89 protein-coding genes and 3 pseudogenes (2 of these 92 running past the window's edge) are annotated in these 115,343 nt (G+C 65.0%); 40 read left to right on the forward strand and 52 right to left on the reverse strand.

From position 1 onward, the window contains the following. Nucleotides 1-113 (forward strand): annotated as a pseudogene (locus tag GPL20_RS07505) (P-loop NTPase family protein) (it extends 444 nt beyond the left edge of the window). Nucleotides 114-163: 50 nt separating this feature from the next. Then, nucleotides 164-1,126, forward strand: a complete 963-nt coding sequence (locus tag GPL20_RS07510) for an amidohydrolase family protein (RefSeq protein ID WP_157328968.1) — start codon at nucleotides 164-166, stop codon at nucleotides 1,124-1,126. Nucleotides 1,127-1,129: 3 nt separating this feature from the next. Here GPL20_RS07510 and GPL20_RS07515 read toward each other — a convergent pair whose 3' ends face one another. The 3 genes from GPL20_RS07515 to GPL20_RS07530 all read right to left on the reverse strand — a co-directional run bounded on the left by GPL20_RS07515 (nucleotide 1,130) and on the right by GPL20_RS07530 (nucleotide 7,255). Beyond that, nucleotides 1,130-4,246, reverse strand: a complete 3,117-nt coding sequence (locus GPL20_RS07515; RefSeq protein WP_157328969.1) for an efflux RND transporter permease subunit — start codon at nucleotides 4,244-4,246, stop codon at nucleotides 1,130-1,132. A 219-nt stretch (nucleotides 4,247-4,465) separates the two neighbouring features. Beyond that, nucleotides 4,466-5,710, reverse strand: coding sequence for an efflux RND transporter periplasmic adaptor subunit (locus GPL20_RS07525; RefSeq protein ID WP_157328970.1), 1,245 nt, complete (start codon nucleotides 5,708-5,710; stop codon nucleotides 4,466-4,468). Between the two features lie 144 nt (nucleotides 5,711-5,854). Beyond that, nucleotides 5,855-7,255, reverse strand: coding sequence for a CoA transferase (locus GPL20_RS07530; protein WP_157328971.1), 1,401 nt, complete (start codon nucleotides 7,253-7,255; stop codon nucleotides 5,855-5,857). A gap of 107 nt (nucleotides 7,256-7,362) precedes the next feature. On the opposite strand from GPL20_RS07530, the gene GPL20_RS07535 reads away from it, so the two are divergent. Further along, nucleotides 7,363-7,650, forward strand: coding sequence for a hypothetical protein (locus tag GPL20_RS07535; protein WP_157328972.1), 288 nt, complete (start codon nucleotides 7,363-7,365; stop codon nucleotides 7,648-7,650). 137 nt (nucleotides 7,651-7,787) lie between these two features. Here GPL20_RS07535 and GPL20_RS07540 read toward each other — a convergent pair whose 3' ends face one another. The 3 genes from GPL20_RS07540 to GPL20_RS07550 are packed head-to-tail and all read right to left on the reverse strand — an operon-like array spanning nucleotide 7,788 to nucleotide 13,544. Continuing rightward, nucleotides 7,788-11,267, reverse strand: coding sequence for an error-prone DNA polymerase (locus tag GPL20_RS07540; RefSeq protein WP_157328973.1), 3,480 nt, complete (start codon nucleotides 11,265-11,267; stop codon nucleotides 7,788-7,790). Continuing rightward, nucleotides 11,264-12,859: a Y-family DNA polymerase gene (locus GPL20_RS07545; protein ID WP_167532936.1), complete on the reverse strand. Its 1,596-nt coding sequence runs from the start codon at nucleotides 12,857-12,859 to the stop codon at nucleotides 11,264-11,266. The genes GPL20_RS07540 and GPL20_RS07545 overlap by 4 nt, the downstream gene beginning before the upstream one ends. Beyond that, entirely contained in the window at nucleotides 12,756-13,544 is a 789-nt protein-coding gene (locus GPL20_RS07550) for an ImuA family protein (RefSeq protein WP_157328974.1), read from the reverse strand. Before GPL20_RS07550 ends, GPL20_RS07545 begins: the two co-directional genes overlap by 104 nt. A gap of 167 nt (nucleotides 13,545-13,711) precedes the next feature. Here GPL20_RS07550 and GPL20_RS07555 point away from each other — a divergent pair, with 167 nt between their 5' ends. Together GPL20_RS07555 and GPL20_RS07560 are read left to right on the forward strand one after the other, a co-directional pair. Next, nucleotides 13,712-15,103, forward strand: a complete 1,392-nt coding sequence (locus GPL20_RS07555) for a UdgX family uracil-DNA binding protein (protein WP_157328975.1) — start codon at nucleotides 13,712-13,714, stop codon at nucleotides 15,101-15,103. Nucleotides 15,104-15,201: 98 nt separating this feature from the next. Beyond that, complete coding sequence (locus GPL20_RS07560; protein ID WP_157328976.1) at nucleotides 15,202-16,827, forward strand: inorganic phosphate transporter; 1,626 nt, start codon at nucleotides 15,202-15,204, stop codon at nucleotides 16,825-16,827. 73 nt (nucleotides 16,828-16,900) lie between these two features. Here the strand turns inward: GPL20_RS07560 and GPL20_RS07565 are convergent, their stop codons facing one another. Continuing rightward, complete coding sequence (locus GPL20_RS07565) at nucleotides 16,901-18,073, reverse strand: M20 aminoacylase family protein (RefSeq protein ID WP_157328977.1); 1,173 nt, start codon at nucleotides 18,071-18,073, stop codon at nucleotides 16,901-16,903. A 206-nt stretch (nucleotides 18,074-18,279) separates the two neighbouring features. On the opposite strand from GPL20_RS07565, the gene GPL20_RS07570 reads away from it, so the two are divergent. From GPL20_RS07570 to GPL20_RS07595, 6 genes are all read left to right on the forward strand, one after another. Continuing rightward, a complete protein-coding gene (locus GPL20_RS07570) occupies nucleotides 18,280-19,899 on the forward strand; it encodes a GMC family oxidoreductase (protein WP_157328978.1) in 1,620 nt (539 codons plus the stop codon). Between the two features lie 3 nt (nucleotides 19,900-19,902). Next, nucleotides 19,903-20,589 carry a DUF4336 domain-containing protein gene (locus GPL20_RS07575; RefSeq protein ID WP_157328979.1) on the forward strand — a complete coding sequence of 229 codons (687 nt, stop codon included), beginning with the start codon at nucleotides 19,903-19,905 and terminating at the stop codon, nucleotides 20,587-20,589. Between the two features lie 109 nt (nucleotides 20,590-20,698). Next, nucleotides 20,699-21,643, forward strand: coding sequence for a metallophosphoesterase family protein (locus tag GPL20_RS07580; RefSeq protein WP_157328980.1), 945 nt, complete (start codon nucleotides 20,699-20,701; stop codon nucleotides 21,641-21,643). Nucleotides 21,644-21,667: 24 nt separating this feature from the next. Continuing rightward, nucleotides 21,668-22,003, forward strand: coding sequence for a cupredoxin domain-containing protein (locus GPL20_RS07585; RefSeq protein WP_157328981.1), 336 nt, complete (start codon nucleotides 21,668-21,670; stop codon nucleotides 22,001-22,003). Between the two features lie 124 nt (nucleotides 22,004-22,127). Next, on the forward strand, nucleotides 22,128-22,676 hold the full coding sequence (locus GPL20_RS07590; protein ID WP_167532937.1) for a sigma-70 family RNA polymerase sigma factor: 549 nt from the start codon (nucleotides 22,128-22,130) through the stop codon (nucleotides 22,674-22,676). Beyond that, nucleotides 22,673-23,440, forward strand: coding sequence for an anti-sigma factor family protein (locus GPL20_RS07595; RefSeq protein ID WP_157328982.1), 768 nt, complete (start codon nucleotides 22,673-22,675; stop codon nucleotides 23,438-23,440). The genes GPL20_RS07590 and GPL20_RS07595 overlap by 4 nt, the downstream gene beginning before the upstream one ends. 121 nt (nucleotides 23,441-23,561) lie before the next feature. Here GPL20_RS07595 and hpnO read toward each other — a convergent pair whose 3' ends face one another. Then, complete coding sequence (hpnO, locus tag GPL20_RS07600) at nucleotides 23,562-24,953, reverse strand: aminobacteriohopanetriol synthase HpnO (RefSeq protein ID WP_157328983.1); 1,392 nt, start codon at nucleotides 24,951-24,953, stop codon at nucleotides 23,562-23,564. A 141-nt stretch (nucleotides 24,954-25,094) separates the two neighbouring features. On the opposite strand from hpnO, the gene GPL20_RS07605 reads away from it, so the two are divergent. Then, nucleotides 25,095-25,736, forward strand: a complete 642-nt coding sequence (locus GPL20_RS07605; protein ID WP_167532938.1) for a DUF2147 domain-containing protein — start codon at nucleotides 25,095-25,097, stop codon at nucleotides 25,734-25,736. On the opposite strand, the gene hpnN is transcribed toward GPL20_RS07605, so the two are convergent. Further along, on the reverse strand, nucleotides 25,704-28,292 hold the full coding sequence (gene hpnN / locus GPL20_RS07610; RefSeq protein WP_254126083.1) for a hopanoid transporter HpnN: 2,589 nt from the start codon (nucleotides 28,290-28,292) through the stop codon (nucleotides 25,704-25,706). The two genes, GPL20_RS07605 and hpnN, sit on opposite strands and share 33 nt — an antisense overlap. A 463-nt stretch (nucleotides 28,293-28,755) precedes the next feature. Between hpnN and ispH the strand changes: the two genes are divergently transcribed. Together ispH and hpnH are read left to right on the forward strand one after the other, a co-directional pair. Further along, nucleotides 28,756-29,682: a 4-hydroxy-3-methylbut-2-enyl diphosphate reductase gene (ispH, locus tag GPL20_RS07615; protein ID WP_157328985.1), complete on the forward strand. Its 927-nt coding sequence runs from the start codon at nucleotides 28,756-28,758 to the stop codon at nucleotides 29,680-29,682. Between the two features lie 36 nt (nucleotides 29,683-29,718). Next, the gene (hpnH, locus tag GPL20_RS07620) at nucleotides 29,719-30,879 is read left to right on the forward strand and encodes an adenosyl-hopene transferase HpnH (protein ID WP_157328986.1); all 1,161 of its coding nucleotides are present in this window, start codon (nucleotides 29,719-29,721) and stop codon (nucleotides 30,877-30,879) included. A 166-nt stretch (nucleotides 30,880-31,045) separates the two neighbouring features. Here hpnH and GPL20_RS07625 read toward each other — a convergent pair whose 3' ends face one another. From GPL20_RS07625 to GPL20_RS07650, 6 genes are all read right to left on the reverse strand, one after another. Further along, nucleotides 31,046-31,795, reverse strand: a complete 750-nt coding sequence (locus GPL20_RS07625) for a phosphorylase (protein WP_254126081.1) — start codon at nucleotides 31,793-31,795, stop codon at nucleotides 31,046-31,048. Further along, complete coding sequence (shc, locus tag GPL20_RS07630) at nucleotides 31,792-33,774, reverse strand: squalene--hopene cyclase (RefSeq protein WP_157328987.1); 1,983 nt, start codon at nucleotides 33,772-33,774, stop codon at nucleotides 31,792-31,794. The genes GPL20_RS07625 and shc overlap by 4 nt, the downstream gene beginning before the upstream one ends. Before the next feature lie 51 nt (nucleotides 33,775-33,825). Next, a complete protein-coding gene (gene hpnE / locus GPL20_RS07635; protein ID WP_157328988.1) occupies nucleotides 33,826-35,094 on the reverse strand; it encodes a hydroxysqualene dehydroxylase HpnE in 1,269 nt (422 codons plus the stop codon). Next, nucleotides 35,094-35,933: a presqualene diphosphate synthase HpnD gene (gene hpnD / locus GPL20_RS07640; RefSeq protein WP_157328989.1), complete on the reverse strand. Its 840-nt coding sequence runs from the start codon at nucleotides 35,931-35,933 to the stop codon at nucleotides 35,094-35,096. The genes hpnE and hpnD overlap by 1 nt, the downstream gene beginning before the upstream one ends. Further along, on the reverse strand, nucleotides 35,923-36,807 hold the full coding sequence (hpnC, locus tag GPL20_RS07645; protein WP_157328990.1) for a squalene synthase HpnC: 885 nt from the start codon (nucleotides 36,805-36,807) through the stop codon (nucleotides 35,923-35,925). Before hpnC ends, hpnD begins: the two co-directional genes overlap by 11 nt. 190 nt (nucleotides 36,808-36,997) lie before the next feature. After that, entirely contained in the window at nucleotides 36,998-37,231 is a 234-nt protein-coding gene (locus GPL20_RS07650; RefSeq protein WP_008553259.1) for a hypothetical protein, read from the reverse strand. Nucleotides 37,232-37,676: 445 nt separating this feature from the next. Between GPL20_RS07650 and GPL20_RS07660 the strand changes: the two genes are divergently transcribed. Both GPL20_RS07660 and GPL20_RS07665 read left to right on the forward strand, forming a co-directional pair. Further along, a complete protein-coding gene (locus tag GPL20_RS07660; RefSeq protein ID WP_157329132.1) occupies nucleotides 37,677-38,174 on the forward strand; it encodes a hypothetical protein in 498 nt (165 codons plus the stop codon). An 89-nt stretch (nucleotides 38,175-38,263) separates the two neighbouring features. Further along, nucleotides 38,264-39,109: a hypothetical protein gene (locus GPL20_RS07665; protein ID WP_157329133.1), complete on the forward strand. Its 846-nt coding sequence runs from the start codon at nucleotides 38,264-38,266 to the stop codon at nucleotides 39,107-39,109. A gap of 30 nt (nucleotides 39,110-39,139) precedes the next feature. Here the strand turns inward: GPL20_RS07665 and GPL20_RS07670 are convergent, their stop codons facing one another. The 4 genes from GPL20_RS07670 to GPL20_RS07685 form a co-directional block, all read right to left on the reverse strand. Then, a complete protein-coding gene (locus GPL20_RS07670) occupies nucleotides 39,140-41,506 on the reverse strand; it encodes an efflux RND transporter permease subunit (RefSeq protein ID WP_157328991.1) in 2,367 nt (788 codons plus the stop codon). 207 nt (nucleotides 41,507-41,713) lie between these two features. Next, nucleotides 41,714-42,499 (reverse strand): ethanolamine ammonia-lyase subunit EutC, encoded by a 786-nt coding sequence (eutC, locus tag GPL20_RS07675; protein WP_157328992.1) that lies wholly within the window; start codon nucleotides 42,497-42,499, stop codon nucleotides 41,714-41,716. A 6-nt stretch (nucleotides 42,500-42,505) separates the two neighbouring features. Continuing rightward, on the reverse strand, nucleotides 42,506-44,092 hold the full coding sequence (locus tag GPL20_RS07680) for a B12-binding domain-containing radical SAM protein (RefSeq protein WP_157328993.1): 1,587 nt from the start codon (nucleotides 44,090-44,092) through the stop codon (nucleotides 42,506-42,508). A 155-nt stretch (nucleotides 44,093-44,247) separates the two neighbouring features. Next, the gene (locus tag GPL20_RS07685) at nucleotides 44,248-45,630 is read right to left on the reverse strand and encodes an ethanolamine ammonia-lyase subunit EutB (protein WP_157328994.1); all 1,383 of its coding nucleotides are present in this window, start codon (nucleotides 45,628-45,630) and stop codon (nucleotides 44,248-44,250) included. A 228-nt stretch (nucleotides 45,631-45,858) separates the two neighbouring features. On the opposite strand from GPL20_RS07685, the gene GPL20_RS07690 reads away from it, so the two are divergent. Beyond that, nucleotides 45,859-47,598 (forward strand): methyl-accepting chemotaxis protein, encoded by a 1,740-nt coding sequence (locus GPL20_RS07690; protein WP_157328995.1) that lies wholly within the window; start codon nucleotides 45,859-45,861, stop codon nucleotides 47,596-47,598. 469 nt (nucleotides 47,599-48,067) lie between these two features. After that, nucleotides 48,068-48,424, forward strand: a complete 357-nt coding sequence (locus GPL20_RS07695; RefSeq protein ID WP_157328996.1) for a hypothetical protein — start codon at nucleotides 48,068-48,070, stop codon at nucleotides 48,422-48,424. A 410-nt stretch (nucleotides 48,425-48,834) separates the two neighbouring features. Here the strand turns inward: GPL20_RS07695 and GPL20_RS07700 are convergent, their stop codons facing one another. The 3 genes and pseudogenes from GPL20_RS07700 to GPL20_RS07710 all read right to left on the reverse strand — a co-directional run bounded on the left by GPL20_RS07700 (nucleotide 48,835) and on the right by GPL20_RS07710 (nucleotide 51,580). Beyond that, nucleotides 48,835-49,851, reverse strand: coding sequence for a zinc-dependent alcohol dehydrogenase family protein (locus tag GPL20_RS07700; RefSeq protein ID WP_157328997.1), 1,017 nt, complete (start codon nucleotides 49,849-49,851; stop codon nucleotides 48,835-48,837). Between the two features lie 28 nt (nucleotides 49,852-49,879). Further along, nucleotides 49,880-50,266 (reverse strand): annotated as a pseudogene (locus GPL20_RS07705) ((R)-mandelonitrile lyase); the annotation flags it as partial. Nucleotides 50,267-50,350: 84 nt separating this feature from the next. Further along, nucleotides 50,351-51,580 (reverse strand): MFS transporter, encoded by a 1,230-nt coding sequence (locus GPL20_RS07710; RefSeq protein WP_157328999.1) that lies wholly within the window; start codon nucleotides 51,578-51,580, stop codon nucleotides 50,351-50,353. Nucleotides 51,581-51,710: 130 nt separating this feature from the next. Between GPL20_RS07710 and GPL20_RS07715 the strand changes: the two genes are divergently transcribed. After that, on the forward strand, nucleotides 51,711-52,619 hold the full coding sequence (locus GPL20_RS07715; protein WP_157329134.1) for a LysR family transcriptional regulator: 909 nt from the start codon (nucleotides 51,711-51,713) through the stop codon (nucleotides 52,617-52,619). A 117-nt stretch (nucleotides 52,620-52,736) separates the two neighbouring features. On the opposite strand, the gene GPL20_RS07720 is transcribed toward GPL20_RS07715, so the two are convergent. From GPL20_RS07720 to hpaR, 13 genes and pseudogenes are all read right to left on the reverse strand, one after another. Continuing rightward, the gene (locus tag GPL20_RS07720; RefSeq protein ID WP_157329000.1) at nucleotides 52,737-53,966 is read right to left on the reverse strand and encodes an acyl-CoA dehydrogenase family protein; all 1,230 of its coding nucleotides are present in this window, start codon (nucleotides 53,964-53,966) and stop codon (nucleotides 52,737-52,739) included. A 183-nt stretch (nucleotides 53,967-54,149) separates the two neighbouring features. Then, a complete protein-coding gene (locus GPL20_RS07725; protein ID WP_157329001.1) occupies nucleotides 54,150-55,361 on the reverse strand; it encodes an ABC transporter substrate-binding protein in 1,212 nt (403 codons plus the stop codon). A gap of 115 nt (nucleotides 55,362-55,476) precedes the next feature. Further along, nucleotides 55,477-56,052 carry an HdeD family acid-resistance protein gene (locus GPL20_RS07730; RefSeq protein WP_157329002.1) on the reverse strand — a complete coding sequence of 192 codons (576 nt, stop codon included), beginning with the start codon at nucleotides 56,050-56,052 and terminating at the stop codon, nucleotides 55,477-55,479. 127 nt (nucleotides 56,053-56,179) lie between these two features. Then, entirely contained in the window at nucleotides 56,180-57,703 is a 1,524-nt protein-coding gene (locus GPL20_RS07735; protein ID WP_167532939.1) for an FAD-dependent oxidoreductase, read from the reverse strand. Between the two features lie 79 nt (nucleotides 57,704-57,782). Continuing rightward, nucleotides 57,783-58,679: an alpha/beta fold hydrolase gene (locus tag GPL20_RS07740; protein ID WP_157329004.1), complete on the reverse strand. Its 897-nt coding sequence runs from the start codon at nucleotides 58,677-58,679 to the stop codon at nucleotides 57,783-57,785. A gap of 118 nt (nucleotides 58,680-58,797) precedes the next feature. Continuing rightward, nucleotides 58,798-59,625 carry an HD domain-containing protein gene (locus GPL20_RS07745; protein ID WP_157329005.1) on the reverse strand — a complete coding sequence of 276 codons (828 nt, stop codon included), beginning with the start codon at nucleotides 59,623-59,625 and terminating at the stop codon, nucleotides 58,798-58,800. Nucleotides 59,626-59,831: 206 nt separating this feature from the next. Next, on the reverse strand, nucleotides 59,832-60,710 hold the full coding sequence (locus GPL20_RS07750; protein WP_254126079.1) for a transglutaminase family protein: 879 nt from the start codon (nucleotides 60,708-60,710) through the stop codon (nucleotides 59,832-59,834). Continuing rightward, nucleotides 60,707-63,232, reverse strand: a complete 2,526-nt coding sequence (locus GPL20_RS07755; protein ID WP_157329006.1) for a circularly permuted type 2 ATP-grasp protein — start codon at nucleotides 63,230-63,232, stop codon at nucleotides 60,707-60,709. Before GPL20_RS07755 ends, GPL20_RS07750 begins: the two co-directional genes overlap by 4 nt. Nucleotides 63,233-63,259: 27 nt before the next feature. Continuing rightward, entirely contained in the window at nucleotides 63,260-66,529 is a 3,270-nt protein-coding gene (locus GPL20_RS07760; RefSeq protein ID WP_254126290.1) for a transglutaminase family protein, read from the reverse strand. Between the two features lie 202 nt (nucleotides 66,530-66,731). Next, nucleotides 66,732-68,255, reverse strand: coding sequence for a UxaA family hydrolase (locus GPL20_RS07765; protein ID WP_157329007.1), 1,524 nt, complete (start codon nucleotides 68,253-68,255; stop codon nucleotides 66,732-66,734). Nucleotides 68,256-68,347: 92 nt separating this feature from the next. Further along, nucleotides 68,348-69,124: an HpcH/HpaI aldolase family protein gene (locus GPL20_RS07770; RefSeq protein WP_254126294.1), complete on the reverse strand. Its 777-nt coding sequence runs from the start codon at nucleotides 69,122-69,124 to the stop codon at nucleotides 68,348-68,350. 115 nt (nucleotides 69,125-69,239) lie between these two features. Beyond that, nucleotides 69,240-69,407: pseudogene (locus GPL20_RS07775) on the reverse strand (malate dehydrogenase); the annotation flags it as partial. Between the two features lie 83 nt (nucleotides 69,408-69,490). Further along, entirely contained in the window at nucleotides 69,491-70,009 is a 519-nt protein-coding gene (hpaR, locus tag GPL20_RS07780; RefSeq protein WP_157329009.1) for a homoprotocatechuate degradation operon regulator HpaR, read from the reverse strand. 111 nt (nucleotides 70,010-70,120) lie between these two features. On the opposite strand from hpaR, the gene hpaH reads away from it, so the two are divergent. The 6 genes from hpaH to GPL20_RS07810 all read left to right on the forward strand — a co-directional run bounded on the left by hpaH (nucleotide 70,121) and on the right by GPL20_RS07810 (nucleotide 76,519). Further along, complete coding sequence (gene hpaH / locus GPL20_RS07785) at nucleotides 70,121-70,927, forward strand: 2-oxo-hept-4-ene-1,7-dioate hydratase (protein ID WP_157329010.1); 807 nt, start codon at nucleotides 70,121-70,123, stop codon at nucleotides 70,925-70,927. 31 nt (nucleotides 70,928-70,958) lie between these two features. After that, nucleotides 70,959-71,357 carry a 5-carboxymethyl-2-hydroxymuconate Delta-isomerase gene (locus tag GPL20_RS07790; protein WP_157329011.1) on the forward strand — a complete coding sequence of 133 codons (399 nt, stop codon included), beginning with the start codon at nucleotides 70,959-70,961 and terminating at the stop codon, nucleotides 71,355-71,357. Next, the gene (gene hpaE, locus GPL20_RS07795) at nucleotides 71,350-72,888 is read left to right on the forward strand and encodes a 5-carboxymethyl-2-hydroxymuconate semialdehyde dehydrogenase (protein WP_157329012.1); all 1,539 of its coding nucleotides are present in this window, start codon (nucleotides 71,350-71,352) and stop codon (nucleotides 72,886-72,888) included. The genes GPL20_RS07790 and hpaE overlap by 8 nt, the downstream gene beginning before the upstream one ends. 124 nt (nucleotides 72,889-73,012) lie before the next feature. Then, a complete protein-coding gene (gene hpaD, locus GPL20_RS07800; RefSeq protein WP_157329013.1) occupies nucleotides 73,013-73,996 on the forward strand; it encodes a 3,4-dihydroxyphenylacetate 2,3-dioxygenase in 984 nt (327 codons plus the stop codon). After that, nucleotides 73,996-74,865 (forward strand): fumarylacetoacetate hydrolase family protein, encoded by an 870-nt coding sequence (locus GPL20_RS07805; protein ID WP_157329014.1) that lies wholly within the window; start codon nucleotides 73,996-73,998, stop codon nucleotides 74,863-74,865. Before hpaD ends, GPL20_RS07805 begins: the two co-directional genes overlap by 1 nt. A 25-nt stretch (nucleotides 74,866-74,890) precedes the next feature. Beyond that, nucleotides 74,891-76,519 (forward strand): thiamine pyrophosphate-dependent enzyme, encoded by a 1,629-nt coding sequence (locus tag GPL20_RS07810; RefSeq protein ID WP_157329015.1) that lies wholly within the window; start codon nucleotides 74,891-74,893, stop codon nucleotides 76,517-76,519. Nucleotides 76,520-76,611: 92 nt separating this feature from the next. On the opposite strand, the gene alkB is transcribed toward GPL20_RS07810, so the two are convergent. From alkB to GPL20_RS07830, 4 genes are all read right to left on the reverse strand, one after another. Next, nucleotides 76,612-77,265, reverse strand: coding sequence for a DNA oxidative demethylase AlkB (gene alkB, locus GPL20_RS07815; protein WP_157329016.1), 654 nt, complete (start codon nucleotides 77,263-77,265; stop codon nucleotides 76,612-76,614). Between the two features lie 9 nt (nucleotides 77,266-77,274). Continuing rightward, the gene (locus GPL20_RS07820; protein WP_157329017.1) at nucleotides 77,275-78,021 is read right to left on the reverse strand and encodes a 2OG-Fe(II) oxygenase; all 747 of its coding nucleotides are present in this window, start codon (nucleotides 78,019-78,021) and stop codon (nucleotides 77,275-77,277) included. Between the two features lie 286 nt (nucleotides 78,022-78,307). Continuing rightward, nucleotides 78,308-78,994: a DUF2848 domain-containing protein gene (locus tag GPL20_RS07825; protein WP_254126296.1), complete on the reverse strand. Its 687-nt coding sequence runs from the start codon at nucleotides 78,992-78,994 to the stop codon at nucleotides 78,308-78,310. Further along, entirely contained in the window at nucleotides 78,987-80,336 is a 1,350-nt protein-coding gene (locus GPL20_RS07830; protein WP_157329018.1) for an amidase, read from the reverse strand. The genes GPL20_RS07825 and GPL20_RS07830 overlap by 8 nt, the downstream gene beginning before the upstream one ends. A 193-nt stretch (nucleotides 80,337-80,529) precedes the next feature. Between GPL20_RS07830 and GPL20_RS07835 the strand changes: the two genes are divergently transcribed. From GPL20_RS07835 to GPL20_RS07850, 4 genes are all read left to right on the forward strand, one after another. Further along, nucleotides 80,530-80,943, forward strand: a complete 414-nt coding sequence (locus tag GPL20_RS07835) for a Zn-ribbon domain-containing OB-fold protein (RefSeq protein ID WP_157329019.1) — start codon at nucleotides 80,530-80,532, stop codon at nucleotides 80,941-80,943. A gap of 3 nt (nucleotides 80,944-80,946) precedes the next feature. Next, nucleotides 80,947-82,086 (forward strand): thiolase C-terminal domain-containing protein, encoded by a 1,140-nt coding sequence (locus tag GPL20_RS07840; RefSeq protein ID WP_157329020.1) that lies wholly within the window; start codon nucleotides 80,947-80,949, stop codon nucleotides 82,084-82,086. A 105-nt stretch (nucleotides 82,087-82,191) separates the two neighbouring features. Continuing rightward, complete coding sequence (locus GPL20_RS07845; RefSeq protein ID WP_157329021.1) at nucleotides 82,192-83,106, forward strand: SDR family oxidoreductase; 915 nt, start codon at nucleotides 82,192-82,194, stop codon at nucleotides 83,104-83,106. A 216-nt stretch (nucleotides 83,107-83,322) separates the two neighbouring features. Beyond that, nucleotides 83,323-84,435, forward strand: coding sequence for an SMP-30/gluconolactonase/LRE family protein (locus GPL20_RS07850; RefSeq protein ID WP_157329022.1), 1,113 nt, complete (start codon nucleotides 83,323-83,325; stop codon nucleotides 84,433-84,435). Nucleotides 84,436-84,505: 70 nt separating this feature from the next. On the opposite strand, the gene ppc is transcribed toward GPL20_RS07850, so the two are convergent. Next, nucleotides 84,506-87,304 (reverse strand): phosphoenolpyruvate carboxylase, encoded by a 2,799-nt coding sequence (gene ppc / locus GPL20_RS07855; protein WP_157329023.1) that lies wholly within the window; start codon nucleotides 87,302-87,304, stop codon nucleotides 84,506-84,508. A gap of 604 nt (nucleotides 87,305-87,908) precedes the next feature. On the opposite strand from ppc, the gene GPL20_RS07860 reads away from it, so the two are divergent. The 3 genes from GPL20_RS07860 to GPL20_RS07870 all read left to right on the forward strand — a co-directional run bounded on the left by GPL20_RS07860 (nucleotide 87,909) and on the right by GPL20_RS07870 (nucleotide 91,094). Next, nucleotides 87,909-89,015 carry a TRAP transporter substrate-binding protein gene (locus tag GPL20_RS07860; protein ID WP_157329024.1) on the forward strand — a complete coding sequence of 369 codons (1,107 nt, stop codon included), beginning with the start codon at nucleotides 87,909-87,911 and terminating at the stop codon, nucleotides 89,013-89,015. 94 nt (nucleotides 89,016-89,109) lie between these two features. Then, on the forward strand, nucleotides 89,110-89,673 hold the full coding sequence (locus GPL20_RS07865; protein ID WP_157329025.1) for a TRAP transporter small permease subunit: 564 nt from the start codon (nucleotides 89,110-89,112) through the stop codon (nucleotides 89,671-89,673). After that, entirely contained in the window at nucleotides 89,670-91,094 is a 1,425-nt protein-coding gene (locus GPL20_RS07870; RefSeq protein WP_157329026.1) for a TRAP transporter large permease, read from the forward strand. Before GPL20_RS07865 ends, GPL20_RS07870 begins: the two co-directional genes overlap by 4 nt. 60 nt (nucleotides 91,095-91,154) lie before the next feature. On the opposite strand, the gene GPL20_RS07875 is transcribed toward GPL20_RS07870, so the two are convergent. The 3 genes from GPL20_RS07875 to GPL20_RS07885 form a co-directional block, all read right to left on the reverse strand. Next, nucleotides 91,155-91,559 (reverse strand): YccF domain-containing protein, encoded by a 405-nt coding sequence (locus tag GPL20_RS07875; protein ID WP_157329027.1) that lies wholly within the window; start codon nucleotides 91,557-91,559, stop codon nucleotides 91,155-91,157. Nucleotides 91,560-91,732: 173 nt separating this feature from the next. Then, nucleotides 91,733-93,277 carry an acyl-CoA synthetase gene (locus GPL20_RS07880; RefSeq protein ID WP_157329028.1) on the reverse strand — a complete coding sequence of 515 codons (1,545 nt, stop codon included), beginning with the start codon at nucleotides 93,275-93,277 and terminating at the stop codon, nucleotides 91,733-91,735. A 160-nt stretch (nucleotides 93,278-93,437) separates the two neighbouring features. Continuing rightward, nucleotides 93,438-94,247 carry a crotonase/enoyl-CoA hydratase family protein gene (locus tag GPL20_RS07885; RefSeq protein ID WP_157329029.1) on the reverse strand — a complete coding sequence of 270 codons (810 nt, stop codon included), beginning with the start codon at nucleotides 94,245-94,247 and terminating at the stop codon, nucleotides 93,438-93,440. A gap of 105 nt (nucleotides 94,248-94,352) precedes the next feature. Here GPL20_RS07885 and GPL20_RS07890 point away from each other — a divergent pair, with 105 nt between their 5' ends. Together GPL20_RS07890 and GPL20_RS07895 are read left to right on the forward strand one after the other, a co-directional pair. After that, entirely contained in the window at nucleotides 94,353-95,225 is an 873-nt protein-coding gene (locus tag GPL20_RS07890) for an SDR family oxidoreductase (protein ID WP_157329030.1), read from the forward strand. 281 nt (nucleotides 95,226-95,506) lie between these two features. Next, complete coding sequence (locus tag GPL20_RS07895) at nucleotides 95,507-97,084, forward strand: fatty acid--CoA ligase (RefSeq protein WP_157329031.1); 1,578 nt, start codon at nucleotides 95,507-95,509, stop codon at nucleotides 97,082-97,084. A gap of 358 nt (nucleotides 97,085-97,442) precedes the next feature. Here GPL20_RS07895 and GPL20_RS07900 read toward each other — a convergent pair whose 3' ends face one another. Next, on the reverse strand, nucleotides 97,443-98,717 hold the full coding sequence (locus GPL20_RS07900; RefSeq protein ID WP_254126298.1) for an acyl-CoA dehydrogenase family protein: 1,275 nt from the start codon (nucleotides 98,715-98,717) through the stop codon (nucleotides 97,443-97,445). A 210-nt stretch (nucleotides 98,718-98,927) separates the two neighbouring features. Here GPL20_RS07900 and GPL20_RS07905 point away from each other — a divergent pair, with 210 nt between their 5' ends. Next, a complete protein-coding gene (locus tag GPL20_RS07905; protein ID WP_167532940.1) occupies nucleotides 98,928-99,707 on the forward strand; it encodes an enoyl-CoA hydratase-related protein in 780 nt (259 codons plus the stop codon). A gap of 286 nt (nucleotides 99,708-99,993) precedes the next feature. On the opposite strand, the gene GPL20_RS07915 is transcribed toward GPL20_RS07905, so the two are convergent. The 4 genes from GPL20_RS07915 to GPL20_RS39925 are packed head-to-tail and all read right to left on the reverse strand — an operon-like array spanning nucleotide 99,994 to nucleotide 102,306. Continuing rightward, nucleotides 99,994-100,365, reverse strand: coding sequence for a DUF6285 domain-containing protein (locus GPL20_RS07915; protein ID WP_157329034.1), 372 nt, complete (start codon nucleotides 100,363-100,365; stop codon nucleotides 99,994-99,996). Between the two features lie 2 nt (nucleotides 100,366-100,367). Beyond that, nucleotides 100,368-101,354, reverse strand: coding sequence for a phosphotransferase family protein (locus tag GPL20_RS07920; protein ID WP_157329035.1), 987 nt, complete (start codon nucleotides 101,352-101,354; stop codon nucleotides 100,368-100,370). Continuing rightward, complete coding sequence (locus GPL20_RS07925; RefSeq protein WP_157329036.1) at nucleotides 101,351-102,139, reverse strand: enoyl-CoA hydratase/isomerase; 789 nt, start codon at nucleotides 102,137-102,139, stop codon at nucleotides 101,351-101,353. Before GPL20_RS07925 ends, GPL20_RS07920 begins: the two co-directional genes overlap by 4 nt. Nucleotides 102,140-102,183: 44 nt before the next feature. Continuing rightward, entirely contained in the window at nucleotides 102,184-102,306 is a 123-nt protein-coding gene (locus GPL20_RS39925; protein ID WP_256557480.1) for a hypothetical protein, read from the reverse strand. Here GPL20_RS39925 and GPL20_RS07930 point away from each other — a divergent pair. From GPL20_RS07930 to GPL20_RS07940, 3 genes are all read left to right on the forward strand, one after another. Then, nucleotides 102,305-103,084 (forward strand): SDR family NAD(P)-dependent oxidoreductase, encoded by a 780-nt coding sequence (locus GPL20_RS07930; RefSeq protein WP_157329037.1) that lies wholly within the window; start codon nucleotides 102,305-102,307, stop codon nucleotides 103,082-103,084. The genes GPL20_RS39925 and GPL20_RS07930 overlap by 2 nt on opposite strands. Before the next feature lie 121 nt (nucleotides 103,085-103,205). Next, the gene (locus tag GPL20_RS07935) at nucleotides 103,206-103,586 is read left to right on the forward strand and encodes a VOC family protein (protein WP_157329038.1); all 381 of its coding nucleotides are present in this window, start codon (nucleotides 103,206-103,208) and stop codon (nucleotides 103,584-103,586) included. A 354-nt stretch (nucleotides 103,587-103,940) separates the two neighbouring features. Further along, nucleotides 103,941-105,218, forward strand: coding sequence for an acyl-CoA dehydrogenase family protein (locus GPL20_RS07940; protein ID WP_157329039.1), 1,278 nt, complete (start codon nucleotides 103,941-103,943; stop codon nucleotides 105,216-105,218). Nucleotides 105,219-105,494: 276 nt separating this feature from the next. Here GPL20_RS07940 and yghU read toward each other — a convergent pair whose 3' ends face one another. Next, on the reverse strand, nucleotides 105,495-106,370 hold the full coding sequence (yghU, locus tag GPL20_RS07945; RefSeq protein WP_157329040.1) for a glutathione-dependent disulfide-bond oxidoreductase: 876 nt from the start codon (nucleotides 106,368-106,370) through the stop codon (nucleotides 105,495-105,497). A gap of 306 nt (nucleotides 106,371-106,676) precedes the next feature. Between yghU and GPL20_RS07950 the strand changes: the two genes are divergently transcribed. Together GPL20_RS07950 and GPL20_RS07955 are read left to right on the forward strand one after the other, a co-directional pair. Further along, nucleotides 106,677-107,810: a nitronate monooxygenase gene (locus GPL20_RS07950; protein ID WP_157329041.1), complete on the forward strand. Its 1,134-nt coding sequence runs from the start codon at nucleotides 106,677-106,679 to the stop codon at nucleotides 107,808-107,810. Between the two features lie 115 nt (nucleotides 107,811-107,925). After that, complete coding sequence (locus GPL20_RS07955) at nucleotides 107,926-109,446, forward strand: acetyl-CoA acetyltransferase (protein WP_157329042.1); 1,521 nt, start codon at nucleotides 107,926-107,928, stop codon at nucleotides 109,444-109,446. A gap of 156 nt (nucleotides 109,447-109,602) precedes the next feature. Here GPL20_RS07955 and GPL20_RS07960 read toward each other — a convergent pair whose 3' ends face one another. The 3 genes from GPL20_RS07960 to GPL20_RS07970 all read right to left on the reverse strand — a co-directional run. Next, nucleotides 109,603-110,805 (reverse strand): efflux RND transporter periplasmic adaptor subunit, encoded by a 1,203-nt coding sequence (locus tag GPL20_RS07960; RefSeq protein WP_157329043.1) that lies wholly within the window; start codon nucleotides 110,803-110,805, stop codon nucleotides 109,603-109,605. Beyond that, on the reverse strand, nucleotides 110,792-113,971 hold the full coding sequence (locus GPL20_RS07965; protein WP_157329044.1) for an efflux RND transporter permease subunit: 3,180 nt from the start codon (nucleotides 113,969-113,971) through the stop codon (nucleotides 110,792-110,794). The genes GPL20_RS07960 and GPL20_RS07965 overlap by 14 nt, the downstream gene beginning before the upstream one ends. A gap of 170 nt (nucleotides 113,972-114,141) precedes the next feature. Next, nucleotides 114,142-115,343: the 3' portion of a methyl-accepting chemotaxis protein gene (locus tag GPL20_RS07970; RefSeq protein WP_157329045.1), read on the reverse strand. It continues 490 nt past the right edge of the window; 1,202 of the gene's 1,692 nt are visible here — the last part of the coding sequence; its start codon lies beyond the right edge, outside the window; its stop codon occupies nucleotides 114,142-114,144.

Consider the following 115,343-nt stretch of genomic DNA (forward strand, 5'->3'; position numbering starts at 1 on the left):
ATGAGGCGTGGCTCGCGGGTCTGCCCTGCCCGGTCGTGCGCGTCGACGGCTCTCGCCCGCTTGCGGATCTTGTCGAGCAGCTATGCAGCGAAGCGGAGCGACTGCCGGGCTGATGTGATACTGTCCCTGCATCACATCCAAATAACGAAGCGGGACAGAAACCATGCTCAACCGACGCAGCGTCCTGCTTGCCTCCCTTGCCGCCGGAGTAGCCATGTCCAGCAAAGCTCACGCAGGCCCGTCGCAGCCCGCGACGCCGGTCAATTTCGACGTTCCGGCGCATGCCTGCGACTGCCACACGCACATCCATGGCGATGTCGATAAGTTTCCGTTCTTCGCGGGACGCGTCTACACGCCGGAGCCGGCGAGCCCCGAACAGATGGCCGCGCTGCACAAGGCGCTGCATGTCGAGCGCGTGGTGATCGTCACGCCGAGCGTCTACGGCACCGACAACGCCTCGACCCTGTTCGGCATGAAGGCGCGCGGCGCGACTGCGCGCGGAGTGGCCGTGATCGACGACAAGACGACGGAAGCCCAGCTCGACGCGATGCATGCCGACGGATTCCGCGGCATCCGCATCAACCTCGCGACCGGCGGCATCAGCGATCCCAATGTCGGACGCAGCCGCTTCACCGCAGCGGTCGAGCGCATGAAGGCGCGCGGCTGGCACGTGCAGCTCTACACGACGCTGCCGATGATCTCGGCGATCAAGGACCTGGTGCTGGCCGCGCCGGTGCCCGCCGTGTTCGACCATTTCGGCGGCCTCGAGGCTTCGCTCGGACTGGAGCAGCCGGGATTTTCCGATCTTGTCGCGCTGGTCAAATCCGGCAAGGCCTATGTGAAGATCTCCGGCGCCTATCGCTCGTCGATGCTCGCGCCCGATTATCAAGACATGGCGCCTTATGCCCGCGCGCTGATCGCGGCGAACGCGGACCGCGTCGTCTGGGGTACCGACTGGCCGCATCCGGACTCGAGCCATGTCGAGGGACGCAAAGCCACAGACATCGCGCCGCTCTATCAGATCGACGACGGCCGGCTGCTCAATCAGCTCCCGGTGTGGGCGCCGGATGCGGATGTGCGCAAGAAGATCCTGGTCGACAATCCGGCGCGGCTCTACGGGTTCTGACGGTCAGCGCGCGCGGCGGGAGAAGAAGGAGATCAGGACCGGCAAGGTCACCAGGATCACCACCGGCGCCAGCATCATGCCGGTGACGACGACGACCGCGAGCGGCTTCTGCACTTGCGAGCCGATACCCTCCGACAGCGCCGCCGGCAGCAGGCCGACGCCCGCGACGACGCAGGTCATCAGCACCGGCCGGAGCTGCAATTCGCCGGTGCGCACCACCGCGCTCATCCGATCCAAGCCTTCCTCGATCAGCTGGTTGAACTGCGACAGGATGATGATGCCGTCCATCACGGCGATGCCGAACAGCGCGATGAAGCCGATCGCCGCGGAGACGCTGAATGCGGTTCCGGTGATCAGGAGACCAAGCACGCCGCCGAAGATCGCCATCGGGATCACGCTCATGGCGAGCAGCGTGTCGGTCATCGAGCCGAAATTGAACCAGAGCAGCACGCCGATCAGCGCCAGCGAGATCGGCACCACGATCGACAGCCTTCGGATCGCGTCCTGGAGGTTGCCGAATTCGCCGACCCAGTCCATGTGCGAACCGGGCGGCAGCTGCACCTGCTCGGCGATCTTCTGCTGCGCCTCGCGGATCGCGCTGCCGAGATCGCGCTCGCGCACCGAGAACTTGATCGGCAGATAGCGCTCCTGCTGCTCGCGATAGATGTAGGCCGCTCCCGAGACGAGGCTGATGGTGGCGACCTCGCTCAGGGGAATCTGCGTGACGGCGCCGTTCGGCCCGGGCGCGCCGATGCGCAAATTCTGGATCGCCTCCGCGCTCCTGCGATATTCCGGCGCCAGTCGAACGATGATCGGGAAGTGGCGGTCGCTTCCGGGTTCGTAGAGATCGCCCGCGGTGTCGCCGCCGATCGCGACCTTGATGGTGGCGTTGATGTCGCCGGGCGTGAGCCCATAGCGCGCGGCCTTGGCGCGGTCGATGTCGATCTGCACCGTCGGCTGCCCGAGCGAGGTGAACACCGCAAGGTCGGTGACGCCCTGCACGGTGGACAGCACCTGCTTGATCTTGTTGGCGGTGTCGGTGAGCGCCTGGAGGTCGCTGCCGAACAGCTTGATGGAGTTCTCGCCCTTCACGCCGGACACCGCTTCGGAGACGTTGTCCTGGAGATACTGCGAGAAGTTGAACTCGACGCCGGGGAAGCGGTCGTCGAGCTGCTTCAGCAGCTGCGCGGTCAACTCTTCCTTGTCGCGCGTGCCGGGCCACTGGCTCACGGGCTTCAGCGGCGCGAAGAACTCGGCATTGAAGAAGCCGGCGGCATCGGTGCCGTCGTCGGGGCGGCCGTGCTGCGACACCACGGACTCCACTTCGGGCCGCGCACGGATCACCTTGCGCATCTCGTTGACGTAGCTGTTGCCCTCCTGGAGCGAGATCGTGGGCGGCAGCGTAGCGCGAATCCAGAGATTGCCCTCCTCCAGCTTCGGCAGGAATTCGAGGCCGAGCAGCCGGCCGAGCGCCACCGTCATCAGCACGAGGCCGACGGCGCCGCCGAGCACGATGTTGCGATTGGCGACGGCCCAGTTCAGCACCGGCGAGTAGATCCGGTGCAGCATCAGCATGACCCTGGTCTCGGTCTCCTCGACATGCGCGGGCAGGATGATCGCGGACAGTGCCGGGGTCACGGTGAAGGTCGCAAGAAGTCCGCCGGCGAGCGCATAGGCATAGGTGCGCGCCATCGGCCCGAAGATGTTGCCCTCGACGCCGGAGAGCGTGAACAGCGGCAGGAAGGCCGCGATGATGATCGCGGCGGCGAAGAAGATCGAGCGCGACACGTCGGCCGCGGCGCTGAGGATGGCATGGCTCTTCATGCCGAACAGCGTCTCATTGGAGACATGCTCGAATTCGGTGAACGGCGTGGTCTGGGTCAGCCGGCGGAAGATCGCCTCGACCATGATGACGGTGGCATCGACGATGAGGCCGAAATCGATCGCCCCGACCGACAGCAGGTTCGCCGATTCCCCGCGCAGCACCAGGATGATCACGGCGAAGAACAGCGCGAACGGAATGGTGGCGCCGACGATCATCGCGCTGCGCAAGTCTCCCAGGAAGATCCACTGCAACAGCACGATCAGCAAGATGCCGATCACCATGTTGTGGAGCACGGTGTGGGTGGTGAGCTCGATCAGGTCGCCGCGATCGTAGATGCGCTCGATGCGCACGCCGGGCGGCAGGATGCTGGAGTTGTTGATGGTTTGAACGAGTTGGTGGACGCGCTTGATGGTTGGCGAGCTCTGCTCGCCGCGGCGCATCAGGACGATGCCCTGCACGATGTCGTCGGAATCGTCGAGGCCGGCGATACCGAGCCGCGGCTTCTGGCCGACGGTGACAGTGGCGACGTCCTTGACCAGCACCGGATTGCCGCCTGTCTGCGCCACCATGGTGTTGGCGAGGTCGTCGATCGACCGGATCAGGCCGACGCCGCGAACCACGGCCGATTGCTGCCCGATATTGACGGTGTTGCCGCCGACATTGACGTTGGAATTGCTGACCGCCTGGAGCAATTGCGGCAGCGTCAGGCCGTTGGCGACCAGCTTGTTGAAGTCGACCTGGAGCTCATAGGTCTTGCTCTTGCCGCCCCAGCCGGTGACATCGATCACGCCGGGCACGGCGCGGAAGCGGCGCTGGAGAATCCAGTCCTGGATGGTCTTGAGGTCGAGCACGCTGTAGTTCGGCGGACCGACCAGGCGGTAGCGGAAGATTTCGCCGATCGGACTGAGCGGCGAGATCTGTGGCTGCACGTTGCCCGGCAACGGCGCGAGTTGCGCCAGGCGGTTCAGGACCTGCTGCAACGCCTCGTCGTAGGTGTAGGCGAAGGAGAACTGGAGTTTGACGTCGGAGAGGCCGTAGAGCGAGATGGTGCGGATCGTGGTCAGGTTCTTCAGACCTGCGACCTGGGTCTCGATCGGGATGGTGATGTAGCGCTCGATCTCTTCGGCCGACAGGCCGGGGCTCTGCGTCACGATGTCGACCATCGGCGGGGTCGGATCGGGATAGGCCTCGATGTTGAGTTGGTTGAAGGCGATCAGTCCGCCGATCAGCACGGCGACGAACATCCCGACCATCAGGAAACGCCGGTTGACGGCAAGGGCGACGAGACGATCCATTTACGCCGGCAGTTGTTCTCCCTCGCCCCGCTTGCGGGGAGAGGGTTGGGGTGAGGGGGAATCTCCGCGGGGACGGTGAGAATTGGACTCGCGGAAAGTCCCCCTCACCCGGATTGCTTCGGACGACGCTTTGCGTCGCCGAGCGCAATCCGACCTCTCTCCGCAAGCGGGGCGAGGTGAAGCGAGCCCGCGCGCGACCTGGTTCACGTCAACATTCTTTCAGCTACCGGACGCCGCGCGGTCGATGAACAGGCTGCCTTTGGTGACAATCTGCTCGCCAGGCTTCAGATTGCTGGTCACCTCGACGAGATTGCCGTTGATGAGGCCGATCTGGATCTGGCGCAACTCGACCGACTTGTCCTCGCGCGCGACCCAGATGCGGACCTGGCTGCCCTCATAGATCAGCGCCTGCTTGGGCACCGCAGGCGCGGCGCGGTCGCCGGCCGAATAGATCGTGACGTTGGCGAACATCTCCGGCTTGAGCAGACCATCCTTGTTGTCGATGGTGGCGCGCACCAGAAGGCGGCGGGTGGTCGGATCGATCGCGGCGGCGACGTAGTTGATCTTCGCGGTGAACGGCCGGCCCGGCAGCGCCATCACGTTGACGGTGATGTCCTGGCCGATGCACACGGCGGCTGCATCGCTCTCGCGCACGAAGGCGGTGAGCCAGACCGTGGAGAGATCGCCGATCACGAAGACCGGATCGCTGGCGCCCGAATTGACGTACTGGCCGGGGCCGATCTTGCGCTGCACGACTGTGCCCGCGATCGGCGAATAGATCGTGATTTCCGGATTGATGGCGCCCCTGTCCTGGAACGCCTTGATGGTCTCGTCGGTGAAGCCGAGGATGCGCAGCTTGTTGCGCGCAGCTTCCAGCGCCGTCCCCGACGAGCGCATGTCGTTCTGCGCCTGGACCTGGGTCGCTTCCGCCTGCTGATAATCCTTCAGCGGAATGGCGTGGCCTTCATAAAGGTCCTTGGCGCGCTTGAACTGGATGTCGGCGAGCTCGAGCGCCGATCTCGCCTTGTTCTGCGAGGTCATCGCCGCGATGAAATCGTTCTGGGCCTGCACGGTGTCGGCGGCCTCGATCGTGAACAGCGGTTGGCCCTGCTTCAGACTCTCGCCGGGCTTGGCGAGCAGCTTGGTCACCCGGCCCGCATAGGGCGAGAACACCGGCGTCGAACGGTCCTCGTCGACCGCGACCTTGCCCTCGGTGACGTATTCGGCGCGGAAAGCCTTGGCCTTGACCGGCTCGATCGTCAGCGTCGCCCACTCGGACGGCGTCGGCGTGAAATTCTGCGCATTCCTGCGCGACTGGCTGGAGATCTCGGAGTGCTTCTTTTCCTTGGACCCGTAATAGAGGAAGCCGTAGGTCCCGGCGCCGGCAAGAGCTAGCAAAACTACGGATGCGATCACCCGTTGTTTTGTAAGCACCTGCGTTCGCTTGGTGTTTTGAGCTACCATGGACCCGGTCATGTCTGCGATGATGCCGGCAGATGACTGCCTGATCGATTGCGCTAATAGTGCCGAATTGAGATTTCAAACAACCTAAAAAGTGCAGATCGCCTTACGGTTTGCGTTAAAAAACCCTCCCGTGTCAGCTCCACGTCAGCTTGGGGCCGGCCATTGCGGCGGATGACTGCCGAGCGGCATGGCGGGACGCGCCCATCGCGCCGGCGTTGTCGACAGCATCGCCGAATGGCGCACCGCCTTCAACATGCCGAAGCCAGATGGCATGCTCTCGATGAACGCAGCATGTACGGCTTCGCCCGTAAGATCCGGAGTATCCAGCCCGCCGTCGAGCCGGCCGAGATTCCACAACCAGCGCGCGGTCTGCGCCAGCGATACCCGCACGTGCCAGCTGCCGCCTTCGCGGGCCTGACGCGCCCTGGCCATCATCGCACCGAACGCCATCAGATAGCCGGTGGCGTGGTCGAGCATCTGCGCAGGCAATTCCTTCGGTCCGTCGATGCCGGCGGCCTGCCCCTCGGCATGGTTGAAGCCCGTCGTGGTCTGCACCAGCGAGTCGAAACCGCGCCGCTCGGCCCATGGTCCGGCATGGCCATAGGCCGACAGCGTGACATAGACGATGCCGGGATTGATTTGCGCTGCGTCCTCCGGTGCGAAGCCGAGGGCGGCAAGCGCGCAGGGGCGATAGCCCTGCGAGAAGATGTCGGCCTCCTTCAGCAGCTCGCACAGTTGCGCCCTCCCCGCTTCGCTCTTCAGCTCGATGAAGGTGGCGAGCTTGCCGCGGCCGGTGTCGATGGCGAGCCATGGAATTGCGGGCAGCTCGGGCCCCGATACCAGCAGCACATCCGCGCCGTGTGCCGCGAGCGTGCGGCCGGCGACGGGGCCCGCAATGACGCGGGAGAGATCGAGCACGCGAAGGCCGGCGAGCGGACGATCGCCTTTGGACCACGGCTTGGGCGGGGCTTCGCCGATCTTCTCGATCGAGATCAGCGGCAGCTCGGCGAGCGCACGCGCCTGCGGCAGCGCCGACCATTCGTCGCAAGTGCGCATCAGGGCAACGACGCCGCCCGCTGCATAAGCTGCAGTCTCGAAATCCTCGCCCTTCCATTGCATCAGTGCCGCCTGCACCTTGTCGCGCGCCGCCTCGCAGGCGAGCACCTTGCAGACGGCGTCGCGGTGATGCGGGAAGTTGGTGTGACAGCGCACGAAGCGGCCATCGCCGGTCTTGTAGACGCCGGCGATGGCGTCCCAGGCCGGGGGCGGCGGCTTGTCGTCGACGCGCAAATAACGCTCGGAACGGCATTCGGCGACGGCGTGGCGCATGTCGACATGGACGTCCTGCACCTCGCCGCCGCGCAGCCTCCAGATTTCGGCAGCGGCGAGGCCGGCGGCAGCTATCGTTGCTTGTCCCGCAACGGCGACACGAAACGAGGATGGGATCTGCGGCTCCTCGCCCGTCAGCCGCACGCGGTCGAGCGCAGCCGCATCGCCGCCGGCGGAAGTCCAGATGTCCCTGAGAATGCCGGCGGGGCTTCGCATGGCCGCTTCTCTCCCGTTCGGATGGGCATGATACCCGAAAACCCACTAAAGACTTTTCCGGATCATGCTCTAATTTTCACCATCCCACGATCGCAGAAAGGATTGCAATGGCCGCCATCGATCCCCTCACCGCGGGCGCCGTGTTCATCGCAACAGCAGCCACCGACGCGGTCTATGTGATGTTCACCTCCGCCGTGATCGGGCGCAAGCGCATCCCGGCGGCGAACTGGAGCGCGATCTGGTACCTGCTCTCCTCCTACGCGGTGATCAGCTACACCGATAACCCCTTTTATGTCGCCTTCGCCGCGATCGGCTCCTGGGCCGGCGCCTACGCCTCGCTGACCTTCCTGCACCGCCCGCCCGGCGGCCCGCCGGTGGGGGCGGCACCGGAGTGAGGGAGCGCGCCTCTCTCTCTGCGTGTCATTGCGAGGAGCTCTTGCGACGAAGCAATCCAGGCTATTTCTGCGGATGCATTTCTGGATTGCTTCGCTGCGCTCGCAATGACGGTGCGGCGATATCCTATGTCACGATCTCAATGAAAATCCCGCGACGGCGGCAGGATGCGGACGTTGCGAGGGTGGCGGATTTTTTGCGCCGGCATATCCGCGTGGGCGCGGGGGTCGTCGTTGAGCGGTTTGATCAGGTCGGCGCCTGACGGCACCGGATGCTTGCGGCTCAGGGCATCGTTGGCAAGGCCAATCAGATCGTGCGAGCGGTCGACCATGCGTTGCGCGATCAGATGCGTCACCATCTCCGGGCTGCTCTGGATATAGCCTTCGACCAGGATGAGGCGCGCGCCCATCACCTCTTTCCGGTACTGCTCCATGATCTTGGGCCAGACCACGACATTGGCGATGCCGGTTTCGTCCTCCAGCGTCATGAACACGACGCCGCTGGCGCTGCCCGGCCGCTGCCGCACCAAGACCACGCCGGCGCAGCGAACGCGGCGCCGCTCGTTCTCATGGCTGATATCCTTGCAGGCGACCACGCGCTCGCGCGAAAACATCTCGCGCAAAAATTCCATCGGGTGGCCCTTCAGCGACAGGCGGATGGTCTGGTAGTCCGCGACCACCTGCTCGGCGCGCGGCATCACCGGCAGCGGTTGTGCGCCTTCGTCCGGTTGCTCGCGCGCGGTGGCCGCCTCGAACAGCGGCAGCGGCACATCGTCGGGCAGCCGCCGCACCTGCCACAGCGCCTCGCGGCGGTCGAGCCCGAGCGAGCGGAACGCGTCGGCGTCCGCCAGCAGGATCAGCGCGCGCTTGGGCAGCCCGGTATCGCGAGCGAAGTCTTCCAGCGAGGTGAAGGGCCGCCGATTGCGCGCGGCGACGATGCGGTCGGCCCAGTCTTGGGTTTTCTCCGTATTATCCCGAACCACCTCCACATTGTCATTCCGGGGCGCGCCTCTTGGCGCGAGCCCGGAATCCATACTCCCGATCGTGGTTATGGATTCCGGGCCTGCGCCTAACGGCGCATCCCGGAATGACAGCTGAGAATGTTTCAGCCTCTCCTCATCTTCATCGAGCCAATGGAAACCGTCAATCTGGCGAAAGCCCAGGCGCACGGCGCAATATTTGCCGGTCCCCTCCTCCAGCGTGTTCTGCGCAAAGCTGTAGGACACGTCGATGTCGCGCACCTCGACGCCGTTCTTGCGGGCATCGCCGACGATCTGCGCCGGGGCGTAAAAGCCCATCGGCTGCGAGTTCAGCAGGCCGCAACAAAACGCATCGGGATGGTAATGCTTCAGCCATGACGAGATGTAGACGAGCTGGGCAAAACTCGCGGCATGGCTCTCCGGAAAACCGTAGGAGCCAAAACCCTTGATCTGGTCAAAGCAGCTTCTGGCGAAATCGGGATCGTAGCCGCGCGCGACCATGTTGCCGATCAGCTTGTCCTCGTATTTGCCGATCGTGCCGACGTTGCGGAAGGTCGCCATCGAGCGGCGCAGGCCGTTGGCTTCCTCTGAGGTGAATTTTGCCGCCTCGATCGCGATGCGCATCGCCTGCTCCTGGAACAGGGGCACGCCCATCGTCTTGTGCAGAACCTTGTAGAGCTCATCCTTGTCGCCGTGCTCGGGGGACGGCGATGGATAGCTCACTTTCTCCTGGCCGTTCCGCCGCCGCAAATAGGGATGCACCATGTCGCCCTGGATCGGCCCCGGACGCACGATCGCAACCTCGATGACGAGATCGTAGAACGTCCGCGGCTTCAGGCGCGGCAGCATGTTCATCTGGGCGCGGCTCTCGACCTGGAACACGCCAAGCGACTCCCCGGCGCACAGCATGTCGTAAACCCTGGGATCGTCCTGCGGGACGCTCGCCAGCACAAAACGCTCGCCCTTGTGCTGATCGATCAGATCAAAACATTTCCTGATGCAGGTCAGCATGCCCAGCGCGAGCACGTCGACCTTCATCATGCTGAGCGCGTCGACGTCATCCTTGTCCCATTCGATGAAGGTGCGATCGTCCATCGCGGCGTTGCCGATCGGCACGTAGGTGTCGAGCCGGTCCTGGGTCAGCACGTAGCCGCCGACATGCTGGGAGAGATGACGCGGGAATTCGATCAGCTCGGTCGCAAGCTCCACCGCAAGATTGATCATGGGATTGTTGGGATCGAGCCCGGCCTGCCTGACCTGCATGTCGTTGAGGCCCTTGCCCCAGCTACCCCAGACGGTGTCGGCGAGCGCGGCGGTGACGTCCTCGGTCAGGCCCAGCGCCTTGCCGACGTCGCGGATGGCGCTGCGCGGACGATAGTGGATGACGGTGGCGATGATCGCGGCGCGATGACGGCCGTAGCGGCGATAGACATATTGCATCACCTCCTCGCGCCGCGAATGCTCGAAATCGACGTCGATGTCGGGCGGCTCCAGCCGCTCCTTGGAGATGAAGCGCTCGAACAGGAGATCGACCTTGGTCGGGTCGACCGAGGTGATGCCGAGCACGTAACAGACGGCCGAATTCGCCGCCGATCCCCGCCCCTGGCACAGGATGTTCTGGCTGCGCGCATAATGCACGATGTCGTGCACGGTGAGGAAATAATGCGCGTATTTCAGCTCGGCGATCAGCGCGAGCTCCTTCTTGAGCGTCGCGCGCAATTTGTCGTCGATCCTGCCGCCGAAATATTTGTCGACGCCCGCCCAGGTGAGATCCTCCAGATGTCCTTGCGCGGTCTTGCCCGGCGGCACCGGCTCGTCCGGATATTGGTATTTGAGCAGGTCGAGCGAGAAGGTGATGCGATCTGCAAAGCGCATGGTTTCCGCGATCGCCTCAGGGAAATCGCGGAACAGCCGCGACATCTCGCGGGGCGTCTTCAGAAAGCGCTCGGCATTGGCCTCAAGTCTCCGTCCGACCGCCTCGATCGTGGTCTTTTCCCGGATGCAGGTCAGCACGTCTTGAAGCGGGCGGCGGGCGGGATCGTGATAGAGCACCTCGTTGGTCGCGAGCAGCGGGACCTTTGCCCTCGTCGCGAGATCATCGAGCCGCGCCAGGCGGCGCCGGTCGTCGCCGCGATAGAGCAGGCTCGCCGCCAGCCACACGCCTTCGGCGCGGTTGTCCCTGAGCTTTGCCAGAACATCCAGCGTTTGCTCCGGATCGAAGCGATGCGGCAGCGTCAGAACCAGGAGCTGGCCTTCCGCAAATTCGAGCAGATCGGCGAAGGTGAGACGGCATTCGCCTTTCTCGATCCGCGTGATGTCGTCGCCGCGCTTGCCCCTGGTGAGGAGCTGGCAGAGCCGGCCATAGGCCGAGCGGTCGCGCGGATAGACCAGGATATCGGGCGTGCCGTCGATGAAGACGATACGCGCGCCGATCAGGAGCTTCGGCTTGTGCAGCACCTTTTCATTGTCGAGCTCCTTGTAGGCGCGCACCACGCCGGCGAGCGTGTTGTGATCGGCAATGCCGATCGCGGGGATGCTGAGGATGCTGGCCTGATGCACATAGGCGCGTGGATCCGAGCCGCCGCGCAGGAAGGAGAAGTTGGTGGTGATGCCGATCTCGGCATAGGCAGGCGTGTTCATGCGAAGAGACCATGCACATACCAGTTGGGAGAAACCGGCTTGCCTTCATCGTCGAACACCTCCCCCTCATAGAGACCGTCGCGAAAGATCCAGAAGCGCAGTCCCTCGGCATCCTCGATGCGGAAATAATCCCGCGTGAGCTGCTTGCCGTCCTGCCGCCACCATTCCATCGCGATGCGCTCGGGTCCCTCCACCCGCACCACGGCATGCAGCGCGCGGCGCCAGGTGAATTGATGCGGCGGACCGTCAGGCACGGTCGCGAACGGCACCTTGATCGGCTCCGGTCTGTCGAACAGCCGCAAGGGGCGCAGCGGCGGCTCGCTCTCGGCGCGTGCCGGCCATTCGGCCTGCATGGCGGCGGCGAGATGGTGCTGGGCAGGTGCGGCCAGCATCGCACATTCAGGGATGTGAGTGTCCTGCGGCAGATGCACGACGACGCGCTTTCCGCCGATGCGCGCGGCAATGCGGTCGAGCAGCGCGGCAAGCTCGTCATTGTCGTGGACATGGGCGTCGAGATCGCGTTGCTCCTGCACCACGATCTCGGTGCGGCTCGCCGACAGGCGCACCATGTCGAAGCCGAAGCCGGGATCCAGCGGATCGGCGAGCGCATCGAGCCGCTCGCGGAACAGGCGGTCGATCACGGCGCTTCGCGTCACCGGCCGCCCGGTCTCGACCATGATCGTACGCACCACGCCGTCGGTGCGGAAGAAGGCGGCTTCCAGGCGCCGCGCGCCCTTGCCTTGCTTCTCCATGGACGCGATCAACGTCTCGGCCAGCCGCGACAGCGTCATCGCGATCATGGTGTCGGTCGCGATCGGCTCGGCGAAGCGCTTCTCCACGATGTAATCGGGCAGCGGTTTGCGTGGATTGATCGGCGCATCGCCCTGCCCCAGCGCATGCGCGAGCAGCGTGGAGAATCGCGCGCCGAACCGCGCCGTGATCTCATGGGAGCTGCGCAATGCAACATCGCCGATGGTCTTCAGGCCAGCGCGGCGCAGACCGGTGGTGATGGCCTCCCCCGCGCCGAGCGCCGACACCGGAAACCGGCTGATCGCCTCTGCTTCCCCGCCATCGGCAACGATGGTACCTGTGGCCTGCCGCGTCAGCGTGCGTGCGCAGACCGAGGTGCCGGCGATCGCCGCGCTGACGGAAAAGCCCTGGCGAGCGAGCGCGCGGACCAATGTCCGCAACAACGCGGCCTCCCCGCCGAACAGATGCGCGCAGCCGGTGATGTCCAGGAACAAGCCGTGCGGCGCATCGAGCGCCACCAGCGGCGTGAAGCGGTCGCACCAGTCGGCGACATCGCTGAGCGTCTTCACATCGGCGACGGTATCGGCGTCGAACACCCGCAAGTCCGGGCACATCGCCCGGGCATTGGCCAAGGGCTGGCCGATGTACAGGCCGAGGCGCTCGGCGGCCTCGTCCAGCGCATGGATCACTAGCGCATTGTTGTCCTTGATGACGACGATGCTCGGCTCATTATTATTTTTACCCTGCCCGGCGCTGCCAAGAAACCGCTGGATCCGGTCGATGGGCAGGCGCGGCAGCCACAGGCTGAGGATACGTCGACGGCTCACTGAACTGGCACTCATCACAATTCCATTCCATGATCCACCGGCCACACAGGCCATGACGATTGCGCAAGAGCTCGGCATCGAAGCGCGGCGCGCCCCAGACACTCCACACTGGTCCCGGCGGCGAATGTGCCGCGCGCAGCATCCATCTGGTCTCGGCAGTCGACGGCAAGGGTTGCGCGGCCATGCGCAGCAGCAGCCCGGTGACGCCGGAAGATTGCGCCGCGAGCGTCAGCTTGCGGCTCGCCACGAGATCGAACTGCCTGGTCTCGCCCCAGAGCTCGAGCACGACGGCGCCCAGCGCATCGCAGGCGAGCGCATCGGCCGAGGTGCGCAGCGCGCTCTCGACATCGGCGGCGCGCACCATCACCACGCGGCGCGGATCGAGGCCGAGCTCGGCGAGCCCGCTCATCGACAGCGCGCCCGTCTCGATCTCTGAAAAATCCTGCCGCACCCACAACAGCGGCTTCCGCGCCGTCACGCGCCCCGCGAGCCCGGTGACAAAACCCGTTGCGGCGGCGCCCTGACGCCCCTCGCAAAACACCTCATGGATCGCCGCGCGCGCGAGCCCGCCCTTCAGCGCGCCGTCGGCCTCGCCGTGGCCAAGCGCGACGCGATCGCGCTGATGCACGACCTCCGCAGTCTCGATGCGCTCGATCTGGCCGCGCAAGATCGCAAGCGCGCTTCCACGTGCGCCGCTCATGCTCGCCGCTCCTTCAGGGGTGATTGCCGGTGGCTCTCGAAAAGAGAACCAACGGCTGGCTCATTTGTTCATGGTATGTTCTAATATAAAGCTAACGGCGCCAGAAGAGTCAACCGAATTGGCGCGTGTTCGGATTCATGAGCGGAATCAATAGGATTCAAGGTGCCATGTACCTCATCACCCTTGACAGCCAGACCGATTTCGACGGCTGGCGCAAAGCCGCCCGCACGCTCGCGCTGCATCACGTCGCACCAGCGGATGTGACGTGGGGCGTGCAAGGCCAGCTGAACGGAGAGACGCCAGCCGGGCTGTCGGAAGCGCCAAGCCTTCCGCCGGTCGAGATCGAGAGCACCTTCAACGTGCCAGCCGATTTCATCGCGCTTGCACGCGTCACAATCCTGCATCGCGATGACGACCGCTTTGCGCTGCTTTATCGCCTGCTGTCCCGGTTGAAAGCCGATCACGATCTTCTGGAAAGGATGAGCGATCCCGACGTGGCGCTGGCTGCCGCGATGGCCAGCAGCGTGCATCGCGATGCCCAGCGCATGCGCGATGTCGTGCGCTTTCGCGAGATCGGCCGCGAGCAGAAGGCGCATTACGCAGCCTGGTTCGAGCCGGAGCATTACATCGTCGCATTCGCCGCGCCGTTTTTTATACGCCGCTTTGCCGACATGCCCTGGTCAATCCTCACGCCTGATGTCTGCGCGCATTGGGACGGTCACGCGATCTCGTTCACGCCCGGCGTCAGCCGGACGGAGAGGCCCGAGCCTGGCCGCCTGGAGGAAACCTGGCGCCGCCATTTCGAGCCGGAGCGGCCGCGAGCGTCGGCAACGCGCCGAAGGAACCTCTCGGAAGCCTCGATACTTGAACCCTTGCTCACCGATGCCGAACGCTGGACCGGCGGACGGATCGCTCCACGTCCGGAGGCTCCCATGCCCCGCAAGACCTCAGCCGCCGACGATCTCGAAGCGCTCCGCGAGGAAGCCGCGCACTGCCGCGCCTGCCCGCTCTACAAGGACGCAACGCAGACCGTGTTCGGCGAGGGTCCGAAGTCCGCCAATATCATGCTGGTCGGTGAGCAGCCCGGGGACAAGGAAGATCTCGCCGGCCATCCCTTCGTCGGTCCGGCCGGCCAGATGCTCGACCGTGCGCTGGAGGAGGCCGGCGTCGACCGCAAGAAGGTCTATGTCACCAACGCGGTCAAGCACTTCAAATTCGTGCCGCGCGGAAAGATCCGCCTGCACCAGAAGCCGGCGACGCCGGAGATCCGGGCGTGCCGGCAATGGTATGAACGGGAAGTTTCGGCAATCCAGCCCGATCTGATCGTGGCGATGGGCGCGACCGCGGCGCAGAGCGTGTTCGGCAAGATCACTCCCATCGGCAAGACCCGCGGCCGGCTCATTGACCTTCCCGACGGGCGCAAGGCTCTGGTGACGGTGCATCCATCCTATCTGCTGCGGCTGCCTGATCCTGAAGCCAAGGCGCTGGAATATCAGCGCTTTGTCGAAGACCTGAAGATCGCCGCCGGCTTGCAGAGGAAAGCGGCGCGCGCCGCCTAAACACAGGTAGGAAAACGGTTTTCACGCCTCGGTTGTCATCCGGCCTTCAAATCAATCACGGACAATAGCCCTTCCAAAAAGTTAAGGGGCGTCCAAACATGACCGATGTAGCATTCGATCGCGCGGTAGGCGATCCAACTGTCCAGCCGGCCTCCCGGCCCAATCTCGACAAGGGTTTCAACCCGCTGACGATGATCCTGTTCTTCGGCGTCCTCGCCGCGGGCCTGCTGTTCGTCGCCTACAGCATCTATATCGACGTCAACGCGACCGGCGCCAAGGCCACGACCTTCCTGCCCTACATCCTCTTGTTCGTCGCGCTCCTGATCGCGCTCGGCTTCGAATTCGTCAACGGCTTCCACGACACCGCCAACGCGGTGGCCACCGTGATCTACACGCATTCACTGCCGGCCGAAGTCGCGGTGATGTGGTCCGGCTTCTTCAACTTCCTCGGCGTGCTCCTGTCCTCCGGCGCAGTCGCCTTCGGCATCGTCTCGCTGCTGCCGGTCGAGCTGATCCTTCAGGTCGGCTCGAGCGCCGGCTTCGCCATGGTGTTCGCGCTGCTGATCGCCGCGATCATCTGGAATCTCGGCACCTGGTTCTTCGGCCTGCCCGCCTCCTCCTCGCACACGCTGATCGGGTCGATCATCGGCGTCGGCGTCGCCAACGCCGTCATGCGCGGCCGCGACGGCACCTCTGGCGTGGACTGGACCAAGGCGACCGAAATCGGCTATGCGCTGCTGCTGTCGCCGCTGTTCGGCTTCATCTGCGCCGCCACGCTGCTGCTGCTGCTCAAGTTCATCGTGCGCAACCCCGCCCTCTATGCTGCGCCCGAAGGCAACAAGGCCCCGCCGCTCTGGATCCGCGGCCTGCTGATCGCAACCTGCACCGGCGTCAGCTTCGCGCACGGTTCGAACGACGGCCAGAAGGGCATGGGCCTGATCATGCTGATCCTGATCGGCACCGTTCCGACCGCCTACGCGCTCAACCGTGCGCTGCCGGAATCCCAGGTCGCCCAGTTCCAGAAGACCTCCGAGGCCGCCTCCAAGGTGATCTCGGCCAAGGGCGCCGGCCACAGCATCATCGGCGATCCCCGCCCGGCGGTGACACAGTACATCGCGCTCCGCCACATCAACGAGGGCACCTATCCCTCGCTGGCGGTGCTGGTGAAGGACGTCGGCGACCAGGTTGCGAAGTACGGCTCGCTCAACAAGGTGCCGGCGGAAGCCGTCGGCAACACCCGCAACGACATGTACCTGACCTCGGAAGCGATCCGCTTCCTGATGAAGGACAAGGAGAACGACCTCAACAAGGAAGAGGTCGCAACCCTCAACGCCTACAAGGGCTCGCTCGACTCCGCCACCAAGTTCATTCCAACCTGGGTGAAGATCGCAGTGGCGATCGCGCTCGGCCTCGGCACCATGGTCGGCTGGAAGCGCATCGTCATCACGGTGGGCGAGAAGATCGGCAAGAGCCACCTGACCTACGCGCAGGGCGCCTCGGCCGAGCTCGTGGCCGCCGCGACCATCGGCGCCGCCGACGTGTTCGGCCTCCCGGTCTCGACCACCCACGTGCTGTCGTCCGGCGTTGCCGGCACCATGGCCGCGAACGGTTCGGGCCTGCAATGGTCGACCATCCGCAACCTGCTGATGGCCTGGGTGCTGACGCTGCCCTGCGCGATCATGCTGTCGGCCACGCTTTATGTGATCTTCGCGCGGATCTTCTGAGCGATCACACCTCTCAAAGACAAAGGGCCCGTGCACGATGCACGGGCCCTTTTCCGTTCCAGCTCGGCAAGCCTTACGACGCCGCCAGCTGCTCCTCGACCAGCTTGACCCAGTAGGACGTGCCGAAGACGATCGCCTCGTCGTTGAAATTGTAGGCGGGATGATGCAGGCCGGCGCTGTCGCCGTTGCCGCAGAAGATGAAGGCGCCGGGCCGCGCTTCCAGCATATAGGCAAAGTCCTCGCCGCCCATCAGCGGCGGCATCTCGTGCACGTTGGGGTCGCCCGCGACCTGCCTGGCGATGCGTCGCGCCACCTCGGTCTCGGCGGCGTGGTTGTTCACGACGGGATAATTGCGCTTGTAGTGCAGATCGATCCTGGCGCCGGTGATCTGCGCCACGCCCGCCACCACTTCGTGCACCCGCTTCTCGACGAGCTTGCGCACTTCGGGAGACAGCGTGCGGATGGTGCCCTTCAGCGTCGCGGTCTGCGGAATGACGTTGCGCGCATTGCCGGCATGGAATTCGCAGATCGAGATCACGGCGGAGTCCAGCGGATCGACGCTGCGCGCCACGATCGATTGCAGCGCCGTGATGACTTGTGCGCCGACCAGCACGGAATCGATGCATTTGTGCGGTCGGGCGGCATGGCCGCCGACGCCCTCGATCATGATGTCGACCTCATCGGTCGCCGCCATGATCGGACCCGGCCGGATCGCGAACGAGCCGACCGGGATGCCCGGGCCGTTGTGCATGCCATAGACCTGCTCGATGCCGAAGCGCTCCATCAGGCCGTCCTTGACCATGGCCGCACCGCCGGCCCCGCCCTCTTCAGCGGGCTGGAAGATCACCACGGCATCGCCGGCGAAGTTGCGGGTCTCGGCAAGATAGCGCGCGGCGCCAAGCAGCATCGCGGTATGACCGTCATGGCCGCAAGCGTGCATCTTGCCCGGATTCTTCGAGGCGTAAGGCAGGTTGGTCTGCTCCTCGACCGGCAGAGCGTCCATGTCGGCACGCAGGCCGATCACCTTGAGCCCCTCGCCGGCCGGCTTGTTGCCCTTGATCACGCCGACCACACCAGTCTGGCCAAGGCCCGTCACGACCTCGTCGCACCCGAACTCGCGCAGGCGGTCCGCGACGAATGCTGCGGTGCGGTGAACGTCATACAGCAGCTCGGGGTGCTGGTGGATGTCCCGCCGCCAGGCCTGGATATCGGGTTGAAGGTCGGCGACACGGTTCACGATGGGCATGGAGGGGTCTCGAGCTTTGTTGGGAATACAGGACTGTCTACCATGCAAGCGCCAGTCCACCTACCTCCCGCGGATCGAGGATGGCCCTGTCCTCTCGTCATGGCCGGGGTCGAAGCCAGCTTGTCTTGGCCGTCCACGTCCGACTATTAGGACAGAAAGCGCGTGGATGCCCGGGACTACCCCGGGCTTGTTTGGGTGGACGCAGAATGCCAAGACGGCTCGAGGGTGAGTTTGACTACATTGTCGTCGGAGCCGGCACCGCGGGCTGCATCCTCGCCAACCGGCTGTCGGCCGATGCAGGGAATCGCGTCCTCATCCTCGAGGCCGGCGGCGACGACAACTGGATCTGGTTCCACATTCCGGTCGGCTACCTCTTCGCGATCGGCAATCCGCGCTCCGACTGGATGTTCAAGACCGAGGCCGAGCCCGGCCTGAACGGCCGCGCGCTGGCCTATCCCCGCGGCAAGGTGATCGGCGGCTGCTCGGCGATCAACGCCATGATTTCGATGCGCGGCCAGGCCGCCGATTACGACCACTGGCGCCAGCTCGGCATGACCGGCTGGGGTTATGACGACGTGCTGCCGCTGTTCAAGCGGCTGGAGGATCACTTCCTGGGCGCAAGCGAGCATCACGGCACAGGCGGCGGCTGGCGCATCGAGGCGCCGCGGCTGTCGTGGGACGTTCTCGACGCCGTCGGCGACGCCGCCGAGGAGATGGGCATCAAGCGCATCCCGGATTTCAACACCGGCGACAACGAAGGCACCAGCTATTTCCACGTCAACCAGAAGCGCGGCCGGCGCTGGTCGTCGGCGCGCGGCTTCCTCAAGCCCGCGCTGAACCGCCCCAATCTGCGGCTCGAGAAGCACGTGCTGGTCGACCGTCTCATCATCGAGCAGGGTCGCGCCGTCGGCGTGCGGTTCATCCAGAACGGCGAGATCATCGAGGCGCGCGCAAAGCGCGAGGTAATCCTCTCGGCCGGCTCGATCGGCTCGGTGCAGGTGCTGCATCGCTCCGGCATCGGCCCCGCCGACTGGCTGTCGCCGCTCGGCATCGACATCGTGATGGACAAGCCCGGCGTCGGCCGCAACCTTCAGGACCATCTCCAGCAGCGGGCCATCTACAAGGTCGAGGGCGTGCGCACGCTGAACGAGACCTATTACAACCTGTTCCGCCGCGGCCTGATGGGCCTCGATTACGCCTTCCGCCGCCGCGGGCCGCTGACCATGGCGCCGTCGCAGCTCGGCATCTTCACCCGCTCCGACGCCACGCGCGCGCGCGCCAATATCCAGTTCCATGTGCAGCCGTTGTCGCTGGACAAGTTCGGCGATCCCCTGCACCGCTTCCCCGCAATCACCGTCAGCGCGTGCAATCTCCAGCCGACCTCGCGTGGCACGGTGCGGCTGCGCTCTGCGACACCCGACGAGAAGCCGATCATCGCGCCGAATTATCTGTCGACCGACGACGACCGCCAGGTCGGCGCCGATGCCATCCGTACCACCCGCCGCCTGATGCAGCAGAAGGCGCTGGCAAAGTACCGCCCGACTGAATACCTGCCCGGTCCCTCCGTCGGCGACGACGATGCCTCGCTCGCGAAGGCCGCCGGCGACATCGGCACCACCATCTTCCATCCCGTCGGCACGGCAAAGATGGGCGCGGCGAATGATCCGATGGCCGTGGTCGACGAACGCCTGCGCTTCTATGGCCTCTCGGGCCTGCGTATCGTCGACGCCTCGATCATGCCGACGATCACATCGGGCAACACCAACACGCCGACCGCGATGATCGCCGAGAAGGGGGCGACGATGATTTTGGCGGATGCGAGGTAGACGATGCTGACGGAGTTCGGTCGCGATATCTGGATTTCGGATGGCCCCCACGTCTCCGTCGCTGGATTTCACTATCCCACCCGAATGGCCGTCATCAGACTTTTGGACGGAAGCCTCTTCGTCTGGTCGCCGACCATGATCACGGAGAGCCTGCGAACGGCGGTCGATGCCATCGGCGAAGTCCGGCACATTGTTGCACCCAATTCGCTTCATCATCTCTTTCTTCCCGAATGGAAGCGCGTCTACCCAAAAGCCAGGCTCTACGCGCCTCCCGGCCTGAGAAAGAAGCGGGCCGACATCGGCTTCGACGCCGATCTCGGCGACACACCGAGCCCTGATTGGGCCGGAGAGATTGATCAGGTTCCGATGCGCGGCAACCTGATCACGACGGAAGTGGTGTTCTTTCACGCCAGCAGCGGGACCGCGCTCTTCACCGATCTCCTTCAGCAGATTCCGCCGCACTTGCTCTCGGGATGGCGCGCCGTCGTTGCGAAGCTCGATCGGATGACCGGGCCTGAGCCGTCGGTGCCGCACAAATTCCGGATCGCGTTCGCCAACCGCCGGCCAGCGCGAGAAGCACTCGCGCGCATTCTCGCATGGCCCGCTGAAAAGGTGCTGATGGCGCACGGCACGCCGGTCGAGACGGATGCGCCTGCATTCCTGCGCCGAGCATTCGGGTGGCTGACCTGAGGCTACGTCTGCCAGACATCTCACGAAATCGTCATCCCATCCAGGAATAAACCCACCTCTCCCCCGATCACCTCCCCGAGCCCAATTCAGGGCGAAGTGGAGATGCGCGATGAGCGGACATGATCACGGGAACGACGGCGTCAGCCGCCGCAAGGTGCTCGAATGCATGACCTGGGCCGGCACCGGGGTGCTCTGGACCATCACGGGCGGCGTGCCGCGCTCGCTTGGAATCATTGATTCCGCCGAGGCCGCGACCGCGGCCGCACCCGGCATGACCTTCCTCCAGATCAGCGACAGCCACGTCGGATTCGACAAGCCGGCCAATCCCAACGCGCTCGGCACGCTGGAGGAAGCCGTGGCCAAGATCAACGCGATGCCGGCAAAGCCGTCCTTCATGATCCATACCGGCGACATCACCCATCTGTCGAAGGCTGCCGAGTTCGACAATGCCGAGCGCATCATCTCGCAGACCAAGCTGGACGTGCACTACGTTCCCGGCGAGCACGACTTCATCGACGAAGAGGTGAAGCTCTATCGCGAGCGATATGGCCGCGGCACCAAAGGCCACGGCTGGTATTCGTTCGACGCCGGCGGCGTGCATTTCATCGGCCTCGTCAATGTCGTCGACCTCAAGGCCGGCGGCCTCGGCAATCTCGGCGCCGAGCAGCTCGAATGGCTGGAGGACGATTTGCGCGGAAAGTCGAAATCGACGCCGATCGTGCTGTTCGCTCACATCCCGCTGTGGACGGTCTACCCGCAATGGGGCTGGGGCACCGAGGATGGCGGCCGCGCGCTGGAATATGTGAAGGGCTTCGGCTCGGTCACCGTGCTCAACGGCCACATCCACCAGGTGATGCAGAAGGTCGAGGGCAACGTCACCTTCCACACCGCGCGCTCGACCGCCTTCCCGCAGCCGGCGCCGGGGACCGCCGCCTCGCCCGGACCGATGAAGGTCGAGGATGCAAAACTGCGCTCCATGCTTGGCGTTGCCAGCGTCAACTTCAAGCAGAACGAGCAGCGGCTCGCGATCATCGATACGCCGCTCCAGGGTTGATTCAAGGCCGAACGGACGCTGACAATGAAGAGATTCAATCGCCGCGACTTCGGTGTCGACTTCGGTCTCGCTTTGGCCGCGGCCATCCTGTTGCCCGCCACAACCGTCCGCGCCGACGACACGGCGGTGCATATCGACAATTTCGTCTTCCAGCCGGCCGAGCTCAAGATCAAGGTCGGCACCACCGTAACCTGGACCAACCGGGACGACATCCCGCACACGATCGTTTCGGCCGGCAAGTTCAGGTCCAAGACGCTGGACACCGACGACAAGTTCTCGTTCACCTTCACCAATGCGGGCGACTACAAGTATTTTTGTTCGTTGCACCCGCACATGACGGGGATGATCAAGGTTGAGTAACATCTCGAACCAAGGCATCCCTGTCTTGCCCGGCCGGTGGTTCCACGCCGGCCCGGCGAGCGCGCATTCGATCGCGCACGCGGACGAAACGAAGCAAAGAGATCAAGAGGCAAAGCGAGGAGCGATGCCCGCCAACGACGATGTGCAGAGGGCGCAGCGTTTCCGCGAAGCGGCGCTGCCCCATCTCGACGACGTCTACACGCTCGCGCGCTATCTCTTGCGCGACGCCTCCGACGCCGAGGACGCGGTGCAGGAGTGTTATCTGCGCGCGCTGAAGCATTTCGACAGCTATCGCGGGCCGGCGATGAAGCCCTGGCTGTTCGCGATCCTGCGCAACGTCTGCAACGCCGAATATGCGCGACGCGCGCATTCGCACAGCGCGATCGAGGATACGCCCGGTGCCGCCGCGCAGACGCCGATATGGCAGGAAAGCGAGGCGAGCCCGGAGACCGAAGTGCTGCGCAGCCGCGATGCCGGCGCGATCCGGAAGCTGGTCGACGCGCTCGCCGAACCATTCCGGGAGACGTTCGTGCTGCGGGAGATCAACAATCTGTCCTATCGTGAAATCGCGGAGGCCGTCGGCGCGCCCGTCGGCACCGTGATGTCCCGCCTCGCCCGCGCCCGCGCCATGCTGCGCGCGGCCTGGACGGCGGAAGAGGAGCGCTCGAAATGACCTGCGACGAAGCAAGGATCCTGCTTCACGCGCTGCTCGACGGCGAGCTCGACGCCGGCCATGCGCGCGAGGTCGAAGCCCACATCGCGAGCTGCCCGGCCTGCGCCGCGGAGCTCGCCGCGCAACGCGAGATGAAGCACGTGCTCACCGAGACCAATCTGCGCTACACCGCGCCCGCAAGCCTGCGTGCCCGGATCGAGGCCTCGCTGCCGGAGCCGCAGCGCCAGCAACCGACGCGACGCGCCTTGCTGCGCGGTTTTGCGATGGGCTCGGCGGTCTCCGCGCTTGCCGCTTCAGGCGTCGTCGCCGTGGTGCTGCGCCAGGACGACCAGCAGCGCATCCTGTCGGAGGTCGTCTCCGCGCATCTGCGCTCGCTCCAGGCCGGCCACCTCACCGACGTGGTCTCGACCGACCGGCACACGGTGAAACCCTGGTTCAACGGCAAGCTCGACGTCGCCCCACCCGTGATCGACCTCACCGCACAAGGTTTTACGCTGGTCGGCGGCCGGCTCGACTATATCGACGCCCGCGCCATCGGCGCCGTCGTCTACCGGCGCCGGCAGCACGTCATCAATTTGTTTGTCGCGCAGACATCGAGCACAGAGCACCGGTCACCGAAGACCCAGACCATGCAGGGCTTCAACTGCCGCCGCTGGGGCGAGCGCGGCCTGAACTTCTGGGCCGTCAGCGATCTCGGCGCCGACGAGCTCGCCGAGTTCGTCGACAAGTTCGAGGCGACGATGAAGGCGAATGTGGAGGGGTGACGGCCTCCGCCGTCATTGCGAGGAGCGAAGCGACGAAGCAATCCAGATTGCCTCCTCGGAGACAGTCTGGATTGCTTCGCTTCGCTCGCAATGACGATTACCGAGACGACCCGGCAAGATATTACGCCGACCTTCGCACCGCGTTGTCCACCAGCGTCTTGCCGAGCGACCAGATCGCGCCGGGGACCTTGTGGCTGCCGGCGATGACGTCGTCGAAGGCGCGCTCGATCCAGTTGCAGTCTTCTTCGGTGATAGTAAGCGGCGGCAGCAGCTTGATGGTGTGGCTGCCGTGGCCGGCGACCTGGGTCAGGATCTTGTGATCCTTGAACAGCGGCACGGTGATGAGCTGGCAGAACAGGCCCTTGTTGGCGGCCTCCAGCACGTTCCAGGAGGCCTTGAGTCGCAGCGACTTCGGCGGGCCGAACTCGACGCCGATCATCAGGCCCTTGCCGCGCACTTCCTTCATCAGCTCGTAGCCGGGCACCATGCGCGTCAGCGCGAGGCGCAGCTCGGCGCCACGCTTGGCGGCGGACTCGATCAGCTTCTCGGACTCCATGACATCGAGCGTGGCGATGCCCGCGGCCATCGCCAGGTCGTTCTTGGAGAAGGTGGAGCCGTGCACCACCGCACGATCCATCTGGTTGAAGATCTTGTCGAAGATGCCCTTGCGCGTCAGCACCGCGCCGACCGGCACGTGACCGCCGGACAGCGACTTCGACAGCAGCACCATGTCGGGCTCGACGTTCCAGTGCTCGACCGCGAGGAAGCGGCCGGTACGGCCCATGCCGGTCTGGATCTCGTCGGCGACGAACAGCGTGCCGTATTTCTTGCAGAGCGCCGCCGCCCCCGGCAGGAACTCGTCGGTGGGCATGTTGACGCCCTTGCCCTGGATCGGCTCGACGACGAAGGCCGCGACCTCGCGCGAGGCCAGTGCCTTCTCGAGCGCGGCGAGATCGTTGAACGGGATCGAGGTGCAGCCCGGCAGCAGCGGCTCGAAGCCGGTGCGGAAATTCGAATCACCCGTCAGCGACAGCGCGCCATAGGTCAGGCCGTGGTAGCCGTGGGCGCAATAGACGATGCCGGGACGGCCGGTGGCGCCGCGCGCGAATTTGATCGCGGCCTCGACGCATTCGGCGCCGGAATTGGCGAAGAATGCCTTGTCGAGATAGGGAACATATTTCAGGAGCCGTTCGGCGAGCACGCCGGCGAGCGTCGAGACGTCGAACTGGACGAGGTTGGGCAGGTCGGCATCGAGCACGCTCTTGAGCGCCTCGCGCATGACAGGATGATTGCGCCCGATCGCGAACACGCCAAAGCCGGACAACAGGTCGAGATAGCGCGCGCCCTCGCGATCGTAGAGGTACTGCCCCTGCCCCTTCTGGAAGCCGACGTCGTAGCCAATCGTCTTGAGAACGCGGACGAATTGCTCGTTCAGATACCGATTATGCAGGGCGCTGCGCTGGGCCTGACGGTCCGCGAACAGCTGAGACATGTCTGGATTTGGACTGTGCATCCGCTACATACTTCGGTTGAGGGCCGTCTCGTCAACTGAAAACGGACCGTTGCTGGAAACGGTCTGTGCGGCCTTTTGCCCTTTTTCGGACCATCTTCGCAAGCACAGCTTTAAACCATGTTGCACTGCCAAGGAACACTCATGCGTTTGGCCCTTTACACCGGAATAATACTGGCTGGCGGTTACACCTGCCTGACCCCTGCGCTCGCCGCCGACCCGACCGGCGACTGGCGGGTTGCCGACGGCGTCGCCAACATCCGCGTCGCCCAATGCAACGGCAGCATGTGGGGCGCGGTTTCCTGGGAGAAGCAGCCCGGCGGGCGCGACCAGAACAATCCGGATGTGTCAAAAAAGAACAGGCCGACGCTGGGCATGCCGACCCTGATCGACATGAAGAAGAAGTCCGGCGTCGATCAATGGGAAGGCCAAGTCTACAACGCCCAGGACGGCCAGACCTACAGCGCGACCATCACTCCGATCGGGACCGATCAGCTCGAAATCAAGGGCTGCGTGATGGGCTTCCTCTGCGGCGGCGAGACCTGGACCCGGGTTGGCCCCCCGATCCCCCTGAGCACTGCGAACGCCATGGCCAAGGGCGGCGCGCCGAAACCCGCCGGCGCGGCGCCGAAAACCCAGGGAGCTCAGGCAACGACGGGAGCGACAGCGCCTGCACCTGCACCCGCTCCGAAGACCGCCGCTGCGGCCAAGCCCGGTCAGAAGGGCGTCGCCGACCAGGTCGGCGACATCTGCCTACTCCCTGAGATTGCGGGGTTTGCCCATTAGGGCCGGCTGGAACAGCAGCACCGCGGCAAGCGTCGTCACCAGCGAGAGCGCGAGCAGCTTGCCCATGCTGGACGTGCCGGGATGGCTCGACAGCCACAGGCTGCCGAACGCGGTTGCCGTCGTCAGCGCGCTGAAGAAGATCGCACGCGTGAGGCTGGTCTGAAGCAGGTTTGTCCTGCCCGACCGCCAGGCCACGACATAATAGATCTTGAAGGCGACGCCGACGCCGAGCAGCAGCGGGAACGCGACGATGTTGGCGAAGTTGAGCGGCAGGCCGATCAACACGCAGATCTCGAGCGTCACCGCGCCGGCAACCAGGAGCGGCACCAGCGTCATCAGCACGTCCACGAACCGCCGCAGCGTGATCCACAGGAGCAGGCCGATCACCAGCAGCGCATAGATGCCGGCGTGGATGAACGCCTTCACCACGGTGTCGCCGGATTTCAGGATCGAGACCGGCCCGCCGATCGCGGTCGGCTCGGCCGCCAGCACCGCAGCGGCGAACTTGCGCAGCGTGTCGTTGTCATTGGGGTCGCCCTTCGGCAATGCCTCGACGCGGATGACGCCGTCCTTGCTCTTCCAGGCGCTGACGAGATCCGGCGGCAATGATTTCAGGGTGACCGGCTCGGCCTGCAACGCGTTCCTGAGCTGATCGAACACGATCTTCATCGGCGTGACGAACACGTCCTGCGCCTTGTTGCGCGTCGCCTCGTCGGCCTTGGCGAGCTTTTCGAGCGCGTCGGCAAGCCGGCGCGAGGCGACGGCGCCGGCGCCCTTCGCATCGCCCGCGGTCCGGCGCAGATTGTCGACCGAGGATTTCAGCGATTCGACGTTTTCCTGATCGGACGGCGCCGCATCGATCTGGTCGGGATTGAGCGCGGGGTTCAGCACCTTTGCGCCCTGCGCGATCAGCTTCAGCTTCGGCTGCTGGTCATCCGGCACGAAGCTGTCGAGCGACATCACCCGCAGCACCTCCGGGACCTTCTCGAGCCTCGCCTGGACCTGCCTCGCCTGCTCCTCGGACGTGGTCATCACGTTGATGGCATTGGCGCCGGTGTTCGGGTCCTTGCGCAGGTCGAGGAAGGTCGCGATCGATTCGGCGTGCGGGTTGCGCAGGTTCATCGGGTTGAAGTCGAACTTCATGAAGTAGAGCAGCGGCAGGCCACCGAGCGCCAGCAGCAGCGTGCCGCCCACGATCAGCACGCGATGCTTCTCCAGGAAGTGATCGAGCGGCGCCAGGAAGGCGTAGCCCACCGGCTCCATCTCGCCGGGCGGGTTCAGAAGCTTGAGCAGCGCGGGCAGCACGGTGATCGAGGAGAGGAACGCCACCAACATGCCGACGCCGGCGATCTGGCCGAGTTCCGCGATGCCTTTGTAATCGGTCGGCATGAAGCAGAGGAAGCCGGCAGCGGTCGCCATCGCCGCGAGCGACAGCGGCACCGCCGAGCGCTTCGCCGCCAGCACCAGCGCGCCCGACAGGTCGTTGTGCTTGTAGCGCTCCGAGCGGTAGCGGACGCTGTACTGGATGCCGAAATCGACGCCGAGGCCGACGAACAGCACGGCGAAAGCGATCGACAGCAGGTTGAACGAGCCGACCATCATCAGGCCGGCGGCAGTCGTGATCGCAAGCCCGACAAAGAGATTGACGAACACGGCGAAGATGATCTTCGCCGAATGCAGCGCCAGCCACAGGATGAGCAGCACGACGAGGACAGTGCCGACGCCGTTGACGACGGCGCCTTCCTGGACGGTCGCGTATTCCTCGTTCGCGATCGGGACCGGGCCGGTCAGCCGCACCCGCGCCTGGTATTTGTTCGGGAAGTCCAGATCCGCTGCGGCCTTGCGGATCGCGTCGGTGGCGCCCTTGCCGGGCTCGAGCGCGTTGTAGTCGAGGATCGGCTTGAATTCGATGAACGCGCGCTTGTCCGAATCCTTCAGCGGCTCGTCGCTGACGAGCTCGCGCCAGGAGAAGCTCGCATTGCCCTTGTTGAGCACGGTCTCGACCGTCTGCGCGATCAGGTTGAACGGCCGATCGGTATTGTCGAGCTTGACCTGGCCGCGCTTGACGCCGGCAAGTCCCGTCTCCAGCGCGCCGGTGAGGCCGCGGATCGACGGGTCGCCCGCCATGATCTCGATCAGGGGAGCTGCGGCTTCGAACTGGCCGGTGGCCTTTGCGACCTCCTCGGTCGGCAGGAACAGGAGGCCGTTCTTCTCGAAGAACTCGCCACTGCCGAGCTGCTGCATCGACTGGAAATTGGTCTTGTCGTCCCTCAGCTTGGCATAGAGCGCATCGGCCGCCGCGCTCGCCATCTCGGGCGTCCTCGCCTCGACGACCGCAAGAATCGTCGCGTCGCGGTCGAAGGAGCGATCGAACTGCTGGTCGCGCTGGCGCCAGTCCAGCTTCTGGGAAATCAGCGAATTGATGTCGGTGTTGATGGCGAAGTGGCGCGCAGCGTAATAACCCGCGCCCACCGCCAGCAGGAGCCCGAGAACGACGACAAGGGAGGCAAACCGGGTGCAGGCCCTGACGATGGCAACGACTACGCTTTGCAGCACATCTATTCTTTCTGGTGTTAACAGCTTGCCGGAAACGCCGGCTGTTTATCGGAGTTCCCGAGCGAAACCTATTGCTGTTTTGAGTGGTTCTCACCGCAAGAAGGTTCGAGGGTAAACGGCGACAGACCGTGGCGAAATCATGCGGGCGGTTGGTATAGCCGGGGAGTTGAGGCGGGAAAGTGACGAAGGAGTGAGCACAAATGTCGCCATTTTACTCACGGAAATGACTGCACTATAATACCTCAAACTGGGGAACTCGGAACCCGAGTTTCATTCGACCTTCCCTTGCTGCCGATTTTTTGACACAAAGTGCTGTGCCTCCATGCGCCGAGGCCCAGTTTGGGGTTGGCGGTTACCGCGTGCGCGAAAACCAATGGTGCGGATATTGCAACCCATTGGCCAGTATCGAGGTGCCGCCGAGGACAATTGAGCGGATTGGTGCAACTTGCGTGATGGGCGTCCGATGGAAGTTTATCTAGCGCAGCCGCGCGGCTTCTGCGCCGGCGTGGTGCGTGCGATCGAGATCGTGGAACGGGCGCTGGAGAAGTACGGCCCGCCCGTCTACGTGCGCCACGAGATCGTGCACAACAAATATGTCGTCGAGACCCTGAAGAACAAAGGCGCGGTCTTTGTCGAGGAATTGTCCGAGGTGCCGCCGAAATCGGTAACGGTTTTCAGCGCTCATGGGGTCGCCCGGAGCGTCGAGGAAGAGGCCGCCGCGCGCGACCTTCCGGTGCTCAATGCCACCTGCCCGCTGGTCACGAAAGTTCACAATCAGGGGAAGCGCTACATCACCAAGGGCCGCACGCTGATCCTGATCGGCCATGCCGGCCACCCCGAGGTCGAGGGCACGATGGGCCAGGTTCCAGGTCCCGTGCTGCTGGTCCAAAGCGTTGAGGAGGTTAAGGCCCTGACGCTGCCGGCAGATACGCCAGTGGCCTACATCACCCAGACCACCCTGTCGGTCGACGACACCAGGGACATCATTGCGGCCCTCCAGGCCCGCTTTACAGATATTCAAGGCCCGGATATCCGGGATATCTGCTATGCGACACAGAACCGCCAATCTGCGGTAAGGGACTTGAGCAAGCTGGTCGACGTGATCTTGGTGGTGGGCGCTGCCAATAGCTCGAATTCGAACCGGCTCCGCGAAATCGGCACTGAGGCCGGCGTCGCGAGTTATCTGATTGCCGATGGCAGCGAGCTCAATCCGGAGTGGTTGAAGGGTGCCAGGACCGTCGGCGTCACGGCCGGCGCTTCGGCGCCCGAGGTGCTCGTGGATGACGTGATCGAAGCGATGCGGCGGATCGGACCGGTGAAGGTCCAGGTGCTGCCGGGCCGCGAGGAAAACATCGAATTCAGGCTTCCGGCCGAACTGGCTGCGAGCTGACCTACCCCGAATTCCAAGCCCAGAAAGAAACGTGTAATGGCAATCCCCTTCTTCAAGGAAATGCGTATCGGCGGCTATTTGCTCAAGCAGAAACTGCTTGGCCGCAAACGCTATCCGCTCGTGCTGATGCTGGAGCCGCTGTTTCGCTGCAACCTCGCCTGCGTCGGCTGCGGCAAGATCGATTATCCCGACGCGATCCTCAACCGCCGCATGACGGCGCAGGAGTGCTGGGACGCGGCCGACGAATGCGGCGCGCCGATGGTCGCCATTCCCGGCGGCGAGCCGCTGATCCACAAGGAGATCGGCGAGATCGTGCGCGGCCTCGTCGCGCGCAAGAAGTTCGTCTCGCTCTGCACCAACGCGCTGCTGCTCGAGAAGAAGCTCGATTTGTTCGAGCCCTCCCCGTATTTGTTCTTCTCCGTCCATCTCGACGGCCTGCGTGACCACCACGACAAGGCAGTGTCGCAGAAGGGCGTGTTCGACCGCGCCGTCTCCGCGATCAAGGCGGCCAAGGCGCGCGGCTTCACCGTCAACGTCAACGCCACCATCTTCGACGGCCATCCGGCCGAGGAGATCGCGAAATTCCTCGACCTCACGGTCGAGCTCGGTGTCGGCGTCTCGATGTCGCCGGGCTACGCCTATGAGCGTGCGCCGGACCAGGAGCACTTCCTCAACCGCACCAAGACCAAGAAGCTGTTCCGCGACGTCTTCGCGATGGGCAAGGGCAAGAAGTGGAACTTCATGCATTCCGGCCTGTTCCTCGACTTCCTCGCCGGCAACCAGGAATACGAGTGCACGCCCTGGGGCATGCCGGCGCGCAACATCTTCGGCTGGCAGAAGCCCTGCTACCTGCTCGGTGAAGGCTACGCCAAGACCTTCAAAGAGCTGATGGACACCACCGACTGGGAGACCTACGGCACCGGCAAGTACGAAAAGTGCGCCGACTGTATGGCCCATTGCGGCTACGAGCCGACCGCGGCGACCGCAGCCCTCAACAACCCGCTGAAGGCGATGTGGGTGTCGCTGCGCGGCATCAAGACCTCCGGCCCGATGGCGCCGGAAATCGACATGTCCAAGCAGCGCCCGGCGCAGTACATCTTCTCGGAGCAGGTCCAGAAGAAGCTGTCGGAGATCCGCAAGGACGAAGCCGCGGCCGCGCAGGAGAAGGCTGCAAGGAAGGCTTCGACGGCCGCTTAAGCGCGAGACGGCCTGTAGCCCGGATGGAGCGAAGCGAAATCCGGGAACAGCGTCTTCGCATCGCAAGGCCCGGATTGCGCTTCGCTCCGTCCGGGCTACGGCATCAAACGAAAAAGGCCCGGTCGCACGACCGGGCCTTTTCTTTCTGTCAGCTCGAAGAAGCCGCTCAGGCCGCCTTGGAGACCAGCGCCTCGCTCTCCACGAGCTCGGTGCCGATCAGGAAGTCGCGGCAGCCGCGTAAGCTACGCAGTGCGCGGTTGAAGTCGAGGCCGGTCGAGACCAGCGCATGCAGCGTTGCCGGGTTGCGCACGATGCCGCGCAGCACGGCGGCGAGGTCGATCTGGCCGTTCGGCTTGATGGCGGCGCGGGCGAGCGCCGGCAGCGCGCGGTGGGCGGGATCGCTGATGACACGGACCGCGGCAAAGGGCAGCCCCGCCTCGGCGGCGTAGGCCGCCGCGATGTGGCTTTCCATGTCGACGGCAGAGGCTCCCGTCTCCGAATGCAGCGCCGCCTTGCAGGAGCGGCCGGTGACCACCTCCTCGGCGCCGGCGAGGCTGCCGCGCACCACGCGGCGGCGTCCCGAGGTCAGGCGGTCGATGAGGTCGTCGCTGAGCGACAGGCCCGCGGCCCAGCGGGTATCGCCCGAGAGCACCTCGGTCGCCAGCACGACATCGCCGGAGCGCAGCGTCGGGTCGAGCCCGCCGGCCACACCGAAGGAGATCACGCCGCGAATCGTCTCGGGATCCACCACCGTCAGAAGCGCCCGCAACTGGCCGGGACTGCTGGACGAACAGATGACCGCCATTCCCGGCCCGGCCGCGATGCGGGCCTCCTGAACCAGACCGGTCACAATCAGTATCGGCCGCGGATCAATGGCATTGCCCGCGGTAATATAGTCCCCCGTCCCCAAAGTCACATTCCGACCCCTACCACCCTGCTGTTGGTGTTCCGCAAGTTCCGGTACCGCGCCAGCGCCCACAGCGGAAAGAACTTCGGGTAACCATGATACCGTAGATAGAACACGCGGGGAAAGCCTGTGGCGGTATACCGCTGCTCGTCCCACAGCCCTTTTTTGTTCTGTGTTGCAATCAGGTACTCCACCCCGCGGGCGACGGCGGGGTTATCGACCTCGCCAGCCGCCATCAGGGCAAGCAAGGCCCATGCCGTTTGCGAGGCGGTCGAGGGGGCGGCTTCCCAGCCCTTGTAGTCCAGCCGGTAGCTGACGGCGTCCTCGCCCCAGCCGCCGTCCTCGTTCTGGATCGAGGCCAGCCAGTCGGCCGCCTTCCGAATCATCGGGTCCTTGTGGTCGACGCCGGCCATGTTCAGGGCACAGAGCACCGACCAGGTTCCATAGATGAAGTTCATGCCCCAGCGGCCGTACCAGGAGCCCTCCGGGTGCTGCGTCTTCCGGAGGTAGGCGACGCCGCCGGCGACGTGCTTGCTGGTCTTCTCGGTCTCGCCGAGCTGGGCCAGCATCGAGATGCAGCGCGCCGTGACGTCTTCGGTGGGCGGATCGAGCAGCGCGCCGTGGTCGGAGAACGGGATGTTGTTGAGGTAGTATTCGAGGTTGTTGACGTCGAAGGCCGCCCAGCCGCCGTCGTCGCTCTGCATGCCCTCGATCCATTCCTGGCCGCGGGCGATCGCGGCATCATAGCCGGTCACGCCGTGCTCCCGGCGCATGCGGTCCATCGACATCACCACGACGGCGGTGTCGTCGAGATCGGGATAATGCGCATTGTTGTACTGGAAGGCCCAGCCGCCGGGGCGCACGTCGGGCCGCTTCGCGGCCCAGTCGCCCTTCACCTCGAGCTCCTGCTTCGGGATCAGCCAGTCGAGGCCCTGCCTGGCCGCCGGCACCGCCTTGTCGCCGCCGGCTTCCAGCAGAGCGTGAGCGGTCAGCGTGGTGTCCCACACCGGCGAGACGCAGGGCTGACAGTAGGCCTCGTCGTCCTTGATCACGAGCAGCTTGTCGATGCCCCGCCGCGTCGTGGCGCGCGGCGGATAATTCTCATCCTTGCCGAGCGCGTCGTACATCATGACGATGTTGGCCATCGGCGGATAGATCGCGCCCATGCCGTCCTCGCCGTTGAGCCGCTCCTCGGTGAAGGCGAGCGCGGCATCGATCGCGCGCTTGCGCAGGCTCTTGGGAAACATCGGCTCGATAACGCGCAGAATCGCATCGAGCGAGCGAAACAGCAGGAACCAGGCCATGCTCTGGTGCGGCGCCTTCGCGGTCATGCCGATCGAGCGCGGATCCTGGAGGAACAACTCGTCGATGCCGACGCCTCGCGGATTCTTCGCACGCGGCTTCAGAGCGGCGATCACCATCAGCGGCACCATGGTGGTACGCGCCCAATAGGAAATCTTGTTGAGATGGAACGGCGACCAGAACGGCAGCAGCATGATCTCGATCGGCAGCACCGGCACCGCGCGCCAGGTCACGACGCCGAACGTCGCGAGCAGGAAGCGCGTGAAGACGTTGCTGTTGATCGCGCCGCCGCGCGCGTGAATGGCCTCGCGCGCACGCACCATGTGCGGGCTGTCTGTGGAATCGCCGATCATCTTCAGCGCGAAATAGGCCTTCACGCTGGCGCTCATGTCGAACTCGCCGTCATGCACCAGCGGCCAGCCGCCATGGGCGCCCTGGACGCGGCGCAGGTAGTTGCCGATCTTGGCCTCGAGCACGGCGTCGACGGGCTCTGCGAGATAATGGCGCAGGAGAATGTATTCGGCCGGAATCGTGCAATCGGCCTCGAGCTCGAACACCCAATGGCCGTCGGATTGCTGGAAGCCGAGGATGCCTTGCGTCGCAGACGCAATGCTCGATTCCAATACCTTCGATTCCAATACCTGCGATTCCAAGGCTTCGCGGCTGGTCGCGTTCACGGAATCCATGTTGCTCGATTGCTCCGATCGTCGATTGAAATTGGACGGGCCATCTGCCCGTCAGGGCCGCTTTGCGGCCAAAACCAGATCGGCGGCGCGATCTCCCGACCGGACCGATCCCTCGATGGTTGCAGGCAATCCCGTAGCAGTCCAATCGCCGGCAAGGAACAGGTTTTTCAAAGCGGTGACCGGCCCCGGACGCAGGGCATTCTGTGCCGGCGTGGCCGCAAATGTGGCACGGCGCTCGCGCACGATCTGCCAAGGGGGCAACTGAGCGGGCAGCTCGCCGGACAGGCCGCCAGCCTTGCAGACGTCGTTCCAGATCACCTGAGCGAGCTCCTCGCGCGGCATGTCAACCAGGCGGTCGCCATTGCTGATGGTCACCGAAAGCCGGTTCGGGAACGCGAACAGCCACTCGACGACGCCGCCGATCACGCCGAGGATCGGCGCCGAGCCCGGCGGCGGCTCAAAGCGGAAATGCGCGTTCACGATGGCGCGGAATTCGGTCGGCGTCTTCAGGCCCGGCAGCAGGCTGGAGGCAGCGCGCGGCGGCACCGCCATCACAATGACATCGCCCTCACCGAGCTGGATCACGTCCTCGCCGCCGAAATTCAGCGCACTGGCCTTGCCGTCGCTGGTCACGAACGAACGCAGTTCATGGCCGAGCTGAACCGAGTGGCCTCGCTCCTGCAGGAATTTCACGGCCGGCTCGATCAGCACGGCGCTGAGGCCGTCACGCGCGATCAGCGGCCGGCACGCCTGCCCGCCGGCGAGCAGCGTCTCGCGCACGATCGCGCCGGCAAGCCCGGCCGAGCCTTCGGGCGGATCGACGTTGAGCGCCGCCAGCAGCAGCGGCTGCACCAGGCGCTGATAGAGAACGCCCTCGCAGGGAATGGACTTGCCGACCGGCGTCTCCTCCGACGCCCAGATCAGCGGCGCCAGCTTGAGATAATCGGTCAGCCCGGTGTCGGGAACGCGGCGACTCTCGTCGAGCACCCAGGTCGGCAGCCGGCCGGCGCCGAGATCGATCTGCCAGCGCTGACCGGTCTTGATGTCGACGAAGGGAAACTGTGCGCTTTCAGGGCCGACGAGGCCCGCCTCGGTGCCGATCGCGCGCGCATAGGCGCGCGCGTGGCCGTTGCCCGAGAGGAGCAGATGATTGCCGTTGTCGATGGTGAGATTGGTGGCACCGTCGAAATAGGAACGGCAGCGGCCGCCGGCCTGGTGCGTCGCCTCGTGCACGGCGACCTTGAAGCCGGCATTGGCGAGCCGCACGGCGGCGGTGAGGCCGGAAATCCCGGCGCCGATGATGTGAGCTGTCTGTTGCATCAGATGAAAGCGTAACGGAGCAGGATCAGGATGCGTGTGACCTTCGACACACGCACCGGCTCGCGCGGCGCGTTGAAGCCGCGCGCGATCAGGAGGTCCAGAATGGCGTGATAGTATTTCGACATGATCCGCGGCGCGCGCACGGCGCGACGCCTGTTGCGGTCCATGATCTCGTCCGACTTCTCGAAATGCGACTTGGCGCGCTGCGCCAGCGGCAGGCAGACCTTCGGCAGCGCGCGCTCGGTGATGACGCGGTTCGGGTCATTTGACGTGATGCCGGCATGCAGCAGCGCCTCGCGCGGCAGATAGAGCCGGCCAAGCGTTGCGTCCTCGTCGATGTCGCGCAGGATGTTGGTGAGCTGGAGCGCACGACCGAGATGATGGGCGAGCAGGATGCCATCCTCCTCGGGCAGGCCGAACACCCGTACCGACAACCGCCCCACGGCGCTGGCGACCCGGTCGCAATAGAGATCGAGCGTCGCCATGTCGGGCGCGCGGATGTCCTGCGGCACGTCCATCTCCATGCCGTCGACGATGGCGAGGAAATCCTCGCGCTTCAGCCCGAAGGTCTCGACCGAGGCGACATAGTCCTTCAGCCGCGGCGGCGGATTGCCCTGATACAGCGCGTCGATGTCGTTGCGCCACTGCTGAAGCGCGGCGAGCCGCTCCTCGCGCGGGCCGTCGGAATCGGCGATGTCGTCGACCTGGCGGCAGAAGCTGTAGATCTGGAACATCGCCTCGCGCTGGTCGCGTGGCAGGATGCGCATCGCGGCATAGAAGGAGCTGCCGGATGCGGTCGAGCCATAATTGGCGCCGGGCGCGGTCGCCTCAAGCGTCATGGGCAGTCCCCGGTCTGGTGATGGCCTTGCGCCCGATCGCGCGGCGACCGACTTCGCCGATCATGCCGGCGAGGCTGAAGCTGAGAAGCTCGAGCTTGTTCAGATGCACCCGCTCGCGCAGGGGATCGCGCACCTTGAGCAGGCGCACGATGCGGTCGGCATAGGCCTGGATCACCGCGACGTCGACGCCGAGGCGAAAATCCCGGATCTCCGCGCTCAGCGACCTGCCCTCGTCGAGCAGCGCTTCGTTGCGGACGGCGAGCCCCTGGAGGCAGGCCAGCAGCGCCGGCGGCGACTGGGCAAGGCCAAGCTGCTCGACCGAGGCGCCGCTCGCGGCCAGCGCATCGCGCGGCAGATAGACGCGATTGAGCTCGCGGAAATCCTTGCCGCAATCCTGGAGGTGGTTGTTGATCTGAAGCGCCGCGCAGAGCGCATCCGATGCAGCCCAGGTCGAGGTGCTCTCGCCGTGGACATCGAGCATGAAGCGGCCGACCGGCATCGCCGAATAGCGGCAATAGTGGATGACCTCGTCCCAAGTTTCGTAACGCAGCTTGGTCACGTCCATGCGGAACGCGATGAGCACGTCGAGGGCGTGGCGTGGCGCCATGCCGCGCTCGGCGAGCGCGCGGCGCAGGGTGACGGCTTCGGCCTGGGTGTCGCCCTTGCCGAGCAGTTCCGCCTCGAGCAGGTCGAGATAAGCGAGCTTCTGGTCGGGCGGCAGCGTTGCGTGGTCGGCGATGTCGTCGGCGGTGCGGACGAAATTATAGTACGCCAGGATCAGGGCGCGATGACGCGGATGAATGATCCAGGACGCGACGGGAAAATTCTCGTCGCGGTCACCCTTGCCGGATCGCAATTCGCTCGCAGAGGTCATCGAGGGCTGGTTTACAATCGTTTGGACAGGAGGGGCTTTTTCGCTCGCGGGCTCATGCCGGCGATGCCGCCGCGGCCCCCATATAGGGGAATACGGCCGCAAAACCAATCCTGTCTCTCGATGGCTGCCCTGTGCGGATCCGGCCCGAAAAGGCGGCCCGGGAGCCGCCTTTGAGGGCCAGTGGCCGAGCTTACTGGTTGTGGTTCTTCAGGACCTGGTCACAGGCCTGCGAGATCTTGGCCCGGTTCTCCTTGAGGCAGGCCAGGATGGTGAAATCGCCCTGGTCGATGACCGGACGGCAGAACTTCTGCACATCGCGGGTGCAGGCCTTCTGCTCGGCGTCCGTGCCGCGGCCTTGCTGGGCGAACGCCGCGGTGGACAGGGATGCCGACAGCAGGGTGAGAGCGACGAGAAGCTTACGCATTGTATTCCTTCATTCTGACGGCAGAATCGCACCAATCCCGGACGGCACAGGGCGAACGGCCGGAACGGATTGTTCTGATGGCAAGTCGCCGCGGAGCGAGCGGCCTCGGAGAAGGCACAAGCACTGGCAAATGCGGCCAAATTGGCGCCACGCCCACCAAATCAGGTCTTCCCTGCACCTTCATTGGCAGATGTAAGAGATTGATACTACGTCATAATTCAGACGCACCGCATTTTACTGCACGGCTGTTGCAGAGCTGCATCTCTCCGCCCGCCGTTTCAGCCAGAAACACACCGAAACACAGGAGATCGCGGGGTCCGGGTATGGCGCGGTGGCTCGTGAACCGCCATCTCTGGCGTTGAACCTGACACAGGCTCGGAACACTAAACTGTCGATGTGGCGAGACGTCCTCGAGCGGACGTCATTCCAAAACGGGATATTTGTGATGACATTCTTTGGACGATCTGGACTGGCAATCAAGGCGGCCGGCATTGGGGCTGCGCTGCTCTTCTCGGTTTCGGCAAGCCACGCTCAGTCGTCCGGACCATTTGCCGGTTTCGACGGCGCATGGACAGGCACCGGCACGGTGTCGCTGTCCGACGGATCCACCGAGCGCATTCGCTGCAAGGCGGACTACAAGGTCGCCGGCAGCGGCCTCGCCCTCAAGCAGGCGCTGCACTGCGCCTCCGACAGCTACAAGTTCGACCTCACCAGCGACGTGACCAGCCAGGGCGACCGCATCTCCGGCAATTGGAGCGAGGCCAGCCGCAACATCTTCGGCAATCTCCAGGGCACCGCCGGCGGCGGCCAGATCGAGGTGTTCGTCGAGGCCAACGGGTTTGCCGCCAACCTGTCGCTGCGCACCAACGGCACCAAGCAGACGGTGCAGATCTCTTCCAAGGGCGAGATCCGCGGCGTCAACATCACGATGACGAAGAGCTGACGCCCTTCCCGATCAGACAGGATCATGGCCCCCGGTTCTTGCGCGCCGGGGGCTTTTTGCTGACGTGAATCGCAGATAAGCCTGATGTGATGGACCCAATTCGCAGATACCTGCTCAAGGCCATCGGGCTCTTCGCAGCCGGTCGTGCCTTCGCCGGTGATCAGCCGTCAGTTCAGCGGGGGACGGAAATGCCTCCTTCATCCGTGAAGCCGCGTCACGTGCTCTGCTTCCTCGGCAAGGATGAAAGCCTGCTGCACCCGCCGAAGGCGGTGGCCAAGACAATCGCGGATTTCGGCTTCGAGATCGACCGCACCTATTCGCAAGCCAGACCAGATCCGCATATGGAGCGATCGTTCGGCGTGTGCTGGGATCGCGTCTTCCCGAAAGCATGGTCCCCGGCAGACGAAGCGGCCGTGGTCAAGCACAAATCGGTCCTCTACGTGCTGGGCCCACCGATGGACCAGCAGAAGACGGTCGCCTATTCGGCGGCGGCCTTGCGCATCGTCGAGGAGATGATCGAGGCCGGCGCCATCGCCGTGAAGGGCGAGAGCGCAGGCGTTGCCCATGGCCTCGAACGGTGGCGGCAACTAGCCGATCAGGCGCGCAAGGGCGCGAGCACCGGTCAGGGCCTTGCCGTGACTCCCGCTGTCGCCAAAGCATGTCGTCTTGCCTTCGCCAAGCGCCCGCTCGGCGGCGAACGCTACTACGAGACCGTCGGCTATCACCTCGTAGGCCTGCCGGAGATCCATGTCGCGAAATCGCGCGGCAACGAATGGGCCGCGGTGATGCTGATGGAAGAGATTGCCAACGCCATGACGGAGCGCGGCATCGAAGCCACGCTGCGCGACCGCAAGCTCACGCTGTCGCGGGAGCAGGACTACGCCGAGAACGACTTCAAGTTCAATCCGTATGGAATCATCCGCGTCGAGGCATGAGCGCGAGGCGGCGCGTGCCGCCCCGCCCGCTTAGATCGCTGGCTTGTCGGGACCCTGCAACTTGGCGTGCAGGTTGATCAGCCACATCGCCGTCGGCCGCAGGATGAAGAGGTCGGCGACGAGAGCCATGACCATCGAGAAGGCACTGAGCCAGCCGAACAGCCGCAGCGACGGCAGGTCGGAGAACACGGTGACGACGAGGCCGCAGGCCAGCACCACCGTGGTCAGGATCAGCGCCGGGCCGACCAGCACGGTCGCGCGCTCCACCGCCAGCGCCGAACCGACGCCCGGCCTGCTCTCGAGCCTGAGGCGGTTGAGGAAGTGGATGGTCGCGCTCAAGCCCAGGCCGAACGAGACGGTGAGCGCCACGACGCTGGCGAATTGCAGCCCCTCGCCCATCGCCCACAGCACCGTTCCCGACATCACCACCGGGAAGATGCCCGGCAGGATGCAGGCCAGCATCACGACCCAGGAGCGGAAGGCGAGGCCGATGAAGATCGCGACCAGCGCGAATTCGATCGTGAGGCCGTGGTTCAGCTTCTCGATCATGCTGGCCGAATTGCGCGCGGCGATGGCGGCAAGGCCGGTCACCGCAATCTCGTAGCCGGGATGCTTCTTGCGGACGGCGTCGAGCTCGGTATCGAGCTTGTCGACGATCGGCAGCAGCTGGCTGGAATCCTTGTCCGGCACGCGGCCTGCAACCACGACCGCATCCTGCTCGGCGTCGATGAAGCGCCGGACCAAATGCTCGGGGATGACGCCCACATATTCCTTCAGCGTCGCGACGTCGGCGCTGCCGGCCTTTTCCGCGAGCCAGCGGCGCAGGGTCTCCAGCGACCAGACATTGCCGACGCCGGCCGCCTTCTCCACGGTCGCGTGCACCTCGGCGATCGTTTGCAGGGTCTGGGGCGAATAGAGCGTTTCACCCTTTGGGAACTGGATCAGCACGTTGACCGGATTGGCGCCGGTCAGCTTGGCGTCGAGCCGGTCGCTGGCGGCGACGGCCTGGCGCTTGTCCGGCACCTGATCGGCGAGCCGGTAGCGCGGCTCCAGATTGGCGTAGATCACGCCGAGGCCGCCGACGAACAGCACCGCGATCAGGCTGAACAGGCCCGGCCGGCCCACCATGCGCACCGCGATCCAGTAGCAGAAATTGCGCAGCGCCTGGACGCCGGCATCGGCGCTCTGGAATTTCACGGCAAAGATCTTCTCGTTGCGCACGAACAGCACGCCGAACACCGGCACCAGCGACAGCACCGCGACCAGCGCGATGATGGTGGCGGCGAGCCCTGCCTCGCCGAACTTGCGGATCAGGTCGGAGTCGGAGAACTGCAACGCAATGAAGGAAATGCCGGCGGTGCCATGCGTCAGCACGCAGGCGGGGCCGACCACCAGCACGGCGTTCTTGAACGCAGTGAACTTGTCCTGCCCCGCGATCAGCCGGTCGCGGGCAGCGAAAGTGAGCTGCATTGAGTCCGAGAAGCTGATGACCATGATGAGCGGCGTCATCACGTTCAGGAACATGTTGAGATTGAAATTGGCCCAGCCCAGCGCGCCGAGCGCCAGCAGGATCGCGATCATCGGCGGGAACGCCGCCGCGATCATGAACGATATCTTGCGGAAGAAGATGATGGCGATGATGCAGCCGGCGAGGATGCCGAGGATATTGTAGGTGAGGCCGTCGCGCTCGACGGCGTTGCGGATCTCGAGCTGCATCACCGGCACGCCGGAGAGCTGCACGTTGAGGCCGGTGTCGCCGAGGTCCTCCTTCATCAGCGCGCGGATGTCGCCGACGGTCTTGGTGAGCTTGTTCGAGCCGACCACCTGCGGATCGAGCGACAGCACGATCAGGGCCAGCGTGCCGTCCTCCGACAACAGCTTGCCGCGGATGATCTCGTTGTTCTTCACGGTCTCGATGAACTTGTCATAGGCTTCGCCCTCGGGCAGCTCGGGCGGGAACAGCGCCGCCGGCAGCTTGCCCGGCGCCGGCGCCTGCCGCGCCGAGAACAGCGAGACCAGCCCGCGCGTGCCTTCGACCAGTTGCAGGTCGGTGACGAAGTCGCGCAGCTTCTCGAGATTGTTCCGCGCCAGCAGGTTCTTGCCCTCGACCACGACGAGGACGTCGAATTCTTCCGCCGGGAACTTCTTGGTCACCTCTTCGTACTGGCGGAATTCGCGGGTGTCGGAGCGGAACAGCTGGGACAGCGAATCGTCGATCTTGATCCTCTGGATGCCGAACACGGCACCGACGATCAGCGCGAGCAGGACGATGCAGGAGACGATCGGCGCCCGGACGGCGATCAGTCCGAGCCGCTCCAGCCCGAAGGCGATGGAGGACGTAGGTCCCTGCTCGACCTTGTCGACATGAACCTCATTCTCGCTGTGCTTTTCGAGCATGCCTTATCCAGTTCCTAAATCGGCTCGGTCTGTGAGCTTATTGCGCCCCGCGAACGGCTTGAAAACGCCATACCAATGGGAGGCTTGCCCCTTGAAAATGCGCGGAAAATCGCCGCGAGGGGTTTAGCAGGTCAAGCGCCCGACTCGCAAGCAGGCGAAGTGTGGCCAAATCGGTCAAGATGCGGCGATTTCGGCTCCCGATGCCGGTCATCCGGGCGATGCCGTGCCAATTCGACACGGCGCCCGGTCCGCGCTTTCGTCCTTCAGCGCCACGCCGGTCACCTGCCGGGCGAGCCCCTCGCGGACCAGCCAGGCAATCTTGGCGGCGGCCTCCTCGTAGCTCAACCCAGCGTGGTGGATATTCGACACGCAGTTGCGCTCGGCGTCGGTGCGGCCCGGCTGCGGCGCAAAGGTCAGATAGGCGCCGAGGCTGTCCGGCGCGGACAGGCCCGGCCGCTCTCCGATCAGCGTCACGACCATGCGCGCACCGAGAATCGCGCCGATCTCGTCACCGAGCGCGACCCGGGCGCCTGAAGCGACGACGACATGGCCGACCGCGACGGCGTCATCCGCCGCGAGCAGCGGCAGCAGGCGCGCCAGCAGTGCCACCGCATGGGCGTGGACCGCCGCCGCCGACAGGCCGTCGCCGATCACGACCGCAAGCTGGCACGGCACCGAGGCATTTCGCGCCAGCAGCTCGACCGAGCCGGCGTCGAGCTGTCGTCCGAGATCCGGCCGCCGCAGATAGTCCCTGCGATCGACCGCCCGGCTGCTCGCCGCGGTGACGACGAGGCCTAGCGCGCCGAGATCGGCGACCAGACGCGGCGCGTCGAAGGCGGCATGCACGGCATCGCGGGCGCGGGCATGGTCCAGCGTGAAATCGAGCAGCGCTCTGGTCGGCACGCTTGCGCCGCTGCGGCCCAGCGCAACGCGTGCGGGCGTGAACGCCCGCAGATCGAGGGTCGGTCGGCGCGGCGGAGCCGGATCAGACATGTCGCATCATTCGGCGGGAACGGCGGCCTCGCGCAGCCGGATCGAGTAGTTCGAGGCGTTCTGCTTGCCGCTGGAGGCCGCGCGCGCAAAGGTGATGAGATGGTGCGCGATCAGGGTGCAGCCGATCAGGCCTTCGAGGTCGCCGCGCTTGATGCGTCCCAGCGCGAACGTCCAGAACACGCGCCTGTAGTCGCCGAGCACACCCACCTTCCAGAAGATGTTGCGCAGCATGACGAGGGCGCGCCTGATGTTGGGCCAGGTCTTCATCTCGTCCGGCACCGGCACCTTCAGGCGGTGCACATAGACGTGGTCGCATTGATACTGGAAGCGCGCATAGACCTTCTCGGGCTCGTAGGCGACGCCCATGGCGTGCTTCCAGGATGCGATGACCTCGTCATAGGGCAACAGGAAATCGACGTTGGAGTCGCGCCCCTCGTCCTCCACCAGGCGCCCCTCGCGTTCCAACCGGTCCCACAGCGGCGTCTTCGGCAGCGCCTGGAGCAGATTGATGGTGAGCAGCGGAATCTGGGAATCGTCGACGAAGGCCAGCAGCGCATCGGACGTGTTCGGCTTGTCGGTGTCGAGCCCCATGATGATGCCGGAGACGACCTCCATGCCGTAGGAATTGATCGTGCGCACGCCCTCCAGGATCGGGACCATCATGTTGTGGTCCTTGTGCATCGCGTGCAGCGCGTCGGGATCGGGGGTCTCGATGCCGCAGAAGATGGTGATGAAATAAGCCTCGCGCATCTTCTCGAGAATCTCGGGGCGCTTGGCGATGTTGAGCGTCGCCTCGCAGGCGAGCCGCACCACGTAGCCGGTCTTCTTCTGCCATTCGATCAGATGCGGCAACAGGTCCATCGCCGCCTTGCGGTTGCCGATGAAATTGTCGTCGACGAAATAGACCGTGTCGGTCATGCCGCATTCACGCAGGCGGTCGAGCTCGGCGATGATCTGCTGCGGCGTCTTGATGCGCGGGTTGCGCCCGTAGAGGCCGGGGATGTCGCAGAACTCGCACTGATAGGGACAGCCGCTGGAATACTGGATACTGCCGAGGAAATATTTCTTCACATCGGCGAGCTCATAGGCCGGGATCGGAAACTCCGTCATCGGCACCCGGTCCTTGGTGGTCAGCACCACCTGTGCCTCGGGACGCGAGGTGTCACGCGACAGGATCTCGATCAGCTGGTTGGTGGCGTCGCCGAGCTCGCCGACATGGAGATAGTCGAACGACGGATAATAGTCCGGGCAGGCGCTGACCGACGGACCGCCGAGCGCAACCGGCAGATCGAACTCATGCGCGCGGCGGCAGATGTCGTTCATCTGCTGGCGCTGGATGTGCATGCCGCTGACGAACACCGCCTCCGCCCATTCGAACTCCTCCTTCGTCGTCCGGCGCAGATTCTCGTCGACGAATTTGACCTGCCAGTCGCTCGGCAGATAGGCGGAGATCAGCAGCAGCCCCTGCGGCGGCATGAAGGCGCGGACGCCGTCGGTCAGAGGATAGGAATGCTCGAACGTACCGAACGAGGAGGTGTAACGCGGAAACACGCAAAGAATCCGCCGGGCCGTACCGTTGCTTTCAGCTCGCATCAAAGCTCCCCCGCCACGCTCGACCTATGGTGCGGAAATTGCCAGCCAGACACATACCGTAATGCTCCGGCCGGAATTTCTCAATATTGTGGCACGACCTTAATTCGCGAGAGGGGCCAATGGTTTCCCAGGCGGGAATTGGCGCTTCAGGCGCCTCACGCGATCAGCCGCGAGGCAAAATCGGGCAGCAGGCCTGCATCGCCGGCAAGGCGGAAATCGGCACCGGCGATGCCTGACTGCGCCAGCCAGTCGTCGAACTCCGGCGCGCGGTGCAGGCCGAAGACGTCGCGGACATAGAGCGCGTCGTGAAAAGACGTCGACTGGTAGTTCAGCATGACGTCGTCGGCGCCCGGCACGCCCATGATGAAGCTGACGCCGGCGGCGGCGAGCAGCGTCAGGAGATTGTCCATGTCGTCCTGGTCCGCCTCGGCGTGGTTCGTGTAGCAGATGTCGACCCCGAGCGGCAGGCCGAGCAGCTTGCCGCAGAAATGATCCTCCAGTCCTGCCCGGATGATTTCCTTGCCGTCATAGAGATATTCCGGACCGATGAAGCCGACCACGCTGTTGACCAGCAGCGGGGCAAAGGCGCGGGCGACCGCATAGGCGCGCGCCTCGCAGGTCTGCTGGTCGACGCCGTGATGGGCGCCCGCCGACAATGCCGAGCCCTGGCCGGTCTCGAAATACATCACGTTCTGTCCGACCGTGCCGCGCCCCAGCGACAGCCCGGCCTCCTGCGCCTCCTTCAGCAGGGCGAGATCGATGCCGAAGCTGCGGTTGGCGGCTTCGGTGCCGGCGACCGACTGGAAGACAAGGTCGACGGGTACCCCCTGCCCGATCAGCGCCAGCGTCGTCGTGACGTGGGTCAGCACGCAGCCCTGCGTCGGGATCTTCAGCCGCGCAATGATCTCGCCAAGCAGCCGCAGCAATTGCGCGATGACCGCCGGATCGTCGCTCGCCGGGTTGATGCCGATGCAGGCATCGCCGGCCCCGAGCAGGATGCCGTCGAGGATCGAGGCGGTGATGCCCCTCGCATCGTCGAACGGATGGTTAGGCTGGAGCCGCGTGCTCATCCGGCCCTTCAGGCCGATGGTGTTGCGGAAGGCGGTGGTGACCTCGCATTTCCGCGCCGCCAGGATCAAATCCTGGTTGCGCATCAGTTTCGAGACCGCGGCCGCCATTTCCGGGGTGATGCTTGGCGCCAGCTTGCGCAACACCTCCGCCGTCGCGGCGTCCGACAGCAGCCAGTCGCGGAAGGCGCCGACCGTGAGCGAGGCCACCGGCGCGAAAGCCTTGGCGTCGTGGCTGTCGATGACCAGGCGGGTGACCTCGTCGGCCTCATAGGGGATGACGGGTTCCTGCAAGAACTGACCGAGCGGAACGTCCGCGAGCGCCATCCGCGCCGCGATCATCTGCTCGGCGCTTGCAGCGGCAATGCCGGCCAGCCGGTCGCCGGAGCGCGGCGGCGTCGCCTTGGCGAGCAGGTCGCGCAGGTCCGGGAATGTGTAGGTCGTGGCGTCGATGGCGTGACGGTAGACCAAGGGCCCCTCCGGGTTTGTCGGCCAACGGCCGAGTCAAGCGCGATCCCAACACCAACACTATACCTTCAGATCAAGACGCTGAAATATCTTACTTTCTTTCGATTAAGGGCGAAGCGGCAAACCCCGGCGCATTAACGCCGCATCCATTTTCGTTCTGCATAGTTTTGCATCAAATCCAAACGACCGCGCTCACCGGCCGCTCCAGGCCATCTCGGGCCCCTGAACACCATGACAATTGGCCGATCTGGGAATGCCGCCCCGCTGGCAGGCCGTTTCACGCTTGCCACCAAGCTCTATGCGATCTTCGCGCTGTTCGCGCTGCTCACGGCGGCGATCGCGATGCTGTCCGACTACAACAGCCGCCGCAGCGCCGACCTGACGAGCGCGATCGAGACGGCCAATGCCGCCGCGCTGAACGTCGAGCGCGTCAACTCGCTGGTCTATGCGGTCGTGATGGAGTCGCGCGGCGTCTACATGTCGACGGACCCGAAGGTCGTGAAGAAGTTCGGCGACGGGCTGCTGAAGTTCAACGACCAGATCCTGGACGTGGTGAAAGGCTGGGCGGGCATCGTCAAGGCCGATGACGCCGAGCAGTTCGCAACGTTCAAGAAGCGCATCGAGCAGTTCGTCGACTTCCGCAGGGAGCTGGTGCGCCGCGCCAACGAGATCAGCCCGGCCGCGGGCCGCGAATGGGGCGACAACGACGCCAACCGCTCCGTGCGCTCGGCGCTGAACAAGGATCTCGAGGCGCTGTCCAAGGTCTATGCCGGGCGCGCGAGGGAAATCGCGCAGCAGACCGAGACCAACCGCACCCTGTCCTTCGTGCTGACCTGCCTCGGCGGCATGGCCCTGGCGCTGGTCGTCGTCGGCATCGTCATCATCGCCCGCTCGATCGCCCGGCCGCTCGCCGCGATCACTGCCACCATCAAGCAGGTTGCCGACGGCGCCGAGGATGTCGTGGTGCCGCACTCTGACCGCGCCGACGAGATCGGCGCGCTGGCACGCGCCATCCAGGTCTTCCAGGAGGCGATGGGCCGCAACCGCAACCTCGCCTCGCAGGTCTCGCAGGATTCCGCCGCGCGCGAGCAGCGCGCCCGTCATATCGAGCAATCCGTCGAGGCGTTTCGCGAAGCGATCGGCGCCATCATGCGCGGCCTCGGCGACAACGCCTCCGTCATGCGCGAGACCGCCCAGACCATCACGCGCGTCACCGCGGATGCGAACAGCCGCGCCGGCACGGCGGCGAACGCCACCGAGCAAGCCTCGCACAACGTCACGGCGGTGGCGAGCGCGGCCGAGGAGCTGTCGGCGTCGGTGGAGGAGATCGGCCGCCAGGTGAAGCAGAGCGCCGGCGCGGTCGAGCAGACCGGCCAGCGCACCGAGAAGTCGATCTCGGAGATCGAGAGCCTTGCGGCGGCGACCCAGCGCATCGACGGCGTGCTGAGCCTGATCCAGGCGATCGCCGAGCAGACCAACCTGCTCGCTCTCAACGCCACCATCGAGGCCGCGCGCGCCGGCGATGCCGGCCGTGGCTTTGCCGTCGTCGCCCATGAAGTGAAGGCGCTCGCGGGCCAGACCGCGAAGGCGACCGCCGAGATCGGCGAGAACGTCTCGATGATCCAGGCCTCCACGCGCAACGCGGTCGACGCCGTGCGCGAGATCGGCGGCGCGGTGCGCGAGATCAACGAGGTCACCTCGGCGATCGCCGGCGCCATCGGCCAACAGGATCAGGCCACGCGCGAAATCTCGTCCAACGCGCAATCGGCCGCGCAGGGCAACGAGACGCTTGTGGCGAACATCACCTCGCTGCGCGACGCCATCGGCGAGACCGACACGGCGGCAACGTCCGTCCTGACGGCGGCAAGCAGCCTGACGGAGACAGCGGACACGCTGTCGCGGGAGGTGGAGAAGTTCTTCCAGAACCTGCGCTCGGGAGCGGCGGACGATCGCATCGCCAGGGCGGGATAGGCGCGCGCGGACGCCGCCGGCGGCGAGAGCACTCTCGCCGAAATCGCGAAAACAACCCCATGCACAGTAGCCGGCGCCAGCCAGATCAATGGTTTGACGGCGGACCAGGATGATTGCTGATTTTACGAATCAAGGTTGACACGTCGGGCAAAACACCGGCATGATGTCACCATGGCGATGGCGCGCCGCACGCGACCCTCGTCTCGCTGCCGAGGCCAGCGCGCGCAAGCTTCAACAGCAATCGCGCCCGTATCGTATGTCCTGTCTCCAGAAGCGGGAGCGATCATCCCGAAGAGCGGAAGCGACCATGTCGCCTCGGCAGGTCGGCGAAGGCTGACGGCGGAACTCGCCGGTTTGGCTATTCAATCACTACGTCGACACGGGTCAGCATGTTGATTCAAATCAATGGCAATCCCAATGCCTCGACATCAATTGCCGGAATGCCATCTCATCCTCGCAGGAGACGAGCATGCGCTTGCTGGCTATAGCGGCTGTACTGAGCTTGACGCCGGTTTCGGCTTTCGCCGTTTCCGACTGCCGGGTCACCGGTAGTCCATCCGCGTTTGGCGTCGACATGACGGCCTACGTCGCGGTCAGGTCGGGTGAAACGTGCAATTTTCCGATGCGAATTCCGGGAGCAATGCATCGCTCCGGCGTTTCCCGGAAGCCTGCGCACGGAACGCTCAGGCAGCTGAACGTCACGACGTTCAGGTACACCGCTGCATCGGGATACAAGGGCAACGATACGTTCGCTATCTATGGTGAAGGAAAAGGGCCGTACGGCTCGGGACGATCCGTCATGACGGTGAATGCAACGATCGAATAGGCGCGGCACCCCGAATTGCCGAGACCATGGCAAGCCGGGATGAGCGGTTTTGAGTCGATCGGCGAATTGGCGACGCCGGAGCAAATGCGCGAGCCGTGAGAATCGGAGGATGCGATGCGTTTCGTTTCGATCCTGTGCCTCTTGATCACTCTGTGCGCATCCACTGACGCCGCTGCGGCGTCTCACTCACAGCGCCGACATACCGTTGTTCGCCCGAACCAAGGCGTCGTCACCGGTACTGTTCCGGGTTTTGCTCGCGCACCACATAGGCCTCGGAGTCCGGCTCCTCAGCCAGCGCCACCGGATAGATGGTATAACAATCGTTATCCGAACTGGGGCATGTAAGTCGATTGATGACGGCCGCAGCGTTGGACGCCGCCGGCGCTTGGCCGGCCCTCCTCCGCCTGCCCTCAAACCGTCAGCAGCGTCTTGATCGCGCGGCGCTGGTCCATTGCCTTGTAGCCTTCCGCGACCTGATCGATTGGCAGCGTGAGATCGAACACCTTGCCCGGCTGAATGCGTCCATTGAGCACCCGGTCCATGAGATCCGGCAAGAACCGCCGCACCGGAGCGGGACCGCCCAGCATGCGCCGCTGCGCGAAGAACAACGCCTGGCCGTCGAAGGTCACACCGTGGGGCACACCGACATAACCAATCGTGCCGCCGGGCCGCGCGCATTCGAGGGCTTGCGACATCGCTTCCTGCGTGCCGACACATTCGAGCACCGAGTCCGCGCCGACGCCTCGGGTCAACTCCCTGACGCGCGCGATGCCTTCCGCACCACGCTCGACGACGATATCGGTTGCGCCGAACTCTCTGGCCAGATCCTGCCGCATCTTGTGGCGGCTCATGGCTATGATGCGCTCCGCGCCCATCTCTTTCGTCGCCAGCACGCCCATGAGGCCGACCGCGCCGTCGCCGACCACCGCAACCGTGGAGCCTTCCTTCACATCCGCAGCGTCGGCCGCATACCAGCCGGTTCCGAGCACGTCGGAGGTCGCGAGCAGATGCGGGATGAGGTCGCTTCCGGGCAGCTCCTTGGTCGCGACGAGCGTGCCGTCCGCGAGGGCAACACGGGCGTAAGGCGCCTGCGCGCCCGACATGAACTCCCGCTGTTCACACGAGGACTGGAAACCGAACTTGCAATGCGGGCAGGTATTGTCCGAAAGGCAGAACGAACCGACGACGAACTGGCCGGGCCTGATGGTGCGCACCGCACTGCCGACTTCGACGACGACGCCGCAATATTCGTGGCCCATATGCGCAGGGCCTTCGTTCGGCTGTAGCCCGCGATAGGGCCAGAGGTCGGAGCCGCAGATGCAGGTGGCCGACAGCTTGATGATGGCGTCAGTTGGGTGAATGATCTTCGGATCGTTGACGCCTTCGTAACGGATATCGCCGGGTCCGTACAGGATGGTTGCTTTCATTGTCATGCTCCTTTGGCGGCAGGGCGCCGTACTGCTCATCCGTCACCCGTTCCATCCATGTGACCGGGTTGCCGTCGAGCGATTCCTGAATCGCGATATGGCTCATGGCCGACGTCGCAGACGCGCCGTGCCAGTGCTTCTCGCCGGGTTCGAGCGAGACCACGTCGCCCGGACGGATGTTTTTGACCGGTCCACCCCAACGCTGCACGCGGCCGAGGCCTGAGGTCACGATGAGCGTCTGGCCAAACGGATGCGTGTGCCACGCCGTGCGCGCGCCGGGCTCGAAGGTGACGTGGTTGCCGGCGACGCGAGAGGGATCGACGGCCGGAAACAAGGGATCGATACGGACCGTGCCGGTGAAATACTCCGCCGGGGCTTGGACCGACGGTTGGGAGCCTGCTTGTCGAATTTGCATCTGATGCCTCCTTGATGTCGTCGATCCGACGAATGCCAATGACCGGCGTGTGCACGCGTTTCAAACGCGGTGAACGGGACTGCGTTACAAGGCTGGGCTTGCCGGCACACAGCCTGCGCATTGCACGTCGGCTCTTGTCCTGCGACGAAGAGCTCCGATCAGAATGACTGAAGATGAGAGAGCGAGGATGACTGCGCTGAACAGAAAGGTGGCCCGATAGCCGCTGCAGTCGAAGAGCACGCCGCCGCCTGCCGCACCCGCCGTGATGGCAAGCTGAACCACCGCCACCATCAAGCCTCCGCCTGCCTCCGCGTCATCGGGCAAAGCCTGGCTAAGCCAGGTCCACCAGCCCACGGGCGCCGCGGTGCCGATGAAACCCCACAGGAACATCAGCGCAGTCGTGGCGCCGAGTGAGGCGCCAAACGCCGTCAGCGCGACGGCCATCACCGCCATTGAGAGCGGCATGAGGACGAGGGACGCGTAAAGACGCTGCCGCACGACAATTCCAATCAACGACGTCCCGATGAGACCGGCAACACCCATCACGAGCAGCAGAGCCGAAATGGTCGTCACGTCGACGCGCGTTATCGTTTCGAAGAACGGGCGCAAATAGGTGAACAGCGAGAACTGCCCGAGAAAGAACAGCGCCGCTGCGAGCATGCCGTAGGGCACTTCCGGGCGGCGCAGGACCTTGAATGCCGCTGCCGCGCTTGCGCGCTCCCGGCTCGGCATCTTCGGCAGGGTGACGAATTGCCAAAGCAGGGTCAGCGCTGCAATCGGCACGACGCAAAAGAATGCGCCGCGCCAGCCGATATACTGCCCGAGGAAGCTCCCCATGGGCGCAGCAATCGTCGTTGCGAGCGCATTGCCGCCGTTGAGGATCGCAAGGGCGCGCGGCAGGTTCTTGCCCGGCGCGATGCGGATCATGGTTGCGGCGGACATCGACCAGAAGCCGCCAACCGCCATGCCGACGAGGGCGCGCCCGGCCATGAACAGCGGATAGTTGGGCGCGAAGGCCACAACGAGGCCCGAGACCAGCGTGACGCCGGTGAGCCACAGCAGAACGGATCGCCGGTCGATACCGCGCGTTGAGGCCGAGATGAAAAGACTGGTGAGGATGGCGAACAGGCCGGACACGGAGATGGCTTGCCCTGCCTGCCCCTCAGTCAATTGCAGGCTATCCGCGATAGGCGTGAGCAGGCTCACCGGCATCCACTCGGAGGCGACGAGCATCGAGGCACAAAGGGACAGCGCGAAGACCGCGCTCCATGCGGCCACCGGCTGCGTTGTTTCCTGATCTGTCGTGACGTCCATCGGGGATCCATCGGTCGCGAAGCGCCTAGGGCTGGCGCTGTTCACGGCAACACATAGAGCCCAGGACGGCATTCGATTAGCCAATATAATTTGCTTGCATTAATCGATATCGGCCATGAATAGTGAGGCCATGGCAAACCAGGATTTCAACGACCTGCTGGCATTCGTAGCCGTCGCCCGCGAGCGCAGCTTCACGAAGGCTGCGGCGAAACTTGGCGTCGTGCAGTCAACGCTCAGCCATACGATCAAGCGGCTCGAGTCGCAGATGGGCCTGCGGCTCCTGACGCGCACGACCCGAAGTGTCGGGCTGACCGAGGCGGGCGAGCGGCTTCGGCAATCCGTTGCGCCCCGCATCGACGAGATCGAACGCGATATCGCGGCCCTGATGTCGCTGCGCGACAAGCCGTCGGGCACCATCCGGATTACGCTCTCGGACCACGCGCTGGAGAAAGCGGTCTGGCCGAAGCTGGCCCCGGTCCTGAGGAAATATCCCGACATCAAGGTCGAATTCAGCCTCGACACGGCTTTCCGCAACATCGTCGAAGACGGCTTCGATGCAGGCATCCGCCTCGGCGAGAGCGTCGAGAGGGACATGATCGCGGTGCGCATCGGTCCGGATTGGCGGCTCGTCGCGGTCGCCTCCCCTGCATATCTGAGAGAGCATCCCAGGCCGAAACACCCGCAAGATCTGGTAAGGCACATCTGCATCAAGCGCCGTGAGGCCGCCGGCGGTCACTATGTATGGGAATTCGGCAGGAATGGCTCCGACCTCAGGGTGCGCGTCGAGGGGCAAGTGACGTTCAACGACTCGCGCGCGATGATCGACGCCGCCGCGAAGGGCTTCGGCATCGCCTATGTGCCCGAGGACATGGTGACGCAGCACATCCGGTCCGGTGAACTCGTTGTCGTGCTCGACGACTGGTCGCCGGAATTCGACGGCTACTACATTTATTATCCAACCTCGCGGCAGAATTCGGCGGCGTTCAAGGTGATTGTCGACGCGCTGCGCCATCAGGAGCCACGAAGAAAGCGCGGTTAGCATCCCTGTCCCCGAGCCATCCTCGCATTCGGATTTGAGGATGCAACCCCTCATCCGGCGCTTCGCGCAACCTTCTCCCGCAAGGGGAGAAGGAAAAAAGCTCGTCGCTCACGTCCGCTACCCCATCACCCCGCCGCGCCTGACCAGCTCCTTGCCCACTGCGGCGAGATGCACCTGATCCGGCCCGTCGCCGATGCGGATGAAGCGGGCGTAGACATAGGCGCGGGCGAGGAACGTGTCCTGCGAGACGCCGGCGGCGCCGTGGATCTGGATGGCGCGGTCGATGACGCGGGCAGCCATGCTGGGCACAACGATCTTGGCCGCCGCGATCAGGTCGCGCGCCGTCTTGTTGCCCTCGCGGTCCATCTTGTCGGCGGCTTGCAGCGTCAATAGCCGCGCCTGGGCGATCTCGCAGAAGGAGTTGGCGATGTCCTCGCGTACCGAGCCTTGCTCCGCCAGCGGCTTGCCGAAAGCTGTGCGCGAGATCGCGCGCTGGCACATCAATTCCAGCGCGCGCTGGGCGCAGCCGATCAGCCGCATGCAGTGGTGGATGCGGCCGGGCCCGAGCCGACCCTGCGCGATCTCGAAGCCGCGGCCCTCGCCGAGCAGGATGTTCTCGGCGGGCACGCGGACATTCTCGTAGACGATCTCGGGATGGCCGACCGGCGCGTCGTCGTAGCCGTAGGTGAGCATGTCGCGGACGATGCGCACCCCACGCGTGGCCTTCGGCACCAGGATCATGGATTGCTGGCGGTGGCGATCGGGATCGTCGGGCGCGGTCTTGCCCATCACGATCAGGATCTCGCAATCCTCGTTCATGGCCCCGGAGGTAAACCATTTGCGGCCGTTGATGACGTAGTCGCCGCCGTCGCGCCTGATCTCGCACTGGATGTTGGTGGCGTCGCTGGAGGCAACCTGCGGCTCCGTCATCGAGAAGCCGGAGCGGATCCGCCCCTCCAACAGCGGCTTCAGCCAGCGCTCCTGCTGCGCCGGCGTGCCGTAGTTCGCCAGCACCTCCATGTTGCCGACATCGGGCGCCGAGCAGTTGAAGACCTCGGGCGCCCAGAGGATGCGACCCATGATCTCCTTCACGGGCGCGTATTCGAGATTGGTCAGCCTTGGGCTGGTAGGATCTGGCCCATGCTCGCCGGAGAGGAACAGGTTCCAGAGCCCCTGCTCGCGCGCCAGCCGCTTCAGCTCCTGGAGCACAGGCGGCGTCTTGTAGCGCGCGGCTTCCGGCTTCACCTGCTCGTAATAGAGCTCCTCGACCGGCTCGACATGCGTCCGCATGAACTGGCGGACGCGATCCTGGAGCTCGAGCGAACGGGCGGAGTGTTGAAAGTCCATGATGGTCTCCTCTCCGCTTCTCCCCTTGTGGGAGAAGGTGGCGCGAAGCGCCAGATGAGGGGTTTTTTCCGTGAGTTCAAATGTAGTGACGACTCGCGAAGAGAGACCCCTCACCCGTCTCGCCGCTACGCGGCGATCCACCCTCTCCCACAAGGGGAGAGGGTGCACCGTCTTTGCGGCACGCTAGGTGCCTCGCAGCAGCTCGCTCGCCACGATCCAGTCGTTGCCGTCGAACTGGAGCATGTAGCCGTCCTTGATCGGGCGGAAATCCTGCGGCGTGGTGTTGAGGGTGATGCCGGGCATCAAGAGCGACAGCGGCACGTTCTTCAGGTTCGATGCCTGCGCCATGATGTTCTCGCGCGTCAGATTGTCCTTGCACTGCTTGAGCAGGACAACCAGCGCCTCGGCGACGGTGTAGCCGTAGAGGCCGGCGACATTGTTGATGTCGGCATTGGGCAGGCGCTTCCTCATGAAGTCGATATAGGCCGCCATCGCCGGATCATCCTTCGGCATCTCGACGAACGGCTTGAGCGCACCGAGCGACAGCACGCCCTTGCCGGCATCGAGGCCGGCCGGCGCCATCACGGTCGCCTTGTTGGCGCAGCCGCTGGCGAGGAAGCGCGTCGGCTGCCAGCCGACCTCATGCGCCTTGCGGATCGCCTGCGCGCAGGCGCGCGGCGTCACCGAATAGATCATGAAGACGTCCGCCTTGGTATTGGCGAGCGTCAGCACCTGGGAATCGACGGTGGGATCGGCGACCTCGAAGCTCGAAGCCATCGCGATCGCCTTGTCGGCGTCGGTGCCGAGCGCTTCCTTGACGCCGCGAAGATATTCCTTGCCGGCATCGTCGTTCTGATAGAGCACCGCGAAACGCGCATTCGGGTTCTTGGCGCGGGCATAGGCGACGTCGATCGCGGCCTCGCTGGTGTAGTTCGGCGCCCACGGCAGCGCCATCGACCACGGCATGTTGGCTGGATCATTCCACTTCGAGGCCGAGCTGATCAAAAAGAGCTGCGGCACCTTGTTGCTGTTGAGGTATTTCGCGATCGCCGAGCTCGGGGCCGTGCCCATGGTCGCGAAGATGAACGCGACGCCGTCGCCCTCGACCAGCCGCCGTGCCGCCTCCATGGTCTTGGGCGGCGAGAACGCGTCGTCGAGCGAGATCAGATTGAGCTTGCGGCCGCCAACGCCGCCCTTCTCGTTGACCTCGTCGAAATAGGCCGCGATCACCCTCCCGGTGATGCTGAGCGGCGAGGCCGGCCCGCTATAGGGCATGGTGTTGCCGATCTTGATCTCGGTGTCACTGACGCCGGGACCGTAGGACTTTTGCGCGAAGACGGGCGTGGACAGGCAGGCGGCAGCGAGCGCTGCGGCCAGGACCAAAGCGGCTTTCATGGTTTCTCCCCGATGATCATCGCCGCGCGAGGCGAACGCGCGGCGTGCTGCTTTTTGTCAGCGCGTCAGATCAGCGGAGTTCCGCAAGACGGTCTTGCGTCGAGTTGCTGATGGGTTAGCCGCGTCGCTTCAAGCTGAAGCCGAGGCCGATCCAGCCGGCGCCGGCCATGATCAGATCGATGCCGAGGAACAGGCCGAGGATGTAGACGCTGTTGACCGGCCAGCGCGCCACGATCAGCAAGCCGAGCAGCAACGTGATGGCGCCGGACAGCGCCACCCACACCCATGGCGTTTCACGCTTCATGCTGAAGGCGAGGAACAGCCTGATGGCGCCAGAGGCGATCAGCGATGCACCCAGAAAGAGCGTCAGCAGCACTGCCGCAAGCAACGGGTTCTGGAAGGTCAGGAAGCCGGCGACCACGTAGAGCACGCCGAGCAAGGCCCAGACCAGGAACTTGCCCCAGCTCTTCAACTGGAACGCGCCGATGATCTCGGCGACACCGGCGACGATCATCATGGCACCGACCACGAGCACGCTCGCCACCGTCGCCATCACGACGCTGCCGAGCGCGACGAAGCCGGCGATGAGATAGACAACACCGAGCGCGACGATCCAGCCCCATTTGGCATGTAGCGCCGCGATGCCCGAGCCGAGGCTCGAAGCGTGAGACGTATCCGAAGCACTTGTCATGGCGTCACTCCTGCTGCGAAGCCCGGAGGCACAATTCAGGATAGCACGGGCCTTAACCGGACGACAGCCAGCAGAGCAGCCATGGCCGGCAGCAACATTGACGCAAATCAAGATCGAATGCGACGCTTCAGGCGCGCAACCGCTCCATCTCGAGCTCGGCCTTGAGGTTGTCGAGATCGCGATAGATCGAGGCGACCGCCAGCACGCGTCCGCCCTTGCGGTACTTCAGCAGGCAATCCTTGCCTTCGATGCTGCCGTCGATCGCGATGTCGTCGAAGCTCTCGGCGTGGCCGACATAGTTGATCGGGACGTCGTAGTGCTGCGACCAGAAGAACGGTACGGCGTCGAAGCGCTCGCGCTTGCCGAGCATGTTGCGCGCCGCGGTCTGGCCCTGCCGTTCCGCCACCACCCAGTGCTCGACGCGGATGGTTTGCCGCGAATGCGGATCTGGCCAGCGCGCGATGTCGCCGGCCGCGAAGATGCCGGACACGCTGGTCTCCAGATATTCGCTCACGCTGAGGCCGCGGTCGGCCACAAGCCCCGCCTGCTCGGCGAGCGCAAGGCGCGGCTTGACGCCGATGCCGACCACGACGAGGTCAGCCTCGATCACCACGCCGCTCTTCAGCGTCGCGCGCATGCCGTCGAGCTTCTCCACGGTGTCCTCGAGGTGGAAGTTGACCCCGTTTTCCTCGTGCAGCGCGCGAACGAAATCGCCCATCTCGGGGCCGAGCACCTTCTGCATCGGCCGCTCCTCGGGCGCGACCACGCGGACCTCCAGCTTGCGCGCCCGCAAGGAGGCCGCAACTTCGAGGCCGATGAAGCTGGCGCCGATCACCAGCGCACGCCTGGCGCTGCCCGCGGCCCTGATGATGGCGCGGCTGTCGGCGACGGACCGCAAGGTGTGGACATGCGGCTGGTCCGCGCCCGGAATCTGCAATTTGACCGGCTCAGCGCCGGTCGCAAGCAGCAGCCGGTCGAACGGCAGCTTGTCACCATTGCCCAGCGTCACGCTGCGCGTCTTCGCATCCACGGCGGACACGTTGGTGTTGAGCCTGAGGTCGATGCCGGCGTCCTGATAATAGTCGTCGCCGCGCAGCGGCAGCCAATCCTCCGGCGCGTTGCCGGCGAGGTAATCCTTGGAGAGATTCGGCCGGTCGACCGGCATCGCGCCGTCATTGCTGAGCATGGTGATGGCGCCGGCAAAGCCCTCGCGCCGGAGCGTCTCGGCCGCCGCGAAGCCGGCTGCGCCGCCGCCGACAATGACGAATCTTTCCGGCGTCGGTGCGCTGCGATGAGCCGCTGACGGCTTCGGTGTCTCGCGCTTGCGCTGAACGATTATCCTATCCCGGTCGCGCGTCACCTCCCATACCGCCAGCGCGTTCAACGCGGGCGGGCGGGTGGCCTCGCCTGACCGCAAGGAGAAACAGGCGTGATGCCAGGGGCAGCGGATGGTGTCGCCGACCACCAGACCTTCGACGAGCGGGCCGTGGTAGTGGCTGCAAGAAGGCTCGATCGCGAAGATCTCGTTGCCGGCCTGGACCAGGAGGACATCCTCCTCGCCGACATGGCCGAGCAATTTTCCGTCCTTGAACGCGGTCAGCGACACGCCTTTGGTCAGGTCGGGTCCGCTCGGCTTGTTGTCCTCGGCCATGGTCATCTCCCTGGCAGCTTAATGTGCAGCTCAGGATTTGGACGGCGCCAGCAGCGAAAAGTTCCCGCCTTCGCGAAAATCAGGACCGTGCAGCCGCCGTGCGAACGTCGAGCACGGCCTGCGCCCATTCGGCGGGCCGCTCCTGCGGCAGATTATGACCGGCGCGGGCGAAGACGCGCCGCTCGAAGAAGCCCTCGAACTTGCGCGCGTGATGGGCGGTGCCGGGATTGACGCCGTCGCTGTCGCCGTCGATCGCAATGGTCGGAACGCGGATCGGCGGCTGCGCCGCAAGCGCCGCCTCGATTCCGGCATAGGCGGGATCGCCCGCGACCAGTGCGTAGCGATGGCGATACGAATGGATCACGACGTCGACGAAATCGGGATTGTCGAACGAGATCGCGCTCTTCTCGAAGGTCGTGTCGTCGAAGGCCCATGTCGGCGACCACATCGACCAGAGTTGGCGGGCAAAGCCGCGGCGGTTGCGCTCCAGCGCGCGGCGGCCGCGCTCGTTGTGGAAGAGATATTGATACCACAGCGCAGCCTCCTCCGGCGGCGAAGCCGGCTCCATGGCGCGGGCGATGTTCTGGATATTGTAGGAATTGCCGGAAACGAGGGCGATCACGCGCTCCGGATGCAGCGCCGAGACCACGCAGGCCGCGCGTCCGCCCCAGTCATAGCCGCCGACGACGGCGCGCGTGATGCCGAGCGCGTCCATGAAGGCAAGGAGATCGGCGCCCAGCGCCGCCTGCTCGCCGGAGCGCAGCGTCTGGGGGAAGCGAAACCGCGTCGGCCCATAGCCGCGCAGCCAGGGCACCAGCATCCGCGCGCCCGCCTCCGCGATGATCGGCGCGGTCTCGGCGTAGGCGTTCACATCGTAGGGGAAGCCGTGGCCCATGATGCAGGGCCAGCCATCCGGCGTGCCGTATTCGAGATAGGCGATGTCGAGGATGTCCGTGGTGATGGTTTTTTGTTGCATGATTTGCTCACGGATTTGGGAGGCCGTAGCCCGGATGGAGCGCAGCGCAATCCGGGATTCCCACAGCAGGCACCGGCCCCGGATTACGCTGCGCTCCATCCGGGCTACAAGGCCCGACCTATTTCTGCGGGCCGGACAGCGAGATGTCGCGCTCGGCGCGGAACACGTTGCTGTAGAGGTTGGCGATCCACTGCCGGCCGATCTCGGTCTTGTTGAGGTAGCCGATCTCGGTCTGAATGTGCGGTGCGACGCTGTTCCAGTAGAACTGTGGATAGCGGTTCACGATGTCGGCGGGCGAATCGTAGCCGAGCTGGCGGTTCATGCCGACCTCCTCGAACTCGTAATAGAGCGCATTGGCCTTGCGCAGATAATTGGGATCCCCGAGCTGGCCGATGAAGTCGGCCGCGCGCAGGATCGAGGCCTCATCGTCATACTCCTGCCCCTCGCGGGCCGGAAAGCGCGTCCCCTCGATGGCGCGGGCGATGCGCTCAGGGTCGAGGCCGCGGACCGGCGGCAGCCGCCGCCGCACGAACAGCTTCGAGCGATCAACGTGATACATCATCAGACTGGCATCCGAGGCGCCGCGCGGCAGCGACACCTTGGTCCCGGCCTCGTCGATGATGAAACCGTCTTCATCATCCTCCGGAAACAGGCCGCGGACATAGCCGATGTCGTGGGCAAGGCAGGCGATCAGGATATGGAGGTAGTCCTCCGCCGCAAGATGCGCATGGAGATTACGTCCCGTGAGGATCGCCTGCGCGGCCAGAGTCACCAGCATCGTATGCTCGATGTTGTGGTACAGCGCGTCGCTGTTGCCGATGCATTCCATCGCGGTTCGCGTCGAGCCCTCAAGCACCCTGGCATAGGACTCGTCGTACCGGCGACGCATGAACGAGCCCAGCATCTTCTCCAGGGTTTCCGCCGCCAGTCTCGGTAACGTCATCATGGATGCAGCCCCGCTTGTCGGCGGTGTCCCACGCCAACTCCCGACGTCTCGTTCTTGTCTTCGACGCACGGACCAGCATAGCCCATCTTGGGCCTGGTCATCAAACTTCGGATTGAAAATACGGAAATATGTTGCTCTTGTGCTGTGCGACATAACAGTTGCGGCATGCGCCCGATACGCCCCTGGCGGCTGGAGCAAGTCTGCTGTTAATCCACCAGGAGCACGTCCACGGCGACGCCGAGCTTCTGCTTCGGCGAGCCGACGATGATGCCATCGACCGGCGAGACGTCGGAAAAATCGCGCCCGACCGCGAGCACGATATGGTCATTGGCGACCAGGAGATCGTTGGTCGGATCGAAATCGATCCAGCCGAGCTCAGCTCCGCACCACAGCGACACCCAGGCATGGGTGGCGTCGGCGCCTTGCAGGCGCGGCTGGCCCGGCGGCGGAATGGTGCGCAAGTAACCGCTGACATAGGCCGCCGGCAGGCCGAGCCCGCGCAGACCTGCGATCATGACATGGGCGAAGTCCTGGCAGACGCCGTGCCGCTTGTCGAAGACCTCGCCGAGCGGCGTCGAGATCACCGTCGCCTTGGGATCGTACCGAAAATCTGTCCGGATGCGATGCATGAGATCGACGGCGCCGGCGAGGATGCCCGCGCCGGGCGCAAAGCTCAAAGCCGCATAAGCGCTGACCGGACGCAGCACCGGCACCAGCGGGCTCGCAAAGACATAGCCGACGGGCGAGGTCGGCCCGAGGCTCGTCGCCTCGAAGGCAATGTCGCGAATGCTCTCCCATGCCGGGCTCGAGGCATCGCGCGCCGGCGGCTGTCGCGAGACCGAAACGCGCGAGCGCGAGTCGATGCGCAAGTTTCGATGCGCGGCCTCGATCACCACGCTCTCGGTCAGCGTGCCGAAGAAATCGCGCCGCACATTACGCTCGGCGGGGCGTGGACGGATCTCGACATGGTGCGAGATCAGCTCCTGGCCATTGCCGCTCTTCGGCTCCAGCCGCAGCGTGCAGCGGGCGAAGCTGACAGGACTTTCATATTCGTAGGTAGTGACGTGATGGATGTCGTAGATCACGCCAGCCCCGTCAGCTTTTCCGGCCGGCTGGCATTGGGACCATGCGGGAAGTAATGCAGCCCGATCGCCTCGGCGAGACTGAGCAGGTCCTGCTCCAGCGAGAACAGGGTCTTGACCTCCAACTTCTCGGCCTCGGCGGTGGCCAGCATCGCCTGCACCGCCACCGCAAGCCGTTGCGGCTGCTCGATCAGGCCATGCTCCTTCAGGCTCGGCAGCGCAACGATGTGCTCGTTCAGCATCGCCACCTGGAACGCCACCGAGCGCGGATTGTAGCTGTCGAGCACCGCAAGATCGCGCACCGGCGCCAGGATCGGCGCCAGCAGATAGCGCGAGCGGTAGGTGATCTGGGAATCCACCAGCGTCAGCAGGATGTCGAGATCCTCGTCGCCGGCCTCGTCATAGGCAAATTGCCGCGCAAAGCGCGTGGTGTTGATGGCGCGCTCGGCGCGGCGGCCGATGTCGAGGAAACGCCAGCCGGCGGCGCGGTTCATGTTCTCCTGCGCCAGGCCTGCGAAGCTCGCCAGCTCCTGCAAGGTCAGCTCGGCCGCGCTGACGACGCTATCGTCGTCCTCGACCTCCCAAGCGAGTCGCTCGGCCATCTCGGTGATGACCTGCCAGGCGTCGGGCGACAGCCGCTCGCGCAAGGAGGTCGCGGTGCGCTGCGCCGCGCGGACCAGCGACAGTGCCGAGCCGAATCGCTCCGGGCTCTGCAACGCTTCGGCGACGATGCGGCCGGGCGCGGTGCGCGACGTCTGCGAGATCGCGCCCCAGGCCACCAGCAGACGCTGGATGCGTTCGGCCGATTGCAGCGAGGCCGCGGTGCCCTTGTTGGGCCCACTCGGCGAGCCCAGCGCGCGCACCAGGCGCAGCGTCGCCTCGGCGCGTTCGAGATAGCGGCCGAGCCAGAACAGATTGTCGGCGGCGCGGCTCGGCAGCACGCCGGCGATGCGGCGGATGCGCACCTTGTCGGTCGCCGGCAGCAGCGTCGCGGTGGAGACTTGCTTGTCCGAAACGACCCAGACATCGGCGGCGCGCGCACCGTCGCCCATCGACACCGCGCGTGCATCAGCCCGCTCGGCGATCCGGCAGAAGCCGCCGGGCATGATGACCCAGCCATCGGGCGTGGCGGCCGCGAACACGCGCAGCACGAAGGGGCGCGGCGTGAGCTGCCCCTGCTCCCACACCGGCATGGTCGAGAGCCGGACCACCTCCTGGCCGACATAGTCCATGCCGCGCGCGGTGATGGCGTCGATCAGGCGCTGGCGTTCGCCCGCATCGAGCTCGCTCGCGAGCACCGGCCCCGTGCTGTCGAAACCGGGAACGCCGCGCCGGTAGGCGCCTTCGATCGCGACCTCGTCGAGCCGCGACAGCACCTCGTCGCGCGCCGAGCGCTGGCCGCACCACCAGGTCGCGATGTGCGGCATCTTCAGCTCCTCGCCGAGCAGGCGGCGGCTCAGCGCCGGCAGGAAGCCGAGCAGCGCCCGCGCCTCCGGCACGCCGGAGCCCGGCATGTTGGCGACGACGACGCCGTCCTTGCGCAACACGTCGATCAGGCCGGCGACACCGAGCCGCGACGAGGCATCGAGCTCGAGCGGATCGAGCGAGCTGGAATCGACGCGGCGGAGCAGTACGTCGAGCCGCTTGAGCCCGGCGACGGTGCGGATGTGGATACGGTTGTCGCTGACGGCGAGATCGTCGCCCTCGACCAGCAGGAAACCGAGATAGCGCGCCAGCGTCGCATGCTCGAAATAGGTCTCGCTGAAGCTGCCGGGCGTGAGCACGCCGATGCGCGGCTCGTCGCGGTCGGCACGCGCGCGCAGACTGTCGCGAAACGCCTCGAAGAACGGCGCGACGCGCGGCACGTTCATCGACTTGTAGAGATCGGAGAAGGCACGCGAGAGCACCAGGCGGTTCTCCAGCGCGTAGCCCGCGCCCGACGGCGCCTGGGTGCGGTCGCCGAGCACCCACCAGCGACCGTCGGGGCCGCGGCCGACATCGGCGGCGTAGATCGAGAGGTAGCGTCCGCCGGGCGGCGGCACGCCGCAGACGGGACGGAGATATTCGGGACTGCCGGCGATCGCAGCCGCAGGCAGCGCACCTTCGGCAACGAGGCGGCCTTCGCCATAGATGTCGCGCAGCACCAGCTCGAGCAGCTCGGCGCGCTGGGCGATGCCGGCGGAAAGCTGCTGCCAGTCGGCCTCGTCGATCAGCAGCGGCAGATGGCTGATCGACCACGGCCGGTCGGCGCTGTCGCCGGGCGCGCGGTAGGTGACCCCGGCCTCGCGCAAATGGCGGTCGGCCATGGCAAAGCGCCGCTCGGCCTCGTCGGGCGCGAGCGTGCCGAAGGCGTCGAAGAAGCGGCTCCAGACCGCGCGCGGGGCGCCGTCGGGCCCCAGGAACTCGTCGGGGATGCCGGGCAGGCGGCTATAGTCGCGAATCCATTGCGCAAGGCGGCGCTGGCCTTCACGCTGTCCTTGCGCCCTGCCCGCCTTGTCGTCCTGTTCGGCTGCGCCCTCGCCCATGCGCCTCTCCCTGCCCCACCATCATACTCATTGCAGGAGCGGTGTCCGCAAGTCGAGGGTCAGCGGAAACTCATTTGTGCGTTCCTCGGGCGGCGGCAGCATCGGGCCCGGGGTATGGCCGTGGTCCTGGAAGCGCGCCAACCGCCGCGCCTCGGCCTCATAGGTGTTGACCGGCTTGGTGTCGTAGCTGCGGCCGCCGGGATGGACGACATGGTAGACGCAGCCGCCGAGCGAGCGGCCGTTCCAGGTGTCGATCAAGTCGAATGTCAGGGGCGCGTGGACGGGAATGGTCGGGTGCAGGCCGGAGGCCGGCTGCCAGGCCTTGAAGCGGACGCCGGCCACCGCCTCGGCCGAGCGGCCGGTCGCGGTCATCGGCAGCCGGCGGCCGTTGCAGGTCACGATGTGGCGGCCTTCGACGAAGCCCTCGGCCTTTACTTGAAGTCGTTCGACCGAACTGTCGACATAGCGCACGGTGCCGCCGGCCGAGCCCTCCTCGCCCAGCACGTGCCAGGGCTCCAGCGCCTGGCGCAATTCCAGCGTCACGCCGCCATGATGAACGCGGCCGAAGGCGGGGAAACGGAATTCGAGCTGGGCCAGATACCATTCCGGCTCAAAGGGATAGCCGGACTGCTTTAACTCAGAAAGCACGTCAAGAAAATCCTGCCAGATGAAGTGAGGCAGCATGAAGCGATCATGCAGCGCCGTGCCCCAGCGCACGAACTTGCCGTGTTGCGGCTCGCGCCAGAATTTTGCGATGAGCGCGCGGATCAAGAGCTGCTGCGCCAGCGACATGCGCGGATCCGGCGGCATTTCGAGCGCGCGGAATTCGACGAGACCGAGCCGCCCGGTGGGCCCTTCCGGCGAATAGAGCTTGTCGATGCAGATCTCGGCGCGATGAGTGTTGCCGGTGATGTCGACCAGCAGATGCCGGAACAGGCGATCGACCAGCCACAACGGCGTCTGGTAGCCCGGCGGCGGCACATGCGACAGCGCGATCTCGAGCTCGTAGATGCTGTCGTGCCGGGCCTCGTCGATGCGCGGCGCCTGGCTGGTCGGGCCGATGAACAGGCCGGAGAAGAAATAGGACAGCGACGGATGCCGCTGCCAATAGAGCACCAGGCTTTTCAGAAGATCGGGCCGGCGCAGGAACGGCGAGTCCTGCGGCGAGGAGCCGCCGACCACGACGTGATTGCCGCCGCCGGTGCCGGTGTGGCGGCCGTCGACCAGGAAGCGGTTGGCGCCGAGGCGAACCTTGGCCGCATCCTCATAGAGGCCGGAGGTGATGTCGACCGCGTCGCGCCAGCTCTTCGCCGGCTGGATGTTGATCTCGATCACGCCGGGATCGGGCGTCACCTTGATGACCTCGATGCGCGGATCGAACGGCGGCGGATAGCCTTCGACATGGACCTGAAGCTGCATCTCCTCGGCGGTGGCTTCAAGGGCCGCGACCAGCTCGAGATAATCCTCGATGCGCTCGACCGGGGGCATGAAGGCGCAGAGCACACCGTCACGGACTTCGACCGACATCGCGGTGCGCACCGGGACGGACGTGTTGAGATGCTCAAGCGCGACCCGCGGCGGCGATTCCGGACGCGCCGCGAGGCTGAACACCGGCAGCTTGCCGCGCGGCTCCATCGGGTCGCGTTCGACGATGTAGGGGTATTGGTTAGGTGGAACGTAGCCGAGCGAGCCGATCGGCAAGCGCAGACCCAAAGGAGAATCGCCCGGCGTCAGGAACAGATGGTTGCGCCGGAGTTGCCAGCGCTCGCTGCGCCAGCGCGGCGGCGCGTTCCAGCGCTGCACCGGCAACACGAAGCCGCGTGGCGTGCCGAGGCCCTGGTCGAACACACGCGCCATCCGCGCCCGTGCTTCCGGATCGGATAATTTGGAGTCGGTGGGATCGACGTTGACAGGAAGCTCCGCCTCCTTCTGGAGCCAGTGCGCGGTGTCCTCATAGGCCGGCATGATGTAGCCGGGATCAAGTCCGAGGCGCGCGGCTGTGCCCTCCATGAAGGCTTGCGCATCACTCACCTGCGGCCGCCGCGGATTCTCGATCTTCGCGATGAGGTCGGCGTTCTTCCAAATCGGCACGCCGTCCTTGCGCCAGTACAGGCCGAACGCCCAGCGCGGCAGGCTCTCGCCGGGATACCATTTGCCCTGGCCGTAATGCAGCAGGCCGCCCGGCGCGAAGCGACTGCGCAGGCGGCGAATCAGATCGTCGGCGAGCGCACGCTTGGTCGGGCCGACAGCCTCGGTGTTCCACTCGCCTGCTTCGAGATCGTCGACCGAGACGAAGGTCGGCTCGCCGCCCATGGTGAGCCGCACGTCCTGCGCGGCGAGATCGCCGTCGACCTGCTCGCCGAGATCATTGAGCCGCGCCCAGGATTCGTCGGAGAACGGCTTGGTGATGCGCGGCGCCTCGCGGATGCGCTTCACGCTCATGTCGAAAGCGAACTCGACCTCGGCAAAGCCGGCGCCGCCAGAGATCGGAGCGGCCGAGCGATAATGCGGCGTGGCGGCGACCGGGATGTGCCCCTCGCCCGCAAGCATGCCGGAGGTCGCGTCGAACCCGATCCAGCCCGCACCCGGCAGGTAGACTTCGGCCCAGGCGTGCAGATCGGTGAAATCGTTCTCCACCTCGGGCGGCCCCTCGATCGGGTCGATGTCGGGCCGGATCTGGACGAGATAGCCGGAGACGAAGCGGGCCGCGAGCCCGAGATGACGCAAGGTCTGGATCAGCAGCCAGGCGGAGTCGCGGCATGATCCGGCACCGGACGACAGCGTCTCCTCCGGCGTCTGCACGCCGGGCTCCATCCGGATGATGTAGCGGATCTTCTTCTGGAGCTCGCGATTGAGCTCGACCAGGAAGTTGACGGTGTTCGGGGCTTCATTCGGGATCGTATCGAGATATTGCGCGAACAGCCGATCGGGCTTGATGGTCTCGAGATAAGGCGCGAGCTCGGTCTTGAGATCTTTCGGATACTCGAACGGAAAGCTGTCGGCATAGGGCTCGACGAAGAAGTCGAACGGGTTGACCACGGTCATCTGCGCCGTGAAGTCGACCTCGAATTTCAGCTCGGTGGTCTTCTCCGGGAAGACGTAGCGCGCGAGCCAGTTGCCCTGGGGGTCCTGCTGCCAGTTCACGAAATGATTGGATGGCGTGACCTTGAGCGAATAGCTCAGGATCGGCGTGCGCGTGTGCGGCGCCGGCCGCAGGCGGATGGTCTGCGGGCCAAGGTCGATCGGGCGGTCGTATTTGTAGTGCGTGACGTGGTGTAATGCGACGTAGATCGACACGGGGTGCGGTGCTCCAGCAGCTTTTTTGAGCAGAACACCTGAGATGACCTCGATCAAGCACTAACAACGGGCAGTGCGTGCCCAGGAAATATTCGCCGTAGCCCCCGTAGCCCGGATGGAGCGCAGCGTAATCCGGGGTTCTTCATCCGCGGCCTGAACCGTCCCGGATTGCGCTTCGCTCCATCCGGGCTACGCAGTCACGTTACATCGTCGCCCCTATCACCCACGGCGCGAACTCGGCGCCGCCGAAATCGAAGCTTTCGCTCTTGGTCGGCTGTCCCGACGCCGTCTTCAGGATGAGATCGAAGATGCGCTGGCCGCATTGCTCGACGCTCTCCTCGCCTTCGAGGATGGTGCCGCAATTGACGTCCATGTCCTCTTCCATGCGCTTGTACATGGGGGTGTTGGTGGCGAGCTTGATCGAGGGCGCCGGCTTGCAGCCGAACACGCTGCCGCGGCCGGTGGTGAAGCAGACGAGGTTGGCGCCACCGGCGACCTGCCCGGTCGCGGCTACGGGATCATAGCCGGGCGTATCCATGAAGACGAAGCCGCGCTTGGTCACGGGCTCGGCATAGCGCAGCACCTCGACGAGATTGGTGGTGCCGGCCTTGGCCATCGCGCCGAGCGATTTTTCCAGAATTGTGGTGAGACCGCCGGCCTTGTTGCCGGGGCTCGGATTGGCGTTCATCTCGGCGCCTTCGCGTTCGGTGTATTCGTCCCACCAGCGCATCAGGTCGACCAGCTTCTCGCCGACCTCGCGGCTGACGGCGCGGCGCGTCAGCAGATGCTCGGCGCCATAGGTCTCCGGCGTCTCAGAGAGAATGACGGTGCCGCCGTGACGGACGATGAGATCGCTGGCGGCGCCCAGCGCCGGATTGGCGGAGACGCCGGAATAGCCGTCCGAGCCGCCGCATTGCAGGGCCACGGTGAGCTCGCTCGCCGGCACCGTTTCGCGCTTGACCTTGTTGGCGTCAGCGAGCGCCTCGCGCACGAAGGCGATGCCCGCCTCCACCGTCTTGCGGGTGCCGCCGACCTCCTGGATGTCCATCGCGCGCAGGCGGCCGGCGAGCTTCTGCTCTTCCATCAGGCCGCCGATCTGGTTCACCTCGCAGCCGAGGCCGAGCACGATGACGTGAGAGAAATTGACGTGCCGCGCATAGCCGCCGAGGGTGCGGCGGAGCAGCGCCAGGGGCTCGTTCTGCGTCATGCCGCAGCCGGTCTTGTGGGTCAGCGCGACCACGCCGTCGACATTGGGGAAATCGGCCAGCGGATTGTCGCCGGTGAAGGGATTCTTCTTGAAGACGTCGGCGACGAGGCTGGCGACATGCGCGCTGCAATTCACCGAGGTGAGGATGCCGATATAGTTGCGCGTCGCGACGCGGCCGTCCGGGCGGCGGATGCCCTCGAAGGTCGCCGGCAGGTCGAAGTTCGGCGTCGGCTTGACGTCGGCGCAATAGGCATAGTCCTTGGCGAAATCACCCATGCCGCAGTTCTGCACGTGCACGTGCTGCCCCGGCGCGATCGGCACCGTGGCAAAGCCGATGATCTGGCCGTAGCGTATCACCGGTTCGCCCACCGCGATCGGCTTGATCGCGACCTTGTGGCCGGAGGGAATGCGATCGACCGCCGCCACCCCATCGGCCACCACCGTTCCGGGCGGCAGGCTCGCGCGCGCGATCACCACGCCATCATTGGGATGCAGGCGGATGACGGGGCTGATGGTCATGAGTGTCTCCTTGGCGAATGGTGAGTAGCGAGTGGCGAATGGAAAAAGGGAGCAGCGTCATTCGCTACTCCCCACTCGCCATTCGCGAGTTCTTAGGCCTTGCCGCCCGAATCCTTGCGGGTCGCATTCACCTGCATCTTGGCGTAGGTCGTCATCAGACCGACCTCGTTCGAGAGCGTCACAAGCTTGAAGCCCATGTTGATGGCGCGCGCCGCGCCTTCGGCGCCGCTGCAATGGATGCCCGGGTTGAGGCCGCGCTTGCTGCACTCCTTGATGATCTTGTCGTAGATCGCGAGGATCTCCGGCTCGCTGCGGTCGAGCTTCGGCTCGAGGCCGTAGGAGAAGCCGAGATCGGACGGGCCGATATAGACGCCGTCGATGCCCTCGACATCGAGGATCGCTTCCATGTTCTCGACCGCGGTCCGGGTCTCCATCATCGGCAGCAGCACGATCTCGTCGTTGGCCGTCTTCTGATAGGAGCCCGCGGTGCCGTACATGCCGGCGCGGATCGGGCCGTTGGAGCGGACGCCCTTCGGCGGATATTTGGAATAGGAGACGAGGTTCCTGGCTTCCTGCGGCGTGTTGACCATCGGGCAGATCACGCCATAGGCGCCGCCGTCGAGCACCTTGCCGATGATGCCGGGCTCGTTCCAGGGCACGCGGACCATCGGGGTGATCGGGTGCTTGTCCATGGCCTGGAAGCACTGGACCATCGAGAGGTAGTCCTGCACGCCGTGCTGCATGTCGACGGTGACGCTGTCGAAGCCGCATTGCGCGACCATCTCGGCCGAGAAGCCGGAGGGTATCGCGAGCCACGCGTTGACCACGGCCTTGCCCGACTTCCAGATTTCCTTGACCTTGTTCGCCACGTTGCCTTCCTTCTTTGTTGTTTGAACCTTCGTCACCATGACGAGCGCCGCGACAGCACGACCCAGCTGTTACCGCGAACCGGACCGCCGCGCTACGCTCGCAATGGCGCAAGACCTATGCGGTCACCCTCTGGATGCTGACTTCGCTGACGCCGACCTCGCGGGCGGTGTTCACTATTGCCGCCCAGGTGTCATCCGGCAAGGGGACGCCGTTTCGGGTCCGTTCCACGCGGGTTTTCCGCTCCGGATCGCCGGGAATCGGTGCCTGATCGACCCCGGTCACCGCCGCTGCCGATATGGCCGGCATTTGGGCGCCACTTTGAGCTAAAAAGCCCGGCCATGTCCATAGTTGCTGCCGCGCGGCTGTCATTCCTCGGCACTTGCCTCCTCGCTCGCACCGAGGCCTGCGAGACTCTGTTCGAGCTCGCCGAGCATGTCCTGCAACTCGGCGAGCTTGCGGGCGCCAAAGCGTCGCGTGATCTCCGCATAGATCGCTTCCGATGTCGGCGCGACCGAAGCCATCAGCTTCACGCCCTCTTTCGAGATCGAGACCATGCTGCGGCGCTGGTCAGCTTTTGCGGTCTTGCGCTCGATCAGATTGCGCCCTTCGAGGTCGCGCAGGATGCGCGACAGGCTCGGCCCGAGCAGGAACGCCGTGCGCGCGAGTTCCGTGACCTCGGCGGCCTCGATCGCTGCGAGCGCGCGCAGGATGCGCCATTGCTGCTCGGTCAACCCATGCTCGCGCAGCGAGGGGCGGAACTGCCGCATCACCGCCTCGCGCGCCCGCAGCAGCGACATCGGCAGAGAGCGCGAGAAATCGCGCATCGGCACCTGACGTGCCGCAGGCGCGCTTCCGTTGGCGGGATCGGCCGGTCTCTTCGTCATGACGCCCTTTCAGACCGCGAAAATTTCGCAGTGCAGCAAGCCTAGATTCCGTTTGACGCATTCACTTAACATGTTAAGTATCTCCGGGCACCACGATTTGTAAGATCTCAGATGGCGCTTTCCAACGACGATATCCAAGCTTGCGCGAGGCGTCTGCACCAGGCAGAGAAGACCCGCACGCAGATCCGGCAGCTCTCGCAGGATTTCCCCGACATCACCATCACTGACGCCTACGCGATTCAGAAGGCCTGGGTCGACGTCAAGATCGCCGAGGGACGCCTCGTCAAAGGCCACAAGATCGGCCTGACCTCGAAGGCGATGCAGAGCGCGCTCAATATCGACGAGCCGGATTCCGGCGTGCTGCTCGACGACATGTTCTTCGCCGATGGCGGGATCATTCCGACCGAGCGCTTCATCGCGACGCGCGTCGAGGCCGAACTCGCCTTCGTCATGAGCAAGCGCCTCGCAGGGCCCGACTGCACGCTATTCGACGTGCTCAACGCCACCGACTTCGTCGTGCCGGCGCTGGAGATCCTGGACACGCGCATCGAGCGCGTCGATCCCACGACGAAAGCGACGCGGAAGATCTTCGACACCATCGCCGACAATGCGGCCAACGCCGGCATCGTGCTCGGCGGGCGGCCGATCCGCCCGCTGGATGCTGATTTGCGCTGGATCGGCGCACTCTGCTTCAGGAACGGCCAGCTCGAAGAAACCGGCCTTGCGGCCGGCGTCCTCAATCATCCCGCCACCGCTGTTGCCTGGCTTGCCAACAAGATCGCGCCGCTTGGGCTGGCGCTGGAGCCCGGCCAGGTCGTGCTCGCGGGGTCCTTCATCCGTCCGATCGAGACCCGCAAGGGCGACACAATTCAAGCCGACTATGGCGCCTACGGCTCGGTGAGCTGTTACTTCGCTTAGGCGAACAAAAAAAACAGGGAGTGAAACCGCGATGCCGCATTTCACCATCGAATATTCGGCCAATCTCGATGACCGCCTCGACATCGCGGCGGTTTGCGAAGTCGTGCGCAAGGCCGCTAGCGAGACCGGCATCTTCCCGCTCGGCGGCATCCGCGTGCGCGCCGTCAGGTGCGAGCACTATGCGATCGCCGACGCGCGGCAGGACTACGGCTTTCTCGACATGGTGCTGCGCATCGGCGAGGGCCGCGACCTGCCGACGCGCCAAAAGGCCGGCGAGCATGTCTTCCAGGCGCTCTCCAAACATCTCGATCCCGTCTTCGCCGCCAGCAAATTCGCTCTGTCGTTCGACATGCAGATCAACGACAAGGACACCAGCTGGAAGCGCAACAACATCCACGACGCCCTGAAAGCGGAAGCCGCCCATGGATAAGCCCACCCCAAAAGCCGATTTGTTCCAGGCCAACCGCGACCGTGTCGCGCCGCTCTTGAAGAGGCTGCGGGCCGACGGCATCGGCCACATGATCGACGGCAAGATCGTGCCCTCGATCTCCGGCGAGACTTTTGAGACGAAATCGCCGGTCGATGGCGCCACGCTCGCAAGCGTCGCCCGCGGCAATGCCGAGGACATCGATCGCGCGGCCACGGCTGCTGCGCTTGCCTTCAAATCCTGGCGCGACATGGGACCTGCGACGCGGCGCAAGCTGCTGCATCGCGTCGCCGACGCGATCGAGGACAATGCCGACGATATCGCGGTGCTCGAATGCGTCGACACCGGGCAGGCCTATCGCTTCATGGCCAAGGCCGCGATCCGCGCCGCCGAGAATTTCCGCTTCTTCGCCGACAAATGCGCCGAGGCACGCGACGGCCTCAACACACCGAGCGACGAGCACTGGAATGTCTCCACCCGCGTGCCGATCGGCCCGGTCGGCGTGATCACGCCGTGGAACACGCCGTTCATGCTCTCGACCTGGAAGATCGCCCCTGCGCTCGCTGCGGGCTGCACCGTCGTGCACAAGCCGGCGGAATGGTCGCCTGTGACGGCCGCGGTCCTGGCAAGGCTGGTCAAGGAAGCCGGCGTTCCCGACGGCGTGCTCAACACAGTGCACGGCTTTGGCGAAGAGGCCGGCAAAGCGCTGACCGAGCATCCCGCGATCAAGGCGATCGGCTTCGTCGGCGAGAGCGCGACGGGCTCGGCGATCATGATCCAGGGCGCACCGACCCTGAAGCGCGTGCATTTCGAGCTCGGCGGCAAGAACCCCGTGATCGTGTTCGACGACGCTGATCTCGACCGCGCGCTCGATGCCGTCGTGTTCATGATCTACTCGCTCAATGGCGAGCGCTGCACCTCATCCAGTCGGCTGCTGATCCAGGCCAGCATTGCCGAAAAGTTCGTGGAGAAGCTGACCGCGCGCGTGAAGGCGCTCCGGGTCGGCCATCCGCTCGACCCGGCGACCGAGATCGGGCCGCTGATCCACGAACGGCACCTGGCAAAGGTCTGTTCCTATTTCGACGTCGCGCGCCAGGACGGCGCGACGATCGCGGTCGGCGGCAAGGCCTATGACGGTCCGGGCGGCGGACACTATGTCGAGCCGACGCTGGTGACCGGCGCGCACGGCAAGATGCGCGTGGCGCAGGAGGAGGTGTTCGGCCCTTTCCTCACCGTGCTGCCGTTCCGCGACGAGGCGGACGCCATCGAGATCGCCAACGACATCCGCTATGGCCTTACCGGCTATGTCTGGACAAACGACATGGGCCGCGCGTTGCGCGTCGCCGACGCGCTGGAGGCGGGCATGATCTGGCTGAACTCGGAAAACGTCCGCCATCTGCCGACGCCGTTCGGCGGCATGAAGGCCTCAGGCATCGGCCGCGACGGCGGCGACTATTCGTTCGACTTCTACATGGAAACCAAGCACGTCTCGCTGGCGCGGGGCACGCACAAGATTCAGAAACTGGGAATTTAGAACCACCGTCGTTCCGGGGCGACGGGACCGCGCAAGCGCGGCCCGGAGAGCCCGGAACCTCGAGATTCCGGGCTCGGCTCTGCGAGCCGCCCCGGAATGACGGGGCCTAAAGAGGGAAACGCACATGCCCGTACCGCAACACGTCTTCGAACCGCCGTTCAACATCATCCGCTCCAGCCATGTCGTGCTCGACGTCACCGATCTGAAGCTGAGCCGCGAATTCTACGAGACCACCGTCGGCCTGCATGTCGAGGACGCCGACGACAACGTCGTGTACCTGCGCGCCGCGGAAGAGCACCAGCATCACTCGCTGGTGCTGCGCAAGGCGGCCGCCCCGGCCTGCGCCCGGCTCGGCTTCAAGGTCGGCAACGAGAAGGACCTCGACAAGGCCGCCGCGTTCCTGTCCGAGAACGGTCTCGCCTACGCCTTCGTCGACCAGCCGTTCCAGGGCCGCACCCTGCAATTCACCGATCCCTTCGGCTTCCAGATCGAGCTCTATGCGGCGATGGACCGCCGGCCGCATCTGCTCCGCCGCTACGATCTCTACAGGGGCTGCCATCCGCAGCGGCTCGACCATTTCAACGTCTTCGCCGCCGAGGTGCAGGACACCGTCGAGTTCTATGCGCGGCTCGGCTTCCGTCTCACCGAATATGCCGAAGAGGATGGGCCGAACGGCCGCATCGCCGCTGCCTGGATGCATCGCAAGGGCAATGTCCACGATTTCGCGATCACCAACGGCAAGGGCCCTCGCCTGCACCACTTCGCCTACTGGACGCCGACGGCGATGAACATCATCCATCTCTGCGACGTCATGGCCTCGCAGGGCTTCGTGAAGAACATCGAGCGCGGCCCCGGACGCCACGGCATCTCGAATGCGTTCTTCCTTTATGTGCGCGACCCCGACGGCCACCGCCTCGAGCTCTACACCAGCGACTACTTCACCGGCGATCACGACCACGAGCCGCTGCGCTGGTCGCTGCGCGATCCGCGCCGCCAGACGCTATGGGGTGCGCCGGCGCCGCGCTCCTGGTTCGAGCAGGGCTCGCCGTTCAGCGGCCAGGCCGTGCGCGAGCCGAAATTCGTCGCCGACGTGCTGGTGGCGGATTGATGAGCCTCCCTCGCCTCGCCACCTATTCCGTCAAGGGTGCAACGAAGTATGGCGCCGTCGTGGACGGCGGCCTCATCGATCTCTCCGCGCGTCACGCCAAGGACCATCCGACGCTGCGCGAGGTGATCGCCGCCGGAAAACTCGCAAGCTTCGCCGAGGAGGCCGCCGGCCGCACCCCGGATCACGCGCTCGCCGACATCACCTGGCTGCCGCCGGTGCCCGCACCGGAAAAGATCATCTGCATCGGCGTCAACTATCCCGATCGTAACGCCGAGTACAAGGACGGCCAGGACGCGCCGAAATATCCGAGCATGTTCATGCGCTCGCTCCGTTCGTTCGTCGGCCATGACACGCCTCTGGTGCGTCCGCGCGCCTCCGCGCAGCTCGACTATGAGGGCGAGATCGTGCTGGTGATCGGCAAGCAAGGCCGGCACATTGCCGAAAGCGCAGCGCTCGATCACGTCGCCGCGCTGACGCTTTGCAACGAAGGCTCGGTGCGCGACTGGCTGCGCCATGCCAAGTTCAACGTCACGCAAGGCAAGAACTTTGATTCCAGCGGAAGCCTCGGCCCATGGCTCGTGCCGTACACCAAGGAATCGCAGATCGCGGACATTCGTCTGACCACGCATGTCAACGGTGAGCTCAGGCAGGACGATCGTACCGGCCGGCTGATGTTTCCGTTCCGCTATCTCATCAGCTATATCTCGACCTTCGCAACGCTCGTCCCCGGCGACATCATCGTCACGGGCACACCGACCGGCGCCGGTGCGCGGTTCGATCCGCCGCGCTATCTGAAGCCCGGCGATGTCATCGAGGTCGAAGCCGAGGGCATCGGGCGCTTGCGCAACGGCGTCGTCGACGAAGCCTGAACAAGAATGGAAGTGGAATAGTGCAATGACGACCCTCACCGGCGGCGAAGCGATCGTAAGCGGGCTTGTTGCTCACGGGGTCGACACCGTGTTCGGCCTGCCGGGCGCGCAGGTCTACGGCCTGTTCGACGCCTTCCACCAGGCCCAGCTCAAGGTGATCGGCGCGCGGCACGAACAGGCCTGCGGCTACATGGCGTTCGGCTATGCGCGCTCCAGCGGCAGGCCCGGCGTGTTCAGCGTCGTGCCCGGCCCCGGCGTGCTCAATGCCAGCGCGGCGCTGCTCACCGCCTTCGGCTGCAACGAACCGGTGCTGTGCGTCACCGGCCAGGTGCCGACGCAGTTTCTGGGCCAGGGACGCGGTCATCTGCACGAGATGCCGGACCAGCTCGCCACCTTGCGCACCTATGTGAAATGGGCCGACCGCATCGAATATCCCGGCAACGCACCGACGGTCGTGGCGCGCGCGTTCCAGGAGATGATGTCGGGACGGCGGGGCCCTGCCTCGGTCGAAATGCCCTGGGACGTCTTCACCCAGCGCGCGGACACCGCCGCCGCACGGGTGCTGGAGCCTCTGCCCGCCCCGCAGCCCGATCCTGACATGATCAAGCAGGCGGCCGCGCTGATCAAGGACAGCAAAGCGCCAATGATCTTCGTCGGCAGCGGCGCGATCGAGGCGCGCGAGGAGATACTCGAGCTCGCCGAGATGATCGACGCGCCCGTCGTCGCCTTCCGCAGCGGCCGCGGCATCGTCTCCAACGCGCATGAGCTCGGGCTGACCATGGCCGCCGCCTACAGACTGTGGCCGACCACCGATCTGATGATCGCAATCGGCACCCGCGCGGAGCTGCCGGCCTCGGGCTTCCGCTGGCCGTATCGGCCGAACGGACTGAAATCCATTCGGATCGACATCGATCCGGTCGAGATGCGCCGGCTCGCCGCCGATACCGCTGTTGTCGCCGACGCCAAGGCCGGCACGGCCGATCTCGTCGCAGCGGTGAAGAAGGCCGGTTATGCGAGGAGCCGCGGCCGCCGTGGAGAGATCCGCGAGGCCACCGCCGCCGCACAAGCGGAGATCCAGCGCATCCAGCCGCAGATGGCGTATCTCGACATCCTGCGCGAGGTGCTGCCGGCGAACGCGATCGTCACCGACGAGCTATCCCAGGTCGGCTTCGCCTCCTGGTACGGCTTTCCGGTCTACGAGCCGCGCACCTTCATCACCTCGGGCTATCAGGGCACGCTCGGCTCGGGCTTCCCGACCGCGCTTGGCGCCAAGGTTGCCAATCCCGACAAGCCGGTGGTGGCGATCACCGGCGACGGCGGCTTCATGTTCGGCGTGCAGGAGCTGTCCACCGCCGTGCAGTTCAACATCGGCGTGGTGACGCTGGTGTTCAACAACAACGCCTATGGCAATGTCCGCCGCGACCAGCGCGAACGTTTCGACGGCCGCGTGGTGGCGTCCGATCTCGTCAATCCGGATTTCGTCAAGCTGGCGGAGTCATTTGGCGTTGCGGCTGCACGCGTCACCGCGCCGGATCAGTTCAAGGCGGCAATGGAGAAGGCGCTTAGCCATAGCGGGCCGTATCTGATCTCGGTCGAGGTGACGCGGGATTCGGAAGTCAGTCCCTGGGCGTTCATTCACCCGCCGAAGCCGTAGTTTTTGTCATTCCGGGGCGCGCGAAAGCGCGAACCCGGAATCTCGAGGTTCCGGGTTCGATGCTTCGCATCGCCCCGGAACGACTCTTTTCATCATCGCGTCCTTCGAAACGTCAGATTGATCCGTTTCCGCCCGAGCAGCGCGTGCTCGCCGTCGGCGAGCGGCGCGACGCCGTGATAGGCGAGCCTGCTCGGCCCGCCCCAGACCACGACGTCGCCATGGACGAGCCGAAAACGGCGCGGCTTGTCGGCGCGCGCCATCCCGCCGAACAGGAAGGTCGCAGGCAGCCCGAGCGAGACCGAGACGATCGGCGCCGAGAAATCCAGCTCGTCCTTGTCCTGATGCAGCGATAGCCGCGTTCCGGGCTCGTAGCGGTTGACGAGGCACGCATCGGGCGCGAAGCCGGTGAAACCACCCTGCTCCGCCGCACGGCGGGCCAGATCACAAAACACCGGCGGCATCGCCGGCCACGGCGCGCCGGTGCGCGGGTCGATCGGATCGTAGCGGTAGCCGGTGTGGTCGGTGATCCATCCGCGCTCGCCACAATTGGTCATCGCCACCGACATCTGATAGCCGCCGGGCGTCGTCATCCGCCGGAACGGCGATTGCGCCACGATGGCACGCACCGCCTCGATCAGCTCGCTCTCGATCGGCTTGACGAAGCCGCGCAGCAGCACGGCGCCATCGGCGATCTCCTCGCGCGACGGCTGCGCCTCGGCAACGCTATCGAACAGATCCACCGTCAATAGCCTTACTCATTTCGCATCATGAAAGATCACACCCAGCGTGTGGCGGTGGCCGGACCTGATCCGGCTGACGCCATGGCGCATGTTAACGCGGTAGGTGCCGCGTGTCCCCTGCACCGGGCGGTGATGCACGGCAAAGGCGACGGCATCGCCCTGCGCCAGCGGCACGACCTCGGCGCGGGACTGCATGCGCGGGCGCTGCTCGGTCAGCACGAACTCGCCGCCGGTGAAATCGCGCGCCGGCTCGGACAAGAGGATCGCGACCTGAATCGGGAACACGTGCTCGCCATAGAGGTCCTGATGCAGGCAATTGTAGTCGCCGGCCTCGTATTGCAGCAGCAGCGGTGTCGGCCGGTTTTGCCCTGCCTCGTGGCAGCGCTTGAGGAACGCGGCATGCGCTGCGGGATAGCGGATGTCGATCCCCATCGCCTCGTTCCAGCGGTTGGCAACGCCCTGAAGGTGCGCATAGAGCGCCGGCCGCATCTGTGCGATCAGATCGGGCAGCGGATAGGAGAAATATTTGTACTCGCCGCGGCCAAAGCCGTGGCGACCCATGATGATGCGGCTGCGGAAGTGTGCGTCGTCCGGATAGAGCGCGGCGACGTCGCGGCATTGGTCCGGCGTGAGCAGGCCCTTCAGGACGGCGCTCCCCTGGGCGTCGAGTTCGGCGGTGATCCGGGGCCAGTCGAGGGTGTCGACGCGGGCGGCGAGATTAGTCGTTTCATGGTCAGCAGCGACACGTCTGGCGATTGCCATATCGATCATCCTATCCACATCCGTCATTCCGGGGCGCGCCCTCTTGGGCGCGAGCCCGGAATCCATCCATCCGCCGACTGTGCCGTACGATGGATTCCGGGCTCGCGACTTCGTCGCGCCCCGGAATGACGGATGTGGGTGTCGCAGGTCGCGGCCGCTATAACCACCCGATTTCCGACGAACTCCCCGTCATTGCGAGGAGCCCTTGCGACGAAGCAATCCAGACTACCTCCGCGGAACCAGTCTGGATTGCTTCGCTGCGCTCGCAATGACCGTGGGGCGACGTCTAGCCCAGCACCGGCAGGGTCACCACGTCGTAGCCGTGCCTGATCGTCCGCTTCAGCACGGGGTCTTCCAGCTCGAACTCGAAGCGGTCGGCGGGGCGGATGCCGCCCTTGGCGGCAAACGTGCCGCCGAACATGGCGCAGCCATCGGGGAGCTTCCCACCTTCGAAACCGCGCGCGACGAGATCGGCGACCGGCAGCATCGCGTCCAGCGTGCCCTCCTGGTAGAGCACGCGCTCGCCCTTGATCCAGGCGTAGGAGCGCAAGATCATCCTGTCCCAATGGCCGATGACGTCCTCGAGCTCCCACAGCGTCGAGGCGATCGGCTTGTCGCACATCTGCTTGGAGACGGCGACGCCGTAGGCCTCGACCTTGCGGTCGGTGTGGTCCGAGCCGCAGCCGACGAAGGTGCGGCCCTGCCAGCCGATCAGCACGAACTCGACTTCGCCGGACGAGTCGCCACCGCAGCATTCGATGCGGTCTTCCTGGGTCAGCCGCCGCGCCGAGGCGCGATAGTAGATCGGCGTCGAGGCCGGCGGGGCGATGCCCATCTCTTGCAGCTCGGCGATGTGCTTGTCGCGCGCGACGGGATCGCGGCCGGTCCAGCCGGCGATGACCATCTGGTCGATCGCCAGCGTCAGCGGCGTCGTGGTGTCCTGGGCGTCGACGGTGAAAGTCAGGTCAAACACGAATTACGGCCTCCATGCCGGCAGCAAGCTCGAAGATACGACGGTCCGATCCACCCGCGCCCGCCAGCATCAGGCCGACGGGAACGTCGTTCTTGCGATGCGCGGGCAGCGAGATGGCGCAGCCGTCGATCATGTTGATCAGGGTGCAATTGCGCAGCGCGCGCAGGTTCTCTTTGGTGAACGCCTTGTCATCGGCGAGATCGGATATTTTCGGCGGCGTGTTGGCGGTGGTCGGCAGCACCAGCGCGTCATAGGGCGCGATGCGGGCGTTGACACGGGCGATCAGCGAGCGGCGCTCGTTGAGGAGATCGATGTAGTCGGCCGCGCTCTGCGCCTCGCCGCGCATGATGCGCACGGCGACCCTGGGATCGTAGACATCGCCCTTGGCGGTGATGAGATAACGGTGCCAGGCGAAGCTCTCGGCCGCGGCAAAGCCACCCTTGGCGTTCATCGGGCCGATGTCGTGGAATTCCGTCATCGCAATGCGTTCGATGACAGCGCCGTGATCGGCAAGGGTCTTCAGCGTCCGCTCGAAGGTTTCGGCGACCTCTGCGTCGAGGTCGTCGAGCGCGATGGTGGTCGGCACGGCGAGGCGCATGCCCTTAACGGGGCGCGGCTGCAGCGAGGCGATCGGCTCGTTCGCCAGCATAGCATCAAGTATGGCACAGCAACTGACCGATCGCGCCAACGGGCCGATGCTGTCGAGCGAGAACGACAGCGGCACCGTGCCGTCGAGCGGCACGCGGCGCTGCGTCGGCTTGTAGCCGACGATGCCATTGAAGGCCGCCGGGATCCGGCAGGAGCCGCCGGTGTCGGTGCCGAGCGCGCCGTGCGCCATGCCGTCGACCACGGACACCGCAGCCCCCGAGGACGAACCGCCGGGCACATGGCCCGCGGTCCGGTTCCAGATTCCCTTCGGCGTGCCGTAATGCGGATTGATGCCGATGCCGGAATAGGCGAACTCGGTCATGTTGGTGCGGCCGATCAGGACGAAGCCGGCCTTGCGCAGGCGCGCCACCGTTGCCGCATCGTGCTCCGCCGGATCGGAATCGTCGAGCGCACGGGAGCCGGCGCGCGTCGTCTGTCCCTTGATGTCAAAGAGGTCCTTGATCGAGATCGGGATGCCGGCATAGCGCGACGGCTCGGCCTTGACCTTGCGCAGGGCATCCATCGCGTCCGCTGCCGCGAGCGCAGCGTCCCTGTCGACATGGATGAAGGCGCGCTGGCCCTCGCCGGCGGGATCGGCGATCCGGGCGATGCACGCCTCGACCAGCCTGCGGGAGGTGGTGCGACCGCTTTCGAGGTCTTCGGCGAGCTTCGCCAGTGTCGGAAAATCGGGCATGTCTGTCTCACGGAATATTGGTGCGCGCAATCTATAGCGCTGGCTCAGTTCGACACAAGCATTGTGCGCATGATGGCATGCATGCGCATTGCTGGACCGTTGACGCGCCATGGTCGATTGTCGCATCAAGATCGAAACCGGCGGGCGCAAAGCCCTTGCGTTACGAGATATGCCTTTGGGAGGGCTTTCCGACATGGCCGAACCGCAGCGCGCGCGACCGAAACCGACGCCGGAAACCCAGCATTTCTGGGATGGCACGAAGGCGGGCGAACTGCGCCTTCAGCGCTGCGACGCCTGCGCGCATGTCTACTTCCCGCCACGTCCGTTCTGCCCCTCCTGCGCTTCGCGCAAGGTCAGCATCTTCAAGGCGAGCGGCAAGGGCTTCCTCTACAGCTACGTGATCAACCACCGGCCCGCTGCGCCCGGCTTCACGCCACCTTACGCCATCGCGGTGGTCGAGCTCGCCGAGGGGCCGCGGATGATGAGCAACATCATCGACTGCCCGCAGACGCCGGAGGCGCTGGAGCTCGACATGAAGCTCGAGGTCGCCTTTGAGAAGCTCGACGACAAGATTACCCTCCCCGTGTTCCGCCCGGCGAGGGGGTAAGCCATGCGCAGAAACCAGGTTGCCGTCGTCGGTGCGGCCGAGACCACCCAGCTCGGCGTCATCCCCACCATGTCGCAGCTCCAGCTGCACGCGGATGCGGCGCTCAATGCCATTGCGGACGCCGGGCTTAAGCTCTCCGACATTGACGGCTTTGCCACCGCGGTCGAAACCCCGCAGCAGGTCTGCCACTATCTCGGTATCAAGCCGACCTGGGTGGACGGCACTTCGGTCGGCGGCTGCTCCTTCATGCTGCACGTCCGCCACGCAGCCGCGGCGATCGAGGCCGGCCTGTGCAAGACCGTGCTGATCACGCATGCCGAGAGCGGCAAGTCGATGATCGGCAAATTGCCGCGCTCGACGCCGGCGGACAGCCTCAATGGCCAGTTCGAGGCGCCCTATGGCGTCTACGGCCCGCCCAGCATGTTTCCGATCCCCGTGTTGCGGTTCATGAAGACCTACGGCATCACGCACGAGCAGCTCGCTTCGGTTGCGGTGGTGCAGCGGGAATGGGCGGCGAAGAATCCGCGCGCGATGATGAAGGACCCGATCACGGCCGCCGATGTCCTCAACTCGCGCATGATCGCCTATCCGTTCCGGCTCTTGCAGTGCTGCCTCGTCACCGACGGCGGCGGCGCGTTGATCCTGACCTCGGCCGACCGCGCCAGGGATTTTCCGCGCAAGCCCGTCTACGTCATGGGCACCGGCGAGAGCGTGGAGACACCGATGGTCAGCCAGATGGAGACCTTCAACTCCTCGCGCGCGTTCAAGACCGCGGGGCCGCTGGCGTTCAAGGAAGCCGGCATCGCGCACGGGGATGTCGACCATCTCATGATCTACGATGCGTTTGCGCATCTGCCGCTGTTCGGCCTCGGTGATCTCGGCTTCATGCCGTACGAGGAGACGGGCCAATTCATCGCGGACGGCAACACGCGCCCCGGGGGTAAGCTGCCGCTCAACACCAATGGCGGCGGCCTGTCCTACATGCACTCCGGCATGTACGGCATGTACGCGCTCCAGGAGAGCGTGCGCCAGATGCGCGGGATCGCGCCGGCGCAGGTGCCGAATGCGAAGATTTCGGTGTGCCACGGCGTCGGCGGCATGTTCGCGGCGAGTGGCACGATCGTGTTTACGAACGAGAGGTAATTCCTCGTCGTTCCGGGATGGTCCGAAGGACCAGACCCGGAACCTCGAGATTCCGGGTTCGCGCTTCGCGCGCCCCGGAATGACAGACACAACAGGAGAACCCACATGAGCAAATCACTGCAGGACAAGGTCATCATCGTCACCGGCGCAGGGCGCGGCATCGGGCGCGAGATCGCGCTGCTGTGCGCCGCCGAAGGCGCCAAGGTCGTCGTCAACGATCCCGGCGGGGCCGCCGACGGCGCCGGTGCGAACGCTGCGCCGGCCGAGGAGGTGGTCGAGGAGATCAAGAAGCGCGGCGGCACCGCGGTCGCCAATTTCGAGTCGGTGGCGGAAGCGATCCCCGCCAGCAAGATCGTCAAGACCGCGACCGATCATTTCGGCCGGCTCGACGGCGTCGTCAACAATGCCGGCATCCTGCGCGACATGATCTTCCACAAGATGAGCGTGGAAGCGTTCGAAGCCGTCATCAAGGTCCATTTGATGGGCTCGTTCTACGTCTCGCACGCCGCAGCGCGGATCTTCCGCGAGCAGGAGTCCGGCTCCTTCGTGCACTTCACCTCGACCTCGGGCCTGATCGGCAACTTCGGACAAGCCAACTACGCCGCCGCCAAGCTCGGCATCGTCGGGCTCTCCAAATCCATTGCGCTCGACATGGGCCGTTTCAACGTCCGCTCCAACTGCGTCTCGCCGTTCGCCTGGACGCGCATGATCGGAACGATCCCGACCGAGACCGACGCCGAGAAGGCACGGGTCGAGAAGATCAAGCAGATGGGACCGGAGAAGATCGCGCCGCTCTGCGGCTATCTACTCTCCGATCCCGCCAAGGACGTCACCGGCCAGATCTTCGGCGTGCGCATGAACGAGATCTTCCTGTTCAGCCAGAATCGTCCGATCCGCTCGGTACAGCGGAGCGAAGGCTGGACGCCGCAGTCGATCGCGGAACATGGCATGCCGGCGCTGAAGGGCTCGTTCTACAAGCTCGACCGCTCCGCCGACATCTTCACGTGGGATCCCGTCTAAAGCGCGATGAGATTGGGATGAATCGTCATCGCGCTTTAGGTTATTGTTTGAGCATGATCTTTTCGGAAAACTGCTGCGCACTTTCCGGATCATGCTCTAGCCGCGTTTCCGGCATCCCTGCCCTGCGATCTCTGGTCGTCTCGGTCAGAGATCGCCCCGCTTTCAGCCCGAATGCGGTCGGATGGTGGCCTCCCAACGAAACTTTGGGAGGAAACCATGACAAGAATACTGACCAACCCCAGCGACACCTCTGCAACCGGCGGCCTCGGCCGTCGCACTGTCCTCAAAGGCACGGCGGCTCTCGCCGCGTCCACGCTGCTCGCCTCACGGGCCGAGGCGCGCGACTTCGGCGCCAATGCCGAGCCTCAGCGCTATCCCGACCCCGACATCGTCATCATCGATCCCAAGCGCTTCAAGGCCAAGGTCGGCAACACCGCGATCAAGCGGCTCTACACCGGCTGCCTGTGGGCGGAGGGACCGGCCTGGAATGCGCAGGGACAATATCTCGTCTGGAGCGACATCCCCGCCAACCGGCAGCTGCGCTATCTCGACGACGACGGCCATATCTCCGAGCAGTTCCACAAACCGTCGAACGAATCCAATGGCAACTCGTTCGACACCGAGGGCCGCCAGATCAGTGCCGAGCGCACGCGCCTCGTCCGCTACGAGCACGACGGTTCGGTGACGACGCTGGCCGAGCAGGCCGGCGGCAAGCCGCTCAACGGCCCGAACGACATGGTGGTGCATCCCAACGACAAGGCGATCTGGTTCACCGATCCCGGCTATGGCGCGATCAGCATCTATGAGGGCAAGCTCGCCAATACCGGCTCGCTCCAGCCCCATCAGAAGGAAGCCGTCTACCGACTGGACACGCAGACCGGGCAAGTCGCGAAGGTCGCCGACGAGCCGTTCAAGCCGAACGGCATCGCCTTCAGTCACGACTACAAGAAGCTCTATGTCTGCGACACCGGCATCACGCATTACCCGCAGGCGGAGAACGTGGTGTGGTCCTACGACATCGACGGGGCGAAGCTATCCAATCCGAAGAAGCTGATCGACATGAAGCTCGAGGGCAAGTCGGGCTTCCCCGACGGATTGCGCGTCGACACCGAAGGCAACATCTGGGTCGGCGCCGGCTGGGTCGGCCCGGGCTATGACGGCGTGCAGGTGTTCGCGCCGAACGACGGCGCGCGCATCGGCCAGATCCTGCTGCCCGAGACCTGCGCCAATGTCTGCTTCGGCGGCAAGAAGCGCAACCGCCTGTTCATGACCGCGAGCCAGTCGCTGTATGCGGTCTACGTGGAGACGCAGGGGGCGCATTTCTGTTGAGATAGGCGAATAGTGAGTGGCGAATGGCGAATAGAGTTCTATTCGCTACTCGCCATTCGCAACTCGCCCCTCACCCCGTATTCCTCAGGCCCGCCGAAATGCCGTTGATCGTCAGCTGAATCCCGCGCAGCACCTGCTCGTCCGGGTTCTGCGCGCGGTGCTCCTTCAAGAGCTCGACCTGCACGTGGTTGAGCGGGTCGAGATAGGGGAAGCGGTGGCGCACCGAGCGCTCCAGCAGCGGGTTGCCTTGCAGCAGCCGGTCCTGGCCCATGATGTCGAGCAGCGTCTCGATACAGGAGTGCCATTCGCGGCGGATGCGGCCGAAGATTTTTTCGCGCAAGGCTTCGTCCGGCACCAGCTCGGCATAGCGCGAGGCGATTGCGATCGAGCTTTTCGCCAGCACCATGTCCATGTTCGACAGCAGCATGCGGAAGAACGGCCATTCCTTGTAGAGCTCTTTCAGGAACGGCATGCCCTTGTCGGGATGATCAGCGATCCACTGCTCGACCGCGCTGCCGAAGCCGTACCAGCCCGGCAGCATCAGGCGGCATTGCGCCCAGGAGAACACCCAGGGAATCGCGCGCAGATCCTCGATCGCGCGGGTCTTCTTGCGCGAGGCCGGACGGCTGCCGATGTTGAGCGTCGCGATCTCGTTGATGACGGTCGAGGCCCAGAAATAATCGACAAAGCCGTCGGTCTCGTAGACGAGGCAGCGATAGGCCTTGAAGGCGAGGTTCGACAATTCGTCCATCGCGCTCAGGTATTCGCGGCGCGGCGCGCTCTGGCGCGGATGCAAGAGACTTGCTTCAAGCGTCGCGGCGGCGAGGATCTCCAGATTGTTGCGACCAACTTCGGCGTTGGAATATTTCGACGAGATGATCTCGCCCTGCTCGGTGATGCGGATCTGGCCGTTCACCGCGCCGCCGGGCTGGGCGATGATGGCATCATAGCTGGGGCCGCCGCCGCGGCCGACCGAGCCGCCACGGCCGTGGAACAGGCGCAGGCGCACGTGGTGCCGCTCGAACACCTCGACGAGGCCGATCTCGGCCTTGTAGAGCTCCCAACCCGAGGTGACGAAGCCGCCATCCTTGTTCGAGTCGGAATAGCCGAGCATGACCTCCTGCACGGCGCCGCGGCTGTCGACCAGGCGGCGGTAATCGTGCAGCGACAGCATGCGGTCCATGATGCCGCTTGAAGCCTGCAAGTCCTCGATGGTTTCGAACAGCGGCACGATGTTGATCGCACTGCGTCCGGAGGGATGAACGAGTCCGACTTCCTTCAGCAGCACCGCGACCTCGAGCATGTCCGACATGCCCTTGCACATCGAGATGATGCATTGGGGAATGGCGTCCGAGCCGAACTTCGCATGCGCTTCCGCTGCGGCATGGAAGACGTTGAGCTCGCCCATGGTCTCGTCGCTGTACTTGACGAATGGCGAGACCAGCGCGCGCGTTGAGCGCAATTCGTTGGTGAGCAGCGAGATGCGGGCATCCTCGCCGAGCGCGAGATAGGACATGCCGGGGTTCGCCGCATCCATCAGCTCGGCAATGGTGCGTTCGTGCACGGCCGAGTTCTGGCGGATGTCGAGCCGCGCCAGGTGGAAGCCGAAGCAGTCCACCGCGCGCCGGAGCAGTCGCAGCCGGCCGCGGGCGATGACGCGGGCATTGTTGGAGATCAGCGAGCGGTGCAGCACGTCGAGATCGGCCTGCAGCTCCCTGACGCTCTCGTAAGGCCGGCCCCTGCCGACCGGCCGGCGCGTGATCTCGACCTCGAGCTTCTCGGCCGTCGCGGTGAGGCGCGCGTAGATGCCGGAGACCGCGAGGCGATAGGGCTCGCCGCTCCGGTGCGGCGAGGTGTCCGGCGAGCGTTCCGCCAGCGTGCGCAGCTCTTCCGACACGTCGGCAAGATGCGCCGCGATCGACAGCTCGGCGCCGAGCACATGCAACTCGTTGAGATAGAACTGCATCACCCGGCTCGACTGGAGCCGCAGCGTGCCGCGCATGACGTCGGCGGTGACGAAGGGATTGCCGTCGCGGTCGCCGCCGATCCAGCTGCCCATGCGCAGGAACGAGGCGAGCTCGCCGGCCGCCTGCTCGCCGCCCTCCTCCAGCCGGTCCTCCAGCGCGTTGACGAGGCGCGGCACCTCGCGCAGGAAGGTGTAGTCGTAGAAGGACAGGCCGTTGGCGACCTCGTCGAGCACGGTGAGCTTGGTCCGGCGCAACAGGTTGGTCTGCCACAGCGTCAGAACCTCGCGGCGAAGCTGCTCGTCGCTGGCGGCGGCCTCCTCCGCGGTCAGCGCGACGCGCTCGCGACGGTCGAGCAGGCCAGCGACCTCCATCTCGCGGTCCATGGTGCTCTTGCGGCGGACCTCGGTCGGATGCGCGGTCAGCACCGGGCTGACGAGTGCGGTCTTGAAGAAGCTGCGCAGCGTGTCGGCGCCGATGCCCGCCGCCTTGGCATGGGCGAGCGTCTCCGCCAGTACGCCCGAGCCGCCGTTCTTGCCGGCGCTGCGGGCGCGCATCTGGCGGATGTTGTTCTGGTCCTCGGCGATGTTGGCGAGGTGGGAGAAATAGCTGAAGGCGCGGACGATCCGCACCGTCTCCGAGGTCGACATGCTGTCGAGGATCTGCTCGAGCTCGCGGCGGGCCAGCCGGTCCTCGTCGCGGTGGAACCGGATCGAGGTCTGGCGGATGCGCTCGACCAGGTCGAACACGTCGGCGCCCTCCTGATCGCGCACGGTGTCGCCGAGGATGCGCCCGAGCAGGCGGATGTCGTCGCGCAGCCGCGCTTCCGCTTCCATCGCCTGGACGTCCTCGGGGCGGTTGGGGCGATGCTCAGCGGTGTCGGATGGTGCGGTCTGGAGGGACATGGCTCGCTCCCCTTCAAGAGCTCCCTGCGGCTCTCCGGTCCGGAGGAGTGTGCGATATTTTTCTACCGCAGTGCAAGATGAACTTGGTGGCGGCGCGGCAACATCGCCGATCAAGCGCGCGTCTTCGATCTCGCGGCGAACAGACCCCGGGCGTCAGGACCACACGCTTTGGCCGTCCGCGGACGTCCCTCCAAACCATTCGGAAGCTCGCGCGTCCTCGCCCCCGACGCCGAAGGAAACGCTGTGGCCGCGCCGTGTCGATCACGCGGATCGTGATGGCTCACGAGGCTCGCCCGCTCTACCACCCCGTCACGCGCCGGCGCTGGCGCGTCCATCGCATCCCGGTCTACGCATCGTGACGATCACGAACGTCCCTCTGACGGCCGTAGTGCCTTTAGCCGAAAACGAACTTCTGTTAATCAGAATATGTTGCGCTCCCGTCGCTTGACCTGCATGTCCAGCGCTTGCTGCGGCCAGAAAGCAAGATGACAACTTGCGGCGATGGTGGCAGAATGGTGACAGACGTGGTTTGAAGACTTGGCGACCAAGAACAACGAAGAGAAGAGTTCGCCGCGGTCACGTTGTCCAAGGGAGGAGATGGCTCATGAAACGCTTGTTTCTGGGGTTAGTTGCCGTTGCCCTGATCGCTTCGGCGTTTGTCGTATCCACCACAACAGTCATGGCGCAGACGAAGGTGTTGAAGATGCAGGCCACATGGCCGGCGTCGCTCACGCTCTATGACAACTTCACCTATTTCGCCGACCGGGTGAACAAGCTGTCAGCCGGCGCGCTGAAGATCGAGGCGATGCCCGCCGGCCAGGTCGTGCCGGCGTTCGAGGTGCTGGACGCAACCCACAAGAAGGTCCTCGACGGAGCGCATGCGTGGGCCGGCTACTGGACCGGCAAGAACAAGACCGCAATCCTGTTCACCGGCGGTCCCGGCGGCACCTTCGGCATGGACTTCATGGACGTGATGGGTTGGCTCTATCACGGCGGCGGCCTCGAGCTCTACAACGAGTTTTATCAGAAGGAGCTCAAGCTCAACCTCGTCGTGTTTCCAATCCTGCCTGCAGGGCCGCAGGCGTTCGGCTGGTTCAAAAAGCCGATTCAGACGGTCGAGGACATGAAGGGCATGAAATGCCGCCAGACCGGAATGGCCGGCGAAGTGTGGCAGGCGCTCGGCTTCACGGTGGTCAACATGCCGGGCGGCGAGATCATTCCCTCCGCGCAACGCGGCGTGATCGATTGCGCAGAATGGGTCGGCGGCATCGAGGACATGCAGCTCGGCTTCCACAATGTCTGGAAGTACCACTATTCGCCCGGCTTGCATGAGAACGTGACGGTCGGCGAAATCGTCATCAATGGCGATGTGTGGAAGGAGCTCAGCCCGCAACATCAGGAGATCATCAAGTCGGCGGCCAACGAGACATTCCTCGTCTGGTGGACCAAGTGGCAGCGGCAGAACGCCGACGCGCTGATCGAGATGCAGCAGAAGCACGGCGTACAGATCCTGCGCACGCCGACGGAGATCCTGCTGGCCTTCATCAAGAAGTGGGACGAAATCGCGGCGGCCGAGAGCGCCAAGAACCCGTTCTTCAAGAAGGTGCACGACTCGCAGAAGGCCTATGCCAGCGCCGTGGTGCCGTACAAGAGGTCCTATTTCCCGCCATACTCCTTCATGGCGAACCACTACTTCCCGGTCGAGAAATAGGACTTCCTCCGAGGGCGGCCGGTTCGGCCGCCCCCGATTCGCACGCAGGCGGCCTGCGTTGCGCCGCACGAACGATCGGCGAAAGAGGCGAGGCATGGCTGAGATAACAGGCAGGCAGCCGCCGGCGCTGCTGGCCATCATCAGGATGATCGACGGCTTCACGGACCGGACCGGCACGATCATCTCGTGGCTCTCGGTGCCGCTGGTTCTCGCCGTCGCCTACGAGGTCGGTGCGCGTTACCTGTTCAACGCGCCGACCATATGGGCCTACGACGCGACCTACATGCTGTACGGCTCGCTGTTCATGCTTGGCGCCGCTTACGCGCTGCACAAGGGTGCTCATATCCGTACCGACTTCTTCTGGGAGAAGTTCTCGATCCGCAGGAAGGGCTGGATCGATACGATCTCCTACGTCGTCTTCTTCTTCCCGAGCCTGATCATGCTGTTCCTGATCAGCTGGAACGAATTTTACTACGCCTGGCTGATCAACGAGACTTCGGACCAGACACCGTGGCGGCCCGTGCTTTGGCCGTTCAAATTCGTCGTGCCGTTCGCCTGCCTCCTGCTGCTGGTCCAGGGCGTGTCCGAGCTGATCAAGAGCATCTACATGGCGCGCACCGGCGTCGAGCTGGAGCACAAGGAGAAGGTCGAGATATGACCGCAGAAGCGCTCATCGGCCTCATCATGCTGCTGGTGCTGCTTGGCGCGATCTTCATCGGTGTGCCGATCTCGTTCACGCTGCTGTTTCTCGCCTTCTCGTTCGGCTACTGGGGCATGGGCGGGACGGTCTTCGAGCTTGGTTACTTCCAGACCATCGGCATGATGAAGGAAGAACTCCTCGCCGCCGTACCGCTGTTCATCTTCATGGGCTTCATCACCGAGCAGGCGGGGCTCATGGAGCGCCTTTTTACGGCGTTCCGCATGCTGCTTGCGCCGGTGCGCGGCGCACTCTTCCTCGTCGTCATCCTGACTTCGACCGTGTTCGCGATGGCGACCGGCATCGTCGGAGCAGCCGTCACGGTTCTCGGCATCATGGCCTCGCCGATCATGACGAAGGCGGGCTATGATGCCAAGCTTTCAGCGGGCACCATCACGGCGGGTGGCACGCTCGGCATTCTCATTCCGCCGTCGGTCATGCTGATCGTGATGGGGCCGGTGCTCGGGGTTTCGGTCGCCGATCTCTATGCTGCAGCCTTCGGGCCGGGCTTCCTGCTGGCCAGCATCTACATCGTCTATCTGATGGGCCGCTCCTTCATCAATCCCAAGCTCGGGCCGCCAGTGCCAAAGGATGAGCGGATCTACTCCGCTGGATACATTGCGCGCGAGGTGGTGGTCGGCACGCTGCCGCTGCTCGGGCTCATCACGGCGACGCTCGGCTCGATCATCGGGGGGCTTGCCACGCCGACGGAGGCCGCCGGCATCGGCAGCGTCGGCGCGCTGATCCTGGCCATCGCCTATGGCAGGTTCTCGCTCGGGGGACTGCAGCGAGCGCTGACATCGACGATGGCGACGTCGAGCATGGTGCTGCTGCTGGCGGTCACATCGAACATATTCGGTGCGGTGTTCGCCCGCCTCGGCTCGGCGAACTGGATCACCGACACGATGCTCGGCCTCCAGTTGCCGCCCAGCCTCATGCTGATTGTCGTGCTGCTCCTCATTTTCCTGCTGGGCTGGCCGTTTGAGTGGCCAGCCATCATCCTGGTGTTCCTACCGATCTTCTATCCGGTCGTGAAAGGCATGGGCATCGACCTCATATGGTTTGGAGCATTGGTTGCGGTTGTGCTGCAGACCGCCTTCCTGTCGCCGCCGGTCGCCATGTCGGCGTACTATCTCAAGCAGGTGGTCAAGGGCTGGAGTCTCACGACGATCTACGCCGGCATGTTCCAGTTCATGATACTGCAGGTGATCTGCGTTGGGCTGATGATTGCCTACCCGGGCATTGCGACCTGGTTCCCACACACGCTGCACGAAGCATCTCGCAGCCAGGTGATCCCCGAGGAGTACAGGAAGATCCTGGAACAGCAGAAACAAGCACCGTCCCTGGAAGACGAGGACTGGTCGACACCAAAAAAGAAGTAGCCCGCGCGATTGTGCGCTGCTGCTCAATTTCCGGAAGCTGAAGCCTGTGAACCGCGAGCCTTAAGCCGGCACGATCACCTTGCCGATCGGCCACAGCGCGATGCCCGCGAGCTTCAGATGGGCCCAGGCGAAGGGGATACCGATGATGGTGACGGCGAGGACCAGGGCGGTCACGAGGTGGCCGAGCGCCAGCCACCAGCCGGCGAGCACGAACCAGATGATGTTGCCTATCACCCCGAGCGGACCAGTGCCGATATCGTTCATGCCGGTGACCTCATAGCGGCTGACCGCCCGCGAGCCGAACGGCAGCAGCGTGTAGACGGCGATGTTGAACGCCGCCCGCGCCCAGGGCAGGCCGATGATGGTGATGGCCATGATGACCGCAGCGATCAGCCAGCCGAACGCCATCCAGGCGCCGCCGATGAGGATCCAGAGGATGTTGAGCAGGATGGAAACGGGAGCCATGGGATGATCCGCGAGGTCGATGATGTCGTATGTATAGCACGACCCGCGAGGTCGTGGTCCATGAGGCGGCTCAGGTCATCGCGAATTGTTGTAGCCCGGATGAGCGAAACGACATCCGGGATCTTGCTGCTTGTCATCCCGGGTATCGCTTCGCTCACCCGGGCTACGGACCGTCAGATTTTCCGTCCCGCCTGCTCCCAATAGGGATCGCGCAGGCGGCGCTTGAAGATCTTGCCGGAGTCTTCGCGCGGGAGGCCGGTCCGGATCTCGATGTGCTTCGGCACCTTGTAGTCGGCGAGCGAGGTTTTCAATCGGGTGCGGATGTCGGAGGACTCCAGCGTCACCCCCGCCTGCGGCTCGACCACCGCCATCAGGGCTTCGCCGAACTCGGCATCGGGGATGCCGAACACCGCGCAATCGTGCACGCCGGGGACGGCGTGCAGCACCGACTCGATCTCGGCCGGATAGATGTTGACGCCGCCAGATATCACCATGTCGCGCTTGCGGTCGCAGATAAAGACGTAGCCGTCCTCGTCGATGTAGCCGACGTCGCCGGAGGTGATGAAGCCGTCGCGGTCGATCTCGGCGCGCTTCTCCGGCTTGTTGTGGTAGGTGAAGTCGGCCATCTCGGCCATGCGCGAATAGATCTCGCCGATCTCGCCGACGCCCAGCACGCGACCGTCCTCACCGACAAAACGCAACTCGGCGCCGGGCGAGATCTTGCCGACCGTACCGGGCTTCTTCAGCGCGTCCTCTGACGTCGCAAAAGTGACGGCACTCGATTCGGTCGAGCCGTAGAATTCGTAGATCACCGGCCCCCACCATTCGATCATGGCGCGCTTCACCTCCGCCGGACAGGGCGCGGCGGCGTGAATGACGTGGCGCAGCGAGGAGACGTCGTACTTTTTGCGCACGGCCTCCGGCAGCTTCATCAGGCGGATGAACATGGTCGGCACCATGAAGATGGTGTCGATCTTGTACCGCGCGATCAGCTGAAGAAATTCCTCGGCCTCGAAGCGCGGCATCAGCACCAGCGCACCGCCGAGTTTTCCCGCGCGGATGCCGAACGAGTTCGGCGCGGAATGATAGAGCGGGCCCGGCAGGATCGCGCGGGCGCCGGGCTTCAGCCCATAGATCATCGCGCGCATGCGCTCGCCGGCCGCCGCCTGCTCCGGCGTCGGCGCATTGCGGCGCACGCCCTTGGGATGGCCGGTGGTGCCGGACGTATAGATCATGTTCATGGGCTGCGGCACGACCGGGCCGTCATAGGGCTGGTGTTGCGCGAGCCAAGGCTCGAAATCGATCGCGAAGTCCGGCGTCGTCAGATGACTGGAATCGATCTTGTAGTTGGACAGTATCTCCGGCGGCGTCGGCACGCTGAGCACGGTGACGCCGTTCGGAATCGCATTGCGCGAGCCGTGCAGCATGTCGGCGTGTCCGATCAGCACGAACGTACCGGTATCCCCGAGGATGTAGTTGATCTCCTCCGGCTTGAAATGCCAGTTGATCGGCACGCCATAGGCCCCGAGCCGCATCGCGGCGTAGGCGGTTTCCAGGAACGCGATGTCGTTGCGCATCAGCATGCAGACGCAATCGCCTTGCTTGACGCCGATTTTGGCGAGGCCGGAGGCGATGCGGTCGGCGCGGTTCGCGATTTCGGCGTGAGAACGGCAGCGCTTGCCGGAGACGATGCCGAGGAAATTGGACGCTTCGCTCATTTTTGCTTTCCGATCTTTCGTCGGGTTGAGAAACTGCAGCCACAATTGCGATTGTCATTCCGGGATGCGCCGAAGGCGCAGGCCCGGAATCCATACTCCCGATCGTGGTTATGGATTCCGGGCTCGATGCTTCGTATCGCCCCGGAATGACGGGGAGTTGCTAATCCACATACTTCGGCGCGCGCTTCTCCAGGTTGGCGCGCACCGCCTCGGTCTGGTTCGCGCCGCCGATCAGCTTCTGCTGTTCGACGGACTCCGCAAGCAACGCCGGGCCCGGATCGACCGAGAGATTGTTGAGCAGGCGCTTTGCGGCACGGATCGCATCGGGACTCTTGCCGGCGATTTCGCGTGCGACCTCGAGGGCGCTCGCGCGCGGGTCGTCGCAGATGCGCGTGGCGAGACCATAGGTCATCGCCTCCTGCGCGGAGAAGATGCGGCCCGTGTAGGTGAGATCGCGCAGGATGTCGTCGCGCACGAGCGAGGCCAGGATCGGCGTGCCCGCCATGTCGGGCACGAGGCCCCATTTGATTTCCATCACCGACATCCGCGCATCGGCCGAAAGGAAACGCATGTCGGCGCCGAGCGAAAGCTGGAAACCACCGCCGAAGGCAACGCCGTGCACCGCTGCGATCACCGGCACCGGAAGCTGGCGCCAGCCCCATACCGCCTGCTGCGGAAAGTTTGCCTGGCCGTGCGTGCGCACCGTGAGGTCGCGATTTTCGCCACCCGGAATTCCGTTGCCACCCTTCTCCTTCATGGCGGCAAAACGCCCCATGTCGAGACCGGCGCAGAAGGCGCGGCCTTCGCCGGACAGCACGACGACGCGCACGCCCCTGTCCTTCGAAAGCCGCTCGGTCGCAGCGACAAGCGCTTCGAACATGGCCTGATCCAGCGCATTCATCTTGTCCGCGCGCACCAGCCGCACGTCGGCGACGCCTTCCGAGATCGAGATCGAGACGCGCTCTTCCATGGATGAATTCTCCCCTGTTCTTGTTCGGTGCCGCTTTACAGGACGCTGGCGGCCGGATTTAGTCAATCGACCAATTAACTGACAATCCGTACGGGAGAAACAGCCATGTTCAAGGAAAATCTTCTGGCCGGACGGCGCATCCTCGTGACCGGCGGCGGCACCGGCCTTGGCAAATCGATGGCGGCGCGCTTTCTCCAGCTCGGCGCCGAAGTGCACATCTGCGGCCGGCGCAAGATCGTGTGCGACGAGACCGCGACTGAATTGATGGATCTGTATGGCGGCCGCGTCACCAGCCACGGCGTCGACATCCGCAACGCGCTCGCGGTCGAGGAGATGGTCGAGAACATTTTTCGCGATGGCCCCCTCACCGACCTCATCAACAACGCTGCCGGCAATTTCATCTCGCGCAGCGAGGAGCTCTCGCCGCGCGGCTTCGATGCCGTCGCCAACATCGTCATGCACGGCACGTTCTACGTGACCCACGCGATCGGCAAGCGCTGGATCGCCCTGAAGCAGCCCGGCAACGTCGTCTCGATCACCGTGACCTGGGTGCGCAACGGCTCGCCCTACGTGGTGCCGTCGGCGATGAGCAAGTCGGCGATCCACGCCATGACGATGTCGCTCGCCACCGAATGGGGCCGATACGGCATCCGCCTCAACACGATCGCGCCGGGCGAGATCCCGACCGAGGGCATGAGCAAGCGCATCAAGCCCGGCGATGAGGCCGGCGCGCGCACGAAGGCGATGAACCCGATGGGCCGCGTCGGCACCATGGAGGAGCTCCAGAACCTCGCGGTGTTCCTGATCTCGGGCGGCTGCGACTGGATCAATGGCGAGACCATCGCCATGGACGGCGCGCAGGCGCTCGCGATGGGTGGCAATTTCTACCAGCTCCGCGACTGGAGCGACGACGACTGGAAGGCCGCGCGCGAGAGCATCATGGCGCAGAACGAGAAGGACCGGGCGAAGCGGGGGTGATTTCGTGTTGTGAGCGCGCGATGTGTAAGGGACTACGCTTTCACCTCGCCCCGCCTGCCGTCCCGGCGAACGTCGGGACCCATAACCCCAGGGAGACGTGAGACCGGTAACTCCGAGGCTTCGCAAAGCCTCTCCCTGTGGCTATCGCGACGAGCGCAAGCGCTCGCGCGGGGGTCCCGGATCTGCGCTCCGCTTGTCCGGGACGACAGCGTGGCCCATCTTGTCTTCACCCGCGGATGTCGTCACACTCGGCGCCATAAACGAGACGTCACGGGAGAAACATGTCCACACAGCCATTGGCTGACCTCGCCGACATGGTGCGCGAGCGCGCGAAAAGCCGCGGCGATGCCATCGCCTACGAGTTCGAGGGCCGCCTCACCAGCTTTGCCGAGTTCGACGTCAAGACCAACAAGGTCGCCAACGCGCTTCTCGCGATGGGCCTCAGGAAAGGCGACCGCATCGCCTATCTCGGCAAGAACAGCGACATCTATTTCGAGCTGCTGATGGGCGCGATGAAGGCCGGCGTGGTGACGGCGCCGGTGAACTGGCGGCTCGCCGGGCCCGAAGTCGCCTTCATCGTCGCGGACTGCAATGCACCGGCGCTGTTCGTCGGGCCGGAGTTCATTACGCAGATCCGGCAGATCAAGGACAAGATTCCCGACGTGCGCACCGTCATCACCACCGAAGGCGGCGCGCCGGAATGGCAGGATTTTGGGGCGTGGCGAGACGCGCAGAGTGGCGACGATCCGAAGGTGCCGATCACTCCCCGCGACATCGCGATCCAGCTCTACACGTCGGGCACGACAGGCAAGCCGAAGGGCGCGATGCTGTCGCACGCGAACTTCCTCAATTTGGTGCAGTCCGGCAATGCCGAAGACAAGCCGGAGTGGAACCGGTGGTCGACCGACGATGTGTCGCTGGTCGCCATGCCGGTCTTCCATATCGGCGGCTCGGGCTGGGGCGTGATGGGACTCTATCACGGCGCCCGCGGCGTGATCGCGCGCGAATTCGATCCGACCAGGGTGCTGGATTTCTTCGAGCAGTCGGGCATCACAAAACTATTCATGGTGCCGGCGGCGATGCAGTTCGTGGTGCGGCAGCCGCGCGCCAGGACGGTCGATTTCTCGCGGCTGAAATACATGCTCTATGGCGCCTCGCCTATACCGGCGGCGCTGCTGAAGGAGTGCATCGAGGTCTTCAAGTGCGGCTTCGTGCAGCTGTATGGCATGACCGAGACCACGGGCACTATCGTCGCGCTGCCGCCGGAGGACCACGTCGAGGGACTGGAGCGGATGCGTTCGGCCGGCAAGGCGCTGCCGGGTGTCGAGATCGCGATCCTCGACGCGGACGGCAAGCCGCTGCCGCCACGTGAGGTCGGCGAGATCGCAACGCGCTCGGGCTCCAACATGGCGGGCTACTGGAACCTGCCGGAGGCGACCGCCGCGACGCTGCGCGCCGACGGCTGGCTACGCACCGGCGATGCCGGCTACATGGACGAGGACGGCTATCTCTACATCCACGACCGCATCAAGGACATGATCATCTCCGGCGGCGAGAACATCTACCCCGCCGAGGTCGAGAGCGCGCTGTGCGATCATCCTGACGTCGCCGAAGCCGCCGTGATCGGCGTGCCCGACGACAAATGGGGCGAGGCGGTGAAGGCGGTCGTGGTGATGAAGCCGGGCAAAGAGGCGAGCGCCACCGACATCATCAATTTCACCCGCGAGCGCATCGCCGGCTACAAGACGCCGAAGAGCGTCGAGTTCCTGCCGGCGCTGCCGCGCAACCCGTCAGGCAAGATCCTGCGGCGGCAGTTGCGCGAGCCGTATTGGGCGGGGAAGGACAGAAGGGTGAATTAGCTCCGCTGTATCCACCTCGTCGTCCCGGGGCGCGCGCAGCGCGAACCCGGGACCCATAGCCACAGGGAGAGGTTTGGCGAAGACTCGGAGTTACGGGCTCGCCCCAAACTTCTTCCTGTGGTTATGGGTCCCCGCGTTCGCGGGGACGACCCAGAGAGAGATATCGCGTAACAGCTAGCTAGCCACCACTCCATCCGCATCGTCGTCCCGGGGCGCGCGCAGCGCGAACCGGGGACCCATAGCCACAGGGAGAGGTTTGGCGAAGACTTGGAGTTACGGGCTCGCCCCAAACTTCTTCCTGTGGTTATGGGTCCCCGCGTTCGCGGGGACGACCCGGGGAGAGATGTTGCGTAACGCCTTAATGCTTCCCCGGCCCCATATACCCGAACAGGAATCCCGCCACCTTGCGCATCTGGATCTCCTCGCTGCCTTCGGTGATGCGGTAGCGGCGGTGGTGGCGGTAGATGTGCTCGAACGGCTTGTGGCGTGAGTAACCCATGCCGCCATGGACCTGCATGGCGCGGTCGGCGGATTCGCAGCAGAGGCGGTTTGCCCAGTAGTTGCACATGGAGACGCGGTCGGAGAGCGTGCGCTCGATCTGCTCCTCGGTGAGCTGGTCCATCTCCCAGGCGGTCTTGCGGATCAGAAGGCGCAGCATCTCGGCTTGCGTCGCAAGCTCGACCAGCGGGAACTGGATCGCCTGGTTCTCCGCAAGTGCTTTGCCGAACGGCTTTCGTTCGCGCGCATACTTCACACTCTCGTTGATGCAGTAGACGGCGGCACCGAGCGAGCTCGCGGCCTGGCGGATGCGGTTCTGGTGCACGAAGCATTGCGCCAGCGACAGGCCGCGGCCGACCTCGCCGAACTGCGCATCCTCCGGCACGAATACATCGGTAAAACTGACGCGGGGATGGTCGGTCGGCATGTTGAAGGTCCACATGTATTCCTCGACCTTCACCCCATGGCTCTTCGCCGGCACCAGGAAGCAGGTGATGCCGCGGGCATCGCCGTCATTGCCGCTCGTGCGCGCGAACAACGCGCAGTGGGTGGCGACGTGCATGCCGGTGGTCCACATCTTCTCGCCGTTGATGATCCAGCCCTTGACGTTGTCGCGGGTCGCGGGCACCGCGCGCGTCTCCATGTGGGTGGCATCCGAGCCGTGATGCGGCTCGGTGAGGCCAAAGGTGATGCGGTACTTGCCCTTGATCGAGCCGTCGATCATCGCCTTCTGGTCGTCGCGGCCGTAGCGGTCGAGCATGGTGACGACGGGGAAGTTGCCGACGATGGAGTGCTCGTTCTGGAGATCGTTGTGCAGGCCGAGGCCCTTGGCGGCAAAATGCTCGCGGATGACCGCCATCCAGAGATTGGAGCCGTCCTTGCCGCCGTACTGCTTCGGCACGGGAAAGCGGAGGTGGCCGGCGGCATCCGCGAGATCCTTGGCCTTGCGCAGCAGCCCTTCCCATTCGTGGCGCGGCAGGCCGCCATTCTCGAAATCGGTGCGCGCCCATTCGCGGCGATGGTCGAAGAAGCGGATGTTGTCGTCGGCCTGTTCCAGCGGCTTGATCTCGCGTTCGATGAAACGGTCGAGCTCTCCGAGATAGGCGACGAGATCGGCAGGCAATGAGAAATCCACGGTTCTCTCCCGGACTGTTTTTCGTTTTGCGTTAAGGCGCTACGCGCGCTGTTGCTTGCCTCGATTAAGGTGAGAAGAGCGTGCGCAAGTCAAGCAAGCCGAGGCGTGTGACGCGTGCAAGGCGCGTCCGCGCAATTCGATGGTGTTGCGGCGCGCATGCGCGCTAGTATGACGCCAATATTCCTTCACAAGAAAATGCGGGAGCGCGCGATGGAGCTGAAGTTTTCGAAGGTGGAACGCAAGGGGCCGATCACGATCGTCACGCTGTCGCGGCCCGAGGTCTACAACGCGCTGCACACCGACGCGCATTTCGAGCTCAACAAGGTGTTCGACGATTTCTCCACCGATCCCGAGCAGTGGATTGCGATCGTCACCGGCAGCGGTGACAAGGCGTTCTGCGCCGGCAACGATCTGAAGTGGCAGGCGGCAGGGGGAAAACGCGGCTGGGACAAGGGCGGCTTTGCCGGGCTCACTGCGCGTTTCGACTGCGACAAGCCGATCATCGCCGCGGTGAATGGTGTGGCGATGGGCGGCGGCTTCGAGATCGCGCTGGCGTGCGACCTGATCATTGCGTCGGAAAACGCGACCTTCGCCCTGCCGGAGCCGCGCGTTGGCCTCGCCGCGCTCGCCGGTGGCCTGCACCGGCTGCCGCGCCAGATCGGCCTGAAGCGCGCCATGGGCATGATCCTCACCGCGCGCCATGTCAGCGCCAAGGAAGGGCTCGAGCTCGGCTTCGTCAACGAGGTGGTGCCGCAGGGCGAGGCCCTCGCGGCCGCGCTGCGCTGGGCCGAGATGATCACCAAGAACTCGCCGATGTCGATCCGGGCCTCGAAGCAGGCGATCCAGAAGGGGCTCGGCGTGTCGCTGGAGCAGGCGATCGAGGAGCAGCGCGAGTACCCGGCGGTGAAGGCGATGGCGGCCTCGCAGGATTACATCGAGGGCCCCAAGGCGTTCTCGGAGAAGCGGCCGCCGAAATGGGTGGGGAAGTAGGGGTGGTTTTCGCCGCCGCCATTTCCGGGGCGCGCCGGCAGGCGCGAGCTATGATGCGCAATTGCGCATCTGAGAATCCATCAGGCGGCAGGACGCTCGGATGAATGGATTCCGGGCTCGTCGCTTCGCGACGCCCCGGAATGACGGCTGGAGAGAGCCGCACCACTGCCTCAACATCGTCATTGCGAGCGCAGCGAAGCAATCCAGACCGTCTCCGCGGCGACAGTCTGGATTGCTTCGTCGCAAGGGCTCCTCGCAATGACGGAGGATGGAGCGTGTAGCCCGCCTACCGCCCAAGCTCCCGCTTGTACGAGGCGTAGTTCGGCTGATCGACCGCCAGCTTGTCCATCGTGGTCTGCCAGAGATGCTCGGCGAGACCCGGCGTCGCGAGATCGAGTTCGCCCTTGGCGATGCGCTCCGCCAGCACGCGGTTGAGCTCGCTGACCGAGCCGTCCGTGCCGAGCAGCGCGCGCAGCCGCTCCACTTCCGCAGCATCGCCCCCCTCCTCCTGCGTCAACTGCCGCGTGACGAGGTCGAGGATGTTGATGGCCACGCGCAGCTTGAAGGCCTGGTGGCCGGAGATCAACGGCGTGATGTCGTTGCGGAGGAAATCGGCGACGGATTTGGTCAGCTCGATTGGGGTTGGCTCGTCCTGCATGGTCAGCTCCCGCGCGGCGCCAGCAGCCGCAACAGATCGATTTCGGTCTCGGAGGCGCGGCGGCCGATCATCGCGCGCTCCATGGAATGATCCGGGCTCTCGCGAAACCGCTGCATCATGCCGCCGCACATGATGCCCCAGCGTAGCGTCCCCATCACTTCCCAGAATTTCACGCGCAACGGATCGACCTTGCGGCCTGCGGCCTCATAACCCGCGAACAGCTCCTCACGCGAGCCAAAGCCGCCGACGGGCTTGTCGATCTCGCCAAAGCGCCAGGAGTTGACGCAGACCCAGCCGAGATCCTCCATGGGATCGCCGAGATGGGCGAGCTCCCAGTCGAGCACCGCACGGACGCCGTCAGCGCCGATGATGAGGTTGCCGTTGCGGAAATCGCCATGCACCAGCGTCTCCTCCGCCGAGGGGCCGGGATCGTGGTCGCGCAGCCAGCGCAGGGCCAGCTCGAACACGGGCTTTGGCCAGTTCAGGCTGCGATAGTCGCGCTCGAATTCGCCGATCTCCTGGGTCGCGTTCCGGCTGCGCAGCACAGGCAGCCTGTCCTGCGGCAGCCTGTGCAGGCCTGCAAGCACCCCACCGATCTGTCGCGCCAGAAGCGGCCGCGCGGCCGCGAACGCGTCATCGCGCAGGATCTTGCGCGCGATGGTCTCGCCCTCGACCCGCTGCATGATGAAGCCGGTGCCGAGATCATCTTCAGGCGCGAGCACATGCATCACGCGTGGCGACGGCACGCCGGCCTCATAGGCGAGCTGCATCAGCTGCGCTTCAGCCGCAAGACCCGCCGCGCGCGTCGGCGCCGCGCCATAGCCCTTGGGCGAGCGGCGCAGGATCGCGCCGATCGCACCATCGGGATGCACGATATCGAAACGCCAGGTCTCCTGACTGGCACCGCCGGACAGCTTTGCAGCGCCGGTGACGCCGGTCGCACCGGGACACCAGCGCTGAACGCTGCGGGAAAGCTCCGCTTCGATCATTTGCCTTTGAACTGCGCGGGCCGCTTCTCCAGGAAGGCGCCGACGCCTTCACGGAAGTCCTGGGTGTCGCCGGCGCGGAGCTGGCACTGGAATTCGAGATTGAGCTGATCCTCGAAGGAATTCTCCGGGCTGTCCCAATAGAGCTTGCGGATCAGGGAGAGCGCGACCGTCGGGCCGCTGGCGAGCTCGCGCGCGAGCTTCATCGCCTCCTCCATCAGCACGCCGTCGTCATAGACGCGGTTGACGAGGCCCCATTCCAGCGCCTTCTCGGCCGGCAGCCGCTCGCCCATCAGCGACAATTCGATCGAGCGCGCCCGGCCGATCAGGCGCGGCAGGAGCCAGGTCGAGCCGCAATCCGGCACGAGGCCGATGCGGCGAAAGGCTTGCAGGAAATAGGACGAGCGCGCGCAGAGGATCATGTCGCCGAGCAACGCGAAGCTCATGCCGGCGCCGGCCGCCGGGCCGTTGACCGCGGTGACGATCGGGCAGTGCAGGTTGCGGATGCGGCGCAGGAAGGGATGAAAGCCGGTCTCCAGCGTCAGGCCGGCCTTGGTCTTCTTCGACTGGTTGTTGCGGCCCTGGAGATTTGCGCCGGTGCAGAACGCCCGCCCTGCCCCGGTCAGCACGACGCAGCGCACCTCGTCCTTCTTCTCCTCGACCGCGTCGAGTGCTTCGGCAAGACCGCCCAACATGTCCACGGAGACCGCGTTCATCACCTCCTGATGGTCGAGCCTGAGGATCGCGACCGAACCATCGAAATCGAGCGTGACGTGTTTGAACTGCATGGTTTCCTCGTCAGTTGCAGCCCGCGATGTTTCGCAGACCGGAATTACTTTTGCCGGGGCGCATATTTGATTTTTGGCGCGGTCTTGTCCATGGTGATCAGAGCATAGCAAGCAATCTTGCGCGCAGCGGCTGATGGGCTGCACACCAAAAACAGGAAACGCGCCATGAACCTTTTCGACCTCTCCGGCCGCGTGGCCGTGATCACCGGCGGCAATGGCGGCATCGGGCTCGGCATCGCACAGGCGCTTGCCGGTCAGGGCTGCAACGTCTCGATCTGGGGCCGCAATGCTGACAAGAACAAGGCCGCTGCCGCGAGCATGGCGGGCCTCTCCGGCAAGGTCGACACCCGCGTCTGCGACGTCACCGATCCAGCCTCGGTCGATGCCGCGATGAAGGCGACACTCGATACCTTCGGCCGGGTCGACGGCTGCTTCGCCAATGCGGGCATCGGCGGCGGCGGCCGGCGCTCCTTCGTCGAGCGCACGGAGGAAGAATGGCGCACGATGTTCTCGACCAATCTCGACGGTGTATTCCATGCGTTCCAGGCCGCCGCAAAGCACATGACCGAGCGCGCCAATGCCGGCGATCCCTTCGGCCGGCTGGTCGCGACCTCGAGCCTCGCCTCGATCTTCGGCACCGCGCGCAACGAGCATTATGCAGCGACCAAGGCCGCGATCAACGCGCTGGTGCGCGCGCTCGGCGTCGAGCTGGCGCGTTACGGCGTCACCGCGAACGCGATCCTGCCCGGCTGGATCAAGAGCGACATGACCGCGGGCCTGATGGCCAACGACAAGTTCGTCGCCAACGTGATGCCGCGGATTCCGATGCGGCGTTTCGGCGAGGCATCAGATTTCGGCGGCATCGCGGTGTATCTGATGAGCAAGGCGTCATCCTATCACACCGCGGATACGTTCGTGATCGACGGCGGCTATACCGCGTTCTGATTTTTGCATGCGTAGCCCGGATGGAGCGAAGCGTAATCCGGGATCAGCGTAACATGAGGCAAAACCCCGGATTTCGCTGCGCTCCATCCGGGCTACAAATCATCATGAGGGGACAGGGCAAATGTTTTCACACATCATGATCGGCACCAACGACCTGGACAAGGCCAAGGCGTTCTACGACAAGCTGCTCGGCACGCTCGAGGTGCGGCCGGCCAGGGTCGACGGCCATCGCATCTTCTACATCACCAAGACCGGCGTGTTCTCGGTGTCGAAGCCGATCAACGGCGAGCCCGCGACCTGTGCGAATGGCGGCACCATCGGATTCGCCGCCAACTCGCCCGAGCAGGTCGACAAGTGGCACGCCGCTGGCGTCGCCGCCGGCGGAACGCCGATCGAAAATCCGCCCGGCATCCGCGAGGGAGCGGGAAACAAGCTTTATCTCGCCTATTTGCGCGACCTCGACGGCAACAAGATCTGCGCGATGCATCGACTGGCGAATTGAGCCACACACTCAATGTCGTCCCCGCGAAGGCGGGGACCCATAACCACAGGGAGCTGTGACTGCGCGAAGCTCTCAACTCCAAGCCTTTCTACTCCAAGCCTTCGCCAAACCTCTTCCTGTGGGGTGTCGCGACGAGCGCAAGCGCTCGCGCGGGGGTCCCGGATCTGCGCTTCGCTTGTCCGGGACGACGTCGGCGAGATAGCGCGCCCAACACGCCATTCAAACAACATTTCAAACGCTCTCGCGAAATTCCATCGCATGGCATGGCTCGCGTGAGAAAATGCGCGCTCGCACTTTGCGCGCGCTGCGACTATTCTCCGGCTCAACGCGATTTCAGTGACCCCGGGAGGAACAATGACAAAACACGCCTACATTCCCCGCACCACCAACTACACGCTCAATCCCGGCGACGAGCTCAACGACCTCCGCATGTCGGACCAGGTCCGGCCGCTCTATGATCATGTCAAGAAGTTCATCCGCGACACCGTCGAGCCGATGTCGATCGAGTTCGCCAAGGCCGGCGAAGGCAAGCAGGATCGCTGGAGCTTCACGCCGAAGCAACTCGAGGTGCTGGAGAAGGCCAAGAACAAGGCCAAGCAGGAAGGTCTCTGGAATTTCTTCCTGCCCGATGACGAGACCGGCCAGGGCCTGAAGAATCTCGACTACGCCTATATCGCGGCGGAGCTCGGCAAGAGCCCGCTGGCCTCCGAGACCATGAACTGCTCGGCGCCCGACACCGGCAACATGGAGGTGCTGGAGCGCGTCGGCACCAAGGAGCAGAAGGAGAAGTGGCTGAAGCCGCTGCTCAACGGCGAGATCCGCTCGGCCTATGTGATGACCGAGCCGAACGTCGCCTCCTCTGACGCCAAGAACATCTCGACGACGGCCAAGCTCGTCGGCGACGAATGGGTCATCAACGGCGAGAAGTATTACATCTCAGGCCTCGGCGATCCCCGCTGCAAGATCCTGATCGTGATGGTGAAGACCAATCCGGATGCGGCGCCGAGCAAGCAACAGTCGCAGATCCTGGTGCCGCGCGACACGCCCGGCGTCGAGGTGCTCGGCCCGATGTACGTGTTCGGCCAGGATCACGCGCCGCGCGGCCACATGCACATGCGCTTCAACAATGTGCGCGTGCCGAAGGAGAACATGCTGCTCGGCGAAGGCCGCGGCTTCGAGATCTCGCAGCTCCGCCTCGGACCGGGGCGCATCCATCACTGCATGCGCACCATCGGCAAGGCCGAGAAGGCGCTCGACCTGATGGTTCAGCGTGGCCTCACCCGCGAAGCCTTCGGCAAGAAGATCGCCCATCTCGGCGGCAACATGCAGATCATCGCGCAGGCGCGCTGCGAGATCGAGGCGATGCGGCTGATGGTGCTGAAGGCCGCGAAGGCGATGGATGTGCTCGGCAACAAGGAAGCCCGCGTCTGGGTCTCCATGGTCAAGGCCATGGTGCCGGAGCGCGCCTGCAAGATCATCGACCAGGCGATCCAGATGCATGGCGCCACCGGCATCTCGCACTGGACCCCCCTCGCCGAGATGTACCAGGACGTGCGCCATCTGCGCTTTGCCGATGGTCCCGACGAGGTGCACTGGATGGTGGTCGGCCGCCACGAGCTGAGCATGGCGTAAGCCACCCCATCTCTCTTTTCCCCCTCCCCGCAGGCGGCAGGGGAATCGCGTTTGGGAGAGATATCCTGCGGCCATCCTTCGAGACGCCCGCTTTATGCGGGCTCCTCAGGATGAGGACGGAGTGCGCGGCAGCAGTTCAACGGGCACTGATGCCGCTTAGCCTCATCCTGAGGAGACCGCGGAGCGGTCGTCTCGAAGGACGAGGCGCGCGCTCGGGCGTCCGCCTTCGCTGAAGCTTCGGCGGACAAGAGCGGGGCGAGGTGAAGTGCGCGACAGCTACGTCGCCGGTGCGAGCTTGTCCTGCGTCCTGGTCTCGAAGTCACTGGCGTCGTGGCGCTCGTGGAGCTGGCTGGCGGGATCGCCGGAGACGCGGTTGACCATGCGGCCGCGCTTCACCGCCGGACGCTTGGCGATCTGGTCGGTCCAGCGCTGCACGTTCTTGTAGTCCTGCACCGAGAGGAATTCGCCGGCGCCATAGACCAGCCCCTTGGCGAGCGCGCCGTACCAGGGCCACACCGCCATGTCGGCGATGGTATACTCGTTGCCGGCGAGATACTCGTTGTCGGCGAGCCGCCGGTCGAGCACGTCGAGCTGGCGCTTGGTCTCCATTGCGAAACGGTCGATGGCGTATTCGATCTTGAACGGCGCATAGGCGTAAAAATGGCCGAAGCCGCCACCGAGATAGGGCGCGCTCCCCATCTGCCAGAACAGCCAGGACATTGCCTCGGTGCGGGTCTTGATGTCCTTCGGCAGGAACGCGCCGAACTTTTCGGCGAGGTAGAACAGGATCGAGCCGGACTCGAACACCCGGATCGGCTCCGGGCCGGAGCGGTCCATCAGCGCAGGGATTTTCGAATTCGGATTGATGTCGACAAAACCGCTGCCGAACTGGTCGCCGTTGCCGATTCTGATCAGCCAGGCGTCGTATTCGGCGCCTTTGTGGCCGAGCGCCAGGAGTTCCTCCAGCATCACCGTGACCTTCACCCCGTTCGGCGTCGCCAGCGAATAGAGCTGGAAAGGATGCTTGCCGACCGGCAGCTCCTTGTCGTGGGTCGGCCCGGCAATGGGGCGGTTGATGCTGGCGAACTGCCCGCCATTCTCCTTGTTCCAGGTCCAGACTTTGGGCGGCACGTAGGCGGGGGCGTCAGTCATGAGAGGGGCTCCGACGGAAAGATGCGCCTGCATTAATTAGCCCGCAAATGGCGAATGACAAGGGCGCCGAAATGCATTGCCGGGCGGGGCAACTCTACGTTTTGTCATGGCACCTCCTCCCCGCCGTCATTCCGGGGCGCCCGCAGGGCTAGCCCGGAATCCATCGGGCCTCGCTGGTCCGCGGCGTGACGCCTGCACGCAAGATGCGTGGCCCAATCCGGCATGGCATCGCGAGCGACGACGAGCCAGCGTTGTCCTGCCTCGCCACGAAAGCAACGAGAACGCGAAGGCCGCCGGGAGAGAACGATGAAATCGCCGATCTGCGACATGCTGGGCATCGAGTTCCCGCTGCTCGCCTTCAGCCATTGCCGCGACGTCGTTGCCGCCGTCAGCCGCGCCGGCGGCTTCGGCGTGCTCGGCGCCACCGTGCACACGCCTGATACGCTCGAACGCGAACTGAAGTGGATTGACGATCACGTCGACGGCAAGCCCTACGGCATCGACGTTCTGATCCCCGAAAACATCTCGACCGCGGGCGAGAAGGACGTCACCTGGAAGAGCCTGGAAGCGCGCGTGCCGCAGCAGCACCGCAACTACACGCGCGATCTGCTGAAGAAGTACGACATAGAGCTCACCACCACGGAGGTCGCGGCTGACCAGCCGCAGCCGTTCGACGGGAAGACGGCGCTGGAGCTGCTCGAGGTGTCCTTCAATCACCCGATCCGCCTGATCGCCAATGCGCTCGGCGTGCCGCCGAAGGCGATGATCGAGATGGGCAAGAAGCATGGCGTGCCGGTCGCAGCGCTCGTCGGCGCCAAGGAGCACGCGCTGCGCCAGGTCGCGGCCGGCGTCGACATCCTCGTGGTGCAGGGCACCGAGGCCGGCGGCCATTGCGGCGAGGTCTCGACCATGGTGCTGGTGCCGGAGGTGATCAAGGCGATCAAGCCCATCCGCGACGTGCCGGTGCTGGCGGCCGGCGGCATCATGACGGGGCGGCAGATGGCGGCCTGCATGGCGATGGGCGCGGCCGGCGCCTGGACCGGCTCGGTGTGGCTTGCGACAGTGGAAGCCGAGACCACGGAGATATTCCGCGAGAAGATGATCGCGGCGTCCTCGCGCGACGCGGTCCGCTCCAAGGGCCGCACCGGCAAGCCGGCGCGGCAGCTCCGCTCGGTCTGGACCGATGCCTGGGACCGCGCGCCGGAGAGCCCGGGCGCGCTGCCGATGCCGCTGCAAAGCATCATCAGCCGCGACGCCTTCAACTCGATCGACCGCGCCGCGGCAAGCGGCAACGCCAAGGCGCGCGATCTCGTCAGCTATTTCGTCGGCCAGGGCGTCGGCCTGATCGACAGCGTGAAGTCGGCAGGCGCCGTGGTGCAGGAGTTCAAGGAAGATTTTGCCGAAGCCGTCGAGCACATGAATGCGCTGGTGGCGGAATAGGTGCCACACCGTCATTGCGAGCGCAGCGAAGCAATCCAGACTGCCGCCGCGGAAGTATCCTGGATTGCTTCGCTGCGCTCGCAATGACGAAACAACTGGTATCGTGAATTGAAGCATGACAGATAAGAGCAAGATTCCCCCCGAAGACCGCATCCCCGTCATCGTCGGCATCGGCGAAATCGTCGACCGCCCGAAGGAGATCACCGAGGGCCTTGAGCCGCTCGATCTGCTCGAGCATGCGCTGCGGCGCGCCGAGGCTGATGCCGGCGCGACGCTGCTCGGCGAGGTGCAGTCGCTCGACGTCGTCAACTTCCTGAGCTGGCGCTATCGCGATCCGGAGAAGCTGTTGGCGCAACGCCTCGGCATCTCGCCCGCGCATTGCTATTACGGCCCGGTCGGCGGCGAGAGCCCGATCCGCTACATCCACGAGGCGGCGAAGCGCATCGCGCGCGGCGAATGCACCGTGGCGGCGGTATGCGGCGCGGAAGCGCAGTCGACCGCGACCAAGGCGGAGCGCACTGGAGCAAAGCTGCCGTGGACTCCTTTCGCCCATGATGTCGAGGAGCCCAAGCGCGGCGCAGCGTTTCAGAAACCGCTGGCGGTGAAGCTCGGCGTGTTCCGCCCCGTCACCGTCTATCCCTTCTATGAGGCGGCCTCGTCCGCGCGTTGGGGGCAGACGCCGCGCGAGGCGATGGCGGAGTCCGGCACGCTGTGGTCGCGCTATTCGGAGGCCGCCGCGCAAAATCCCAACGCCTGGCTGACGCGGCGCTATGCGCCGGAGGAGATCACGACGCCGACCGCGGACAACCGCCTGATCGCGTGGCCCTACAACAAGCTCATGGTGGCGAACCCCAGCGTCAACATGGGCGGCGCGCTGCTGCTCACCAGCCTCGCCAAGGCCCGCGCGGCGGGCATTGCCGAGGACAAGCTGGTCTATCCGCTCGGCGGCGCCTCGGCGGAAGAGCCGCGCGATTATCTCTTGCGCGACCAGTTTTACGAGAGCCATCCGCAGAACGCCGTCTTGAAGGCGGTGACGGATCTCGCCGGCGGCGACGGCAACAAGTTCGACGCGATCGAGCTCTATAGCTGTTTTCCCTGTGTGCCCAAGATGGCGCGGCGGACGCTGGGGCTTGGCGCCGACGTGCAGCCGACCGTGACCGGCGGCCTGACCTTCTTCGGTGCTCCCCTCAACACCTACATGACGCATGCGGCCTGCGCGATGGTGCGGCGTGTGCGCGATGGCGCCGGGCTCGGCCTGCTCTACGGACAGGGCGGCTTCGTCACCAAGCACCATGCGCTGGTGGTGTCGAAGACGCCGCCGCGTGAGGCCTTGGCGCAGGAGACGAGCGTGCAGGCGGAAGCAGACCGCAACAAGCGCGCGGTGCCGGAGTTCGTCGCGGAGGCCCGAGGCAAGGGCAAGGTCGAGAGCTTTACGGTGCTCTACGGCCGCGGCGGCGATGTCGAGCACGGCGTGGTGATGCTGCGCACGGAAGATGACCGGCGCACACTGGCGCGGATTGCGGCGAGCGACAGCGCGACGCTGGCGCGCCTGCTCGACATGGATCGCACGCCGGTCGGCTCGCTCGGCGAGATCGCGATGGCCGGGGATGGCGTACCGGAGTGGCGGGTGGCGTAGTAGCCTCCCTCTCCCCGCTTGCGGGGAGAGGGTCGGGGTGAGGGGAACTCTCCACAAGGACGGTGAGAATTGGACTCGCGGAGAGTCCCCCTCACCCGGATCGCATCTTCGATGCGATCCGACCTCTCCCCGCAAGCGGGGCGAGGTGAAGAAGACCTAACTCCTCGGCGCCTGCTTCTCCGAGGCTGTTGTCGGCTTGCCCTTGGCACCAGCGCCAACCACGCGCACCGCATCGCCATCGGAAAGACCGTCCGGCGGGGCGGTGATGACGCGGTCATCAGCTGCGATCCCTGAAGCCAGCTCGATCTCGCGGCCGAGATCGCGGGCAATCGTCACCGTCTTGAACAGCACCTTGTCATCCGGACCGACGGTCGCAACGCGCAGGCCGCTGCCGTTGAAGATCAGGGCGCTCGCGGGAATGCTGAGCGGCGCGGAGTCGCGCTGCAGGTTCAGCTTCACGCTGGCATAGCCACCGGGCATCAGCTCGCCGCTGGAATTGTCGAGCCCGAGCTGCATGCGCGTCGTGCCGGACGCGACATCGACCGCCTGCGAGGAGGCTTCCACGGTCGCCTGGAAGGTCCGGTTCGGATACTCCGGCAGCGTGATGGTGGCCTTGGCACCGATCTTGATCGCCGGCACGTAGTTCTGGGGCACGTTGACGTAGACGCGCAGCTTGGTGATGTCGGAGACCACGAACATCGCCGGGCCCGAGCCGCCGCCGGCATTGATCAGTGCGCCGACGTCGGTGTCGCGCGCGGTGACGACGCCGTCGAACGGCGCGGTGATCTTCTTGTACCCGGCCAGCGCCTCAAGTCGCTCGACATTGGCCTGCCCCGAATGCACGGCTGCATTCTTGTTGGAAAGATCGGCGGTGCGCTCGTCGATCTCCTGCGCCGAGACGAAGTTGGAGGCGACCAGCGTCTTGCGCCGGTTCAACGTTGCTTCCGACAGCCTGGCGCTGGCCTGCTGGCTGGCGAGGTCGGCGCGAGCCTGCAAGAGCTGCTGATCGAGGTCGGGCGCTTCGATCTCGGCGATCACCTGCCCTGCCTTGACGCGCGCGCCGATGTCGGCGCTCCAGCTCTTCAGGTAACCCGACACGCGCGCGAAGATGGGCGCGCGATAATAGGCCTCCAGCCGTCCCGGCAGGTCGATGGTGGCGCTGAGCGCCTTGGCGTTGGGCTGGGTCACCGCGACGCTGGGAACGGCCTGATCGTCGGTCCATTCCTTCAGCTTGGAGCCCTGCTCCTCGCGGGCGCGGATGCCGGTGCCGACGACGAGGCCTGCCGCAATCAGCGCCACCACGCTGAAGATGCCCAGTTTCCGGTGCGACACCGGGGAGCGGGATTCAGTGGGCGACATGCGGAGTCTCCAATGGGGCGGCGACTTTGGCGCCTTGTTTCTTGTGTACCATACTGAACACCACGGGAACAAACATCAGCGTGGCGAAGGTTGCAAAGATCAGGCCACCGATCACGGCGCGGCCGAGCGGCGCGTTCTGCTCGCCGCCCTCACCCAGCCCCAAGGCCATCGGCGCCATGCCGATGATCATGGCGAGCGCGGTCATCAGCACCGGGCGGAACCGGACGAAGCCGGCTTCGAGCGCGGCCGCGACGGGATCGCCGAGCTCCTCGTAGCGCTCGCGCGCGAAGGAGATAACGAGCACGCTGTTGGCGGTGGCAACGCCCATGCACATGATGGCACCCGTGAGCGCCGGCACCGACAGCGTGGTCTCGGTGGTGAACAGCATCCAGATGATGCCGGCGAGCGCGGCCGGCAACGCGGTGATGATCACGAACGGATCGGACCAGGACTGGAAGTTCACGACGATCAGGAAGTAGATCAGCACGACGGCCCCCAACAGGCCGAACAGCAGGCCGGTGAAGGCACTGTTCATGGTCTGCACCTGGCCGAGCAGCACCACGGAGGAGCCTTTCGGCACCTCCTTGGCCGTATCGGCGATCACTTGACGGATGTCGGCCGCGACCGCGCCGAGATCGCGCCCCGAGGTCGTCGCAAAAATCTGCACCATCGACTGGATGTCGTATTGCGAGACCACCGCGCTCGATGTCGAACGCTTGATATCGGCGATGCCGCCGAGGATCGGCGACTGCGAATTGCCGGCAGCGGTGATCGGCAGCGTCTGGAGCGCGCTGAGCGAGTCGATCTGGTACTGCGGCGTCTGCATCACGATCGAGTAGGACACGCCGTTATCAGGATTGAGGTAATAGGTCGGCGCCACCTGCGAGGAGCCGGCGAGGTTGACGACGAGGCTGTTGGTGACGTCGCGCTCGGTCAGGCCGACATATTGCGCGCGGGTGCGGTCGACATCGATGTTGAAGGTCGGGTTGTTCGGCGACTGCTGGATGCGGGCATCGGCGACGCCCGGAATCCGGCGGACCTTCGCCAGCAGGTTGTTGGCATAGGCGAAATTGGCCTCGAGATTGGCGCCGCGGATCTGGAGGTCGATCGGCGCCGGCGCGCCGAAATTCAGGATCTGGCTGACGATGTCGGCGGGCAGGAACGCGAAGCTGACGCCGGGGAACAGCCGCGGCAACTGCTCACGCAGCACGCGTACGTGCTCCTCGGTCGGCTTGTGGCCTTCCTTCAGCTTGATCTGGATGTCGCCGTCCTGCGGGCCGATCACGCCGGTGTTGTTGTAGGTCATGTTGATGCCGGAGATCGGCATACCGATGTTGTCGGTCATGGTCTCGATCTCGCCCGGGATCAGCTTGCGGACCGCCTTCTGCACGTCGGCGAGCTGGTTGGCAGTCTCCTCGACGCGGGTGCCGACCTGGGTGCGGACATGCATCAGGATGTTGCCGGCATCGACCGCGGGGAAGAAGTTTCGCCCGAGGAACGGCACCAGCGCGAAGGATGCGCCGACGACGCAGAGGAATCCGATCACGAACACCGCACGGTGCGCCAGCGCGAGGCCGAGCAAACCACGATATCCGCCGCGGATGCGCTCGAATCGCGCCTCGAAGCCGCGCTGGAACCAGACGAAGGGATTGCGCGACTTCGGCGGCCCGCCCTCGTGATGGACATGCGCTTGCAGCAGGTAGTTCGCCATGGTCGGCACCAGCGTACGCGACAGGATGAACGACCAGATCATCGCGAACATCACGGCTTCGGCCATCGGCACGAACAGGAAGCGCGCGACGCCGGTGAGGAAGAACATCGGCACGAACACGATGCAGATGCAGAGCAGCGAGACGAAGGCCGGCGTCACGATCTGGTTGGCGCCGTCGAGGATCGACTGCTCGACCGGCTTGCCCTGCTCCAGATGGTAATTGATGTTCTCGATCGTCACCGTGGCGTCGTCGACGAGGATGCCGACCGCGAGCGCGAGGCCGCCGAGCGTCATGATGTTCAGCGTCTCGCCGATCGCCGACAGCATGATGATGGCACCGAGCACGGAGAGCGGGATCGAAACCGCGATGATGATGGTCGAGCGCCAGCTGCCGAGGAACAACAGGATCATGACGCTGGTGAGCAGCGCCGCGATCACGCCCTCGAAGGCGACGCCCTGGATCGCGCCGCGGACAAACACCGACTGGTCGCCGATGAAGCCGATCTTCAGCGCGTCGGGCAGCTGGTCCTTGACGTCGATGACCTTCTGCTTGATGCCGGCGATGATATCGAGCGTCGAGGTCGCGCCCGCCTTCAGCACCATCATCAGCACCGAGCGGTTGCCGTCGACATGGACGATGTTGGTCTGCGGCGGATTGCCGTCGCGCACGGTCGCGACATCGCGCACATAGACCATGGCGCCGTTGACGGTCCTGATCGGCAGATTGCCGAGCTCGTCGATCCTGAGCGGCGAATTGTTGAGCTGGATGTTGTATTCGAACTGGCCGATCTTCTGGGTGCCGACCGGCGTGATCAGATTTTGGGCAGCAAGCGCATTGGCGACGTCCTGGCCCGAGAGGCCACGGGCCTGAAGCGCCGTCGGATTGAGGTCGATCTGGACCTGGCGCTGCTTGCCGCCGAACGGGTACGGGATCGCCGCGCCGGGCACGGTGACCAGCGGCGTGCGGAGCTGGTTGATGCCGATATCGGCAAGGTTCTGCTCGGTGAGGCCGTCGCCCGACAGCGCCACCTGGATGATCGGCACGGTCGAGGCGGAGTAGTTCAGGATCAAGGGCGGCGTCGCGCCCGGCGGCATCTGCTTGAGCAGCGTCTGCGAGATCGCGGTGACCTGGGCGTTGGCGGTGCGGATGTCGACGCTCGGCTGAAAGAAGATCTTGATGATGCCGAAGCCGTTATACGAGTTGGCCGTGATGTGCTCGATGTCGTTGACGGTGGTCGTCAGCGCGCGCTGGAACGGCGTGGTCACGCGGCCGGACATCTGATCCGGCGGCAGGCCGGTGTACTGCCAGACCACGCCGATCACGGGAATGCGAATGTCGGGGAAGATGTCGGTCGGAGTTCGCAGCGCGGCGAGCGGTCCGATGATCAGCAGCAGAAGCGCGAGCACGACGAATGTATAGGGCCGGCTCAGGGCAATACGGACCAGAGCAATCATGCGCCAGGCAATTCCAGGTCAAACGAGGATGTGGAATTCGCCCCCGGGCGATCCCCATTTCCCCTTTACCTGAGCACCGCCGGAAACGCTAATCTCCGGCGGCCTTCCCGCATTCACTTCCCTGCTACCGCACTTGCTAAATCTACATCGCAGCCATGCGGCCGCGTGCCTCACGCGGCGCGGACGTTGGTCAGGAACTTGCTGACCTCGTTCTTCAGCCTGCTTGAATCGTTCGACAGCATCTGCGCCGCCGACAGCACCTGCGAGGAAGCCGTGCCGGTCTCGGTCGCGCCGCGCTTCACGTCGGTGATGTTGGAGGAGACCTGCTGGGTGCCCTGCGCCGCCTGCTGCACGTTGCGGGCGATCTCCTGGGTGGCGGCGCCCTGCTCTTCGACGGCTGCCGCAATCGCCGAGGAGATTTCCGACAGGCGTTCGATGGTCGAGGAGATTTCCTTGATGGCGCCGACCGAGTCGTTGGTCGCCGCCTGGATGCCGGAGATCTGCTGGCCGATCTCGCCCGTCGCCTTCGCGGTCTGCTCGGCGAGCGCCTTCACCTCGGAGGCCACCACCGCGAAGCCGCGGCCGGCCTCACCGGCGCGCGCCGCCTCGATGGTCGCGTTCAGCGCCAAGAGGTTGGTCTGGCCCGCGATGGTGTTGATCAGCTCGACGACGTCGCCGATGCGGGACGCCGCCTTGGACAGCTCACTGACGCGCTCGGTGGTGGCACGGGCCTGACCGACGGCATCGCCCGCCATCCGCGCCGATTCCTGCACCTGGCGGCTGATCTCGCCGACCGAGGAGGCCATCTCCTCGGTGGCCGACGCCACCGACTGCACGTTGGTGGAGGCTTCTTCCGAAGCGCCGGCAACCGTGGTCGCCAGCCGCTGGGAGCGATCGGCGGTCGAGGTCAGCGTCGAGGCGGAGGCTTCGAGCTGGGTCGAGGCCGACGACACGGTCTGGACGATCTCGCCGATCATCGTCTCGAATTCGCGGGTGATGTTGTCGACGCGGCGGCCGCGCTCGATCTTGGCTTCGGCGTCCGCCGCAGCCGCTTCGTCGGCGGCCTTCTTGGCGATCAGCGCCTCCTTGAAGATCTGCAGCACGTCGGCCATGGCGCCGATCTCGGTCTTCTCGCCGCGATGCGGGACTTCGGCGGTCAGGTCGCCCTTGCCCAGCGCCTGCATCGGCAGGGTGATGGAGTTGATGCCACTGGAGACGTCGTGAACGAGGTAGAAGCCGACGCCGATGCCGATGATAATGGAGGCGCCGAGGATGATCGAGACCAGCATGAACGCAAAGGAATAGCTGGCGTCGGCGTCGCGGGCAGCCTGGTCGCCGCCCTTGGTGTTGAGATCGACGTCCTTGCGCAGGA

Source organism: Bradyrhizobium cajani, from assembly GCF_009759665.1.
GTDB lineage: Bacteria > Pseudomonadota > Alphaproteobacteria > Rhizobiales > Xanthobacteraceae > Bradyrhizobium > Bradyrhizobium cajani.

What these genes read in the sequence shown, in the direction of transcription:
- GPL20_RS07870 (WP_157329026.1), top strand. Translation starts at nt 89,670, where the DNA reads ATGACCGCAGAAGCGCTCATCGGCCTCATCATGCTGCTGGTGCTGCTT.
- hpaE (WP_157329012.1), top strand. Translation starts at nt 71,350, where the DNA reads ATGGATAAGCCCACCCCAAAAGCCGATTTGTTCCAGGCCAACCGCGAC.
- GPL20_RS07710 (WP_157328999.1), bottom strand. Translation starts at nt 51,580, where the DNA reads ATGGACGTCACGACAGATCAGGAAACAACGCAGCCGGTGGCCGCATGG.
- ispH (WP_157328985.1), top strand. Translation starts at nt 28,756, where the DNA reads ATGGAAGTTTATCTAGCGCAGCCGCGCGGCTTCTGCGCCGGCGTGGTG.
- GPL20_RS07845 (WP_157329021.1), top strand. Translation starts at nt 82,192, where the DNA reads ATGAGCAAATCACTGCAGGACAAGGTCATCATCGTCACCGGCGCAGGG.
- GPL20_RS07580 (WP_157328980.1), top strand. Translation starts at nt 20,699, where the DNA reads ATGAGCGGACATGATCACGGGAACGACGGCGTCAGCCGCCGCAAGGTG.
- GPL20_RS07865 (WP_157329025.1), top strand. Translation starts at nt 89,110, where the DNA reads ATGGCTGAGATAACAGGCAGGCAGCCGCCGGCGCTGCTGGCCATCATC.
- GPL20_RS07695 (WP_157328996.1), top strand. Translation starts at nt 48,068, where the DNA reads ATGCGCTTGCTGGCTATAGCGGCTGTACTGAGCTTGACGCCGGTTTCG.
- GPL20_RS07950 (WP_157329041.1), top strand. Translation starts at nt 106,677, where the DNA reads ATGAAATCGCCGATCTGCGACATGCTGGGCATCGAGTTCCCGCTGCTC.
- GPL20_RS07570 (WP_157328978.1), top strand. Translation starts at nt 18,280, where the DNA reads ATGCCAAGACGGCTCGAGGGTGAGTTTGACTACATTGTCGTCGGAGCC.
- GPL20_RS07745 (WP_157329005.1), bottom strand. Translation starts at nt 59,625, where the DNA reads ATGATGACGTTACCGAGACTGGCGGCGGAAACCCTGGAGAAGATGCTG.
- GPL20_RS39925 (WP_256557480.1), bottom strand. Translation starts at nt 102,306, where the DNA reads ATGGCGCGTTTCCTGTTTTTGGTGTGCAGCCCATCAGCCGCTGCGCGC.
- GPL20_RS07930 (WP_157329037.1), top strand. Translation starts at nt 102,305, where the DNA reads ATGAACCTTTTCGACCTCTCCGGCCGCGTGGCCGTGATCACCGGCGGC.
- GPL20_RS07875 (WP_157329027.1), bottom strand. Translation starts at nt 91,559, where the DNA reads ATGGCTCCCGTTTCCATCCTGCTCAACATCCTCTGGATCCTCATCGGC.
- GPL20_RS07525 (WP_157328970.1), bottom strand. Translation starts at nt 5,710, where the DNA reads ATGGTAGCTCAAAACACCAAGCGAACGCAGGTGCTTACAAAACAACGG.
- GPL20_RS07680 (WP_157328993.1), bottom strand. Translation starts at nt 44,092, where the DNA reads ATGCGAGCTGAAAGCAACGGTACGGCCCGGCGGATTCTTTGCGTGTTT.
- GPL20_RS07955 (WP_157329042.1), top strand. Translation starts at nt 107,926, where the DNA reads ATGACAGATAAGAGCAAGATTCCCCCCGAAGACCGCATCCCCGTCATC.
- GPL20_RS07830 (WP_157329018.1), bottom strand. Translation starts at nt 80,336, where the DNA reads ATGCCCGATTTTCCGACACTGGCGAAGCTCGCCGAAGACCTCGAAAGC.
- hpnH (WP_157328986.1), top strand. Translation starts at nt 29,719, where the DNA reads ATGGCAATCCCCTTCTTCAAGGAAATGCGTATCGGCGGCTATTTGCTC.
- GPL20_RS07915 (WP_157329034.1), bottom strand. Translation starts at nt 100,365, where the DNA reads ATGCAGGACGAGCCAACCCCAATCGAGCTGACCAAATCCGTCGCCGAT.
- hpnD (WP_157328989.1), bottom strand. Translation starts at nt 35,933, where the DNA reads ATGACGCTTGAGGCGACCGCGCCCGGCGCCAATTATGGCTCGACCGCA.
- hpnE (WP_157328988.1), bottom strand. Translation starts at nt 35,094, where the DNA reads ATGCAACAGACAGCTCACATCATCGGCGCCGGGATTTCCGGCCTCACC.
- GPL20_RS07935 (WP_157329038.1), top strand. Translation starts at nt 103,206, where the DNA reads ATGTTTTCACACATCATGATCGGCACCAACGACCTGGACAAGGCCAAG.
- GPL20_RS07895 (WP_157329031.1), top strand. Translation starts at nt 95,507, where the DNA reads ATGTCCACACAGCCATTGGCTGACCTCGCCGACATGGTGCGCGAGCGC.
- GPL20_RS07590 (WP_167532937.1), top strand. Translation starts at nt 22,128, where the DNA reads ATGCCCGCCAACGACGATGTGCAGAGGGCGCAGCGTTTCCGCGAAGCG.
- GPL20_RS07515 (WP_157328969.1), bottom strand. Translation starts at nt 4,246, where the DNA reads ATGGATCGTCTCGTCGCCCTTGCCGTCAACCGGCGTTTCCTGATGGTC.
- GPL20_RS07560 (WP_157328976.1), top strand. Translation starts at nt 15,202, where the DNA reads ATGACCGATGTAGCATTCGATCGCGCGGTAGGCGATCCAACTGTCCAG.
- GPL20_RS07665 (WP_157329133.1), top strand. Translation starts at nt 38,264, where the DNA reads ATGGACCCAATTCGCAGATACCTGCTCAAGGCCATCGGGCTCTTCGCA.
- GPL20_RS07545 (WP_167532936.1), bottom strand. Translation starts at nt 12,859, where the DNA reads ATGAGTGCCAGTTCAGTGAGCCGTCGACGTATCCTCAGCCTGTGGCTG.
- GPL20_RS07565 (WP_157328977.1), bottom strand. Translation starts at nt 18,073, where the DNA reads ATGCCCATCGTGAACCGTGTCGCCGACCTTCAACCCGATATCCAGGCC.
- GPL20_RS07690 (WP_157328995.1), top strand. Translation starts at nt 45,859, where the DNA reads ATGACAATTGGCCGATCTGGGAATGCCGCCCCGCTGGCAGGCCGTTTC.
- GPL20_RS07715 (WP_157329134.1), top strand. Translation starts at nt 51,711, where the DNA reads ATGGCAAACCAGGATTTCAACGACCTGCTGGCATTCGTAGCCGTCGCC.
- hpaD (WP_157329013.1), top strand. Translation starts at nt 73,013, where the DNA reads ATGCCCGTACCGCAACACGTCTTCGAACCGCCGTTCAACATCATCCGC.
- GPL20_RS07835 (WP_157329019.1), top strand. Translation starts at nt 80,530, where the DNA reads ATGGCCGAACCGCAGCGCGCGCGACCGAAACCGACGCCGGAAACCCAG.
- GPL20_RS07735 (WP_167532939.1), bottom strand. Translation starts at nt 57,703, where the DNA reads ATGGCCGAGGACAACAAGCCGAGCGGACCCGACCTGACCAAAGGCGTG.
- GPL20_RS07860 (WP_157329024.1), top strand. Translation starts at nt 87,909, where the DNA reads ATGAAACGCTTGTTTCTGGGGTTAGTTGCCGTTGCCCTGATCGCTTCG.
- GPL20_RS07790 (WP_157329011.1), top strand. Translation starts at nt 70,959, where the DNA reads ATGCCGCATTTCACCATCGAATATTCGGCCAATCTCGATGACCGCCTC.
- GPL20_RS07535 (WP_157328972.1), top strand. Translation starts at nt 7,363, where the DNA reads ATGGCCGCCATCGATCCCCTCACCGCGGGCGCCGTGTTCATCGCAACA.
- GPL20_RS07880 (WP_157329028.1), bottom strand. Translation starts at nt 93,277, where the DNA reads ATGAGCGAAGCGTCCAATTTCCTCGGCATCGTCTCCGGCAAGCGCTGC.
- GPL20_RS07920 (WP_157329035.1), bottom strand. Translation starts at nt 101,354, where the DNA reads ATGATCGAAGCGGAGCTTTCCCGCAGCGTTCAGCGCTGGTGTCCCGGT.
- GPL20_RS07890 (WP_157329030.1), top strand. Translation starts at nt 94,353, where the DNA reads ATGTTCAAGGAAAATCTTCTGGCCGGACGGCGCATCCTCGTGACCGGC.
- GPL20_RS07650 (WP_008553259.1), bottom strand. Translation starts at nt 37,231, where the DNA reads ATGCGTAAGCTTCTCGTCGCTCTCACCCTGCTGTCGGCATCCCTGTCC.
- GPL20_RS07550 (WP_157328974.1), bottom strand. Translation starts at nt 13,544, where the DNA reads ATGAGCGGCGCACGTGGAAGCGCGCTTGCGATCTTGCGCGGCCAGATC.
- GPL20_RS07575 (WP_157328979.1), top strand. Translation starts at nt 19,903, where the DNA reads ATGCTGACGGAGTTCGGTCGCGATATCTGGATTTCGGATGGCCCCCAC.
- ppc (WP_157329023.1), bottom strand. Translation starts at nt 87,304, where the DNA reads ATGTCCCTCCAGACCGCACCATCCGACACCGCTGAGCATCGCCCCAAC.
- GPL20_RS07730 (WP_157329002.1), bottom strand. Translation starts at nt 56,052, where the DNA reads ATGACAAGTGCTTCGGATACGTCTCACGCTTCGAGCCTCGGCTCGGGC.
- GPL20_RS07585 (WP_157328981.1), top strand. Translation starts at nt 21,668, where the DNA reads ATGAAGAGATTCAATCGCCGCGACTTCGGTGTCGACTTCGGTCTCGCT.
- GPL20_RS07965 (WP_157329044.1), bottom strand. Translation starts at nt 113,971, where the DNA reads ATGATTGCTCTGGTCCGTATTGCCCTGAGCCGGCCCTATACATTCGTC.
- GPL20_RS07740 (WP_157329004.1), bottom strand. Translation starts at nt 58,679, where the DNA reads ATGCAACAAAAAACCATCACCACGGACATCCTCGACATCGCCTATCTC.
- GPL20_RS07840 (WP_157329020.1), top strand. Translation starts at nt 80,947, where the DNA reads ATGCGCAGAAACCAGGTTGCCGTCGTCGGTGCGGCCGAGACCACCCAG.
- shc (WP_157328987.1), bottom strand. Translation starts at nt 33,774, where the DNA reads ATGGATTCCGTGAACGCGACCAGCCGCGAAGCCTTGGAATCGCAGGTA.
- GPL20_RS07510 (WP_157328968.1), top strand. Translation starts at nt 164, where the DNA reads ATGCTCAACCGACGCAGCGTCCTGCTTGCCTCCCTTGCCGCCGGAGTA.
- GPL20_RS07555 (WP_157328975.1), top strand. Translation starts at nt 13,712, where the DNA reads ATGTACCTCATCACCCTTGACAGCCAGACCGATTTCGACGGCTGGCGC.
- GPL20_RS07725 (WP_157329001.1), bottom strand. Translation starts at nt 55,361, where the DNA reads ATGAAAGCCGCTTTGGTCCTGGCCGCAGCGCTCGCTGCCGCCTGCCTG.
- yghU (WP_157329040.1), bottom strand. Translation starts at nt 106,370, where the DNA reads ATGACTGACGCCCCCGCCTACGTGCCGCCCAAAGTCTGGACCTGGAAC.
- GPL20_RS07540 (WP_157328973.1), bottom strand. Translation starts at nt 11,267, where the DNA reads ATGAACACGCCTGCCTATGCCGAGATCGGCATCACCACCAACTTCTCC.
- GPL20_RS07530 (WP_157328971.1), bottom strand. Translation starts at nt 7,255, where the DNA reads ATGCGAAGCCCCGCCGGCATTCTCAGGGACATCTGGACTTCCGCCGGC.
- GPL20_RS07940 (WP_157329039.1), top strand. Translation starts at nt 103,941, where the DNA reads ATGACAAAACACGCCTACATTCCCCGCACCACCAACTACACGCTCAAT.
- GPL20_RS07755 (WP_157329006.1), bottom strand. Translation starts at nt 63,232, where the DNA reads ATGGGCGAGGGCGCAGCCGAACAGGACGACAAGGCGGGCAGGGCGCAA.
- GPL20_RS07670 (WP_157328991.1), bottom strand. Translation starts at nt 41,506, where the DNA reads ATGCTCGAAAAGCACAGCGAGAATGAGGTTCATGTCGACAAGGTCGAG.
- GPL20_RS07595 (WP_157328982.1), top strand. Translation starts at nt 22,673, where the DNA reads ATGACCTGCGACGAAGCAAGGATCCTGCTTCACGCGCTGCTCGACGGC.
- GPL20_RS07605 (WP_167532938.1), top strand. Translation starts at nt 25,095, where the DNA reads ATGCGTTTGGCCCTTTACACCGGAATAATACTGGCTGGCGGTTACACC.
- GPL20_RS07700 (WP_157328997.1), bottom strand. Translation starts at nt 49,851, where the DNA reads ATGAAAGCAACCATCCTGTACGGACCCGGCGATATCCGTTACGAAGGC.
- GPL20_RS07765 (WP_157329007.1), bottom strand. Translation starts at nt 68,255, where the DNA reads ATGACCATCAGCCCCGTCATCCGCCTGCATCCCAATGATGGCGTGGTG.
- GPL20_RS07850 (WP_157329022.1), top strand. Translation starts at nt 83,323, where the DNA reads ATGACAAGAATACTGACCAACCCCAGCGACACCTCTGCAACCGGCGGC.
- GPL20_RS07905 (WP_167532940.1), top strand. Translation starts at nt 98,928, where the DNA reads ATGGAGCTGAAGTTTTCGAAGGTGGAACGCAAGGGGCCGATCACGATC.
- GPL20_RS07810 (WP_157329015.1), top strand. Translation starts at nt 74,891, where the DNA reads ATGACGACCCTCACCGGCGGCGAAGCGATCGTAAGCGGGCTTGTTGCT.
- GPL20_RS07805 (WP_157329014.1), top strand. Translation starts at nt 73,996, where the DNA reads ATGAGCCTCCCTCGCCTCGCCACCTATTCCGTCAAGGGTGCAACGAAG.
- GPL20_RS07660 (WP_157329132.1), top strand. Translation starts at nt 37,677, where the DNA reads ATGACATTCTTTGGACGATCTGGACTGGCAATCAAGGCGGCCGGCATT.
- GPL20_RS07820 (WP_157329017.1), bottom strand. Translation starts at nt 78,021, where the DNA reads ATGGCAATCGCCAGACGTGTCGCTGCTGACCATGAAACGACTAATCTC.
- eutC (WP_157328992.1), bottom strand. Translation starts at nt 42,499, where the DNA reads ATGTCTGATCCGGCTCCGCCGCGCCGACCGACCCTCGATCTGCGGGCG.
- GPL20_RS07885 (WP_157329029.1), bottom strand. Translation starts at nt 94,247, where the DNA reads ATGGAAGAGCGCGTCTCGATCTCGATCTCGGAAGGCGTCGCCGACGTG.
- hpaH (WP_157329010.1), top strand. Translation starts at nt 70,121, where the DNA reads ATGGCGCTTTCCAACGACGATATCCAAGCTTGCGCGAGGCGTCTGCAC.
- hpnO (WP_157328983.1), bottom strand. Translation starts at nt 24,953, where the DNA reads ATGCACAGTCCAAATCCAGACATGTCTCAGCTGTTCGCGGACCGTCAG.
- GPL20_RS07960 (WP_157329043.1), bottom strand. Translation starts at nt 110,805, where the DNA reads ATGTCGCCCACTGAATCCCGCTCCCCGGTGTCGCACCGGAAACTGGGC.
- GPL20_RS07925 (WP_157329036.1), bottom strand. Translation starts at nt 102,139, where the DNA reads ATGCAGTTCAAACACGTCACGCTCGATTTCGATGGTTCGGTCGCGATC.
- GPL20_RS07720 (WP_157329000.1), bottom strand. Translation starts at nt 53,966, where the DNA reads ATGGACTTTCAACACTCCGCCCGTTCGCTCGAGCTCCAGGATCGCGTC.
- hpaR (WP_157329009.1), bottom strand. Translation starts at nt 70,009, where the DNA reads ATGACGAAGAGACCGGCCGATCCCGCCAACGGAAGCGCGCCTGCGGCA.
- hpnC (WP_157328990.1), bottom strand. Translation starts at nt 36,807, where the DNA reads ATGACCTCTGCGAGCGAATTGCGATCCGGCAAGGGTGACCGCGACGAG.